82 protein-coding genes, 3 tRNA genes and 1 other RNA gene (1 of these 86 cut by a window edge) are annotated in these 94,822 nt (G+C 65.8%); 48 read left to right on the top strand and 38 right to left on the bottom strand.

What is annotated here, in order from left to right; genetic code table 11:
- The coding region (locus JDV75_RS06660) for a tetratricopeptide repeat protein (protein WP_198738422.1) at window positions 1-1,938 on the top strand (1,938 nt) is incomplete at its 5' end.
- A 293-nt stretch (window positions 1,939-2,231) separates the two neighbouring features.
- Here the strand turns inward: JDV75_RS06660 and JDV75_RS06655 are convergent.
- The 6 genes from JDV75_RS06655 to JDV75_RS06630 all read right to left on the bottom strand — a co-directional run bounded on the left by JDV75_RS06655 (window position 2,232) and on the right by JDV75_RS06630 (window position 8,871).
- On the bottom strand, window positions 2,232-2,855 hold the full coding sequence (locus tag JDV75_RS06655) for a hypothetical protein (RefSeq protein ID WP_198738421.1): 624 nt from the start codon (window positions 2,853-2,855) through the stop codon (window positions 2,232-2,234).
- Window positions 2,856-2,935: 80 nt separating this feature from the next.
- Entirely contained in the window at window positions 2,936-3,577 is a 642-nt protein-coding gene (locus JDV75_RS06650; RefSeq protein ID WP_198738420.1) for a hypothetical protein, read from the bottom strand.
- 335 nt (window positions 3,578-3,912) lie between these two features.
- Window positions 3,913-5,532 carry a dipeptide ABC transporter ATP-binding protein gene (locus tag JDV75_RS06645; protein ID WP_198738419.1) on the bottom strand — a complete coding sequence of 540 codons (1,620 nt, stop codon included), beginning with the start codon at window positions 5,530-5,532 and terminating at the stop codon, window positions 3,913-3,915.
- Window positions 5,529-6,368 (bottom strand): ABC transporter permease, encoded by an 840-nt coding sequence (locus tag JDV75_RS06640; RefSeq protein WP_198738418.1) that lies wholly within the window; start codon window positions 6,366-6,368, stop codon window positions 5,529-5,531. Before JDV75_RS06640 ends, JDV75_RS06645 begins: the two co-directional genes overlap by 4 nt.
- 5 nt (window positions 6,369-6,373) lie before the next feature.
- Entirely contained in the window at window positions 6,374-7,315 is a 942-nt protein-coding gene (locus tag JDV75_RS06635) for an ABC transporter permease (RefSeq protein WP_198738417.1), read from the bottom strand.
- Window positions 7,315-8,871 carry an ABC transporter substrate-binding protein gene (locus JDV75_RS06630; protein WP_198738416.1) on the bottom strand — a complete coding sequence of 519 codons (1,557 nt, stop codon included), beginning with the start codon at window positions 8,869-8,871 and terminating at the stop codon, window positions 7,315-7,317. The genes JDV75_RS06635 and JDV75_RS06630 overlap by 1 nt, the downstream gene beginning before the upstream one ends.
- 96 nt (window positions 8,872-8,967) lie before the next feature.
- Between JDV75_RS06630 and JDV75_RS06625 the strand changes: the two genes are divergently transcribed.
- Together JDV75_RS06625 and JDV75_RS06620 are read left to right on the top strand one after the other, a co-directional pair.
- A complete protein-coding gene (locus JDV75_RS06625) occupies window positions 8,968-9,897 on the top strand; it encodes an AEC family transporter (protein ID WP_198738415.1) in 930 nt (309 codons plus the stop codon).
- Between the two features lie 162 nt (window positions 9,898-10,059).
- Window positions 10,060-11,895, top strand: coding sequence for a BCCT family transporter (locus tag JDV75_RS06620; protein WP_198738414.1), 1,836 nt, complete (start codon window positions 10,060-10,062; stop codon window positions 11,893-11,895).
- A 322-nt stretch (window positions 11,896-12,217) separates the two neighbouring features.
- On the opposite strand, the gene JDV75_RS06615 is transcribed toward JDV75_RS06620, so the two are convergent.
- The 5 genes from JDV75_RS06615 to JDV75_RS06595 form a co-directional block, all read right to left on the bottom strand.
- Window positions 12,218-13,639: a hypothetical protein gene (locus tag JDV75_RS06615; protein WP_198738413.1), complete on the bottom strand. Its 1,422-nt coding sequence runs from the start codon at window positions 13,637-13,639 to the stop codon at window positions 12,218-12,220.
- A 281-nt stretch (window positions 13,640-13,920) separates the two neighbouring features.
- Entirely contained in the window at window positions 13,921-14,595 is a 675-nt protein-coding gene (locus JDV75_RS06610) for a hypothetical protein (RefSeq protein WP_198738412.1), read from the bottom strand.
- Window positions 14,596-15,489: 894 nt separating this feature from the next.
- Entirely contained in the window at window positions 15,490-15,903 is a 414-nt protein-coding gene (locus JDV75_RS06605) for a hypothetical protein (protein WP_198738411.1), read from the bottom strand.
- A 393-nt stretch (window positions 15,904-16,296) separates the two neighbouring features.
- Window positions 16,297-17,904 carry a branched-chain amino acid transport system II carrier protein gene (gene brnQ, locus JDV75_RS06600; RefSeq protein WP_198738410.1) on the bottom strand — a complete coding sequence of 536 codons (1,608 nt, stop codon included), beginning with the start codon at window positions 17,902-17,904 and terminating at the stop codon, window positions 16,297-16,299.
- 172 nt (window positions 17,905-18,076) lie between these two features.
- On the bottom strand, window positions 18,077-19,204 hold the full coding sequence (locus tag JDV75_RS06595) for a MalY/PatB family protein (RefSeq protein ID WP_198738409.1): 1,128 nt from the start codon (window positions 19,202-19,204) through the stop codon (window positions 18,077-18,079).
- 139 nt (window positions 19,205-19,343) lie between these two features.
- Between JDV75_RS06595 and JDV75_RS06590 the strand changes: the two genes are divergently transcribed.
- Window positions 19,344-19,898, top strand: a complete 555-nt coding sequence (locus JDV75_RS06590; protein WP_248095432.1) for a hypothetical protein — start codon at window positions 19,344-19,346, stop codon at window positions 19,896-19,898.
- A gap of 40 nt (window positions 19,899-19,938) precedes the next feature.
- Here JDV75_RS06590 and JDV75_RS06585 read toward each other — a convergent pair whose 3' ends face one another.
- Window positions 19,939-20,817: a phytoene/squalene synthase family protein gene (locus tag JDV75_RS06585; RefSeq protein WP_232958191.1), complete on the bottom strand. Its 879-nt coding sequence runs from the start codon at window positions 20,815-20,817 to the stop codon at window positions 19,939-19,941.
- On the bottom strand, window positions 20,810-21,895 hold the full coding sequence (locus JDV75_RS06580; protein ID WP_198738408.1) for a polyprenyl synthetase family protein: 1,086 nt from the start codon (window positions 21,893-21,895) through the stop codon (window positions 20,810-20,812). The genes JDV75_RS06585 and JDV75_RS06580 overlap by 8 nt, the downstream gene beginning before the upstream one ends.
- 47 nt (window positions 21,896-21,942) lie before the next feature.
- Between JDV75_RS06580 and idi the strand changes: the two genes are divergently transcribed.
- The gene (gene idi / locus JDV75_RS06575) at window positions 21,943-22,500 is read left to right on the top strand and encodes an isopentenyl-diphosphate Delta-isomerase (protein WP_198738407.1); all 558 of its coding nucleotides are present in this window, start codon (window positions 21,943-21,945) and stop codon (window positions 22,498-22,500) included.
- Here idi and JDV75_RS06570 read toward each other — a convergent pair.
- From JDV75_RS06570 to JDV75_RS06560, 3 genes are read right to left on the bottom strand one after another with little or no spacing between them, the layout of a single operon-like run.
- A complete protein-coding gene (locus tag JDV75_RS06570) occupies window positions 22,493-23,755 on the bottom strand; it encodes a phosphotransferase (RefSeq protein WP_336244304.1) in 1,263 nt (420 codons plus the stop codon). The genes idi and JDV75_RS06570 overlap by 8 nt on opposite strands.
- 10 nt (window positions 23,756-23,765) lie before the next feature.
- Entirely contained in the window at window positions 23,766-25,556 is a 1,791-nt protein-coding gene (gene treS, locus JDV75_RS06565; protein ID WP_198738406.1) for a maltose alpha-D-glucosyltransferase, read from the bottom strand.
- Between the two features lie 45 nt (window positions 25,557-25,601).
- Window positions 25,602-26,921 carry a carboxylesterase family protein gene (locus JDV75_RS06560; RefSeq protein ID WP_198738405.1) on the bottom strand — a complete coding sequence of 440 codons (1,320 nt, stop codon included), beginning with the start codon at window positions 26,919-26,921 and terminating at the stop codon, window positions 25,602-25,604.
- Window positions 26,922-27,127: 206 nt separating this feature from the next.
- Between JDV75_RS06560 and JDV75_RS06555 the strand changes: the two genes are divergently transcribed.
- The 3 genes from JDV75_RS06555 to JDV75_RS06545 all read left to right on the top strand — a co-directional run bounded on the left by JDV75_RS06555 (window position 27,128) and on the right by JDV75_RS06545 (window position 31,537).
- Entirely contained in the window at window positions 27,128-27,595 is a 468-nt protein-coding gene (locus JDV75_RS06555) for a hypothetical protein (RefSeq protein WP_198738404.1), read from the top strand.
- A 72-nt stretch (window positions 27,596-27,667) separates the two neighbouring features.
- A complete protein-coding gene (locus JDV75_RS06550) occupies window positions 27,668-28,510 on the top strand; it encodes a hypothetical protein (RefSeq protein ID WP_198738403.1) in 843 nt (280 codons plus the stop codon).
- Window positions 28,511-31,243: 2,733 nt separating this feature from the next.
- Window positions 31,244-31,537, top strand: a complete 294-nt coding sequence (locus tag JDV75_RS06545) for a hypothetical protein (RefSeq protein WP_198738402.1) — start codon at window positions 31,244-31,246, stop codon at window positions 31,535-31,537.
- A gap of 256 nt (window positions 31,538-31,793) precedes the next feature.
- On the opposite strand, the gene malQ is transcribed toward JDV75_RS06545, so the two are convergent.
- Entirely contained in the window at window positions 31,794-33,956 is a 2,163-nt protein-coding gene (gene malQ, locus JDV75_RS06540; RefSeq protein WP_198738401.1) for a 4-alpha-glucanotransferase, read from the bottom strand.
- A 194-nt stretch (window positions 33,957-34,150) separates the two neighbouring features.
- Here malQ and JDV75_RS06535 point away from each other — a divergent pair, with 194 nt between their 5' ends.
- The 3 genes from JDV75_RS06535 to hemW all read left to right on the top strand — a co-directional run bounded on the left by JDV75_RS06535 (window position 34,151) and on the right by hemW (window position 38,061).
- Complete coding sequence (locus JDV75_RS06535; protein WP_198738400.1) at window positions 34,151-35,980, top strand: AMP-binding protein; 1,830 nt, start codon at window positions 34,151-34,153, stop codon at window positions 35,978-35,980.
- Between the two features lie 204 nt (window positions 35,981-36,184).
- Entirely contained in the window at window positions 36,185-36,886 is a 702-nt protein-coding gene (locus JDV75_RS06530) for a hypothetical protein (protein ID WP_198738399.1), read from the top strand.
- Window positions 36,883-38,061 carry a radical SAM family heme chaperone HemW gene (hemW, locus tag JDV75_RS06525; RefSeq protein WP_198738398.1) on the top strand — a complete coding sequence of 393 codons (1,179 nt, stop codon included), beginning with the start codon at window positions 36,883-36,885 and terminating at the stop codon, window positions 38,059-38,061. Before JDV75_RS06530 ends, hemW begins: the two co-directional genes overlap by 4 nt.
- A gap of 25 nt (window positions 38,062-38,086) precedes the next feature.
- Here hemW and JDV75_RS06520 read toward each other — a convergent pair whose 3' ends face one another.
- The 3 genes from JDV75_RS06520 to JDV75_RS06510 are packed head-to-tail and all read right to left on the bottom strand — an operon-like array spanning window position 38,087 to window position 41,711.
- Window positions 38,087-39,361: an ABC transporter permease gene (locus tag JDV75_RS06520; protein ID WP_198738397.1), complete on the bottom strand. Its 1,275-nt coding sequence runs from the start codon at window positions 39,359-39,361 to the stop codon at window positions 38,087-38,089.
- Window positions 39,358-40,050: an ABC transporter ATP-binding protein gene (locus JDV75_RS06515; RefSeq protein WP_232958190.1), complete on the bottom strand. Its 693-nt coding sequence runs from the start codon at window positions 40,048-40,050 to the stop codon at window positions 39,358-39,360. The genes JDV75_RS06520 and JDV75_RS06515 overlap by 4 nt, the downstream gene beginning before the upstream one ends.
- Window positions 40,047-41,711 (bottom strand): efflux RND transporter periplasmic adaptor subunit, encoded by a 1,665-nt coding sequence (locus JDV75_RS06510; RefSeq protein WP_198738396.1) that lies wholly within the window; start codon window positions 41,709-41,711, stop codon window positions 40,047-40,049. Before JDV75_RS06510 ends, JDV75_RS06515 begins: the two co-directional genes overlap by 4 nt.
- Before the next feature lie 213 nt (window positions 41,712-41,924).
- On the opposite strand from JDV75_RS06510, the gene hrcA reads away from it, so the two are divergent.
- Window positions 41,925-42,953 carry a heat-inducible transcriptional repressor HrcA gene (hrcA, locus tag JDV75_RS06505; protein ID WP_198738395.1) on the top strand — a complete coding sequence of 343 codons (1,029 nt, stop codon included), beginning with the start codon at window positions 41,925-41,927 and terminating at the stop codon, window positions 42,951-42,953.
- A 171-nt stretch (window positions 42,954-43,124) separates the two neighbouring features.
- Here the strand turns inward: hrcA and JDV75_RS06500 are convergent, their stop codons facing one another.
- Window positions 43,125-43,328 carry a hypothetical protein gene (locus JDV75_RS06500; RefSeq protein WP_198738394.1) on the bottom strand — a complete coding sequence of 68 codons (204 nt, stop codon included), beginning with the start codon at window positions 43,326-43,328 and terminating at the stop codon, window positions 43,125-43,127.
- A 291-nt stretch (window positions 43,329-43,619) separates the two neighbouring features.
- Between JDV75_RS06500 and dnaJ the strand changes: the two genes are divergently transcribed.
- The 9 genes from dnaJ to JDV75_RS06455 all read left to right on the top strand — a co-directional run bounded on the left by dnaJ (window position 43,620) and on the right by JDV75_RS06455 (window position 52,284).
- Window positions 43,620-44,756: a molecular chaperone DnaJ gene (dnaJ, locus tag JDV75_RS06495; protein WP_198738393.1), complete on the top strand. Its 1,137-nt coding sequence runs from the start codon at window positions 43,620-43,622 to the stop codon at window positions 44,754-44,756.
- The gene (locus JDV75_RS06490) at window positions 44,753-45,532 is read left to right on the top strand and encodes a 16S rRNA (uracil(1498)-N(3))-methyltransferase (protein ID WP_198738392.1); all 780 of its coding nucleotides are present in this window, start codon (window positions 44,753-44,755) and stop codon (window positions 45,530-45,532) included. The genes dnaJ and JDV75_RS06490 overlap by 4 nt, the downstream gene beginning before the upstream one ends.
- Window positions 45,533-45,620: 88 nt before the next feature.
- Complete coding sequence (locus JDV75_RS06485) at window positions 45,621-46,607, top strand: PhoH family protein (protein ID WP_248095744.1); 987 nt, start codon at window positions 45,621-45,623, stop codon at window positions 46,605-46,607.
- On the top strand, window positions 46,607-47,212 hold the full coding sequence (gene ybeY, locus JDV75_RS06480; RefSeq protein ID WP_198738390.1) for an rRNA maturation RNase YbeY: 606 nt from the start codon (window positions 46,607-46,609) through the stop codon (window positions 47,210-47,212). Before JDV75_RS06485 ends, ybeY begins: the two co-directional genes overlap by 1 nt.
- Window positions 47,213-47,214: 2 nt before the next feature.
- A complete protein-coding gene (locus JDV75_RS06475) occupies window positions 47,215-48,537 on the top strand; it encodes a CNNM domain-containing protein (protein WP_198738389.1) in 1,323 nt (440 codons plus the stop codon).
- Window positions 48,538-48,683: 146 nt separating this feature from the next.
- On the top strand, window positions 48,684-49,604 hold the full coding sequence (gene era, locus JDV75_RS06470; RefSeq protein ID WP_198738388.1) for a GTPase Era: 921 nt from the start codon (window positions 48,684-48,686) through the stop codon (window positions 49,602-49,604).
- A gap of 1 nt (window position 49,605) precedes the next feature.
- Window positions 49,606-50,373, top strand: coding sequence for a DNA repair protein RecO (gene recO, locus JDV75_RS06465; RefSeq protein WP_198738387.1), 768 nt, complete (start codon window positions 49,606-49,608; stop codon window positions 50,371-50,373).
- A gap of 63 nt (window positions 50,374-50,436) precedes the next feature.
- A complete protein-coding gene (locus tag JDV75_RS06460) occupies window positions 50,437-51,168 on the top strand; it encodes an isoprenyl transferase (RefSeq protein WP_248095393.1) in 732 nt (243 codons plus the stop codon).
- On the top strand, window positions 51,169-52,284 hold the full coding sequence (locus tag JDV75_RS06455; RefSeq protein WP_198738385.1) for a VIT1/CCC1 transporter family protein: 1,116 nt from the start codon (window positions 51,169-51,171) through the stop codon (window positions 52,282-52,284). It abuts the gene before it with no gap.
- Window positions 52,285-52,311: 27 nt separating this feature from the next.
- Here the strand turns inward: JDV75_RS06455 and JDV75_RS06450 are convergent, their stop codons facing one another.
- The gene (locus JDV75_RS06450) at window positions 52,312-52,755 is read right to left on the bottom strand and encodes a Fur family transcriptional regulator (RefSeq protein ID WP_198738384.1); all 444 of its coding nucleotides are present in this window, start codon (window positions 52,753-52,755) and stop codon (window positions 52,312-52,314) included.
- A 313-nt stretch (window positions 52,756-53,068) separates the two neighbouring features.
- On the opposite strand from JDV75_RS06450, the gene JDV75_RS06445 reads away from it, so the two are divergent.
- From JDV75_RS06445 to JDV75_RS06435, 3 genes are all read left to right on the top strand, one after another.
- A complete protein-coding gene (locus JDV75_RS06445) occupies window positions 53,069-54,454 on the top strand; it encodes a glycine--tRNA ligase (protein WP_198738383.1) in 1,386 nt (461 codons plus the stop codon).
- Between the two features lie 71 nt (window positions 54,455-54,525).
- Window positions 54,526-55,065, top strand: coding sequence for a hypothetical protein (locus JDV75_RS06440; RefSeq protein ID WP_198738382.1), 540 nt, complete (start codon window positions 54,526-54,528; stop codon window positions 55,063-55,065).
- A gap of 14 nt (window positions 55,066-55,079) precedes the next feature.
- A complete protein-coding gene (locus JDV75_RS06435) occupies window positions 55,080-55,565 on the top strand; it encodes a hypothetical protein (protein ID WP_198738381.1) in 486 nt (161 codons plus the stop codon).
- Window positions 55,566-55,602: 37 nt separating this feature from the next.
- On the opposite strand, the gene JDV75_RS06430 is transcribed toward JDV75_RS06435, so the two are convergent.
- On the bottom strand, window positions 55,603-57,675 hold the full coding sequence (locus JDV75_RS06430) for a TPM domain-containing protein (RefSeq protein WP_198738380.1): 2,073 nt from the start codon (window positions 57,673-57,675) through the stop codon (window positions 55,603-55,605).
- 50 nt (window positions 57,676-57,725) lie between these two features.
- On the opposite strand from JDV75_RS06430, the gene JDV75_RS11940 reads away from it, so the two are divergent.
- From JDV75_RS11940 to JDV75_RS06415, 4 genes are all read left to right on the top strand, one after another.
- Complete coding sequence (locus JDV75_RS11940; RefSeq protein WP_232958189.1) at window positions 57,726-58,439, top strand: YdcF family protein; 714 nt, start codon at window positions 57,726-57,728, stop codon at window positions 58,437-58,439.
- Between the two features lie 29 nt (window positions 58,440-58,468).
- On the top strand, window positions 58,469-59,764 hold the full coding sequence (locus JDV75_RS06425) for a deoxyguanosinetriphosphate triphosphohydrolase (RefSeq protein WP_248095387.1): 1,296 nt from the start codon (window positions 58,469-58,471) through the stop codon (window positions 59,762-59,764).
- 146 nt (window positions 59,765-59,910) lie between these two features.
- Complete coding sequence (locus tag JDV75_RS06420) at window positions 59,911-61,164, top strand: MFS transporter (RefSeq protein ID WP_198738378.1); 1,254 nt, start codon at window positions 59,911-59,913, stop codon at window positions 61,162-61,164.
- A gap of 6 nt (window positions 61,165-61,170) precedes the next feature.
- Window positions 61,171-61,530, top strand: coding sequence for an ArsR/SmtB family transcription factor (locus JDV75_RS06415; RefSeq protein WP_232958187.1), 360 nt, complete (start codon window positions 61,171-61,173; stop codon window positions 61,528-61,530).
- On the opposite strand, the gene JDV75_RS06410 is transcribed toward JDV75_RS06415, so the two are convergent.
- Together JDV75_RS06410 and JDV75_RS06405 are read right to left on the bottom strand one after the other, a co-directional pair.
- A complete protein-coding gene (locus JDV75_RS06410; protein ID WP_198738377.1) occupies window positions 61,527-61,811 on the bottom strand; it encodes a hypothetical protein in 285 nt (94 codons plus the stop codon). The genes JDV75_RS06415 and JDV75_RS06410 overlap by 4 nt on opposite strands.
- Complete coding sequence (locus tag JDV75_RS06405; protein ID WP_198738376.1) at window positions 61,808-62,302, bottom strand: guanyl-specific ribonuclease; 495 nt, start codon at window positions 62,300-62,302, stop codon at window positions 61,808-61,810. The genes JDV75_RS06410 and JDV75_RS06405 overlap by 4 nt, the downstream gene beginning before the upstream one ends.
- Before the next feature lie 102 nt (window positions 62,303-62,404).
- On the opposite strand from JDV75_RS06405, the gene dnaG reads away from it, so the two are divergent.
- A complete protein-coding gene (gene dnaG, locus JDV75_RS06400; protein ID WP_198738375.1) occupies window positions 62,405-64,312 on the top strand; it encodes a DNA primase in 1,908 nt (635 codons plus the stop codon).
- 23 nt (window positions 64,313-64,335) lie between these two features.
- Here dnaG and JDV75_RS06395 read toward each other — a convergent pair whose 3' ends face one another.
- Together JDV75_RS06395 and JDV75_RS06390 are read right to left on the bottom strand one after the other, a co-directional pair.
- Window positions 64,336-65,175: a class I SAM-dependent methyltransferase gene (locus tag JDV75_RS06395; RefSeq protein WP_198738374.1), complete on the bottom strand. Its 840-nt coding sequence runs from the start codon at window positions 65,173-65,175 to the stop codon at window positions 64,336-64,338.
- A 154-nt stretch (window positions 65,176-65,329) separates the two neighbouring features.
- The gene (locus JDV75_RS06390; protein ID WP_198738373.1) at window positions 65,330-65,581 is read right to left on the bottom strand and encodes a hypothetical protein; all 252 of its coding nucleotides are present in this window, start codon (window positions 65,579-65,581) and stop codon (window positions 65,330-65,332) included.
- Window positions 65,582-65,819: 238 nt separating this feature from the next.
- On the opposite strand from JDV75_RS06390, the gene JDV75_RS06385 reads away from it, so the two are divergent.
- Window positions 65,820-66,770 (top strand): ornithine cyclodeaminase family protein, encoded by a 951-nt coding sequence (locus JDV75_RS06385; protein WP_198738372.1) that lies wholly within the window; start codon window positions 65,820-65,822, stop codon window positions 66,768-66,770.
- Window positions 66,771-66,831: 61 nt separating this feature from the next.
- Here the strand turns inward: JDV75_RS06385 and JDV75_RS06380 are convergent.
- Window positions 66,832-66,904, bottom strand: a tRNA-Asn gene (locus JDV75_RS06380).
- A gap of 190 nt (window positions 66,905-67,094) precedes the next feature.
- Here JDV75_RS06380 and JDV75_RS06375 point away from each other — a divergent pair.
- From JDV75_RS06375 to JDV75_RS06355, 5 genes are all read left to right on the top strand, one after another.
- A tRNA-Ile gene (locus tag JDV75_RS06375) sits at window positions 67,095-67,171 on the top strand.
- A gap of 197 nt (window positions 67,172-67,368) precedes the next feature.
- Window positions 67,369-68,172: a trimeric intracellular cation channel family protein gene (locus JDV75_RS06370; RefSeq protein ID WP_198738371.1), complete on the top strand. Its 804-nt coding sequence runs from the start codon at window positions 67,369-67,371 to the stop codon at window positions 68,170-68,172.
- A gap of 463 nt (window positions 68,173-68,635) precedes the next feature.
- Window positions 68,636-69,919 carry a dicarboxylate/amino acid:cation symporter gene (locus tag JDV75_RS06365; protein WP_232958292.1) on the top strand — a complete coding sequence of 428 codons (1,284 nt, stop codon included), beginning with the start codon at window positions 68,636-68,638 and terminating at the stop codon, window positions 69,917-69,919.
- 181 nt (window positions 69,920-70,100) lie between these two features.
- Entirely contained in the window at window positions 70,101-70,919 is an 819-nt protein-coding gene (locus JDV75_RS06360) for a serine hydrolase domain-containing protein (RefSeq protein ID WP_198738369.1), read from the top strand.
- A 307-nt stretch (window positions 70,920-71,226) separates the two neighbouring features.
- The gene (locus tag JDV75_RS06355) at window positions 71,227-71,649 is read left to right on the top strand and encodes a hypothetical protein (RefSeq protein WP_198738368.1); all 423 of its coding nucleotides are present in this window, start codon (window positions 71,227-71,229) and stop codon (window positions 71,647-71,649) included.
- A gap of 34 nt (window positions 71,650-71,683) precedes the next feature.
- Here JDV75_RS06355 and JDV75_RS06350 read toward each other — a convergent pair whose 3' ends face one another.
- Window positions 71,684-71,974, bottom strand: a complete 291-nt coding sequence (locus JDV75_RS06350) for an acyl carrier protein (protein ID WP_198738367.1) — start codon at window positions 71,972-71,974, stop codon at window positions 71,684-71,686.
- A gap of 153 nt (window positions 71,975-72,127) precedes the next feature.
- Between JDV75_RS06350 and JDV75_RS06345 the strand changes: the two genes are divergently transcribed.
- The gene (locus tag JDV75_RS06345; RefSeq protein WP_198738366.1) at window positions 72,128-73,165 is read left to right on the top strand and encodes an alpha/beta fold hydrolase; all 1,038 of its coding nucleotides are present in this window, start codon (window positions 72,128-72,130) and stop codon (window positions 73,163-73,165) included.
- A 21-nt stretch (window positions 73,166-73,186) separates the two neighbouring features.
- On the opposite strand, the gene JDV75_RS06340 is transcribed toward JDV75_RS06345, so the two are convergent.
- Both JDV75_RS06340 and aceE read right to left on the bottom strand, forming a co-directional pair.
- Entirely contained in the window at window positions 73,187-73,783 is a 597-nt protein-coding gene (locus JDV75_RS06340) for a LiaF domain-containing protein (protein ID WP_198738365.1), read from the bottom strand.
- Between the two features lie 149 nt (window positions 73,784-73,932).
- Window positions 73,933-76,677: a pyruvate dehydrogenase (acetyl-transferring), homodimeric type gene (gene aceE, locus JDV75_RS06335; RefSeq protein WP_198738364.1), complete on the bottom strand. Its 2,745-nt coding sequence runs from the start codon at window positions 76,675-76,677 to the stop codon at window positions 73,933-73,935.
- Between the two features lie 485 nt (window positions 76,678-77,162).
- Here aceE and JDV75_RS06330 point away from each other — a divergent pair, with 485 nt between their 5' ends.
- From JDV75_RS06330 to JDV75_RS06315, 4 genes are all read left to right on the top strand, one after another.
- Complete coding sequence (locus tag JDV75_RS06330; protein ID WP_198738483.1) at window positions 77,163-77,543, top strand: DUF3052 domain-containing protein; 381 nt, start codon at window positions 77,163-77,165, stop codon at window positions 77,541-77,543.
- A 170-nt stretch (window positions 77,544-77,713) separates the two neighbouring features.
- Window positions 77,714-77,789 (top strand) — tRNA-Val (locus tag JDV75_RS06325).
- A 126-nt stretch (window positions 77,790-77,915) separates the two neighbouring features.
- Window positions 77,916-79,196, top strand: a complete 1,281-nt coding sequence (locus tag JDV75_RS06320) for an acyl-CoA thioesterase/bile acid-CoA:amino acid N-acyltransferase family protein (protein WP_198738363.1) — start codon at window positions 77,916-77,918, stop codon at window positions 79,194-79,196.
- Window positions 79,193-80,134 carry a cobalamin biosynthesis protein gene (locus JDV75_RS06315; protein ID WP_198738362.1) on the top strand — a complete coding sequence of 314 codons (942 nt, stop codon included), beginning with the start codon at window positions 79,193-79,195 and terminating at the stop codon, window positions 80,132-80,134. The genes JDV75_RS06320 and JDV75_RS06315 overlap by 4 nt, the downstream gene beginning before the upstream one ends.
- A 10-nt stretch (window positions 80,135-80,144) precedes the next feature.
- On the opposite strand, the gene JDV75_RS06310 is transcribed toward JDV75_RS06315, so the two are convergent.
- From JDV75_RS06310 to JDV75_RS06295, 4 genes are read right to left on the bottom strand one after another with little or no spacing between them, the layout of a single operon-like run.
- On the bottom strand, window positions 80,145-80,474 hold the full coding sequence (locus JDV75_RS06310; RefSeq protein WP_198738361.1) for a DUF6968 family protein: 330 nt from the start codon (window positions 80,472-80,474) through the stop codon (window positions 80,145-80,147).
- Window positions 80,475-80,476: 2 nt separating this feature from the next.
- Complete coding sequence (locus tag JDV75_RS06305; protein ID WP_248095363.1) at window positions 80,477-81,496, bottom strand: SURF1 family cytochrome oxidase biogenesis protein; 1,020 nt, start codon at window positions 81,494-81,496, stop codon at window positions 80,477-80,479.
- Window positions 81,497-81,535: 39 nt separating this feature from the next.
- Window positions 81,536-82,051 carry a low molecular weight protein-tyrosine-phosphatase gene (locus JDV75_RS06300; RefSeq protein ID WP_198738360.1) on the bottom strand — a complete coding sequence of 172 codons (516 nt, stop codon included), beginning with the start codon at window positions 82,049-82,051 and terminating at the stop codon, window positions 81,536-81,538.
- Window positions 82,029-82,682, bottom strand: coding sequence for an HAD-IA family hydrolase (locus tag JDV75_RS06295; RefSeq protein ID WP_418884384.1), 654 nt, complete (start codon window positions 82,680-82,682; stop codon window positions 82,029-82,031). Before JDV75_RS06295 ends, JDV75_RS06300 begins: the two co-directional genes overlap by 23 nt.
- Before the next feature lie 34 nt (window positions 82,683-82,716).
- Between JDV75_RS06295 and cobC the strand changes: the two genes are divergently transcribed.
- The 6 genes from cobC to JDV75_RS06265 all read left to right on the top strand — a co-directional run bounded on the left by cobC (window position 82,717) and on the right by JDV75_RS06265 (window position 89,038).
- On the top strand, window positions 82,717-83,793 hold the full coding sequence (gene cobC, locus JDV75_RS06290) for an Rv2231c family pyridoxal phosphate-dependent protein CobC (protein WP_248095361.1): 1,077 nt from the start codon (window positions 82,717-82,719) through the stop codon (window positions 83,791-83,793).
- The gene (locus JDV75_RS06285) at window positions 83,790-84,935 is read left to right on the top strand and encodes a Nif3-like dinuclear metal center hexameric protein (RefSeq protein WP_198738358.1); all 1,146 of its coding nucleotides are present in this window, start codon (window positions 83,790-83,792) and stop codon (window positions 84,933-84,935) included. Before cobC ends, JDV75_RS06285 begins: the two co-directional genes overlap by 4 nt.
- A 75-nt stretch (window positions 84,936-85,010) precedes the next feature.
- Window positions 85,011-85,736, top strand: a complete 726-nt coding sequence (locus JDV75_RS12215) for a CT398-like coiled coil hairpin domain-containing protein (RefSeq protein WP_198738357.1) — start codon at window positions 85,011-85,013, stop codon at window positions 85,734-85,736.
- A 32-nt stretch (window positions 85,737-85,768) separates the two neighbouring features.
- Window positions 85,769-86,926, top strand: coding sequence for a bifunctional RNase H/acid phosphatase (locus tag JDV75_RS06275; RefSeq protein WP_198738356.1), 1,158 nt, complete (start codon window positions 85,769-85,771; stop codon window positions 86,924-86,926).
- A gap of 64 nt (window positions 86,927-86,990) precedes the next feature.
- An RNA gene (rnpB, locus tag JDV75_RS06270) (RNase P RNA component class A) lies at window positions 86,991-87,447 on the top strand.
- 163 nt (window positions 87,448-87,610) lie between these two features.
- Complete coding sequence (locus JDV75_RS06265) at window positions 87,611-89,038, top strand: aminobutyraldehyde dehydrogenase (protein ID WP_198738480.1); 1,428 nt, start codon at window positions 87,611-87,613, stop codon at window positions 89,036-89,038.
- Between the two features lie 8 nt (window positions 89,039-89,046).
- Here JDV75_RS06265 and JDV75_RS06260 read toward each other — a convergent pair whose 3' ends face one another.
- Both JDV75_RS06260 and gabT read right to left on the bottom strand, forming a co-directional pair.
- Window positions 89,047-90,276, bottom strand: coding sequence for an aromatic amino acid transport family protein (locus tag JDV75_RS06260; RefSeq protein ID WP_198738355.1), 1,230 nt, complete (start codon window positions 90,274-90,276; stop codon window positions 89,047-89,049).
- Between the two features lie 27 nt (window positions 90,277-90,303).
- Window positions 90,304-91,635, bottom strand: a complete 1,332-nt coding sequence (gene gabT / locus JDV75_RS06255) for a 4-aminobutyrate--2-oxoglutarate transaminase (RefSeq protein WP_198738354.1) — start codon at window positions 91,633-91,635, stop codon at window positions 90,304-90,306.
- Window positions 91,636-91,856: 221 nt separating this feature from the next.
- On the opposite strand from gabT, the gene JDV75_RS06250 reads away from it, so the two are divergent.
- Together JDV75_RS06250 and JDV75_RS06245 are read left to right on the top strand one after the other, a co-directional pair.
- Window positions 91,857-93,329, top strand: a complete 1,473-nt coding sequence (locus JDV75_RS06250; protein ID WP_198738353.1) for a PucR family transcriptional regulator ligand-binding domain-containing protein — start codon at window positions 91,857-91,859, stop codon at window positions 93,327-93,329.
- A 39-nt stretch (window positions 93,330-93,368) separates the two neighbouring features.
- On the top strand, window positions 93,369-94,778 hold the full coding sequence (locus JDV75_RS06245; RefSeq protein ID WP_198738352.1) for an RNB domain-containing ribonuclease: 1,410 nt from the start codon (window positions 93,369-93,371) through the stop codon (window positions 94,776-94,778).
- Window positions 94,779-94,795: 17 nt separating this feature from the next.
- Here JDV75_RS06245 and JDV75_RS06240 read toward each other — a convergent pair whose 3' ends face one another.
- A protein-coding gene (locus JDV75_RS06240) for a galactokinase family protein (RefSeq protein ID WP_198738351.1) crosses the window boundary here: on the bottom strand, window positions 94,796-94,822 show its final stretch. It continues 1,323 nt past the right edge of the window; the window shows 27 of its 1,350 coding nt (coding positions 1,324-1,350); its start codon lies off the right edge, out of view; the stop codon is at window positions 94,796-94,798.

Here is a 94,822-nt window from a genome sequence, read left to right as displayed (position 1 = left end):
TTGGTTGTTGTGGTTGTTGGTTTTTATGGGGATGGGGTGTGTGTGGTGGGGTGTTTTGAGGGTTCGGTGGAGGATGTTCGGGTTGCTGTGCGGGCTGCGGAGGAAGCCCTCAAACGACGAGACTTCGATGAAGCGGCGAAGCAGAACCGAATTGCGGAAACGCTGATCAGCGGTTCGTGCGGTATAGGAGTAGATCTACAAATAGCCTCAAAGATTGTAGAGGCCAGAACGGCTCTTGGATACAAGGACTATGAGCGGGCAGCGGAATTTTTCTCGGCTGCAGAAGAAATGGCTAAAGCCTACGATGAGAGTTCTTTTTTGGCCGCGTGTTATCTCGGGAAAGGGCGAATTGCCCGCGAAAAGAAGCGCAAGCAAGAAGCGCGCCGATTCATTGAGTGGGCTTTAGGATTATCTGGCGATGGGACCGCTGATGCTGGTGGTATCGTGCATGCTCAAAGCGAACTCGAGTTGGGTATCGTTTTGCGCAGAATCGATAAGAAAAGTGCCGGGGCTCATTTTGAAAAAGCACATAGATTATTTAGAACGCTTGAGGACGAGTGGGGGGTGACGGATACGACCAGATCGTGGGCGAATCTCGAGCGCGATCTCGGAAACTTCGTACGCGCCAGAGATCTCTTCGACAGTGCTCTGCGCAACTACGAAGGGCTTGGCGATAAAAAGGGATATGCCAATTGTCTGCATTCTCGAGGAATTCTGGAACGTAAAAACGGAAACCTGGCTAGAGCTCTGGAAGATACACGCCGAGCGGTGGCTATATACAAAAGTATCAACGGAGATGAGAAGCAGAAAGTAGTAGCAAATTGTAAGCATTCTATGGGTAATATATACCGAGAAATGAAAGATTATGGATCGGCGCGAAACCTTCATGGCCAAGCCAAAGAGCTTTATGAATCGTTGGGCTATCTCGAGCCGGCGCATTATTGTGTGATGCAACTCGGAATCCTGGCTGCGCTGGAGGGTGAAACTGATGAAGCGCGAACGTATCTTGTACGAGCACTCGAATATTTTCGAGAAAATAATACATCACCGTTGAATCAAGCGCTATGTCTCAAGCATCTAGGTATCCTCGCTTCTAAAGTTGGAAACGTAGAAGAGTTTTTTAGCAAACTAAATGGGGCGAACGAGCTCTATGGTGATCTGGGCAGCCGTTTGGGTCAGGCAAGCATACTGTTGACTAAAGCGCGTTTCTTTCGGAATTGTGGGGACTGGATTCGAACGGATCAAGCCTTAAAAGATGCACGACGTATATACGCATCGCCGGAGGTCTCGAATATGGTCCGCTGTGCTCACATTGATATACAGCGCGCCAGATTGATCGTTATGAGTTCAGGTGTCTGTGTCGGTGGGCATGATATGGATAACGCCGATGTTGATATTGATGAAAAAGCGGCCGAAAAGTTGAGAAACGCGATTGCGCTTGCGCTTCCTGCGGTAGTTCTATTGAACCGAAAACGGTTCACGTTCGTCAATGCTGCTGATAGAATACTTTGGGCGAATGTTGTGCAAAGGAGTATGGGTTCTATACTTCTTTGGTCGAGGCTTGCGGGAACCGAGGAGCTGATAGTTGATCTTATAGAGACTGCGGTAAACGCTGGCATCCATCAGGCAACGTCACCTGCTTTGAAAGATAACGAAAATATGATTCTTCCAGAATCGGAGATCGGACTAGAAGACGTCGATTCTCTTTCAGTTGGGGAGGTGGATCATGTTGATTCGGTAGCCCTAGGTGACGATTCAGGTCCCGGTGGATCCAAAGAGGTTGAGCCGCCTTCGTTGCATATGGGAGGGGGGAGTGTTCTCATTGCGGGAGCCCGGTTATGTATGGCGCCGCCGCCTCAGCTCCAAATGCCAGATGGTCATATCGCCCTCGAGCCGTGGATCGATAGACGGTATGGCTATGTGTTCCGAATTCGCTGATCGAGGCTAGAGGGTGCATTATGATCGGGGTAAAATGATCTCAGCGCAAACTTCCCAGAAGCTATATCATTAAAGAATAGTCCATTATCGTCTGTGGCGGAGGTTAAAATAATGGGCGGTGATATTTCATTGAGGTTGAAAAGTCCGCTTCCGCTGGCCGAGGGGACATGTGGATAAACAGATAGGCCAGAGGTCACATGAATCACAAGTCGACTATTTCCTGATGGTGCATCAGGGGAGTCTCAATAATTGGTTCGAGTCAAGATCAGCCTTGCAGCTGTGATCAGCCGAGACTACTGAGTGTGGGAACCGGATGTATTCCCGGTGGTTTTGCGAGCATGCTGATAATAGTTCCTTCGGGTGGTTCGATCCCGGTTACTTCTGATTTCCCGAGTTGATCCGACGGGGCCCTTGTTGGATTTAAAATAGTCCTTTAGCTGACAAAGTATCACTCGAATCTCCTCGCGTAGGCGGGCCGCTTCTTTTGGTTTCACATCCTCAATCAGTGAAGAGAGTTTTTGAAGGGTGTAGCCGAGAAGTTGAAGATGCACCCGATCATCAGGGAAGTAGGAAATCAGCTGTCGCGAGGTTTCCACGGCCTCCAAGTAATTGGCCTCGGCTGCGGCCCGGTCCACCGGAGTCAGCAGACTTCCGATCTTATTCAGTGATACCACCAGATCCCGCATTGCTTCCTGACTGGCGGGGTTTGCCGCAGCCAACTGTCGCGTGATGCGCAAACTCTCTAAATAGTGGTTCTGTGCGATCTCCCGGTCAGCTGAGAGAAACACATCACCGACCTTGTCCAGTGACACCACCAGGTCATGCAATGCACTCTGACTGCTGGGGTTCATCGCAACCAAATGTCGTGCGACATCCAACGCTTCGAGATAGTGGTCCTCCGCTGCGGTCTGGTACACCGGCATCAGTGTATTCCCGACCTTGTGGAGGGCCCCGATCAACTTGCGCGCTGCGAGTTGGTTGTCGGGGTTCGCGGCAGTCAACTTCCGTGCGACGTCCAGTGCTTCGAGATAGTGTTTTTCGCCGAAGTCGGATCGTCGGGGAGCAGTATATCTCCGACTTTGTCCAGTGATACCGCCAAGTCGTGCGCTGCGAGTTGGTTGTCGGGGTTCGCTTCGGCCAAACTCAAAGCTATGCCGAGGCTCTCCAAGTAGTGTTCGTGCGCTGCTGCCGGATCCACCGGCAGCAGCGCATCCCCCATTTTGTCCAAAGATACTGTCAGATCGCGCAGTGCTTGTTGGTTCTCGGGATACTTCGCGGATAGCTCGCGCCTGATGTCCAGTGCTTCGAGATGGTGTTTCCTCGCCGCAGTGAGGTCGGCGGGCAGCAGTACATCGCCGACCCGATCGAGTGAAACCGCTAAGTCGTGTAGTTCCTCCGGGCTGCCTGGGTTAGTGGCAACCAACTGTCGTGCGATATCCAGTGCTTCGAGATAGTGTTCCTCCGCCTTACTTGGGTCCACAAACGACATCACATCTCCGAAGCTGACCAGCGACGCCAACAGTTCGGTCAAAGCTTGTTGGTTGTTGGGGTTCTCGGCGACCATCCTCCGATTCACCTCCACCGTTGTATTTGCCAGGTTTTCCCGATCACTTCCTGGGGCCCGCGCGGTATCAGACATGAGACCAGGGTACTTTCAACAACACATAATCAACCCACCTACACCCGGGTAGCCCCACCGTATCCCAGTCCGAACCAAACACACATGCCCAAGGAGTCGTGTGTGTTCCTGGGGGTTCTGCAGGTCGGAAACATGTTGAAGAAAAGCATTCATAGGGGGACGGGAATCGTGCAGGAGTTGGAGAGTAATGAGACGAGCGTCCCCGTGGCTATGTCGCGCTGATCATGTGCGAGATTTCGCGATTTCTGAAATGCCCCCTCGCCAAAAGATGGTGCGACGTTCTGGTCGGGTTTCCGTATCGGCGGGCAGCAGCGACCGCCGATAGTCCCGTTGACTCACCGTCCCACCAGTCTCGGCACGGCCGCGAGCAGTTCCCGCGTGTAGTCAGCTTGCGGGTTCCCCCATATGCGATCCACCGGGCCGGCCTCGACGACGTCCCCGTGGTTGAGCACCAGGACGTCGGAGCACATCTGGCGGATGACGGAGAGATCGTGGGAGACGAAGAACAGGGCCAGTCCGTAGTCGGCGACGAGGTCGCTGAGCAGGTTGAGGACCTGGGCGCGGACGGAGACGTCCAGGGCGCTGACCGCTTCGTCGGCGAACAGGACGTCGGGTTTCACGGACAGGGCGCGGGCGATGGAGATGCGTTGGCGTTGTCCGCCGGAGAATTCGTGAGGGAACCGGTCGACGGCGTCTGCGCCGATGCCGACCTCGCCGAGTACCTCGGCGACCCTGGCCCGTCGCTCCTCGGCGGGGATCCCGAGGCCGAGGAGCGGTTCCTCGACGATCGCTCCGATACGCATGCGCGGATCGAGTGAACCCATGGGGTCCTGGAACACCACCTGTGCGCGTTCGGCGTGGGCGACGATCCCGGTGGTGGGGGAGTCCAGTCCCGCGAGGATCCGGAGGAGGGTGGACTTGCCGGATCCAGAACCGCCGACGATCCCGAGGCGTTGTCCCCGCCGCAGTTCCAGGGACACATCCCGGAGCGCCTCCGTACGGCGCCGGGGGCCGAGGAATCCGCGCCGTTTGCCGAGGAACGTCCGGGACACCCCGGTCGCCGACAACACGACTTCACCGATGGAGGGCACGGCGGGCACCTTGTGGAGGTGGCCGGGCCGGTAGCCACCGGTGGCGGCGGTCTCCACGGTGTAGAGGTGACCGTCCGGGTCCCGGGCATCGAGGTCACTGGCCGCGAGCAGCCCCCTCGTGTAGTCGTGTGTCGGGTCGGTGAGGATCTGTTCCGTGGTGCCGCTCTCGACGAGGTTGCCGTCGCGCATGACCAGGATCCGCTCGCACACCCCGGACACCAGTGCCAAGTCGTGGGTTATGAACAGCAGGCCGGTACCGCGTCGCTCAACGAGTTCGAGGATCAGGTCGACGATCTGCCGCTGCACGGTGACGTCCAGGGCGGTGGTCGGTTCGTCGCAGATCAGCAGGTCCGGATCGTTCGCGAGGGCCATCGCTATGAGGATGCGTTGGCGTTGCCCGCCGGAGAGCTGGTGCGGGTAGGTGCCGTAGATGCGTTCGGGGTCCGCGATGCGGACATCGGCGAGCAGCTCGAGGGTCCTGTCGCGGGCGGCGTCGTCGGAGTCGACGGTGCCGTGGTGGGTCATCACCTCGGCGACCTGCGCGCCGACGGTCATCAGCGGGTTCAGCGCGGTCATGGGTTCCTGGAACACCATGGACACCCGTCTGCCGCGGAGTGTGCGCATCCGGCGGTCCGGGTAATCGACGAGGTTCCCGGATTCGCCGTCGAGCGCCATCTCACCGTGGGCGGAGAGATTGTCGGGCAGCAGTCCCATCAACGAGAGCGCGGTGAGAGATTTCCCGGAGCCCGATTCGCCGATGAGCCCGACGCGTTCGCCGGAGTCGATGGTGAAGGAGACCTGTCCGATGAGAGTCTCCCCGCGTTGCGTGTCGACGCCGAGATCGGTGACGGTGAGCAGGGTCATAGGCGTTTCCTCGTCTTCGGGTCGAACACGTCGCGAAGACCGTCGCCGAGCAGATTGAACCCGAGGACGGTGCCGGCGATCGCGAGACCGGGCCAGAACGCGAGCATCGGGGCGGACCCCAGCGAGGCCTGCGCGGACTGGAGCATCCGGCCCCAGGACGGGTCAGGCGGCGGGGTACCGAGGCCCAGGAAGGACAGTGCGGCCTCGGCGAGGATCGCCAGGGCGAAGGACACCGATGCCTGGACGATGAGCATTCCGGTGATGTTGGGCAGGACGTGCCGCCACGCGATCGCGGGACCGGAGCACCCGGCCGTGCGGGCCGCGGCGATGAAGTCGCGGGACATCACCTGCAGCGTTCCGGCGCGGGTGACGCGGGCGAAGCCGGGGACGGTGGCGATGCCGATCGCGACCATCGCCGAGACCGTCGAAGCGCCGTAGATCGCGCCGGCGACGATTGCGAGCAGCAGCGCGGGGAAGGCGAGCAGGAGATCCGCCCCACGGAGCACGAGCGTCTCCGCCCAGCCGCGGCGCATGCCCGCCAGGATCCCGAGCGGCGTACCCACGAGGACGCCGATGCCGACGGCGACGAGCCCGACGAGCAGCGTGATGCGGGAACCGGCCATGATCCGAGAGAACACGTCCCGCCCGTAGCGGTCGGTGCCCATCAGGTGCCGCAACGAGGGGCCCTCGAGCCGGTCCGCGGGGATCGCGTGGATCGGGTCGTAGGGGGTCCAGATCAGGGAGATGAGTCCGGCCGTCACGACGAGCGTGACGATGACGAGGCCGATGGTCCCGGCGGTCGGGAGCCTGCGCAGGGTGCTGGTGAGTCGATTCACGTCGGTCACCGTCCCGTCCGTGGGTCGAGGGCGAGTGCGATGAGGTCCACCACCATGTTCACCGCGAGGGTGAGCAGGACCAGCACCATGACGATGGTTTGCACCGTCGTCAGGTCCCGGGTGCTCACCGCGTCGAGAAGCATAGACCCGAGTCCCGGGAGAACGAAGACCTGCTCGATGACCACTGCGCCGATCACCAGTGACGCCAGCTGAACGCCGGTGACGGTGATGACGGGGAGGGCGGCGTTGCGCAGCCCGTGGCGCAGGAGGGCCTGCCAGGTGGAAAGCCCCTTGGCCCGGGCGGTGCGGATGAAGTCCTCGGAGAGGATCTCCAGGACCGCGGAGCGGACGTAGCGCGTCATGATCGCCCCCTGCACCGCGGCGAGCGCGCAGACGGGCATGACGAGCCGCTGGAGAAAGGCGCCCACGCCCTGGTCCGGCGGTACCCAGCCGTTCGCCGGTGCCCACCCGAGGCGCACCGCGAACAGGCTGACCAGCAGGATTCCGGCGAGGAAACTGGGGATCGCGATGCCGACCTGGCTCAAGGCGGTGATCGCGATGCCGTCGGCCCTCCGGTGCCGCATCGCCACCCAGGTGCCGACCGGGATCGCGGCGGCGAGCGCCAGCGCCATGGCGGACCCGACGAGGATCAGGCTGACCTGCAGTCGGTCGACCACCAGCGGGGAGATGTCCTGCCCGCTGGTCAGGGAGAGCCCGAAATCGCCGCGCAGCATCCCGTCGACCCAGCTGAGGTACTGGGCGATCAGCGGCTGGTCCAGGCCGAGCGCCTCTCGTTTCGCGGCGATGAGCTCCGGGGTGGCGCTCACACCGAGGGCGACGGCCGCCGGGTCGCCGGGCACGACGCGCATCAGCGCGAAGACCGCGACGGAGGCGACGAAGATCGTCGCCAGGTAGCGGAGAATGTGTCTTCCCAGGGTGATGAGCATCAGTCGCGCTCCTCTTCCACGCTGATCGTCGCGAGCTCCAGGGCGTCATCGACGGCGTCGGCGTTGACACCGGTCACACCGGGTGCGGTGATGACGATGTTCGGGTAGTTGAACAGGGTGTCCGCGGCGGCCTGATCCATGATGGTGTCCACCGCGGCGCGCATCCCCGCCACGTACTCCTCCGGGCTGCCGGCATCGGCCCGCGCGATGTCCTCGCGCACCGCCGGGGAATCGAACCCGAGGTAGTAGTCGGGGTCGCCGAACAGCGCCGGAATGTCGCGGGCCTCGATGTGCAGGATGATCGACATGTCGTAGTCGTGCTGCCTGAACACCTTCTGCAGCCACACGGCCGGGAACTCGGTGGCCTCGATCCGGGCGTCGAAACCGACGTCGCGGAGCTGGGAGACGATGATCTCGGATACGGCGGTGGCGTAGGGCCGGGACGGAACGGAGATGACGACGCGGTTGTTCGTGCCGTTGATCCCTGCCTCGGCGAGGAGCTGCCGCGCCTTCTCCGGGTCGTGAGGATACCTCTCGGACTTCTCGTACCACGGGTCGGTCGGCGGGACCGGGGTACCGCCGGTGTCGGTGCCGAAGCCGTCCCACGCGGTGTCGATTACGGCCTGGCGGTCGATGGCGTACATGACGGCGCGACGGACGCGGATGTCGTCGAACGGGGCGCGTCGGTTGTTCATCGACAGCAGCACCTCGCCGTTGGTGGTGCCGACCTCGACGTTGTAGTGGCCGTGCGCGGTGATCGTGTCGAGGAGCTCCGGGGACTGCATGGAGTAGACGGCGTCGACATCACCCGAGCGGAGCGCATTCGTCGCGCCCACCGCGTCGGCGAAGTAGCGGATCGCCGCGGCGTTGTTCCTCGGTGCCTCCCCCCAGTAGTCGTCGCGGGCCGCGAAGGTGATCGACTGGCCGAGTGCGAAGTCGGTGACGGTGTAGGGGCCCGTACCGACGGGGTCGGTGGCCAGTGAGTCGACGCCGTCGGGGGTCATCATCGCCCCGACGAAGGTTCCCATGGCAAACAACCACTGGTTGGACGGGGCGTTGAGCGTCACCTCCAGGGTGTGCGTGTCGACGACGCGGGTGCCCGCGACCGGGGACATCAGCTTCTTCAGCCCGTTGGTCCACGCGTCGGAGAGCACCCGGTCGATGGAGAACTTCGCGGTCTCGGCGGTGAAGGGTGATCCGTTGGTGAAGGTGACCCCGTCGCGCAGGTGGAACGTGTAGACGGTGCGGTCGTCGGACACGTCCCAGCCGGTGGCGAGCCACGGGACGATGTGACCGTCATCGTCGATGCGCACGAGTGTCTCGTAGATGTTCGACATCATCGCCTGCGGGATGGCCGCCCCACCGGTGGTGGTGAAGTCGAGGGTCGCCGGTGTACCGGAGACCGCGACGACGACGGCACCACTGTCCGCGGTCGCCGCGGTCTGGATCGCCGTCGAACCGGCTGAACAGGCTGCGAGCGCGAATGACGCCCCGGCCGCCACCAGGGTCGTCGCCGCCCCGTGGCGAATCCGGTCGTTGAGATGGGTCGCATCCATGACGAACAGGGTAGCGCCTCCACTCCGTGCAATCGGCATCACCCGTGCCGCCGGACAGGTGTTTGTCCGGGTGCAGACCGGTGCGACAATGGTCGGGTGACTGAGGTGGCCGCTGGATTCAGCATGGTGTTCGGTGTGATCGCCGTCGGCTTTCTCGTCGGGCGGATTGGGGTGCTGGGGGAGGACGCACTGCGGGTTCTCAACCGGTTCGTGTTCTTCGTCGCTCTGCCCGCGCTGGTGTTCGGCCGCGTGGCCGTCGCCGACTGGTCCACGATCATCGCGCCGTCATCCGCTGTGATCGTCACCTCCGCACTCATCGTCGGCGTCGCGACATCCTGCGTCACCCGTTTCATTACCGGGACATCTGCACCGGGATCGATCATTGCAGGCCTGTCGTCCTCCTACTGCAACGCGGCGAATCTCGGCCTCCCACTGGCGGTCCACGTCCTCGGGGACGCCGCGGCCGTCGTTCCGCTGCTGCTCTTCCAGATCGGGTTCTACGGTCCGCTCGCGTTGACACTCCTCGAGTCGTTGACCGGAGGCAGGGGACTGTCTCCCCGGGTTCTGGTGAGTACGGCACTGGCGAATCCCGTGGTCGTGGCAGCTCTCGCCGGAGGAGTCTCCAACGCCGTCGGGTGGCGGCCCGCGGGGCCCGTCGACGGTGTCGTGTCTCTGCTCGCCGGGGCCGCGGTCCCGGTCGCCCTCATCGCTTTCGGTATCTCGCTCGCGACGGTGCGCCTGCTGGATTCGTCCACCGTGTCCCGCCGGACACTGGGCGTGGCGGTGGCGGGGAAGAACATCGTGCACCCGGCCGTCGCCTGTCTTCTCGGTGTCGCCGTCGGTCTTGACGGGGCGATACTGCTCACCGTGACCGTACTGGCTGCGTTGCCGACTGCACAGAACGTGTTCGTCTACGCGGACAGGTACGGCGTCACCACCGCGCTGGCGCGGGACGCGGCGGTGGTCTCCACCGTCGTTTCGGTGCCGGTGATCCTCATTGTTTCCGCGTTGCTCGGCCGGTGGTAGTACAACTCATTAATCGGTGCCCTGGGTGTGAATAACGCTGTGCGCTGCAACGATGAGCGCCAGCCACGTCTGGGGGTGCTGATCCTGGGGATTCGGCAAACAGCTAATGATGTTTCTAATCTTGTTCCCGTTCCTTATCAGCCACCGACGAAGGCGTGATCCATGAAGTCGCCCGGACAATCCGGACCAGCACAGACCACCCCACCCGAACAGACCACCGAAGACAAACCCGGCAACGACGGTTTCTTCGGATGGCTGAAGACGGACCCTCTCATCTTCTTCCTCTCCGGGGGGATCATCGTCGCGTTCGTCGCGGCGGCCGTCATCTTAGGGGAGAGCGCCCGCCGGACCCTGGAGGGCGTGGCCACGTGGCTGCTCACGGATCTCGGCTGGCTCTACATCGGAGGCGTGTCCATCTGTGTGGTGTTCCTGCTCGGGGTGTTCGTCTCCCACTTCGGCCGGATGCGGCTGGGGGATGACGACGACGAGCCCGAACACTCGGTGCTCGCCTGGTTTGCGATGCTGTTCGCGGGCGGTGTCGGTGCGGTGCTCATGTTCTGGGGCGTGGCCGAGCCGCTGCACCACATGACCAACCCGCCGATGGCCGATGTCGAACCAGGGTCCCAGGAGGCTGCCGTCGAGGCGATGGCGTTCACCTTCTATCACTTCGGCGCCCACATGTGGGTCATCATGGCGCTCCCGGGACTGGCGCTCGGCTACTTCATCTACAAGCGGAAGCTGCCCCCGCGGCTGAGCTCCGTGTTCGCCCCCGTCCTCGGCGCCCGGATCTACTCCTGGCCCGGGAAGCTCATCGATGTCCTGGCCATCGTCGGTACCGTCTTCGGTATCGCGGTGTCCGTCGGACTGGGAACCCTCCAGATCAACGCCGGCATGAACATGCTGTGGGACGTACCCGTCATGGGACCCGTCGAGCTGGGCATCATCGTGTTCATCACCGTGATCGCCTCGATCTCCGTGGCCAGCGGCCTGGAACGGGGCATCAAGGTCCTGTCCAACGCGAACATCGCGATGGCCGTTGTCCTGATGATCTTCGTCCTGATCACCGGACCGACGCTCACCCTGCTCCGCTCCACCGTCCAGGGCTTCGGCATCTACGTCGACAACGCCCCCGGCATGATGTTCTACACCGACGCATTCGCCAATAACCCCGGCTGGCAGGGCTCCTGGACCGTGTTCTACTGGGCGTGGACCATCTGCTGGTCACCGTTCGTCGGTATGTTCGTCGCCCGCATCTCCAAGGGCCGTACAGTCCGCGAGTTCATCGCGGGTGTGATCTGCCTGCCGGCGATCTTCTCCGTGATCTGGTTCGCCATCTTCGGTCGAGCCGGTTTCGAGATCGAGGCGCTCGATCCGGGTGTCCTCGTCGGTCCCGTCGTCGAGGAGGGCAACACCGCGGCCGCACTGTTCACCTTCCTCGAGTACTACCCGGCGACCGGCATCGTCAGCATCTTCGCACTGGCGATCGTCGTGATCTTCTTCATCACCTCGATCGACTCGTCCGCGATGGTCACCGACATGTTTGCCACCGGTGAGGAGGATTCATCGCCCGTCTACTACCGGGTCATGTGGGCGTGCGCCATCGGTGCCGTGGCCGGTGCACTGCTCATCATGAGCCCCGACACGGGTATCGAGACCCTGCAGCAGGTCGTCATCATCGTCGCCCTCCCGTTCTTCATCATGCAGTTCGTGATGATGTACTCCCTGATGAAAGGCATGATCGACGACGCCGCCGCGAAACCGAAGCTGCTCACCAGGCAGTGGGACCAGACCGACTCCCCGGAGAAGCTCGCCGAGCAGGAGAACCGTCCCGCGCCCGGATATGACGCGGACGGGAATCCGCTGCCGCCGCTCGCCTACGAGTACGACGAGGACGGCAACATCGTCATCTCCGGCAATGTCGTCGTCGACGGGGAGCTCGACGTCAAGGGGGGAGAGGAGAAGACCTCCGACGAGTCTGAGGCCGCTAAGGGCTCCTGACGCCGTAAACGGATAGCCCACAACCTTTAGAACACCGCCCCGAGCAGACAGCTGGGGCGGTGTTTCTCTGTGTGTGCCCCATCGGCCGGGTTTCAGCAGTGAAACCTCGGTTCACGTGCGCTATGCGGTTGGTCGAAATGGTTCTGTTCCGTCGCTGTTGTGACGCCGATGGCGGCCGGAGCCCCGCGATCCGGGAGGCCCGGGCACCGCCGGTGACAACAATCGATTCGACGTCACAGCCGGATGTACTTCGGGGCGATCACTGTCAACGAGACAAGCCCCCCGGATCACGCATCCGGTACCCGACCACAGGCGACGTCACTCACCCCTGTGGTGCGTCCGGTGGGTTTGGTCGTGCCCAATCACCGATCACCGGCGGCACCGTCAACGGCGCAGGACCGAGGATCTTCTCCAGATTCCCCGACCGCTCCACCTGAGACAACACCGACGACGACTGCTTCCGATCCCGCCGACCACCACCTGTCCCCACCATCGGCACACCACCAGCCACACCACCCCGACCAACACCCGCCCCCTGCGCACCACCGGACCCCACATGACCCACAGCACCTGACCCCCCAGGCGGAACAGCCCCACCGGCACGCGGTGCCACCCCGGCACCCGGCACACCAGATCCACCGGGCAGACCAGACCCACCGGCACGCCCCACACCACCAGGCCCCACGCCAGGTCGCGCACCCGGCATGACCATTGGCCGCTGGCCGGTGCTACCTGCGACCCCCTTGCCCGAACCACCTGACGGTGCACCTGACACGGCACGGCCACCACCGGTACCACCGACAACACCGGGTCCAACACCGACACCAGCCCCACCGGTAGAACCCCCACCAGCACCGGCGGCTGTGGCGGGATGTGCGATACCACCGAATGTAGCCGGGCCGGTCACAGTCGGTCTCACCCCACCACCGGGCACACCCACCCCGGAACCAGACCCAGAGACCACCGGTGCACCACCACCTGCCGCACCGGCGGCAGAAGTCCCCACCTGATCCGGGCGCACCAGACCCTCACCATCGGACTGCGCGGAGCCGATCGCGGCCGCGGTACCACCACCAGCGCCCACACCGACACCACCGGTGACCACCGGTGCGTTACCTGTGCCGAGGGTCATGCCGTCCCCGGTGGTGGTGTAGCCGTCGTGAGCGTCGACCGGTGTCTGCATCAGGTGACTGATCGGTGGGACAGCACCGGAGACCGCCGCAGGCAGGCTCCCGCCGAGGAAGGATGACACCCAGGCTTTCTCGGCGATCTCGCGTTCTGCGGGTTCCTCGATCAACGCCAGTTGCACCTCGGCAGCACTGATCTCGGCCTGGGCCCAGGAGTTGATGGGGTTGAGTCGGGCGACACTCTCGCCCATGGTCCGGGCGTTGGTGGAAAACACCCGCGCGCTGGCGGCGACGGTGGTGATGGTGTGGGCGGCCCGGTCGAAGGATTCCCCGTCGGTCAGGTCCGTGATCTGTGCGGCGATGTGGTCGAGTTCATCGGCGATCTGCGCGGTCTGTGTCGCTGTCTGGGTCCAGGTCTGTTCGGCTCGGTCGGCTGCTGCGGTGTCGGTCGTGGAGAACATCGCGGACAGCCCGGCCAGTGTCTCACCACCTCCGGGGATGTGTGGGGGTGTGAATGTGAACGGCCGGTAGTCTGCGTCGGGCCGGTCGGGAAACGGCAGTGCCTCGGGGGTTACCTCTGGTCCGGGGGCACCGGTGATCAGTTGGATGCGGGTCACCCCGTCAATGGTTTCCAGGGCACGGACCGTAGAGTGTAGTGCTTCAGCCAACCACTGGGCCTGGTTTTTGAAGACGGTGAGAACATCATCGGCTGACCCGGCCGCCCCGGTGAACACCTGGGCGTGCTGGCGACCGAGCTCTGCCAATCCAGGGGCCGACGAATACAATTTAATCCCTGGACCAAAGATTATCTGTCCACTAATTCTGTGGATCTTCTTATGCTCTTCTCGCAGTGATCGGATGATGTTATCCAATCGTGCGACATCAAATTGAACGGACACTATCGATTATTCCTTTCGTATTTATCCGGTGATGATTTCAACCAGGTGAAGCCGTCGGTGGCAGTATAGGTTTTGTCGAAGTATTTGAGTGCCAGTGGACAGGATTCTTCCCACGTCCATGTTGTTGGCCCTGACGCAACTAACCCCAATCGTCCCCTGGGGGTGTGCGCGCCGATAAAGCACCTACTCTGATTACGAGGGGAGAAAGTGTAGAAGTATGCGTTCGGCACTTTTGACTCCGGTACGTCGCGGATGAAGAAACCCTGTTTTTTGATGAATTCCTTACTGACGTTGTCGGTATAGAAGCCGAAGGTAGTTACCTCTAGCCTGGTGTCTTCGATCAGGTCGAGATCGCAGCTTATTCCTTTTCCCAGCAGTTCGTCGTCCAGGCCGTAGGTGAACCGTTGAAATTCGCCGGTGAAACCGATCCTGTTCATGGTTTCCTCGGACAGCTCCAGGCACGGGTCTGGGAGGTTCTTTCCGGCCTCCACGGGGTCGAAGATAATGGGACTACCGTCGGTGTTGGCCGTTGCCGAAGACTGGTCTTCGGAGACGGCTTGCTCGGTTGACTGTGCGGTTGGCGTGGAGGCCGCTGATTCGTCTTGCCCATCACCGGGCTGTGGTGGCGGGGTCTGGCAGGCGGCCAAGATTATCGAGGCGCTCGCGACGAGCACCTTCAGGAGCGTGTTTCGATTCAAGGGGAGACCTGGCTTTCTCCGGAAAACGGTGATACATCGAGATGGCTTCTTGCACTGCTTTCAAAGGCGTTAGACCGCATCGGGCCTGGGTAGGTTCCCTGTGATTCCCGGATTGCATGGCCGCGGGGGTGAAAGCTCGTAAAACTGCCGGAGGACGGCACCCCTATCGCGTATGAATCCGAGCTGTATGTCCGCCTTTGCCGGGCCCGCTACGCTGCCGGGGTGCAGGTCGCGGGAATCTGCCCGGGTAATGCGTCGGGATCGATCACGGTGCCGGGTTTTCGGATGGCCGACTGGGTGTGAGGCACCTTCTTAAGTGGCCTTCACTACTTGGGCCGTGGAGGTTGTGGTCTCGCCAAGCCTTTCAGACTGTCCGAGAAGCCCACGGTCACGACGCTTCCGGTGAACTTGTACCACCGGTGAATGCCCGAGCATGATGCTGCCTGGGATCCTCCAGCCCAGGGAACTTGTGATCACTTACTGCTGACGAGCGAAAAGTGGACTGGCACCGTTGCGCTGAATCTCTTTCGATGGTTCCCGAAGCGATCCAACTATGAGATCCGGTTGTGTGGAGTTGGTACGTCAACCCACTATCGGGATTTTTCTCAGTCTCTCTGCCCAGTTCTCAACCAGATGAATCCGTCGGTGGCAGCATAGGTTTTGTCGAAGTATTTCAGTGCCAGAGGGCAGGATTCTTCCCACGTCCATGTTGTTGGTCCTGTTGCAACCAGTCCCAATCTTCCCCTGAGAGTATGTGTGCCGATAAAGCGGGTACTCCGATCTCACCGGGAAAAGTTGTAGAAGTATGCGTTCGGCACTTTTGATTCGGATGCGTTCCGAATGAAGAAGCCCTGTTCTTTGATGTATTCCTTACTGACGTTGTCGGTAAATAAAACCAGGGAAGTTACCTCTGGCCCGGTGTATTCGGTGGGATCGAGTCGCAGCTATTCCCTTTCCCGGCAGTTCGTCGTCCAGTCCGTAGGTGAACCGTTGAAATTCGTTGGTGATACCGATCCTGTTCATGGCTTCCTCGGACAACTCCAGGAAGAGGTCCGGGAGGTTCTTTCCGGCCTCCACAGGATCGAAGATGATGGGACTTCCGTCGGCGTCGGCGGTTACCGGGGACAGGTCATCCTCCGAACTTTCACCGGCTGGTCCGTCTTGTGGATCGGTGGTCGAGGAACCGGCGACCGGATCGGACGGTTGGGGAGACGGCGTCTGGCATGCAGACATCGTCAGGGCGCCCCACACCAGGATCAATCCGAGAAGTCCGGTGGCATTCAACGGGCATCCCCACCTTTCCTGTGATGATCGGACTTACTACGGCACCCGGGTCCGAACCGGGGGCTCCATCATGGTCAGACTTCCTTCATGTCGGATAGGTTCCCCGGGCCCGGGAAAACGGGGAGGAGGGCCGGAAATGGGCTCGGAGTGTGATGACACCTGTTCGGTGGCTTCTCGGCGCTGACGCGACACGCCTGTCTTCCTGCAACCCGTGGTGGTTGTTTAGGGTCCTGTCTCTTGTGGAAATCGGGTCCGTCCGATGCCAGGCGTATGTCGGTCGACAGACAGCTGCGCCCGGCCTGTGGGTGCGGGGCGCAGCTGTCTGGAACATCTTCGAACCGCATTCTGAGGCTCGGATGTGCGGTGTTTTCTCAGCCCTTTTGGGGCTATGAGTCAGTTGTCGGTCGCGCTACGGAGATTCGCGGCGTGCTGTTCAGCGAGTTTCTTGGCTTCGTCGAGTGCCTCCAGGCGGGCCGTGGCTTCGGTGCGTTCGCGTTCGATGGCGTCGATGCGGTGGTCGAGGGCCTCTATGGCCTCCTCAGCATCGGTGGCCTGGACCTCGGCGATGACCTCGGGATCGTGGGTGACCACAGCCTCTTCAAGCGCCTCTGAATCACGATGTCCGCTACGCAGTTCGGCCTCGAGTTGATGCTCACCACCGACCGGTACGGCGCGGACGGGCCGCAGGATGAGATCCGCCACGTAACCGAGCCCGGCCGCGATGAGTGTAGGGACGACCCAACCTAGCTGCTGAGCGTGCATCGGTGACCAGTCGATCAGGGGACGGGTGACCGATGCCCCCCAACCGAGGGAAATGGTGGTCATGAGGGCCGCCCAGATCACCGCCACCGCCAGGGAGAAGAGGAACGCGTAATGGAGCTTGCGGCGGAAGATCGGTTCGATGAGCGTCAGGAACACGAGGGTGATCGCCGCGGGGTACAGGAAACCGATAATCGGTGCCGCTATGGCGAGCACTGTCTCGAGTCCCGTGGTCGACACCATGAGGGAAATCACCGCGAAGATGATCGCCCAGGACCGATAGGAGATGCCGGGCATGATGCGGTGGAAGAATTCGCTCGTCGCACCGATGAGTCCTGCGGCGGTGGACAGGCATGCCAGAAAGACGATCAGTCCGAAGACGACCATGCCCGCGAAGCCCATCGTGGATTCGGCGGCATGGGTTAGGAGAGTCGCACCGTCCTCGTAGCTTCGGGCGTCCGGTACCCGTTGACCGACGACTCCCAGTCCCACATAGATGACACCGAGAAGTGCGCCTGCACCGATGGCGGCGGCCCCGACACCACGGACGAGTTTCGGGCCGTTCGGGACTCCCTTGTAGCGCAGTGAGGACACGACCATGATTCCGAATGCCAGCGCGGCGAGAGAGTCCATCGTCAGATAGCCCTCGATGAGTCCCGCGGATAGCGGGTGGGCTGTGTATTTCTCGGTTGCGGGTCCGGGATTGCTCTGGAGCGTGAGAACGGAGAGTACAACGAGGACGATGAGGAGGGTGAGCAGGATCGGGGTGAGGTATTTTCCGAGTTTGTCCACCAGTCCCGTAGGGTCGAACGCCAGCGCCAGGGAGAGTGCGAAGAAGACCGCGGAGAACACCGCTGCCGCGGCCGTTGAATCGAGGCCTGTGAGTGGCGTCACGGCGGTCGAGAAGCTCACGACGGCGGTACGGGGCAGTGCGTAGAACGCACCGATCGCCAGATACACCAGGATCGGGAAGATCAGCCCGAAGATCTTTCCGCCCCTCTGCGCGAGATCGTAGATATCGTCGCCCGTGATGGCGACGGCGATAACGCTGAGTACCGGAAGCAGCACCCCGGCGGCGAGGAATCCGGTGATTGCGAGCGGAAACCCCATGCCGGCCTCCACGCCGAGCATGGGCGGGAAGATGAGGTTCCCGGCTCCGAAGAACATCGAGAACAGCATCAGTGTCGCCACCGCGATGGTACCGGTGGTGCCTGCTGAACGGGTGGATGCTGGTGTGCTCATTGCTGCCTTTCACACAGGTGCACCGGGCGGGAATGCGGGGTGCACGGAAACGGTCGATGTCCGCCCAGAAGTGAACAGAATCAGTCGGGCTTTCTTCACCCGAAAAACACTACTGCGTGTTTCCGGCCAGACCGTAGCGGGAAAGGGCCGTGAGTTGACGCAGTGGTGAAGATCACGCCCGTGCGCAGGCGTTCGCCATCCGATCGACGGCTTCGGCGAGTGTCTCCCGGGAGCAGGCGAAGTTCAGCCGGGCGTGACCGGCGCCGCCGGGCCCGAAGGTTGTTCCGTCGTTGAGCGCGATCCGGGCGTGTTCCAGCAACCACGGGGCGGGTTCGCCGGGGACTGCGGTGTCCCGGAAATCAAGCCACATCAGGTAGGTGGCCTCGGGAACAGTCGTTTTGAGACCAGGGATCCGTGCCGGGAGCTCGGCTGCGAGCCAATCCCGGTTCGACCGGAGATGATCGAGTTCCTCACTCAGAAATGCCTGGTCTGCGCGGTAGCAGGCTTCGGTCGCCACTAGGCCCAGCGTGGAGTACCCGCTGCGCAGCAGGTGATTCAACCCGTTCCAGGTGGTGATGTCATCCGGATTGGTGAAGATCATCTGCGCGCACTTCAGCCCCGCGACATTCCACGCCTTGGAGGCCGCGGTCACCGTTATGCACGTCTTCGCGGCAGTCCCGCTGACGGTGGCGGCCATCGTGTGGAGGCCGTCGTAGACGAGATGCGAGTGAATCTCGTCCACGATGATCCGTCCGTCATGTCGGGCCGCTGTATCCGCCAGCGCCCGGAGGAAGTTGGCGTCGAAGGTGTAGCCCAGGGGGTTGTTCGGGCTGCAGAGGATCAGTGATCCCGCTCCGGCCGCGAACGCCTGCTCGATCTCGTCCGGATCCAGACCGCCCTCGGCACCGACGTACACGACCTCACGGTCCGTGACCACCGGAAGATCCAGGAACGGTGGGTAACACGGAACCGGAATGATGATCGGCGATCCTGGACGGGTGAAGTGGTTGATCACCAGCTCCAGCCCCCGGACAACGTCGGGAATCGCGAAGATCCCGTCCGGGTTGAGATCCACCCCGTACCGGGAGCGGTAGAACGAGACCATCGCCGAACGCAGTGCCGTCGGCTCCGGGGGATAGCCGAACGCCTCTCGTCTGACGGCGTCGGCCATTGCCTGCTTCACCTCGGGGCAGGTACCGAAATCGGATTCCGCGATCCAGAGCGGGAGGACATCATCCGGGTGGAGGGTCCACTTCTGCGTGCCACGTTCGCGGAGCTGATCCAGGGAAGGAAAGTACATGACACCGAATCTAGTCCCGGAGCGGTCGTGGGGCCGAAGGCCCAGGGGCAGGCAACGGGATACTAGGATGAGTGTGCATACGACCGCCGGACCCCGGTGGGATGACCATCAGAACCCCGCGGAAGGTGTGGTGCAAGAAGTGACTACCAGAATCCGGTCCGCCGCCCGAATCATCGCGGCGACTCTGGCGACGGTGACTCTCGTCGCCTGCTCGGGCGAAAAAACCGATGCACCCGCTCCTGGGTCGGAGGCGACCAGCTCCGCTCCCGTCGTCGAGGAGGCGACCCCGTTCAGCCCGAAACAGGTGGAACCGGTGCTGGTCGACCAGGATCTCACTGAACCGGCGCACGACCCGGGCCTGAACGTGGATTGGCAGATCATGTCGGTGAACTACGGCAACTACGGTGGTTCCGTCATCCACGTCCTCATCACGAACCGCAACGACGTGGCACTTCCGGCCGATGCCTTCGCTCGGCCAACGCTGGCGATCTCTGACTATTCCGGAAACCTCACCGAGATCCAGCGGATGACCGAGGACCAGTATCCGGGCCTCGTTTCCGCGCTGGATCTCCCGCTCGGCCCCGGGGCTTCGACGAATCTCGCTTACGCGTTCCAGACCTCCTATGGGTCGCTCTACAACGCCGAGTTCCGGATCGGGAACATCATCTTCAAGGGCTCCCTGCCACGCAACTGAGTCCGCTCATCGCAGAACAAAGTTCCGGAACAAGGGCGGCTCAGGAACGCATGCGCGCGGCCATGACCAACGCACGCACCGGGATAGCGGCCTTCACCCGGGCGGGAACGGAGACACGGCGCCGCATTATCTCGGATGCCGGGATGACCGCCAGGCGGTCAGTCAGTTCCCCGTAGAGCAGGACAGCCGCGATCACCCCGGCCCGTACCCGTGCCGGGAGCAGCGGAACCGTCTCCAGCGCCGCGTCGAGGTCGGCACGGACATCCGTGACGACCTCGTCCCGCTTCCGGTCCGTCAGCGGGGCGCCGTCGCCGAGATAGCTGCGGCCCAGTTCGGCGGTGTCCTCGTGGAGGTCTCGCAGGAAGTTGACCTTCTGGAACGCTGCACCTAGCCGACGCGCACCGGTGGCGCACCGGACCAGTTCCTCCTCCGGGAGGGTTCGATCGGCGGTGAAGATGCTCAGGCACATGAGTCCGATTACCTCAGCGGAACCGTAGATGTACCTGTCGAGCTCGGCTTCGTCGTAGACCACGGAACAGGACAGATCGTGGCGCATCGAGGAGAAGAATGCCGTCAGATGCTCCGGTGACATGTCCGTCCTCCGGGCCGTACCGGCGAAGGCGTGGATCGCCGGGTTGGTGGAGAACCCGGTGTCCACGGCGCGGATCACGGCGTGTTCGAAGGCATCGAGTTCCGCACGCACCGCGGCTTCGCCGAGACCGGCGTCGGCCGCGGTACCGTCGACGATCTCATCGGCGATCCGCACGACGGCGTAGAGGTTCCTGATGTCCGTCCGGGTGCGCTCGTCGAGAAGCCTGGTGGCCAGTGAGAAAGACGTGGAGTAGTTTTCCATCACCCGCGCCGCGGCACGGATGGACATGGCGTCGTAGTCCGCCAGCGAGGTGCGGCGCTCAGACATGGAGACTCTCCGAGATTCCGTCGAGAACGGCGGCGAACGCCGCCCGGGCCTCCGGGGAAGGCAGCGCACCGGTGTCGGCGAGCACCGTGCGCGCGGCGGCGAGATCGTCCCGTGCCCGGGTGATCACCTCGTCCACCGCGCCACAGGAGTGCAGCAGTTCCCGCACGCGCTTCAGTTGCGAGGGATCGCCGCCCGCGAGAATCTCATCGAGTTCAGACCGGGCGGCTGTTTCCCTTGCCGCGGTCAGGAGCGGGGTGGCCCGGCCGAGAGCCAGATCGCCGGCGGCACTCTTGCCGGTCCGTGAACTCGACGAGAACACGGAGTGGAGGTCGTTGGCTGTCTGGAACGCGGCCCCCGCGTGACCCCCCATCTCCCGCAACACGGCGGTGTGCCCGTCGCGCCCGGCGAGCAGCGCCCCCGCCACGAGAGGGGCGCTGAAGGAGTAGGGGGAGGTTTTCAGGTGACTCGCCGTCCGTACGGCATCCGCACCCGCCTCCACACCCGGAAGGGAGTAGTGGAGGTCCAGGAACTCCCCCATCATCGACAGTCCCGCGGCGTCGGTGAGAAGCCGGATCAGGGACACGGTCGTCGTGCCTCCGGCACCGGAGTCGGTGATCAGACGCAGGGCCCCGGCCAGGGCCGCGGTTCCGGTCAGCACGGCGACGGATTGACCGTAGTGCGCAGCGTCGGAGGGATCGGTGCTCCCGGCGATGCCGTATTCATTCTCCGCCCGGGCGATCGCAGCTGCGTGAACCGTCGGGCGACCCCGGCGCGTCTCATCGGCGTCGAAGACGTCGTCGAGTATGAGGAAGGACCCGTGCAGGAGATCGAAGGCCGCGGCCACAGCGGTGTCACAGCGGGGGACAGGACCGGAGGGGCGGTCCGCGGCGATGTGAACCAGCAGGGACCGGAGGTGTTTCCCGCCGGTGCAGATCTCTCTCGCATCCTGTAACGGGGCCGCGGCGTGGGGGGTCGTCTCCGCAAGGAGATCGGCCGTCTCGGCGAACCTGGAGTGGAGATAGGCGACGGACCGCTCGCTGCGTTCCCGGAACATCGGGGAAGAAGGCGAGGGACTCATATTTACCATTGTCTCACGTTCGGCGTGAAGGTGGTTAAGCTGGTCGCATGATCAACGGACGTGAACTCGTGGTCCTGGCCGATGACGCGGGCAGGCCGACCGGAACGGCACCCAAGGCCACGGTGCACTCCACCGAAACCCCCCTTCACCTGGCTTTTTCCTGCTATCTGATCGGCGGTGCGGGAGAGATCCTCCTCACCCGCCGGGCGCTGGGCAAGAAGACGTGGCCCGGTGTGTGGACCAACACCATGTGCGGTCACCCGGGGCCGGGGGAGGAAACCGTCGATGCGCTGCTGCGGCGCGGTACCCAGGAACTCGGCCTGAAACCGGAGGACCTCACCGACGTCACCTGCGTACTCCCTGATTTCCGGTACCGGGCCGTCGACTCATCGGGGATCGTCGAGTTCGAGATCTGCCCGGTGTACACGGCCTTTTTGGCCCCAGGGGCGACAATCGATCCGCTGGCCGGGGAGGTTGACCAGACGGCGTGGATCGCACCGTCCAGGCTCGTCGCCGCCGTCCACTCCGCCCCCTTCGCGTTCAGCCCCTGGATGGGGGAGCAGCTCGCGCACTCTGAGCTGCGCCGGGCACTGGGGGTCAGCTGACGCCGGTCAACCGTTTGACCGCCGCGAGGGGGATGTCCAGCCAGTCGGGACGGTTGTTGGCCTCGTACGCGACTTCGTAGAGCGCCTTGTCCAGTCGGTAGGCCTCCAACAGGGAGGTGTTCTCTGTCCCGTATCCGTCCAGGAAGGCGTCGACGCAGTCCCGCGCCCACCCTGCCGGATCCTCCGGCCCGGGAGCCGTCGAGTCGCTCTGGGCGTGGAAGTGCGCGGCGTAATCGAAGGAACGGATCACCCCGGCCAGATCCTTCAGAGGGCTGTCCGGCTGGCGTCGTTCCTCGAGCGGTCGGGCGGGTTCGCCCTCGAAGTCGATGAGCAGCCATCCGGCGTCGGTGCGCAGTACCTGGCCGAGGTGCAGGTCACCGTGGACCCGCTGCACCGGGGTCGCCGCCGTCGTGTCGAGCGCGTCGTAGACGGCGTGAGCCGCTTCACTGTAGTCGCCGATCACGGGGACATCGCCGGCGAGCTCGGTGAGCCGTTCGGTGAGGTGGTCCCGGACCTCGTCGACGCCCGTTGCACCCGTGTCGAACGCGGATGCGAGATCGCTGTGCACCCGTCGGACGGCCCGGCCCAGCTCCCTGGCTTCTTCGGTGAAGGACCGGCCGTCGGCAGCGTGTTCCAGGGCCAGTTCCCAGCCATCCCTGGTACCCCGGGCGAAGTCCTGGACCATCGCCGTGGTGAACTCCCAGCCATCGACGTCGACGGTGACCCAGCCACGCAGCGGGGCGATGTTCGGGCATCCGACGCGGGACAGCCCGGCGAGCAGCTCGACATCGGGATTGGCGCCCGGTTGGAGCTTCCGGAAGTACTTGACCATCAGGCTGTCCACCGTGCCGTCACCGAACACCAGCGAGGTGTTGGACTGTTCCCCGGAGATCCGTCGTCCCCGGAGCCCCGTGGGCATGACCGCACCGGCCAGCTCGCCCGGTTCCCGGACACCGTCCGCCCCGCCGTCGGTGTCACCGCCCACGATGTGGAGCGTGCCGCCGCCGGCCGGACGCCCCTCGGCGATTGCCGTACCGAGTGCCGTCGCGACCTCCGGGGTCCCCAGGACATCGGGGAGCGTCTCGTCGGTGTCGTCGACGAGCATCTGGTACAGACCGTCGGGGGTGCGGGCCACCAGCCACCGGCCACCGGCGGCCTCCGTGGTTGCGACGACCTCGACGGTGTCGATCGGGTGCGATTTCGCACCGTAGTAGCGGCTGGAGGACAGGGTGGCGGCCAGGACTGCGGGGTTCACGTCGGGACTCCTACTTGTTGTTCCGGTTGGACAGGTCGAACCAGAAGAAACCGTGCGGGGCGAGTGTGACCACCCAGTCCCGGTCCGTTTCGACCGCGGGGAACTCTTCGCCCCCGGTGAGCTCCACCGGCGCGACACCGGCGAACTCGGACAGGTCCAGGGAAACGGCCTGCGGCCGGTTGGACAGGTTGTTCACGCACAAGATGACGTCGTCGCCGTTCTCGCGCAGGTAGCTGAGCACAGCTTCATTGGCGGAGGCGACCTCGCGGTAGCCGCCGACCCCGAAGGCGGGGTGCTGTTTCCGGCAGTGGATCAGGCGACGGTTCCACTGCAGCAGGGAATTCTCCTGCGACAGCTGACTCTCCACGTTGACGGCGGAGTAGCCGTACTGCGCGTTCTGGATCGCGGGCAGGTAGAGCCGTTCCGGTGCCGCGGTGGAGAATCCACCGTTGCGGTCGTCGGACCACTGCATCGGGGTGCGGACCCCGTCGCGGTCACCGAGCCAGATGTTGTCGCCCATGCCGATCTCGTCGCCGTAGTACAGCACCGGCGAACCCGGCAGACTGAGCAGCATGCCGGTCAGCAGCTCGAGCTGGTTGCGGTCCCCGTCGAGAAGCGGAGCCAGACGGCGCCGGATACCGACGTTCGCGCGCATCCGCGGATCCTTCGCGAACTCCGCGTACATGTAGTCGCGTTCGTCGTCGGTGACCATTTCGAGCGTCAGCTCGTCGTGGTTGCGCAGGAAGATTCCCCACTGGGCGGTGTCCGGGATGTCCGGGGTCGCGGCGAGGATGTCGCTGATCGGGGTGCGGGATTCCTGGCGAACCGACATGAAGATCCGGGGCATGAGCGGGAAGTGGAATGCCATGTGGCACTCGTCGCCGGCGGTTTTCTCGCCGAAGTACTCGACGACGTCCTCCGGCCACTGGTTCGCCTCCGCGAGCAGCACCCGACCCGGGTACTCCTCTTCCACGAGCGCTCGGCACCGCTTGAGGAATTCGTGGGTCTCGGGGAGGTTCTCGCAGTTGGTGCCCTCCCGCTCGTAGAGGTAGGGCACCGCGTCCAGGCGGAATCCGTCCAGCCCGAGGTCCAGCCAGAACCGGAGCACATCGAGCATCGCCTCGCACACCTCCGGATTGTCGTAATTCAGATCCGGCTGGTGGCTGAAGAAACGGTGCCAGTAGTACTGGCCGCGTTCCGCGTCCCACGTCCAGTTGGAGGTCTCGGTGTCGATGAAGATGATCCGCGTATCGGAGTATTTCTTGTCGGAATCGCTCCACACGTAGAAGTCACCGTAGGGGCCCTCCGGGTCGCGCTTCGACTCGATGAACCAGGGGTGCTGGTCGCTGGTGTGATTGAGCACGAGGTCGGTGATCACGCGGATACCGCGACGGTGCGCCTGGTCGATGAGCTCGACGAAGTCGTCGACCGTGCCGAACTCGGGGAGGACCTCGCGGAAGTTGCGGATGTCGTAGCCGCCGTCCCGCAGGGGGGAGTCGTAGAACGGCGGGAGCCAGAGGCAGTCCACACCCAGCCACTCGAGGTAGTCGAGCTTCTCCGTCAGTCCCTTGAGATCACCGGAGCCCGTGTTCGTCGAGTCGTTGAACGCGCGGACGAGGACTTCGTAGAACACGGCCTGCTTGTACCACTCGGGTTCGGGCCGTTCATTCGGGGCGTCGCCCGGTGCCGGGGCCGGCGTATCGAAGTCGTCGGAGGTCGGTTCGACGACGTGACCCTCCGCGTCGATCTCCGGCTCGGGTGCCTCTTCGGTCGTGTGCAGTTTCAGGGGATCGTCAGCCATGCACACCAGACTAGAAAATCCTGTGTCCTCCGTGCAGAACCGGGGTCAGGGAAAGGCTCTGCGGACGTACCCCAGAGGATCCGCAGCCGAGCCTGTTTCACCCGTCGCGATGTCGACGGTACGGCTGAAACGGTCTCCGTCGGTGTCGAACTCCGGCCACACCGGCCGCTGACCGGAAGCGAAGTTCAGCACCATCCGGTGCACCCGGTCGGCCACCGGCTGCAGGCGCCCGGCGGCATCGTCCCCCAGTAATGCGTCGACCCGCGCGGGCAGGGTGCCCAGGCAGTCGAACACCAGCGGAAGCTCGGCGCAGTGGAGCGCAGGTTGGTCCCCGCTGCCCGTGAACTGCAGCATCCACACCGGGCCGGGTGCGGTCTCCGCGATGGAGCTCACCCAACGCCGGATCGTCGAATCGCCGATCATCCGGCCCGCGACACGGTCCGGGTCGATCCTCCGGCAGGCGTCGATGTACGCGCCGGGCTCCATCGTCGCGCCCAGGTTCCCGGCGAGCAGCCTGGCGAACCCCGCGCCCATGCCGCGGGCGTCGCACCAGGCGCCGACGGGCTCGAGATAGAACTCGTCCGCCGTGTGCGTCAGCAGGATAGGGACATCGACCAGCTGTGAGCCGTCGAATGGGTTGGGACCGACCGCGGAATCCGTGATGTAGCGGGTGCGGTAGCGGCGGTAGAGCGCGTCCCGCCGTTTCGGGGACAGGGACGTCAGTTTCTCGCGGGCCGAGGAACCACCGAGGAAGGGCAGCGCGCGGCGGCGCCGGTCGAAGGACTGGCGCGGGTATCCGGGGGAGAGTGCGACGATGCGGCGGAAGGCCCCCCGGTAATGGTCCCTGCGGGCCAACCACACGGCCATCCCGCCGCCCGCGGACTGCCCCATCAGCGTCACGTTCGTCGGGTCGCCGCCGAAGGACTCGATGTTGCGTTGGATCCACTCCAGGGCCATGACGGCATCGTCGGTGCCCCGGTAGTGCGACGGGTCCTCGTCGTCGAAGTGCGCGAATCCCTCGAACGCCATCCGGTACCCGATGGAGACGAACACCGCCCCGTCCCGGGCGAATGCCTGGCCACCGTACCAGGAGCCGTCGTGGTGCCCCGACTCGTAGCGGCCACCGTGGAGGAAGGCGATGACGGGCAGATCCGGCGGTAGCGATGCGGTGTCCGCGGCCGCGCGCACCGCGGACACCGGGGCGCTGACCGTGAGCCCCACCTGGCGTGCCTTCGGAATCGTCGCATCGACCGTGCCCCGTTCCCGCAACGGCTCCGCAGCGGCGAAGGGGGACGGTATATGCGAGTAGGGCAGTGAATAAAAAGTGACGGTGTCTACGGAATCGTTGCTCTTGATGGCTCCCATCGCTTTCAAATCCGGAGAAACTACGGGGAGTGACTGGGGGCTATCCATGGAACAAGGCTATCAACCGTTGTGAATCTAGGGGCGGTGAACGCTTCTAGGCTCTGACGCAGCTACAGGGGGCTCCTTCGAGAAATTTCGGGTGAACCCGAATAGGGTAATCCTCAGCCAGTTTGTGGTAGCTTTGGTGCTACATGGCAGGATGCCAATTGAAAATCCGACACTGTAACACCAGAGCAAAATTTGAAATGGGACTATTTCGACCGGATAAGGCTTTCCGCAGGGGAACTTTCACCATGCCTTGTACCAGGCAAGAAGTGCAGGGTGTGATTTGTTCAACTACCGATGTGGACGGACGCTGCCAGTCCGGTGGACCTGCTGAGCGCTATCTTCAGAGGGAAAGCGAAGGAAAAGATCCTGCGGAACCACCCCTCACTGAGAGAATCTATATGCAGGAATTTGGCGAAGATGGTTTCATCCTTACCGCGGGCAACCGTGTCCACACCATGTGGCGCATGAAGATGACTCTCGAAGGTGACAATCCGGTACACGGAACGTTTGAATACATCGAGCACAACGGGGACCGTTGGTACGGTAACGTCATGAATTTGGTATTTTCACTTGACGATGCGATTCGTTCAGTGGGGGGAGGCACAGGAAAGTGGCATTGGCTGTGAGCGTCATCATGAGCTGTATCCAGTCCCGAACGACACTTGGTCGCTCTCTATAGGTTGTAAGCTGAGGTCCAGATGGTATCCGAAAAAAAATTGAACGAGATCTCTGCTTTGATGAGGTCTAATCAATTTGGTGAAGCGCTCCCCGTCGTCTTTGAGACTATGTTAAGTAACCCTGAGGACGGGCTACTGAATGTTCTATTGGGGGACATATATAAAGCTCTCGGGGAGCAGGATGGGGCTAGGAAACAGTACATCGATGCTTTCTGTAAAGAATATCAGTGCGCGCGTAGGGTGGCTATACTTAGCCTTTCTACGCTAAAAATAGCGGAATCGGAGATGGAGAGAACCCGCCCTCATTCTGCATTAAAGGCACTTAAACAAGGCTACTTTGCCGCGGGTGGAGGCGTCAATGTACATGTCTGCAATTTGGCGCTGCAGGCATCGTTCGACGCTTTCGGAATTGCGGCTGTGGATCCGGCCGGCAGGAATCTCTTGGTTCTACTTCGTGGAGATGAAAGTAGTAGCATGGCCGAGAAGGCGAGAATTGCGGCCTATATTTATGCGAAAATGGCGAGTCTGCAGGTTGTGGAGACACAAAATGGTCGCTTTAAAAACCTGGACCAAACTGTTGCGGGGATTCAACGGCTTCGCCGTTACTGCGGAATTGTGTGGTCATACTACAGTATGACCTATGGTGACAAGCGCGGGGAATTGGATGATTTAGAAGATTTTGATCTGATCCGTGCCACATTGATTCCATGGAGAGTCGCCCACGGGCGTTCCGATGGCCGTCCGGTCGATGCAGACCCTGTATGTATGATTGAGGAATTGTCAACAAAGGGGATGTTTGGGTTGAGTGAATCTGTAGAGGAGCCGCCCGAGGCTCCGTGGAACTACAATTTGAAAACGAATTAATAAAAGTCGTGTAGTTTGTCCCGCGTCTGCTGTCCTGACAGCTTTTGACGAAAATCATATCAACGATATTGAATCCGGATATTTCGGAAAAAATATTGACTATCTTCCTCTTTGCGATTGCTCTACGTCCTCGGTTCTCCAGACTGGCCTTTTACCTTCTGTGCCGGTGGTTGGCGGTTAGGTTTAATTCTACGCCAGTGCGCTTCGCGATGTCGTCTTCGTAACAGCAAAAAAGTTTCGGTCTTTGTTTACTTAATTCAGTGAAGCGTCGCCGAAAAGCGGCTTGCACTTCAGGTAGTGTAGAATCTGGTGATCGAGGATCCCAGTTGTACAGATATATGTCGCCATAGAAACTATACCGCTCCGTAAATTGGCTGTTTTCGGAGCAATGCTCCCGTAGTACAGTGCCCGGAATAGCTAGAGCCATGAGACGCGGTTGCGGCCTTTTGGTTGGTCCGCTTGTATTCTTTTAATCAAATATATAGGTGCCTACACTTCCTTCCAACGGCGATAGGTCTCTACTGTTGTAAACGCAAAGATCGGATCCGCGGGAAAGATTGGGTGATGCCGAGAATCCCCTGTGGAATCTCCCGGCCTACCTGGGGCAATGCCTTCAGCCTCACCCATGTACTATTTCTGCGGCACCATGGTCCATGCAGCGTCGGCCTGGGAGGATTATTAGGCAAATTTTCTGATGGTTTGGGTGGTGGTCCTGTCGCTACCTGCTTCCCCGTAGTAGGGTTCTGTGGCGCAATTCCACTCGGTTGCATACCTGTTAAAGGTGAAGGATCGGGCGTGAGTGCCGTCTACCGATTATTCGTTTAATATTGGGCTCCCCGTGGTGGCGCTGCGAAACCGGGACGCACGCGCAAGTTGTTCCGTCGTTGTTTCGGGGATCGCATTTCTGAGTCCGAAAATGCATCGTTTAATCGGGAAATACCCTTTTCTATTCCTATTTCTGTCGATCCGTATTCTTGCTGTAGGGTTGGCTCGGCCAATTGCGGAGCACTTGTCAAATGCCCGCCGGGATCGCAGATGACGTGGTTTATTCAAAGAGTGAAGCAGCTAGGGCGAAGTGTAGGGGGCACGGCGTCATGTGGATGGTGGCGTACACGCCCACTTCGATACAGTGGAAATTCGCCGCCCCCGATCCATTGCTTCATTGTCGAGGATACTGCAATTCCGCTGTATTTCTGGATGTCCCTGATTTTCCAATATGAGCCGAGAACATCTGTTTTTGTGGGCTTGGTAACCACGTTTCTCCCAAGATCTTCGGAGGTTTTGTCCTCGTCAATGATGCCCCGTCTTTAAATCGCCGCATAGGGTAGGTCGCCATCTGACGTGGTGGTCAGTGGGGATATGCAGGAATCCATCTTGTCGTCAACCTGTGGTTCGTCGCGGAAGCGATCTGGAACATGCAGGTGGTGGGATGTGGTTTGGATGAAGGGGGGGGCTGTGCGCCGTGAGATTTGATCAGAACGGATCCGCGGGGAGCGGTACAGGATGGGCGGTGCCGTATAGTCTGTTCTTCGGCTGCTGTCGTTGGCAACGGTGATGTTTAAGGCGGGTGCTCCATTGAGCTGATCGATCGCTGTCTGGTATGTCGATAGTGAATCGGATCGCTGATAACGGCAGAATTGGCGGTGTTGTGATAATCGAAATCGTTTTCGGAGATAGTGGTTGCCGGGTCCTCAATCTGGTCGGTGCATTAGGCACTGGGCCGAGTTTTCCTTAACGAGTAGTTTCTACGGATGTTTCATGGTTTCGGATGGGGATGGTCGGTCAGTTTGGCTTAAACCGATGATGTAGTCACCTGGATTGAAATGTTGTTGACGTGTTCGATCTATTGATATTGGTTGTCATTTTCTAGTTGTTCGTAACGGGTTACCCCTTTTGGGATTCCCCCTTCTGCGGTAGATGTTTTGCTGGTACGGTCGTTTTAGAGGCCATCCCTCCAGGGCCTCATTCAAATAGTTCCTTTTCTTGTTAGGAGAGAAAAAATGGCTTGTGCATGTGTCGCCGCTGGAAAACCCCGTTGTCCCTACTGCAATGAGGCCGTCGTTCATGGCCTCAAGAATCATCACTGCCGCTACGGGCAGTGCAGCTAGATTCTGCGAGTGCCATAGAGCACCTCTACTGTCCTGGCGGAGAGTTTCTTGATTTTTAGCAGGTTCCCGTCAATGCAGTGTTTGAACGCTCTGGTCTTTCATTGATGCTGTTGTTTCTATATGTGGAGACTGGAGGAAGGCGGGTTCCCGCAATGTAGCTTCGCGGGAGCCCGTTTTTTTGGGGTTTTGTCGGTTTCCTTTAAATTATGTTTGTCTTCAGTAGTTTATCCATTTTTGCCCGCTTTGATCCTTGGGGGTGCGGTCTGCAGTGTGACGGAAGTGGCGGTGCGGAGGCTTCATCAGTAGCTTCCTGATGTCGTGTGGAAGACTTTTTAGGGTTGTTGGGGTGCCGGTTTCTGATCGTTAATTGCGGTGTTTTCGAGATGTGGGGAAAGATCCCTAGAAATTATCGCTTAATTTCAGTGTATTAGAATAGGGGTAAATCTGTGCTGTCTTTTTGTAGGAGACCGCGGTGTGCGAGCAGAGCTATTCCTTTAGGTTTTTCGGTGCTTAAATCGGACTTTATCTGAAGAAGAACTGAGCCTGGGTGATTGCGGGTGAGAGTGGTCCCGTGTAATCTCTTCCGTTTCCTGTCTGTCCTTTACTTGACTAGACTCACGGCATCATGGACATTCACGCGACGATCACCGGGGTGCTCGACTGGATCGGGCAGCGGCTCACCGGCTCGCCGTTGTGGATCCAGACGCCGTTGGTGATGGTTGCGGTGCTGTTGATCTGTGTTCCGCTGGCGGCGCTGCTGCTGAAGGTGGTCAACACTGCCGCGGCCGCGTTGGAGCGGATCCCCGGGCGCAGCGACGGCGGTGCCGTACCGGCCGGGACCGTCCCGCGTCCGGAGGTGCATGGCCCTACCGGAGTGCGTATCGTCTCCATCTCCGAACCCGCGGTTCCGGAGGACTAGACTGGGGGTCGGCAGCACCGCCTGACGGCGGGGAGGACGCAAAGACGAGAAAGCAGTGGCCGATAACCGCTATGAGTAACCAGGCACCGAAGAAGAAGCGCAACTACGGCCGTTCCCGCGTGAAGCTGGCCCTGGTGGGGCTCCTCCTGCTCGTGATCATCGGCTGGCTGGTCACGCTCATCTAGCCGTTCACGAAGCGAGGTAGAAGAGGGGCGGGGCCCGGGGGCCCCACGGCCCCGCCCCTCTTCTACCGGGTTCAGCGCTTCGACGCCTCGGCCACGGCCCGGAACCACGGGTTCTCGGGAAGATCCTCGATGAGGACCACATTCCCGGATCCGTCACAGAGCGGTACACACCAGTTCGGGTACAGCTCGTGAGTCGTTCCGGGCTGGTTCTGTGCACGGACATCTCCGACCATGTCGACCAGTGACGTGCACGCGAGCGCGGACGGGGTCCCGGCGATGTACCGGTGCATCCCGACGATCAGTTCCCGGATCGGACCCCGGTCGCCGCGGGCCGCTCCATCGAAGGCGCGGTCCTCGACGGCGGTACCGGAGAAGCAGCCGTGTTCCTGGATGCGGGTGAGAACCTCGTTCTGCCATGCGAGATCCCCGCGGTCCTCCTCCGCCGGGTCCGTGGTGAACAGGCCGAGCCGTTCGCGGAGCTGGATGTGTTCGCCGCGAAGCATTCCGGCGGTCGGGGGGAGATCGTGGGTGGTGACCGATGTCAGGGCGAGTTCCCGGTAACGGTCCTGTCGGCGGGGGCCGGGGATCTCCGGATCGTGCTCGAACCACAGGATCGTGGTGCCCATGATTCCCCGGCTCGCCAATACCTCCTGCACCCACGGTTCGAAGGTTCCCAGGTCCTCGCCGATGACGACCGCACCGGCACGCTCGGCCTCGAGAGCGAGGATGCCGACGAGGGCCGCGTAGTCGTAGTGGACGTAGGTGCCGGTGGTCGGGGGCTGCATGCGCGGGATCCACCAGAGGCGGAACAGCCCGAGGACGTGATCGACCCGGATGCCCCCGGAGTGACGCAGGACCGTGCGGAGCATGTCGCGCCAGGGGGCGTAGCCGCACTCGGCGAGCCGCTCGGGGTGCCACGGCGGCTGCGACCAGTCCTGGCCCTGCTGGTTGTAGTCGTCCGGCGGGGCACCGACGGATGCCGCCTGGACGAGAACGTCGGAGAGGTTCTCGGCGTCGGCACCGCCGGGGTGCACACCGACGGCGAGGTCGGCCATCACGCCGATGGACATGCCTGCGTCGGTTGCGGCCTTCTGTGCTGATTGTAGCTGGTCATCGCAGATCCACTGCAGCCAGCGGTAGAAGCCCGCAGCCTCTTCGACGGTGCGTTCCTGGGCGGTGTCGACGCCCGGAACTGTTCCGCCGGCGGCGAGAACCTCGAGCTCGCGGCGGGCACACCAGGTGGCGAAGTCGTCGAGCCCCCTGCCCTCCTTCTCCAGGTAGGTGGTGAACGCCTCGGCGCGGGACGGGGTCATCGGCAGCTCGTAGATCTCCCGAAGTGCCGCTAGTTTCGCGGTGTAGATCGGGTTCCGGCTGATCTCTCCGGGTGAGGTGTTGTCGGCCTTGAGTTTCGCTGCCGTGTCCTCGATGCGGACCCGGTCGGCGGGGGAGAGAAGCCCGTATTCGTCGATGTCCTCGACGCGGATGTACAGCGGATTCGTGAACCGGCGCGTCGTCGGCAGGTAGGGGGAGTCCTCCACCGGGGGGAACGGTTCCGCGGCGTGCATCGGGTTGACGAGGAGGAAGTCCGCGCCTGCGTTCTTCGCCAGTGACCTCCCGAGGTCGCGGAGGTCACCGAAATCGCCGATTCCCCAGCTGTCCCGCGACCGCGTCGAGTAGAGCTGCGCCATGACACCCGAGACCGGGGTGCGCAGGTACCTGTCGGAGGTGCTGAGACGGGCGGGGGTGACGATGAGTTGGCACGAGCCGCTGACTCCGCCGGTGGATTCCATGGACAGGGTGTGCCAGCCGAGCGGCAGGTCGGTGGGGACGGCGAAGCTGGCTTCGCCCCAGGTGACGCCGTCGATGGTGCGGGCCTCGACGAAGTTGTCCACCTGCTGCGGGGTGACGGTGGCTCCGTCTTCGAGGGTGATGGTCACTGTGACCGGTTCACCGTCATGTACGTGGACGGTGAACTCGTGGGGTTGTCCCGCGATCGCCACGACACAGGGCGGTAGCGGGCGGGTGAATCGCGAGTCCAGGTGGGCCTGGCGCGCGGCGGCGAGGGATTCGGCGGTTGGCTCGTCCCCGCCGCGGAGGATGTCCACCCCGAGCGCGGCGAGGGTCTTGGTCAGGGTATCTTCCGACACCTCGACCAGTTCCCCCGCGGCGGTGTGGTAGCTGGTCGCCACCCCGTGGAGGTCTGCCAGGGACTTCAGCTCATTGATGTAGGTCACGGGCACTCATCTTGCCATCCAGCCGTGTCCGACCGCACCCTCAACCCCGTCAGGAGACGCGCCCGAGCCGGAGGTGCCCGCCCGCTGTCGGGGAGCAGCGGGTAAATTCGTCCGGAGAGACAGTCAATCGACGGCGGGTTCCCGTCCACGGTTCTCGGCCGTGATTCGGGCGTACCGCTGCGGAAGGATCATCAGTGCAGGAACACTCAGCCCCCGCGAAGTACGAGATCGGACCCGGTGAGACGTGTCTCACGGCGTTGATCGACCTGGTGAAGGTGCGTCCGTACGGGGTGATGTTCACCCGGCCGCAGAACTTCGAGTGGGTCAGTGTCACCGCGAAGGAGTTCCTGGACGAGGTCTACGAGGTCGCCAAGGGATTCATCGCGAACGGTGTGAAGCAGGGGGACCGCATCGCACTGCTCAGCGACACCCGCTACGAGTGGGCGTTGCTGGACTTCGCGATCTGGGCGGCCGGTGCGGTGAGCGTTCCGATCTACGGTTCGTCGTCGCTGAGCCAGGTCCAGTGGATCATCGAGGACTCCGGGGCGGTATTCGCCGTGACCGAGACCCGCGAGCACACCGAGCTTATGCGGCATCTGGAACTCGGGCCGGACGGTTCGCCGTCCCTGAAGGGATCGACCTCCCGGTTGCGGCGGATCCTGGAGATCAACGCCTCGGCGATCAACACCCTGAAGTTCGAGGGGCGTCCGATCGAGGACGCCGCGGTCGAGGAGCGGATCGCCGCCACGAAGTCGGCGGATCTCGCGTCACTGGTCTACACCTCGGGTACGACGGGGCGTCCCAAGGGATGCCGGCTGACGCACCGCAACTGGCTGTCGGAGGCCCGCGCCCTGATGACGCATCCGGTGGGTGCGATCGCGGTGCCCGGGACCCGGGTACTGACGTTCCTTCCGCTCGCGCACGTGTTCTCCCGCGCGGTGAGCCTCGCGATCACGATCTCCGGGGCGACCCAGTCGCACTGGTCCGATTTCTCGACGCTTTCGGTCGAGTTCCAGCGGGCGCGTCCGAACCTGATTCTCGGCGTTCCGCGGGTGTTCGAGAAGGTGCGCAACGGTGCCGCCGCGAACGCCCAGGACAACGGTCCCGTCCAGGGGGCCATGTTCCTCAAGGCGGAGAAGGTCGCGCAGGACTACTCCAAGGCGCTGGACACTGAGGAAGGCCCCTCGCGGGCACTGCGTCTGAAGCACAAGGCGTTCGACAAGCTCGTCTACTCGAAGATCCGCGAGGCGATGGGGGCGAGCGTGAAGTACTGCATCTCCGGCGGGTCGGCGATGACCCCGGATCTGGCGCACTTCTTCCGCGGGATCGGGGTGACGGTCTACGAGGGCTACGGCCTGACCGAGACCACCGCCGCCGTGGCGGTGAACTTCGAGGACAACGTCATCGGCTCGGTCGGCCGCCCGATCGGCGGCATGGCGGTCCGGGTCAATGAGGAGGGGGAGATTCTCGTCAAGGGCGAGATGGTCTTCGACGGCTACTGGCACAACGACGAAGCCACCGAGGAGTCCGTCGACGACGGCTGGTTCAACACGGGTGACCTGGGGGAGCTGCTCGAGTCCGGGCACCTGGTGATCACCGGCCGCAAGAAGGATCTCATCGTCACCGCGAGCGGCAAGAACGTCTCGCCCGGCCCGATGGAGGACCGCCTGCGCAGCCACCCGCTGATCAGTCAGGCCCTCGTCGTCGGCGACGGCAAGCCGTTCGTCGGTGTGCTTATCGCACTCGACGAGGAGGCGTTCCGTCGGTGGAAGCTGACGCGTAACTTCCCTGAGTCGAAGTCGGTGGCGGACATGGTGACCGACCCGGTGCTGCGCGCGGAGATCCAGGACGCCATCAACGACTGCAACTCGACGGTGAGCCACGCCGAGGCGATCAAGAAGTTCTACATCCTGGACCGGGATCTGTCCGAGGAGGAGAACGAGCTGACGCCGACGATGAAGATCAAGCGCAACGTCGTGGCGCAGCGTTTCAACGAGGAGATCCGTCAGCTGTACAAGCGCTAGGAACCGCCGGGATGGAGCAACCCCCCGAAATCACACCCGTCACACCAGTAACATTGGTGTGGCGGGCGTGTCGTCGGCGGGGCACCCACACCAGACCGAAGAATGCGCTTAGAGTTCTGTAACCGGAGCACCCGCCACGCGCGGAGGCCCGCCGATCTTGACCGACCCTCCCGATTTTCCGGGCAGACCCACCGAGGAGCAGCCTTGCCACAGTCTGACGCCCTGCTGCGCCACCGTGAGCTGACCCAGGAGGTCTACAACATCGGCGACGAGGTCGCGGAATACATCGAGCACCTCGCCCAGGCGATCGCGGACTACGACGAGGAACTCGTCGTCGACTGCCATGCGGAACTGGAACTCATCATCGACGAGGCCCGCACGGACTCCAGGCGCACGGTCGCCGAACTCATCGGCCTCCGCCAGGCACTCACCTCCGGGATCCGTTCCGGTTCTGTCAGTGTCCGCGGCGCGGTCGCCCGGACACCGGAGGTTGAACGCCCCGAACTCCTCGACGCCACCGCCCTGACCACCATCCATCCACTGTCCGGGACGCCGGTCATCGTCCGGGAGCTCGGTGAATCGCTGTGCTCCCGCACCCGGGACGTCGTCGCGCAGCTCGGGGACATCGTCGAGTGGGTGCTCGACCAGACCGCCGTCGCGGCCGATGACCTGGATGCCGTCAGTCTGCCCCTGATGTTCGCCCACACCCGGACCCTCGTCAACGCCGCAGCCGACGGTTGGCTCACCACCGTCGCCCGCCAGCACCCCGCATACTGCCGGACCATGCGCGGCAGCAACCCCCCGACGTTCCTGCTGGAGCGCGCCCGTGTCGACGCCGTCGTCGCCAGGGTCGCACGCAAACTCGCGCGGAACCGGGGCGCACACGGCGGTGGCTTCGCCTCGTGAGCGGAGTTGACCCGGAGGTGCCCTTCGGGGTGTACGTCCACGTACCCTTCTGCGCCAGCCGGTGCGGGTACTGCGACTTCAACACCTACACCCCCGGCGAACTCGGCACCGGTGCCGACCCGGAGAGCTACCTCGCCGCCCTCGACATCGAGCTCCGGCTCGCCGCACGGCGGATGGACCGCGACGGGGTCCTCCGCCCCGCGGAGACCGTGTTCGTCGGCGGTGGTACCCCGTCCATGCTGGGGGCCGACGGTCTGACCCGACTCCTCGACGGCGTCCGGAACCACATCGGCCTGGGGCCGGGGGCGGAGATCACCACCGAATCCAACCCGGAATCCACCTCGCCGGAGTTCTTCGACCGTTTGCGCACCGCGGGATTCACCCGCATCTCGCTGGGCATGCAGTCCGTGGCGGGCAACGTGCTGGCCGTCCTCGAACGTCGTCACACCCCGGGCCGCCCCATCGCCGCGGCGCGTGAGGCCCGGGCCGCAGGCTTCGAGCACGTCAACCTCGACATGATCTACGGCACCCCCACCGAGACAGATGACGACATGCGCGCCACCCTCGACGCCGTCCTGTCAGCCGAGGTCGACCACGTCTCCGCCTACTCGCTGATCGTCGAGGACGGCACCGCCATGGCCCGCAAGGTGAACAAGGGGCTGCTGCCCGCGCCCGACGAGGATGTGCTCGCCGACCGCTACCAGCTCATCGACCACACCCTGCGTGGTGCCGGATTCGACTGGTACGAGGTCTCCAACTGGGCCCGCCCCGGTGGGGAATGCCGACACAACATCGGCTACTGGCGCGACGGCGACTGGTGGGGCGCCGGCCCCGGCGCCCACTCCCACCTGGGCGGGGTCCGTTTCTTCAACGTCAAACACCCACGTACCTACGCTGCCGCGTGCGCCCGTGGGGAGCTTCCGGTGAAGGACTCGGAGCAACTGTCCGACGCTGACCGGCACACCGAGAAACTCATGCTCGGTCTCCGCCTGCGCGACGGTGTCGCCGAGGCCGATCTGCGTCCCGGTTCCGAGCGGGTGATCGCCGGTTACGTCGACTCCGGTCTGCTGCGCTGGATCGACCGCGGGCCCGGGCCCCGCAGTCTGGCTCTCACCGATTCCGGGAGACTGCTCGCCGACGGCATCATCGCGGACATCCTCGTCGCCGAGGACTGAACCACCCGGGTCAACCGCTCCGCGATCACTCGTGGCGCAACGCCTCGATGGGGTTGAGCCGGGCGGCACGGGCCGCGGGGTAGAACCCGAAGAAGCCACCGATAGCCACCGAGAACCCCAGCGAGAACAGCACGCCCGCGACGGGCGGGAACACCAGCGTGCCCATGAGCTTCGCACCCGTCACACCGAGCGCCGTACCGAGCAACACACCGATCACGCCGCCGAACAGGCAGATGATCATGGCCTCCACCAGGAACTGCATCCGGATGTCGCGGTTCCGGGCCCCGAGGGCCTTCCGGATACCGATCTCCCTGGTCCGTTCGGTGACCGTGACCAGCATGATGTTCATGACGCCGATACCACCGACGAGCAGGGAGATGCCGGCGATGACGGACAGCCCGATGCTCAGGGAGTCGATGACCTGGCGGAAGGAGTCGATGTCCTTCTTCATGTCGGTGACCTTCGCCGTGAAGTCCGGGTCCGTCGCGTACTCGGCGGCGGCGAACTCCGACAGCTCCCTGCGGAAGGACTCCTCGTCGATCCCGGAGACCGGACGCACCGACACCCGGCTCCACATGCCGGAGTCACCACCCAGCCGATCCTCCACGGACCAGGGGATGTAGATCACCGGTGAGTCACTTCCACCGGCACCGAACAGCCCGCCACCGGACGCTCTGCCGGTGACGCCGACGATCGTCAGTGAGATGATCCGACCGTTGGTGGTCTCGACGTCGACGGATTTTCCGGGCACCCCGGCCGTGTCCCCGGCGAACAGCGCCGTGACGAGCTCCGGTGAGACCACCGCGACGGGCCGGGCGCCGGTGACGTCGTCGTCCGTGATGGACCGTCCCGCGGTGACCCCGGCCGTTTTCATGGTGATGAAATCGGGGTTGACCCCGTTGATCCGGGCGCGTTTCGACGTCTCGGGGTGTCCGGTGGGACTGACGGTCCCGGAGTGCTCGGAGCCCTCACCGATCGGGATCCCGGCGAGTCGACCGGAGAACCTGGTCCGCAGGCGGTCGAGGAGTTCGGGGGTGAGTTTCGACGCGTTGGGGACCGGGGTGGGGGAGAGCAGCGGATCACCGTCCTCGGCGGTCCGTGACTCCACCTGCAGTGAGTAGTCGTTCGCCCCGGAATCCGCGAGGCTCTTCACCAGCTGCGTCTTCAGCGACGAACCGAGGGTCAGGACGATGATGACCGAGGTGATGCCGATGATCACGCCCAGGAGGGTGAGCAGCGCCCGCAGCTTGTTGCCGGCGATGCTGCCGACCGCGAGGCGGAGGGCTTCGTTGAAGTTCACTGGAGCAGGTCCCCTTCGGAGATGCGGCCGTCGCGCATGGTGACCACGCGGGTGGTCTCCGCGGCGAGTTCGGGATTGTGGGTGATGAACACGATGGTCTTGCCCTGGTTCCGGTTCAGGTCGTGGAACATGTCCATGACCAGGCGCCCGGTGTGCGAGTCCAGGGCGCCGGTCGGCTCGTCGGCGAGAATGAACTCCGGATCGTTGGCCAGGGCGCGGGCGATCGCGACACGCTGTTTCTGCCCGCCCGACAGTTCATTCGGGCGGTGGTCCATGCGCTCGCCCATGCCGACCATCTCCAGGAGCTCGGCCGCCCGCTCCGTACGCTCCGCACGGGGCACGCCGGCGTACATCATCGGCATCTCGACGTTGCGCCGCGCGCTGATCCGGCCGATGAGGTTGAAGTTCTGGAACACGAACCCGATCGACCTGCTGCGGTGCTCCGACAGGGCATCGCTGTCCAGGCTCTGCGTGTCGACGCCGGCGAGACTGTAGCTGCCGGACGTGGGCCGGTCGAGCAGCCCGATGATGTTCATCAGCGTCGACTTGCCCGAACCCGATGCCCCCACCACGGAGACGAACTCGCCGTGCTCCACGGTGAAGTCGCACCCCGGGAGCACCGTCAGTTCCCCCTCGGTGCCGATGTTGTACGTCTTGACGATGTCCCGCATCTCCACCAGCGGACTCATGCCGCTTCCCCGAGGGTCACCGTGGTGCCCAGCAGATCCCGCCGGGTCGAGCCCTGGCTGATCACCGTCTCGCCCTTCTTCAGCTCGCCACCGGTGACGGCGACGGTGACGTCCCCCTCGGTGCCGGTCTCCACGCGACGCTCCTCCACGGTCCCCCTCGATCCCGGGCCCTCTGCTCCGGCGACCACGAGAACCGCCTTCGTGCCGTCGTTCCGCTCGAACACGGCCTCCCGCGGCACCGCGAGGCCACCCTTGTCCGCGGCCAGTACGATCCGGGCACGGGCGCTGCCGCCGATCCGGAGATCCTTCGTGTCCCCGTCGATCGTGATTTCCACCGGGAAGGTCGGACGCTGCGCACCGGAGGACTGGGCGGCGGCCGCCCCCGCCGCACCCTGCTGCTGGGCGGCCGGACCACCTGCGGTGACGCCGGCGACGGGGGACACCCGCGAAACCTTTCCGTGGAACGTCTTTCCGCCGGTGGCGGCGGTCGTGAATGTGACGTCGGCACCGGGCTTCAGACCAGCGACATCGACCTCCGGTACCTCGGTGCGCAGGATCATCCCGGAATCGTCCGCGAGCGTGACCACGGAGCCGGCGACGGGTCGGCCGATCTCGGAGCCCACGGTCACCACCACACCGGTGAACGGCGCGCGGATCTCACTGGCGTTGATGTCCCGGGTGAGATGGTCGGTGCCTCTGCCGACCGACTGCCGTGCCACATCGGCGGCGCGCCGGGCCTGTTCCACACCACTGGCCAGGGAATCCAGCTGCTGCCGGGCCGTCAGCTTCGCCGACTCGACGGACACGGCGGCCTCCTTTTTGGCCTCGAAAGTCGAGGCGACCTGCCGCTGGGCCTCCGCCAGGTCACGGTCCACCGACTGGAGTGCGGTCGTGTAGGCCTCCTGCCGGTTTCTCAGGTCCTTCACCGAGTTCTGCAGTGCCGTCGCCGCCTCCACCGTGCCGATGTGGGTGGTCACCGACTGCTGGACACCGTCTACGGACGGCTCCGTCTGCAGTGCCGCGGCCGCGGACGCCACCCCGGAACGCGCGAGATTGATCTCACCGTTGAGCACCTGGTTGCGGGCCTGTTCGAGGGCACGCTCCTGTTCCACCAGGCGCGGATCCCTGCCGGTGGCCGCATCGGACTTCTTCGTCTCGAATGCGCGGATAGCGTCCTCGTGCGCGGCCGTCGCCGTCCGGAGTGCCGCCTGGGCGGTGTTCACCTCGGGGTTCAGCGACTGATCCAGGCTCTCCTTGTACTGGCGGTGCTTCTGCTCCGCCTGTTCCAGCGAATTGAGTTCCGAGGTCAGCGTCGTGGCCTGCTGGGATTTCTGGTTCTCGAGTTCCCTTTGCACGGAGGAGACGTCGACCGTCGCCAGCAGCTGGCCCTCCTCGACCCGGTCCCCGGCGGTCACCGACAGTGAGGTGAGCGGGCCGGTGAGTGCAGTGGTGACGGCCTCCGTCCTCGCGGCCGCCACCGTCGCACTGGTCTGCACCGCGCGGCTGACGTCCTCGACATTGGCGGTCCGGTACTCGTGTGCCGCCAGGACCGTGCCGTCGCCGGCGCCGGCACAACCGGCGGCGGCCAGACACAACGCTGCGGCCGCGCCGGTGAACAGGCGGCGTTGGCGGGTGAAGTGGAGAACGGACTGAAGTAACATCTGGAACCAGGGCCTTTCGGTCTTTCGGGTACAGCGACCCACACAGGTCGACTTCGGTGTCACGCTAGGGGGTGTTCCCGGGACGATCCCGGGAGAAGCCTGGGGGAAAGCTGTGCGCCTGTACCGGGCCCTATACTGGGAAGGTCAGAGGAAGATGACCGGTGGCGTGCCCCCGTGGGCACGGGCGAAAAACCACCGGGGAGAGGAGCGGACATGGCCGGATCCACCGACCAGCGGCGCGCCGAGGTACTCCGCGCCATCGTCGCCGACTACATCGCCTCCCACGAACCCGTCGGCTCCAAGGCACTGGTCGAACGTCACCGGCTCGGGGTCAGCTCCGCCACCATCCGCAACGACATGGCCGTCCTCGAATCCGAGGGCTACATCGTGCAGCAGCACGCCAGCTCCGGACGGATCCCCACCGAGAAGGGCTACCGTCTCTTCGTCGATTCCCTCCACGAGGTCAAGCCTCTTTCCCCGGTTGAGCGGCGTGCGATCCAGAGCTTCCTCGAGGACGGGGTCGACCTGGAGGACGTGCTGCGCCGCGGCGTCCAGCTGCTCAGCCAGCTCACCCGGCAGGCCGCCGTCGCACAGCTGCCGACCCTGAACGTCTCCCGGGTCCGTCACTGTGAGGTCGTGCAGCTCACCCCCTCCCGGATCCTGCTCGTCCTGATCACCGACACCGGCCGGGTCGACCAGCGCAACGTCGACACCGACATTGAGCTGACCGCCGACCAGGTCGCCCGACTCCGGGACGTCCTCAACCAGGCGCTGGTGTGCAAGACGCTGAGTGACGCGTCGGTCTCGATGGCGGATCTCGCGGCGAACGCCCCTTCCGACATCCGGACCGCGGTGATCCGGGCGTCCACCACGCTGATCGAGACCCTCGTCGAGGCGCCCAGCGAGCGGATGGTTCTCGCTGGTGCGTCCAACCTCTCCCGCGTGACCGGGGATTTCCCCGCCGGGCTGCCCACGGTCCTCGACGCCCTGGAAGAGCAGGTCGTCGTGCTCCGGCTGCTGTCCGGCGTGACGGCGCACGGTGCGGTGCACGTGAGCATCGGTGAGGAGAACCAGGACGATCAACTTCGTGGCGCCTCCATCGTCAGCACCGGCTACGGCGCGACCGGAGCCACCTTCGGAGGGATGGGGGTCGTCGGTCCCACCTACATGGATTATCCGGGCACCATCGCCAAGGTGCAGGCGGTCGCCCGCTACGTCTCCCGGGTGCTCGGCGGCAACTGACTGCGGAAAACACCCCGAACCGGGTCCGTCAACAGCCCGTCCGGCGCCCCTGTGCCTCCCGCAGGAGGCCGCCCATCCCGCATTTTGCCCGCAGGCGAACGACACTCCGTGCGTCGTCCGGAGGTCTCGAGTCGGGGAGGGGCCCGGGGCCGTGGGGAATGCCCGTCCTGCTCAGCGCACCCGCGGTTTCCTGCCCGGTGTCGACTTCCTGCCCTTCCGGGCGTTGATGTTGTCCGTGGCGAACTGCACCCAGACGGACCAGCAGATGAGCACCACCAGGAGCAGTACAGTCCAAGCGGTGGGCCCGGACAGTGCGAACAGCAGTGCCAGGGACATGAGTGCCAGCGAGACGTAGAAGTGTCGGGCGTCGTGCATGTCAGCTACCTCCGGGTGGTCGGACTCATGTGTCGGATACGGGAACTGTGTCCGCGTTCACATCGTGTCCGCGATTGTAGCGGCGCCCGCGTGACCGGACGAGTGCCTGTGTCCGCCGCGCCCACCGCAGGAAGCGGTCCAGATACCGGGAACCCGGTACCCGCTTGGGGGAAGCGCCGGACGCTCACTACTATGGAGGGAATGCGGGGGCTGTCCCCGCTCCCGAACACGCACCCAAGACCCTCATTCCGGCCGCGATTCGGTCGGTGACAGAAGGAAGTATCAGACAACGTGGCTCGTGACTACTACGGCATTCTGGGCGTCGACCGTTCCGCATCGGACTCGGAGATCAAGAAGGCCTACCGCAAGCTCGCCCGCAAGTACCACCCGGACGTCAATCCGGGTGAGGAGGCCGCGGAGAAGTTCCGGGAAGTGTCCCTCGCCTACGAGATCCTGACGGACCCGGAGAAGCGCCGCATCGTCGACCTCGGTGGTGACCCCGCCGAGCAGGGTGGCGGTGGCGGCGGCTACGGTGGCGGCTTCGGTGGCGGCGGCTTCGGCGACATCTTCGACGCCTTCTTCGGCGGTGGCGGCGGCGGTCGCGGCCCCCGGTCCCGCGTTCAACCCGGTGCCGATGCACTCCTGCGTACCCGGATCACCCTCGAGGAGGCTTTCGTCGGCGTCCGGAAGGAGATCACCGTCGACACCGCGGTGCTCTGTGAGGAGTGCTCAGGTTCCGGCTCCGCGTCAGGGGCCAAGCCCGTGCCGTGTCAGACGTGCTCCGGTACCGGTGAGCTGCAGGAGATGCAGCGCAGCTTCCTCGGGAACGTGATGACCTCCCGCCCCTGCCCGAGCTGCCAGGGGACGGGCGACGTCATCCAGGACCCCTGCAACCGGTGTCACGGGGAGGGGCGCTGCAAGGCGCGCCGTGATCTCGTCGTCACCGTGCCCGCGGGTATCGACGACGGCATGCGCATCCGGATGGCCGGCCAGGGGGAGGTCGGCCCCGGTGGTGGTCCCGCCGGTGACCTCTACGTCGAGATCTCCGTGCAGCGGCACCCCGTGTTCAGCCGGGACGGTGACGATCTCCACCTCACCGTCCGGGTACCGATGGTCGACGCCGCCCTCGGAACGGAGGTCCGTACGGAAACCCTCACCGGTGAGTCGCTGACCATCACCCTGCCCGCCGGTTCCCAGCCCGGTGACCGGATCCGGCTCGCCGGATCCGGCATGCCACGGCTGCGCGCCGAGGGGGCCGGCGATCTCGTCGCCCACCTCGATGTCTTCGTTCCCCGTGAACTGGATGACCGCTCCCGCACCCTCCTCGAGAAGCTCCGCGACCACCGGGACGATTCAGCCCAGGTCAACCGCGAGGGCGACGGTCAGGAGACCCTGTTCAGTCGGCTCCGCAACCGATTCCGGCGATGACCCTCCCCGTATTCCTCGCCGATCTCGACGCCGTGCTTACGGGCGGGGACCCGGCTCCACTGCCCGGTCCCGGGGAAACGGTCACCGTCACCGGTCCCGAAGCCCGACACGCAGTCAGCGTGCGACGCCTCGGCAGTGGCGATGAGCTCGTCCTGGCTGACGGCCGTGGCAGCGCCGTGCGGTGCACCGTGCGGGAGACCGCGGGCAGGGACACCATGATCCTCACCGTCGAGGAGACGCTGGCGCCCACGGTGCGCAACCCCCGGGTCACCGTCGTCCAGGCGATCCCGAAATCCGACCGCGCCGAACTGGCCGTCGACCTGGCGTGCCAGGGCGGTGCGGACGCCATCATCCCCTGGCAGGCCGAGCGCTGCATCGCGCGCTGGACGGGAGCCAAACGCGACAAGGCACTCGGCAAGTGGCGCTCCGCCGCCGTGGCCGCGGCCAAGCAGTCCCGGCGCACCGATGTCCCGCGGATCCCGGGCCTGGCCGATGGCGGTGACGTGGAGAAGCTCATCCGGGACACCGTCGCGGCCGGCGGGGAAGCTGTCCTGCTGCACGAGGAATCAGCGGTGGCGTTCAGGACCGTCAACTGGTCTGACGCCGGTTCTGTGGTCCTCGTCATCGGCCCCGAGGGCGGCATCTCCCCGGCGGAGGTGGAGCGCTTCACCGCCGCAGGTGCGACTCCGGTCCGGCTGAGCCCGGAGGTTCTGCGCACCGCGACCGCGGCCCTGTCCGCGCTCGCCGCGATCGGGGTGTCCAGCTCCCGCTGGTAAGGTCCACCATGAGTCCGCCGGTCACGGCACCGGCCTCCCAGATCCACCGAACATCTTCCCGAAAGTAGGCGAAGCCCCGCACGTGGCCATCTACAACACCGACCAGAGTGTCTCCGAGACCTTCGACATCGACCCGGCGCTCGTGCAGAGCGTGCTCGGTACCACCGACGGAAACCTGAAGACGCTGGAGAAGTACGTCGACTGCGACATCTTCGTCCGCGGAAACACGGTCACCCTGACCGGCCCGGCCCACGAGGTGTCCCGCGCCCGCCGGGTGCTCGACGAACTGCAGGCCACCGCCCGCCGGGGCGGGCACATCAGTCCCACCGCCGTGAAGCACGCCGTAAACCTCATCACCAGCGAAGCGCCGCAGTCCGTCGCGAGCGTTCTCGCCAGCGACATCATCGCCCGCCGCGGCAAGGTGATCCGGGCGAAGTCGCTGGGGCAGAAGGAGTACGTCGACGCGATCGACGACAACACCATCGTCTTCGGTCTCGGCCCCGCCGGTTCCGGCAAGACCTACCTCGCCATGGCCAAGGCCGTGCAGGCGCTGCAAACCAAGCAGGTCAGCCGCATCATCCTCACCCGTCCGGCGGTCGAGGCGGGCGAGAAGCTCGGTTTTCTGCCGGGCACCCTCAACGAGAAGATCGACCCCTACCTGCGTCCGCTGCACGATGCGTTGCGCGACATGGTCGAACCCGAGGTGATCCCGAAGCTCATGGAGGCCGGGGTCATCGAGGTCGCGCCCCTGGCCTACATGCGGGGGCGCACACTCAACGACGCGTTCGTCATCCTCGACGAGGCGCAGAACACCACCCCCGCCCAGATGAAGATGTTCCTCACCCGGCTCGGATTCGGGTCGAAGATGGTCGTCACCGGGGACATCACCCAGGTCGACCTGCCCGGTGGACAGCGGTCGGGCCTGCGGCTGGTCCGCCACATCCTCCGGGGCGTCGAGGGCGTGCACTTCTCCGAACTGACGAGTGAGGACGTGGTGAGACACCAGCTGGTCGCCCGCATCGTCGACGCCTACGACGACTGGGAGAACACCGAGACGAAGGGACAGGCTTTCTGATGGGGCCCGAGGTTTTCAACGAGGCCGCCTACGGGGACGTGAACGAGGAGATGCTCATCGACGTCTGCGGCTACGCGCTGTCCCGCATGGACGTGCACCCGCAGGCGGAGTGCTCCCTGCACATCGTCGACCCCGACGTCATCGCTGAACTTCATGAGCGTTGGCTGGATCTGCCGGGGCCCACCGACGTTATGAGCTTCCCGATGGATGAACTCACCCCCGGTTCAGGGCGTCCCGACGCCGCGGAGCCGGGCCCCGCGATGCTCGGGGACATAGTGCTGTGCCCCGAGTTCGCCGAGGGCCAGGCGACCCGCGCGGGACACAGTCTCGGGCACGAGCTGTCCCTGCTCACCGTCCACGGGGTCCTGCACCTTCTCGGCTACGATCACGTCGAGGCCGATCAGGAGCGGGAGATGTTCGCGCTGCAGAATGAGATCCTGGCCGACTGGTACGACGACCTGGAGTCCCGCGGCGTCCACTACCAGCCGAAGCCCTCGGGACCGGGGGCGTTCCCGACCGCGTCGGACCGGGAGGCTCTCGACCATCTGAATCCGGACGGCACGATCCCCGTGATCGCCGAGCCGGACACGACGGAGAAGAACTGACCGTGAACCCAGTCATACTGGCGCTCGGGGCGGTCGCTGCCCTGGTCACCTCCGGCGCGCTCGGATCAGTCGAATCGGCGGTGTCGTCGATCTCCCGCGCCCGCGTCGAGGAACTCGTCAAGGACGAACGCCCGGGCGCGGGGAAGCTGCTCCAGGTCGTGGACCGCCGGGCCGACCACATAAACCTCCTCGTGCTCCTCCGGACACTGCTCGAGTCGACCGCGGCGGTGTGCACCGGTGCGCTCGCGTTCCAGCTGATCGATTCCCGGGGCTGGGCGCTGGCGGCGGCGATCGCGGTTCTCACCCTCGTCACCTACGTCGTGGTCGGGGTCTACTCCCGCACCATCGGCCGCCAGAACCCGTACACGGTGTCCCTCAAGTCGGCTCTCGTGCTCTCCGTGCTGGCGCACCTGCTCGGGCCGGTGACCAAGGTGCTGATCTGGTTCGGCAACATCCTCGCCCCCGGGGCGGGCTTCCGCGACGGCCCGTTCAACACCGAGGTGGAGCTCCGGGAGATGGTCGACATCGCCCAGGAGCACGGCATCGTGGAGATCGGCGAGCGCCGCATGATCCAGTCGGTGTTCGATCTCGCGTCGACCACCGCCCGCAGTGTCATGGTCCCCCGGCCGGAGATGATCTGGATCGAATCGGACAAGACGGCCGGTCAGGCGACCGCACTGTGCGTGCGCTCCGGGCTCTCCCGCATCCCGGTGGTCGGCGAGAACGTCGACGACATCGTCGGTGTCGTCTACCTCAAGGATCTCGTCCAGAGGACGTACTCGTCGAGCGACAACGGCCGGAGCGTGAGTGTCGAGGACGTCATGCGCCCGGTGACGTTCGTCCCGGACTCCAAGAACCTCGACGATCTGCTCCGGGAGATGCAGCTCAACCGCATCCACATCGCGCTGCTCGTCGACGAGTACGGCGGTATCGCGGGGCTGATCTCCATCGAGGACATCCTCGAGGAGATCGTCGGCGAGATCGCCGACGAGTACGACTCCGAGGAGATCGCCCCCATCGAGCGGCTGGCCCCGGGCCGCTATCGCGTCGTCTCGCGGCTCACTCTCGAGGATCTCACCGATCTCGTCGACGAGGATCTCGACATCGAGTTGGAGTTCGGCGAGGACATCACCGACCAGGTGGAGACCGTCAGCGGGCTCATCGCCTACGATCTCGGCCGGGTGCCGCTGCCCGGCGCCTCGGTGCGCACCTGCGGTCTGGAACTGACTGCAGAGGGGGGCCGGGACCGGCGGGGCAGGATGCGGGTGAAGTCCGTCATCGTCACTGTCCTCGATCCGGTGACCGGCAGCGCCGACGTCCGCTGAGCGTACTCCGCGGTCACGGCGCTCCCACGGGGTACCATGGGAGATCATCCGGAACCGCCCGCCCCACCATACGGGGTGGCCGGAACCAGCAGCATCACCTACCGACAATCCGGGGCCGTCCGGCTCCGTGGAGGACTAGAACAACGTTGACTTCATTCACCGACACCCCCGAGGGTTTCCGCTCCGGTTTCGTCAGCTTCGTGGGGCGGCCCAACACGGGCAAGTCGACCCTGACGAACGCACTGGTGGGCGAGAAGATCGCCATCACCGCCAACCAACCGGAGACAACGCGACACCCGATCCGCGGCATCGTGCACCGTCCCGGTGCCCAGATCATCGTCGTGGACACGCCGGGCCTGCACCGTCCGCGAACGCTGCTGGGGGAGCGGTTGAACGAGATGGTCAAGGAGACCTATTCGGACGTCGACGTCATCGGCATCACCGTGCCGGCCGACGAGAAGATCGGACCCGGTGACCGGTGGATCCTGGACGCGGTGAAGAAGGTCGCCCCGAAGACCACGATCGTCGGGATCGTGACCAAGGTGGACAAGGTCTCCCGGGATTCCGTCGCCGTACAGTTGATGGCACTGCACGAGATGCTCGGCGGTGACTGCGAGGTAATCCCGGTCTCCGCCCAGTCCGGTGAACAGCTCGATGTCCTCGTCGACGTCCTGACCGGTGTGCTCCCGGAGGGGCCGAAGTTCTACCCGGACGATCACGTCACCGATGACGACCGCAACACACGCATGTCGGAACTGATCCGAGAGGCCGCGCTCGCCGGCCTGAAGGACGAGCTGCCGCACTCGGTCGCCGTCGAGATCGACGAGGTCCTACCCAACGAGGAGCGCCCCGACGTCCTCGACATCCACGCGGTCCTCTACGTGGAACGTCCCGGCCAGAAGGACATCATCATCGGCAAGGACGGCCGCCGACTGGGGCGGATCATCCACAACTCCCGCAAGGAGATCATCGAGCTGATCGGCCAGAACATCTACCTCGATCTGCGGATCAAGGTGCTGAAGAACTGGCAGTCGGATCCGAAGGCGCTCGGCCGCCTCGGTTTCTAGGATGCGCGCACCGAGCTTCCGCGACCGGGCGCTCGTGGTGCGGACCCACGACTTCGGGGAGGCCGACCGCGTCGTCGTCCTCCTGACCCGCGGGAACGGCCTGGTTCGCTGTGTCGCGAAAGGGGTACGGCGCACCAGATCCCGGTTCGGGTCCCGCCTCCAACCCTTCGTCGAGCTGGACGTGCAGCTGTACCCGGGGCGGAACCTGCACAGCATCACCGGCGCGGACACCGTGGCCTACCACGGTGCCGGGCTCATCGAGGATTACACCCGCTACACCTGCGCGTGCGCGGTCCTCGAATCCGCCGAACGCCTCGCGGTGGCCGAATCCGGCGATGACCCCTGGCTCTTCGACGCCAGCGCCGCGACGCTGGGCCGTCTGCGCACCGCCCCTGATCCGACGGTCGAACTCGACTCATTCCTGCTCCGCGCGATGGGTCACGCCGGGTGGGCGCCGAGCCTGTTCGACTGCGCGCAGTGTGGCCGTCCCGGCCCCCACCACGCCTTTCACCCCGCGGCCGGGGGAGCGGTGTGCGGAACCTGCAGGCCACCCGGGGCGGCGACGCCCGACGAGGCGGTGCTCCGGCTCATGTGGTGGCTCACCCACGGATCGTGGGCGGCGGTGGATGAGGCGCGGGCCTCCTCCGAGCGGTCCGGTGACGGGATGTTCACCGATTTCGCAGGCCAGGCGCACCAGCTCGTGCGCGCGCATCTCCAGTGGCACCTGGAGCACCGGGTCCGCTCCCTGGATCTGCTCGATCAGGGCTGAACCGAGGGTGGGGCCGGGGTGGTTTCCCGGGACGGGGGCGGGTGGCACAATGGAGCGGTGACTGTGAACACCACTCCGCCCGATATCCCCGCCGAGTTCCTCCCGAAGCACATCGCACTGGTGATGGACGGCAACGGCCGCTGGGCGACGGAACGGGGAATGAAGCGTACCGAGGGTCACCGCAGGGGAGAGGCCGTTCTTCTCGACATCGTGGACGCCTGCATCGCCCTCGGCGTCCCGTACCTGTCCGCGTACGCGTTCTCCACGGAGAACTGGCGGCGTTCCACCGATGAGGTCCGCTTCCTCATGGGCTTCAACCGCGATGTCCTGCGGCGGCAGCGGGACGGTCTGCACGCCAAGGGGGTGCGTGTCCGGTGGGTCGGACGTCGGCCACGCCTGTGGCGTTCGGTGATCCGCGAGCTGGAGGCCGCTGAGGAACTGACGAAGGACAACACGACGATGACGCTCGCGATGTGCGTGAACTACGGCGGCCGCGCGGAGATCATCGACGCCGCCCGGCAGATCGCCGTGGAGGCGGCGGCGGGACGGCTCCGCCCGGACCAGGTCACCGAGGCGACGTTCCCGAACTTCCTCGACGAGCCGGACATGCCCGACGTCGATCTGTTTCTCCGCCCGTCGGGGGAGAAGCGGACGTCGAACTTTCTGCTCTGGCAGTCCGCCTACGCCGAGATGGTCTACCAGGACAAACTCTTCCCCGATTTCACTCCGCGGGATCTCTACGATGCGGTGGTCGAGTACGCCCACCGGGACCGGCGGTTCGGAGGGGTCAGATAGATGACGGAGCACACCGGGAAAACGGTGGTCGGGGAACCTACCCGCGCACAGATCAAGCGGTGGCAGCGCTATCTGGCCAATGAACGGGCGGAGGCCGCGGTCTACCGCGAGCTCGCCCTGCACAAGACCGGCGAGGAGCGAGACATCCTCCTCTGCCTGGCGGACGCCGAGGCGCGGCACGAGGAACACTGGCGCACGCTGCTGGGCAATCACGTCGGCATGCCGCGGCGCCCCGACTACTCCACCCTGCTTATGGGTTTCCTCGCGCGTCGCTTCGGCAGCGTGTTCACCCTCGCCCTCATGCAGTCCGCCGAGCAGCGCACCCCGTACCTCGACGACGAGGACGCCACGGACCAGATGACCGCCGACGAGTGCATCCACGCCGAGGTCGTGCGGGGCCTGGCCGCGCGTGGACGGGAACAGATCTCCGGCAACTTCCGGGCCGCCGTGTTCGGGATGAACGACGGCCTGGTCAGCAATCTCGCGCTCGTCCTCGGCGTCGTGGGGGCCGTGACGAGCAACGGCGTGATCGTGATGACCGGGTTGACGGGCCTGCTCGCCGGGGCACTGTCCATGGCGGCCGGAGAGTACATCTCGGTGTCCTCGCAGCGGGACCTCCTCGAGGCCTCGACCGCCGATCCGATGGCCTCCGCGCAGTTGCCGCAGCTGGACGTGAACGCCAATGAACTCGAGCTGGTCTACCGTGCGCGCGGCATGAGCGGCGGGGAGGCGAAGGCGAAGGCCGCGGCGGTGTTCGCCGGTATCCGGGCGAACCGCCCCGTGGAACGGGAGGCGATCTCCACGGTGCCGGTCGGTGCCGCGCCCACCGATCCGGAGGTCGTGGGGTCCGGGACGTCCGCCGCGGTGCACAGTTTCCTGTTCTTCGCCTCCGGCGCCCTGATCCCGTGCGTGCCGTTCTTCTTCGGGCTGTCCACCCTGACGGCCGCGGTGATCTCCTGCGTTCTCGTCGGGATCGCCCTACTGTGCACCGGTTCCATCGTCGGCCTGCTGTCCGGGGTGCCGCCCATCCGTAAGGCAGTGGTTCAACTTGGTGTCGGCCTCGGTGCCGCGGCGGTCACGTTCGGCCTGGGCAACGTGCTCGGCGTCGTGGTCTGAGCTGACTGACGCCGACATCCCGGCCCGTCAGCTTTCCGTGCCGGTGCTCCGTCCGGCACGGCAGACCGCGCACACGCCGAACACCTCGGCGGTGTGGCCGGTGAGCTGGAAGTCGTTGCGGCGGGACTCCTCCAGTGCCCACTTCTCCACCGGTCCGCCCTCGATCTCGATCGTGTGACCGCACTCGGTGCAGACCAGGTGGTGGTGGTGCGCCTCGGTGTCGCAGTGCCGGTAGAGGGACTCTCCGGTCGCCATGTGCAGGACGTCGACCGCGTGGATGTCGGCGAGGGACTGCAGGGTCCGGTAGACCGTGGTCAACCCGACCTTGTGGTGACGCTCACCGAGTTCGCGGTGGATGGTCTTTGCGGACGCGAAGGTGTCCAGATCGCGGAGCACCTCGACCACCGCTGCGCGCTGGCGGGTGCTGCGTACACCCAGCTTCGGGATTGTCGAGTCCTGATTGGCGGACATGTGCGGGGTCCTTCCTGCAGGGTGTGTGATGGGTGGTCCCGCATTCAGGGGGTGGATGGGAACCCCCTGTCGCCGGAATGTGACGGCGCGGGACAGCCTGTTTTCCCCATGATACCGCGTCCGTGTCCTCCGGTATCCCGTACCTACCGACACACCACGGGGTGATCCGCAGGGGAAAACCCCGGGCCCAACCTGAGCGTCCGGCGCCGCGGGTTAGACTGGTCTGCGACCGGTGCGGGGGAAAACACCCCGTCATCGACGTCACCGAGCACCAACGAACCGTAAATCTTCCCTTTAGGAGTACTGAAGAACCGTGGCACAGAAAACCACCATCGAAACCGTCGTGAATCTCTGTAAGCGACGCGGACTGGTCTACCCCTGCGGCGAGATCTACGGCGGTACCCGCTCCGCGTGGGACTACGGCCCGCTCGGTGTCGAGCTGAAGGAGAACATCAAGAAGCAGTGGTGGCGGTCGATGGTCACCTCGCGCCCCGATGTCGTCGGCCTGGATTCCTCGGTCATCCTGCCCCGCCAGGTGTGGGTCTCCTCCGGCCACCTGGAGGTGTTCACCGACCCGCTCGTGGAGTCACTCCACACCCACAAGCGCTACCGTGCCGATCACCTGCTGGAGGCCTACGAGGAGAAGCACGGACACCCGCCGGCAAACGGCCTCGCCGACATCAATGACCCCGAGACCGGTCAGCCCGGCAACTGGACCGAACCCCGCGAATTCTCCGGCATGCTCAAGACGTTCCTCGGCCCCGTCGACGACGAGGAGGGGCTGCACTACCTGCGCCCGGAGACCGCACAGGGCATCTTCGTCAACTTCAAGAACGTCATGACCTCGGCACGGATGAAGCCGCCGTTCGGTATCGCGCAGATCGGCAAGTCCTTCCGCAACGAGATCACCCCGGGCAACTTCATCTTCCGGACCCGCGAGTTCGAGCAGATGGAGATGGAGTTCTTCGTCAAACCCGGCGAGGACGAGGAATGGCACCAGTACTGGATCGACCACCGGTTCAACTGGTACGTCGACCTCGGTATCGACCCGGAGAACCTGCGCCTCTACGAGCACCCGCAGGAGAAGCTCTCGCACTACTCCAAGCGCACCGTGGACGTGGAGTACGCGTTCCACTTCGCGAACGGCAAGTGGGGCGAGCTCGAGGGCGTCGCAAACCGCACCGACTTCGACCTGTCCACCCACGCGAAGGGCTCGGGCGAGGACCTCTCCTTCTTCGACCAGGAATCCGGAGAGCGCTGGACCCCCTACGTCATCGAGCCCGCAGCCGGTCTCGGCCGGTCCATGATGGCGTTCCTCGTCGACGCCTACCACGAGGATGAGGCCCCGAACTCCAAGGGCGGCGTGGACAAGCGCGTCGTGCTGAAGCTCGACCGTCGCCTCGCGCCGGTCAAGGTCGCGGTGCTGCCGTTGTCCAAGAAGGACACGCTCACCCCGACCGCGGAGAAGGTCGCCGAGACGCTCCGCCAGCACTGGAACATCGAGTACGACACCTCCGGCGCCATCGGACGTCGTTACCGGCGCCAGGACGAGATCGGCACCCCGTTCTGCGTCACGGTCGACTTCGACACCCTCGAGGACAACGCGGTCACCGTCCGTGAGCGTGACACGATGGAGCAGGAGCGGGTCGCCATCGACGAGCTGGAGAGCTACCTCGCCGCTCGCCTGATCGGCTGCTGAAACCTCCCTCAGGGGAAACCGGGCGCCCGGAGCCGGGGCCCGTTCACCGGAAGAAAGGCTGACACACCGCCATGGAGAACCTGACCTGGGGACCACGGGAAACGACTGACGGACACACGACGGTGTCCCTCGCGCTGGGGGACCGGGAGGTCGCCGTGTTCGGCACCGAACCCGCGGACGACCATTCCGCCACGGTACAGGGTGATGAGTGGCGGTTGTCGGCCCCCAAAACCGGACCGCTGCGCGCCACCCTCGCCGACGGCCGCGTGTTCACCGCCACGCCCGACAAGTCCCGACTGGCGCGCGCCAAAACAATCACGGTCGACTTCGCGGGCGAAGCGGAGGCCGTATTCGTCAACGAGGCCCGGACCGACTGGGTCATCGAGGCCACCGACGGAACGAAACTGGGCCAGTTCTCCGGTGCCAATCACGGAGTCCGGAAGGTCATCGTGGAGATGGAGCCTGATGCGGACCTACCGGTGGACCGCGCGGTGTTCAACGCGTGGGTGTCCCGGATGGCGCTCGAGGCGAAGATGATCAGCTCAACCGTGGTGCTGACCGTGAGCCTGCTGATCCTCACTCCGCTGATCATCTGGTTCTTCCTGAATTGATCGCCGGGGGACCGATGCCTGCCGGGGACGAGGACAAAGCGGGCCTGTTCGCCGACGAGTCGCCCGACCACTGGGTCTGGGAGGACGGGTACCTCAGGGACGGACACGGGGACGTCATCGCGATGATGTCCGCGGGCGTGATACACACCGCGGACGACCGCATACTGGTCGAGCGTTCCGCCCCCGGACTCCGGTTCCGCTGCCGTGCGACCCTGTCGGGCGGTGAGGTCTACACCGTGGCCCAGCAGGGGCTCACCGTCCGTCGGCTGACGGGCTACTGCGCGGGAACCCGGTACACGCTGCGCCGCCGTGCCCTGTTCCGCACCGACCGCGACATCGTCGGGCCGACCGGGCTGGTCGCCTCGACGCATCCGGACCTCCGGGGGCGGCTCGAGATAGTCGACGGGCCCAGGCACGCCGACCTACCGATGGTCCACGGCGTCGTGCTTTCGTGGGCGTGCGTCCTCGTGGACGCCGCGGAACGCAATCTCAGGGTCTAGATCCCGGTCTGACCCCACGGGCCGGTCGCCGGTGGGCTCAGAATTTGCCGCCGAAGGAACCGCCGAGGTTTCCGCCGCCACCGCCGCCGAACCCACCGCCGCCGAACCCACCGCCGAAGCCGCCACCGCGGCCACCGTTGCTGAGGATCGAGTTGAGCACCATACCCGCGACGAATGCGCCGTTCCCGCCACCACTGCGGCGATTCATGCGCCGCTCGTAGTCACGGATGTCCCGTTGTGCGGCGGCGAGTGCGGCATTCGACGCCGAGATGCACTGTCCCGCCGCCCGGGTCGCGGCCCGGAGATCCCCGTCGCGCTCGTTGAGTGCTGTGGCGTGCAGTCGCTTGGCGGCCGCGAGATGTGTCCGCGCGGTCCCACCGATCACCCTGCCGCGCGTGGAGATGAGATCCTCCGCCGCCTGGAGGGTCGTGGTGGCGGTGCCCATCGCCCGGTTGAACATTTCGCGGCGACGGCCGGCGTCGGCGGCCTCGGTGCGGAAGGAGTCGAGGTGTTCGTCGAGCTCGGCATCGAGGGCGAGCAGAGTCTCCCAGGTCCCCAGCGGATCGCTGTCGGACCGGGTCATCGCCTCAGGGGCCTCCCGCCCCGCGCGTGCGGCGATTTCCTCGAGCGCAGAGTGATCGACGCCGAGGTTGTCCCGCTCGGCGGCGGAGATGATCTGGCGGGCCTCGCCGAGTTCGGCCCTGATCTCCTCGGCGAGGGGGCCGAGATTGGCGCGGGCCGCGCGGATGTTCGACTCCCCGTGCTCCACGCCGTCGAGCAGCTTCTCCGCCTGCTGGAGAGCGGACTCGATGTGCCGGATGTCATCCACGAGACCGCCCTGCTGCCCGGCCGGTTTCGCGGCCAGGGCACGGGCCCGCTCCATGGTGGACTCGGCCTCGTTCAGGTGTGCCTCGGCCAGATCAGGGTTGTCGTCAAGCGCGGAAACCCACCCGGCGTCGAAACGGTCGTGCAGTTGGGTGAGGGATTCACGTGCCTGCGGAAGTCTGGTTCGGAGCGCGATGGTCTGTTGCGTGAGCTCGTCCAGTCGGCTGTCCGCGTTGATCAGCAGATTCCGCATTGAACTGAACTCACCGGCCCTCTCCTCGAGCGCCTGGTCAGCCTTCTTGCAGCTGGTGATGATGTCGATCAGCATTCCCCGGCGGGTCCCGGCGTCATCGGGCACCGCGTCATCGAGGCGCCGCTTCATCGTGAATGCCCGCTGCAGCGTCCCCGTCGAGTCGTTCATCGCCCGGGTGAACGGGCGTGTGCGTTCCGCACCGAATTCAGCCACCGCGAGATCGAGCTCCTCGCGTGCCCCCCGGATCGACTCGTCGGTGCTCACGAGTTCCTCCTGAGCCAGCTCCTCGAGGACGTCCAGGGGCATGTCCTCCAGCCGGTCAGACTGCTCGGGTGGCAGCTCACGGGCATCCGTGACCAGAGCTGCGCGCTTCTTCCGCGAGTTCTTCTTCGCGGAGCGCTTCACACCGACGAAGGTCGCCGCGGCGGCACCACCTCCACCGAGCAGGAACAACCACCCGGCGCCGGACATCCCGCCGCCGGAACCGGAGCCGGAGGCGGCGTCGACGAGGGCGAAGGCTGAGCCCGCGAAGTCGGAGTCCACCAGGTGGTCGTACGCCGCGTCGCGCATGCGCTCGGCCTCGGAGGATGAGAACTCCCTCCCGTAGCCCAGCCCGTAGTCCCGGGATTCCACCGCCACCGCGTACACGAGCACATTGGCCCCGTCATTCGCCCGGAACTCCCGTTCCGCCCATTCGGAGCCCTCGGTGCCGCCGAAGTCACGCTCGAAGACGATGTAGATCTTTTTCGCCGAGGACTTCTGGTAGTCCCGGATCTTCGCCTCCAGGTCCGCGATCTGTCCGGCGTCCAGGACGCCCGCGTTGTCGGTCACCGTTGCGGTGAGCACCCCGGGCTGCTGCGCGATGACGGACGTCTCCTGACCCGCCCACGCGACCGACGCTCCGGTACCGAGAACCGCCATCAGTCCGACGGCACCGGCGCCTGCCAGGCGCACGGTGAGCCGGCGGACGAGCGGTGACGGCGACGGGTGGATGGTGTGACGCGGACGGGGGGACGGTGCTGCGGAACTCATGGCCCAAGAGTACCGCGACGAGGGGACGGGCGGATGGCAGACTGGCGTGCATGAACCGTATGAGCACAGTCGGCATCGTCGCCGCAGCGGTGGCGATCTGGCCGCTGCGGGTGATCGTGCAGGCCCACCGTCCGGCACCGGATCCAGGTGCGGCCGAGACCCTGATCGTTCCCGGGACAGCGCAGTACGACGGTCGCCCCAGCGCCCAGTTCGCGGCCCGACTGGATCAGGCGGTGGAACTCTGGCGGGTCAACCCGTCCCTCCACATCATCACGGTCGGCGGGAATCTGCCGGGAGACCGGTACACGGAGGCCGGCGTCGGAGCCGCTCATCTCCGCCGCGCGGGAGTCGACCCGGGGGTGATCACCGCGGTGGCACAGGGCAACGACACCAGGGGCTCCCTCGCCGCCGTGGCGGCCGCATGCCCGGATCCGGGTCGTGTCATCATCGTCACCGATCCCAACCACTGTCTGCGGGCCTGCCTGATCGGCCGCGAGGTCGGGTTCCGGAATGTGTCCACGGTTGGGGCGGCAGGGACCCCCACCCGGTTCCCGGGGAAGCACTGGGTGTGGACCCTGCTCCACGAATCCGCCGGTCTGGCCGTGGCGGACCTGCGCCGCCTACCCGGATCCGCCGTGGTGGCCGATATGCTGGAGCGGAGACTGCGCGCCGTAGCGGGCCGAGTGAGACCGTCGAGAAGCACCCGGTACCGTCACCTCGACCGCGACAGGACCTGCGACGTAGAGAAACTGAAGTCCCCGTAGCCGAACCGATCAGGAGAAACCGACCAACCGTGGAGAGCCCCGCCCGATACCGCTACACCGCCGAAGACAGGGCGCGCTTCTGCGATGAGCACCCGAAGGGCAGTCAGATGGACGCGGCCTCGGTGGACAACCGAGGCGCATTCGCCCGCGACCGGGCACGCGTCCTCCACTCCGCGGCGCTGCGACGGTTGGCCGACAAGACCCAGGTCGTCGGGCCGCGGGACGGGGACACCCCCAGGACCCGGCTCACGCACTCCCTCGAGGTGGCCCAGATCGCCCGCGGCATCGCCTCCGGCATCGGGGTGGATCCGGATCTGGCGGATCTCGCCGGTCTCTGCCACGACATCGGGCACCCGCCCTACGGGCACAACGGTGAAGTGGCCCTCGATGAGCTGGCCGCCGACTGCGGGGGCTTCGAGGGCAACGCCCAGACCCTGCGGATCATCTCGCGCCTGGAGCCGAAGATCCTCGCACCGGACGGGTCCCCCCACGGTCTCAACCTGACACGAGCCTCCCTCGACGCCGCCTGCAAGTACCCGTGGACCCGGATCGCGCCCGACGGAACGCCGCGCCGCAAGTACGGCGCCTACGACGAGGAGGCGGAGCTGCTCGCCTGGATCCGCGAGGGGCACGACCCACTGGACACCAGGCCGTCCATCGAGGGACAGGTGATGGACTGGTCCGATGACGTCGCCTATTCGGTGCACGACGTCGAGGACGGGATCTGCTCGGGACGCATCAGTCTGCGGGTCCTGTGGGATCTCTTCGAGCTCGCGGAACTCGCGGAGAAGGGGGCCGAGGCCTTCGGCGGCAACCCGGAGGAGATGATCTCCGCGGCGGATTCCCTCCGCCAGCTTTCCGTCGTCGCGGCAGCGGCGGACTACGACGGTTCACTCTCGTCTCTCGTCGCGCTGAAGGCGCTGACCAGCGAACTGGTCGGACGGTATGTGGGGGCCACCGTCGGCGCGACACTCGAGGCCGCCGGCGATGAGCCGTTGGGCAGGATGCACGGACGGCTGGTTGTTCCACCGGCCGCCGCCGCGGAGGTTCAGATGCTCAAGACCATCGCGGTCCTCTACGTCATGGAGGAGAGCCGACACCAGCAGCGGCAGAACCGTCAGCGGGAGAGGATCGCCCGGGTCCACGACTACCTGACCTTCGGCGCCCCCGGCACTCTGGATCCGGTCTTCGCGGCCTGGTGGACGGACGCGGACAGCGATGCCGCACGTTCCCGGGTGGTCATCGACCAGATCGCCTCGATGACGGAGTCCCGTCTCGAACGCACCGCGAAACAGGCCAGCGGAGTGGCGGGGTACTACATCTGACGGTTTCGCCGGGCCCGGCGAGCGGGTGGTTGCGCGGATCCGTGAAGGCAGCCTAATCTGCGTACATGTGCGCACCTGTGCACACTTACGCAGATTTCCGGCCGGAGGGCCGGAGGGTCTCCCGCGACGACAGAAACGAGCCCGGAGTGTCCGCACCATCCGCCACCTCTCCACTGCTGAACGTCCTCCGGCACCGTACCTACCGGAGGCTATTCACCGCACAGGTCGTCGCCCTGGTGGGCACGGGTCTTCTCACGGTCGCACTCGGGCTCCTCGCCTTCGACATCGCGGGCGGTGACGCCGGACTCGTGCTCGGCACCGCGTTGACCATCAAGATCCTCGTCTACGTGGTCGGGGCCCCGACCGTCACGGCGGTCGCGGCGAAGCTGCCCGTCAAGCCCGTCCTCATCACCGCGGACCTCGTCCGCGCCTCCATCGCGGTCTGTCTGCCGTTCGTCCACTCCGAATGGCAGCTCTACGCCGCGATCTTCCTGCTGCAGGCCGCGTCGGCCACCTTCACCCCGACCTTCCAGTCGGTCATACCGCAGGTGCTCCCCGACGAGGACGAGTACACCAACGCCCTGTCCCTGTCCCGGATGGCGTACGACGTCGAACAGATCACCAGCCCCGCCGTCGCGGCGCTGTTTCTCGCGGTGATGAGCTACCACAACCTGTTCATCGGGACGATGCTCGGCTTCCTCGTCTCCGCGGCACTGGTGATCGGGACGCGGCTGCCGGCCCGCCCCGAACCGGAGTCGGAGCAGTCCGGGTTCCTGTCCCGGGTGTTCCGTGGAGTGAAGATCATGGCGGCGGAACCTGAGCTCCGGGGCGTGCTCTGGCTCAACCTCGCGGTGGCCGCACCGATGGCGACGGTCATGATCAACACCGTCGTGATCGTCCGCGGGGAGATGGGCAGGAACGACACCGCGCTCGCGATCACCCTAGCCGGATTCGGCCTCGGGTCGATGCTGACCGCGCTGGCCCTTCCCCGCATCCTCGCCCTGGTCCCGGACCGTGCCGTGATGACGGCTGGTGCCCTCGCGGGAGCCGCGGCGCTCGCGGGACTCATCCTGCTGCTGACCGTCGGCGACCAGCTCGACGGTGCCGGCGCCTGGTTCACGGTCATCGCCCTGTGGCTCGTCCTCGGTTCCGCGACGTCGGCGCTGCAGACCCCCATGTCCCGGGTGCTGCGGCGGAACGTCGGCCCCGAGAGCTACGGCTACATATTCGCGGCCCAGTTCTCGCTGTCCCACGCCTGCTATCTGGCGACGTACCCGGCGGCGGGATTTCTCGGGGTCTGGTTCGGGCTGCCCGCGGCCACAGGGGTGCTTCTCGCCATGACCCTACTGGGGGTCGGTGCGGGGTTCAGGGCATTCAGCTCCCGACAGCCGGTAGCGTGAGGGACCATGAGGATGAAACCGCGCGATCCCGCAGCCTCCCTGGTGCACGATCCACCGGTGTCGGCCGAGCTGCTGGACACCGGCGCCGCCACCCTGAAACTCCTGGCCGAACCGACGCGTCTCCACCTCCTGTGGCTGCTCAGTGACGCCGAGTACTCGGTCGGCGATCTGGTGGCGGCCACGGGAATCTCCCGGACGGCGGTGTCACAGCACCTGGCCAAGCTTCGGTCGGGAAACCTGGTGCAGACCAGGAAGGACGGGCGCCGTGTGATCTACCGGCTGGACGACGGGCACCTGGTCCGGCTCGTGACCGAGGCTGTCAATCACGCCGATCACGTCATCAGCGGAGAGCCCCGGCACTCCTAGATGTGGTCGCCGGTACCGGGGGAGCGGTGCAGCTGCAGATCGACCCCGGTGTCGAGGAACACCCGGCACAGCAGGATCCGTCGTTCCCGGGGCCAGTGTGTGAGATCGGGGCTCACCACCTTCCGTAGTCCGGTCTGTTCACCGAGGAAGTCCGCGAGGGCATCGAGATTCTTCGGGACGGGCCCTTCGGGGGCTGCGTCGGTGGCATGGAACAGGGCGGCGAACCACGTGGTCTCGTTGGCGGCGGCGGCCGCTCCGAGAGTCACCGTAGGTGCGGTCATCGGTTCTCCTCGGCGTCCGGGATCAGGCAGAAACTGTCGTAATGGTCGTCCGTGTAGTACCAGACGTCCGGGTCCCGGTCGGTGCCGCCGCCGGTGATGATGCGGCGCTCACCACGGTGCCTGAGGCCCGGCGTCTCCACCGTGTACTCGCGGTAGTAGCTGTTGTTCTCCCGGGGTAGTCGGCGCTCGTAGTTGCCGAAGTGCTTTCCGTCGTGCTCCGGATGGTCGAACGGGCCACCGGCGAGGATGTCCGCCACGACCAGTTCGGCCTGCTCTGGGAGGGTGTCCAGCGGGCAGGTCCGCTCCCGCGTCGCGGAGGGAGACCGAGCGGCCGACTCCGTGGGGGACCGGGGTGCCGTCGACGATTGGGCGGATTCCCGCGGCGGGGTGGAAGGTGCCGTGGAGTCCCCGGCCAGATCGACGCCGAACCACGCCGCACCGAGCACGAGAGCAGCTCCGGCGACGGTACCCAGCAGTCGGCGATTGTCCATTGCCCCATGATCGCATGGACAGCTGCCGTCCCGGGGACCCGGGTCCACGTCGCCACGGTGGTGACTCTTCCGGTCCGCAGCTCCGGCACTACAGTGGTGGGCATGGCTAAGGGACGCATTCCGGAGAGTGACATCGCGGCGATCCGTGAGCGCACCCCGATCGAGGAGATCGTCGGGGAGTACGTCCAGCTCAAGCCAGCAGGCAGTGACTCCATGAAGGGCCTTTCCCCCTTCAAGGACGAAAAGACCCCGTCGTTCCACGTCCGGCCCAACCGGGGCTACTTCCACTGTTTCTCCACCGGCGAGGGCGGGGACGTATTCAGTTTTCTGATGAAGATGGAGCAGATCCCCTTCCCGGAGGCCGTGGAGATCTGCGCCGAGAAGATCGGCTACCACATCAACTACGAGGGGGGCGGTCCCGGGCGCCGTGAGGAACCCGGGACCAGACAGCGGCTCGTCGCAGTGAACAAGGCCGCCCACGCCTTCTACCGGGAACAGCTCGAGACCCCGGAGGCCGCGACCGCCCGCGCGTTCCTCACCGACCGGGGTTTCTCCGCCGAGCACGCCCGGAGCTTCGGCTGCGGTTACGCGCCCGGTGGATGGGACACGACGACGAAGCACCTGCTGCGGAAGGGCTTCGACGTCAAGGAGCTGACTGCGGCGGGTGTGACGACGATGGGCAAACGCGGCCCCATCGACCGGTTCCACCGCCGACTGCTCTGGCCCATCCGCAACCTCGCGGGCGACGTCATCGGGTTCGGGGCGCGCAAGCTCTTCGACGACGACCAGATGGGCAAGTACATGAACACGCCCGACACCCTCCTGTATCACAAGTCGAAGGTGCTGTTCGGGCTCGATCACGCGAAGAAGGCCATCGCCTCCGGACACCAGGCCGTCGTCGTCGAGGGGTACACCGATGTCATGGCCATGCACGCCGCCGGGGTGACGACGGCCGTCGCTGCCTGCGGCACCGCGTTCGGTGAGGAGCACCTGCAGATACTGCGCCGCCTCATGCTGGACGACAACTACTTCCGCGGCGAGTTGATCTACACCTTCGACGGGGACGAGGCCGGACAGAAGGCCGCCATGCGCGCCTTCGAGGGGGACCAGCAGTTCACCGGTCAGTCCTACGTCTCGGTGGCGCCCGACGGCATGGACCCGTGCGATCTCCGCCTCGAGCGCGGCGATGCCGCGGTCCGGGATCTCGTCGCCCGGCGGGTACCCATGTTCGAGTTCGTCGTCCGGACGATGATCGCCGACTACCCGCTCGATTCCGCGGACGGGCGCCTGCAGGCGCTCCGGCGGGGAGTGCCCGTCGTGGCGGGGATCAGGGACGAGACGCTCCGCAACGAGTACGCCCGCCAACTCGCCGGGTGGGTCGGCTGGGCCGATCCGACCGAGGTGCTCGAGCAGGTCCGCGCGGAGGCCAGGCGACCGAAGAAGAAGCAGGAGCCGCGGCGCGCCCGACGGTTCGACGGCGCGGAGACACCACTCGCCGGCGCTCCGACGAAACCGGCGTTCGAGCTGCCGGATCAGCGCACGCCCCGGCTCTGGCCGGAACGGGAGAGCCTCAAACTCGCCCTGCAGTACCCGGAGTACGCGGGGGAGTACTTCGACGGTCTGCCGGTGGACGCGTTCACGCATCCCACCTACCAGGCGATCCGGCACGCCATCAGTGAGGCCGGCGGTTGCGGCAACGCCCACGACGGAGTCGACTGGCTGTCGAGGGTCGCCGGGGAGATGGACGATCTGGTCGGGCAGCATCTGGTCTCCGGTCTGGCGGTGGAGCCCATCCACTGTGAGGACGAGGACCTGGGCCGGTACGCCGACAGCGTGCTGTCCAGGCTGCAGGAGGTCCGCGTCGGCAACCAGATCGCGCAGCTCAAGGGGCAGCTGCAGCGGATGCGCCCCTCGGATGACGAGCTGGCGTACAACTCGATGTTCGCCGATCTCGTCGCGCTCGAGCAGGCGCGCCGGGAGCTGCTGGACCGGGCATTCAGGACCGGCTGAACCCGGTACCGGCCGTCATCCCGTCAGCGGGGTGACAGTTCGATGGTCTTGACCCCGTAGAGGACACCGCCGCGGAGCATCCGGAAAACCCCGGACGCGATCTTCATGCCGACACCGATCGGGCTGCACGTGTCGTCGTCCCCGACCGCACGCCAGCCCGGTGCCAGCGCCGCCAGATGGCGGGAGTCCTCGATACCGAAGGAGTAGACGGCACCGGTGCGTCTGGTGATCTGGGACCTGGTCGGACGCCGGATGATGCTCGCGTGGTGGGAGTCGCAGACGAACCGCGCCGGGGCGGACATGTGCCGCCCGATGTCGGTGAGGATCTGTGTGACCTCGTCGCGTGTCAGGTACATGAGCAACCCTTCCGCGACGAACACGGTGGGTACCGCGGCGTCGACACCGTCGATCCACCCGGGTTCGGTGACGGAGGCGTCGATGAGCTGCGTGTCGTCCTCCGGGATCAGCCTGGACCGGAGTTCCAGGACCTTCGTCCTGTCGATCCCGAACCAGGAAGCGTCGAGGTCCGCGAGCCGGGAGGCGCGGTTGCACAGTCCGACGCCGAGCGTGACCACCTGGATCTTCGTTGCCTCGTGGTCGGCGGCGAACTGCCTGACGCGGGCGTCCATGGCCATCGACCGCCACGCGGTTCCCGCGACGTTCGATTTACCGGTCAGTACGAGGTCGTTGGGGTCGGATCCGGCGGCGCGCCCGAGCTCCACCAGCCTCTCCCACACGTCCCGGGCCTGTGCATCGCGCCACCCGGGTATGCGGTAGCGTTCACCCGCCGTGGCGCGCGAGTACACCGTGGTCGCCAGCGTGGCGCCGACGTTGTCCCCGTAGAGGTCAGCTGTCGAGGTCATTTTCGTCCGCCTCTCACCTGGTGCCGACGGCCCCGGTGCGGGCCCGCCACAGGAGAAAGCCACCGTGGCCGCATCCTGCAACAGCGAGAATACGCCGTTTTGCAGTAGCGGGGAACGGTGGCTCGAACCGGTTTTCGGGTGGGCGAAACCGTGGTCAGTCCTCGTCGGGTTCGAGGATCGTCTGGCCGGATTCCGTGGTGCCCCTGCGGAGGTCCTTGACCTCCTTCATCCGGGGTTCCGGATCGAGTTTGTTGGCGACGGCCTTCCGGGTGGCGGTGACAGCGGCGCGGGCCACCGGAGACTCCACAGCCATGGTGTACCCCTTCTTGAGCTGGTGGTACCGCTTGCGGCCGGCCTTCGTGCCGAAGACGTAACCTGCGGCCGCACCGACGACGAACTGGATCATGTGAGGGGGATGCTCCTTGATAGGGGGCTTGGGATCGTTGTCCTCACTCTACCGAAGGTGCCGGCCACGGGCAGTGGTCCGCAGTCCATGGCGGGGTACGTCGGTGGTCCACGTACCGTAGCCGGTGGGGGAAAGGGAAATGTTGTTAGTCTGGGGTCGGTTCCGTGCCCCGGGGACCGGTGGAGCGTCGGGGCGGTGCACGGCACACGAACCTCCACCGCTACCCCGAGGAGGACATGTGGCACCGTCCCGCACCATCTGGTTCGACGCCGAGCAGCTGCGCGCGGCCGTCGACATGGGCGCCGTCGTCGACCGGGTCCGTGAGGCCCTGATCGGCCTGCACGAGGGGGAGTTCGAGATCCCGTTGCGCTTCGCTCCGGGGGACGGGAACTTCCTCGTCATGCCGGTCCGGCACATCGCGAGTGAGACGCTCGCCGTCAAGTCACTGTCCGCCAATTTCACGGGCCGACAGCCGGCGCTCTCCGGGACGCTCACGTGGGAGGAATGGCACACCGAACGGCACGTCGGAGCGGACGCCGCGGAGGCCACCGCCATGCGGACCGGGGCGGTCAGCGGCGTGGCCGCGGATCTCCTCGCGGCTCCCGACGCCCGTGACCTCACGGTGATCGGCGCCGGGGGACAGGCCCCCGATCAGATCCGTGCGGTCCTCGCGGTCCGACCCATCAGCTCGGTCACGGTCGCCGCCCTGACCCGGGAATCGGCGGAGGAGTGTATCGCACGGGTTGACGGGGAATTCCCGGATGTCCGGTTCATCGCCTCCGCCGATCCGCGCGCCGCCGTCGCCGGTGCGGACATCGTCTGCTGCGTCACACCGTCGACCGAGAGGCTGTTCACCCTCGGGGACCTCAAGCCCGGAGCGCACGTCAATCTCATCGGGTCCTACCGTCCGGAGATGCGGGAGATGTCGGGAGCGGACATCGCCCGCACAGCGCTGTTCGTCGATGATGTCGAAGCCGTGACCGCCGAAGCGGGGGAGATCATCGAGGCGGTGGAGGCCGGAGAGTTGGAACCGGGCGATCTGCGCACCCTCGGCTCGGCTCTCGCCGCGGGGGACGAGGCCCACGATCCGGGGCGGATCTCCGTATTCAAATCCGTGGGCGTCGCGGTCCAGGACTGGGCACTCATGTGTGCGCTCGTCGACACGGTGGACACCGGCGGATCCGACTGACACACGGACAGCGGACAGAAGAAAGGCCGGGCGGTGGGAACCGTCCGGCCTATTCTGTGGGCTCCCCCAACTGGACTCGAACCAGTAACCCTTCGATTAACAGTCGAATGCTCTGCCAATTGAGCTATGGGGGAATATCTTGACTGTGTCCGGGGAGTGCCCCGGGCAACGGAAAGTTACTATATCGGCGCCTGTCTGGGATGGCAAGTTGCCTTTTCAGAGACCCTTTCCGACGACCGGTTCGGGATTGGCGGCACCGGTGTGTCCGAAGCACGTCGCCACGGCTATACTGTCTACCGATCGACGGTCATAGACCGCCGGTTCGGGGTTGTAGCTCAGTCGGTTAGAGCCGCGGACTCATAATCCGCTGGTCCCGGGTTCGAGCCCCGGCGACCCCACCATGATGCCCCGCCGCACGATCGGCGGGGCATCATGCATTCTCCGGGAGCACCGGGATTGCCGATGTCGCGTGGATGCGTGTTTCCCGGGGTGTCCTTCGTCCGTGGCGGGCGGGGGTGCACGGCTCTCGGGGGTGAATGACTTACCGCCCCGGTGGGTGGGGTGACATGTGGGGTGGATTCGTGGTCGGATAGGGCACATGCTCACTGTCGACCCCTCCATCCTGGGGATCTACCGCAGTCTCGACCTGATCGGCGTCCTGCTGAACGGGGCCATCGGCGGGACGATAGCCCGGCAACGTAACTTCGACATCATCGGGTTCTCCGTGCTCGCTCTCCTCTCCGCGCTCGGGGGCGGCATGGTCCGGGACACCCTCCTCCAGCAGGGGCCGCCGGCGGCGATCGCCGAGCCGATGTACATGGGTGTCGCCGTCGCCGGCGGTGTGCTGGCCATGGTCATCCACCTCAAGGGTCGTGCGTGGGAGCTGTTCCGGGTGCACGGGGACGCGGTGATTCTCGGGGTGTGGGCGGTCACCGGATCGACGAAGGCACTCAGCTACGGGCTCCCGGCGGCCTCCGCCGTATTCATGGGCGTTCTGACTGCGGTCGGCGGGGGGATGATCCGCGATGTGGCGTGCGGGGACATTCCGTCGATATTCGGGGGGAACACGCTCTACGCCACCCCGGCGATCACCGCGGCGACGACGATGGTCCTATTCAACTGGGCCGGCTACGACGGTGTGGGCATGATCGCGGCGACGGTCTGCGGGGCGGGTTTCGCGATTCTCGCCTACTGGCGCGGCTGGGTGCTGCCCGCGAATCCGGAGTGGGCACCGGTGAATATGACGGCTGCGCAGCTGGTGAAGGCGCTGAAGCGTGCCGAGCGCCGGGGTGAGCGCGACGGTATCGCGGAAGGGCGTCGTGAGGGGCACGCGGAAGGCGTCGCAGAGGAGCGCAGGCGATGGCGCGCCTCGGGTGCCGAGGATCCCGACCTGTCGGACTGACATTCCATCGAAATGGGCCGTGAGCTGTATTTACCCGCTCTTCTAAAAATAGACAGAGTGGTATGTATTGACCGAACAGAACGGTTCAGAGTAGGGTCTTCGGCATGAGCCTCCGCCAGTCCGCGAACATTACCCCCGGAACCGTGACCGACCCGGTCACGGGCTGCTGTCCGGGCATGTGGATGTCGCGCCACTGTCGCTGACCCACCTCGGGGAGAGTGACGGGTGAGCCGTCACCGCGACCGGCCCCACCGTCCCGCGCCGGTACACCGTGAAGCCAGAGAACTAGAGAACTCAGGTCACCCGCCGGCGTGTCAGGGAAACCCCGCCCCCTCGAATCAACGCACTCATCTTCAGCTAAGGACTATTTGACGTGTCTACTTCAATCTCCGGTTCCCGGACCCGCTCCGACGAGGCCCGGGACCCCGACGCCGCCACCAAGCCCGAGAAGCGGTCCAATCCGCTGACGAGCTTCGGCGCCCAGATCATCTACGGTCTGATCATCGGACTCATTCTCGGCCTCGTGTCCCGTTCCATGGGCGACGGGAACTGGCTCGCAGCAACGCTCACCACCGTCGGTTCGGCTTATGTCGGACTGCTCAAGGTGCTCATTCCGCCACTGGTCATCACCGCGGTGGTGACCTCGATCGCCAACCTCCGACAGGTCACCGACGCGGCCCGCCTCGCCTGGCAGACTCTGCTGTGGTTCGCCGTCACCGCCCTCGCCGCCGTCCTAGTCGGAATCGGGGTCGGGCTCCTGATCCACCCGGGACGGGGTGCCAGCATCGACGTGGCCTCAGCGGCAGATCTCGGGTTCGTGGGAAGCTGGTCCGCATTCATCCAGTCCCTGGTTCCGAGCAACATCCTCGGCCTCGATGTCCGTCTCTACGGCTCCGGAGAGGCTCTGGAGGCCAGCCCCAACTTCAACGTGCTGCAGCTGCTGCTCATCTCGATCGCCTTCGGTATCGCCGCGGTCAAGGTCGGCAAGGGCGCGGAGCCGGTGATCGGCTTCGCCCGCTCGCTGCTCGCCATCGTCCAGAAGGTCCTCTGGTGGATCATCCGCCTCGCCCCGATCGGCACCGCCGCACTCATCGGCAAGGCCGTCGCCGTCTACGGCTGGGAGGCCATCGGTTCCCTCGGTAGCTTCGTGCTCGCGATCTACATCGGCCTGGCCATCGTCATCGGCGTCATCTACCCGGTCGTGCTGAAGGCCAACGGACTGTCCATCGCGCAGTTCTACCGTAAGGTCTGGCCCGCGACCTCGCTGGGCTTCGCCACCCGTTCCTCGATGGGCACCATGCCGGTCACGGAGCGCACCGCCGTCGGAGCGCTCGGTGTTCCCCGCGCCTACGGCTCCTTCGCGGTCCCGCTCGGAGCCACGACGAAGATGGACGGCTGCGCCTCGATCTACCCCGCCATCGCGGCGATCTTCGTCGCCGAGTTCTACGGCATCGACCTCCAGCTGACCGACTACCTCCTCATCGTCTTCGTCTCGGTCATCGGCTCCGCCGCCACGGCCGGAACCACCGGAGCGATCGTGATGCTCACCCTGACGCTCTCCACTCTCGGCCTTCCGCTCGAGGGCGTCGGGCTGCTCCTCGCCGTCGATCCGATCCTCGACATGGGTCGCACCGCGGTGAACGTCACCGGCCAGGCACTCGTTCCGACCGTCGTGTCGAAGCGTGAGGGCATCCTCGACGAGGAGCTGTTCGCCTCGGACCGTACGGCGGCCAGCGCCGAGCGCTGACCGGTGGTCCCTGTCCCGGCGGCAACCGGGGGAGAAGCGGCCGATCCGACGGACACGTGATGTCCGTCGGATCGGCCGTTCGCCGTGGGCGCCGGCCCGCCCCGGGGCCCCTCCGGGGCAACGGTCTGCCTGGCTCCGCACCGGGACGGGGTACGGCCCGGCACCCGATAGAATCCCGGGCATGGACCTCAACGCTCTCGATTCCCTCGACTCCTGGCCCGTCGACAATGCCGCTGCCGCGGTCGTGTCTGGCGGAGAGCTGATGACCGTTGGAGACACCGGGCGGTGCTACCAGCTGGCCAGCGTCACCAAGCTGCTGTCGGCGTGGGGTTTCCTTCTCGCGGTGGAGGAGGGCGTGTTTGACCTCGATTCCGGGGTCGGTCCCCACGGGGCGACGGTCCGGCAGCTCCTTTCCCATGCGGGTGGTGTGGGATTCGCCTCCCGGGAGCCGGAGCGGGACCCGGGGACGAGGCGCATCTACTCCTCCGCCGGTTTCGAGATCCTCGCCGATGTCGTGGCGGGAGAGGCGGAGATGGAGTTCTCCGAGTATCTCCGGGAGGGTGTCTTCGAACCCCTTGGGATGAACCACACGAGATTGACCGGATCCGCCGGACACGGCGCGGAATCAACCGTCCGTGACCTGACGGTCTTCGCCCGGGAGGTGCTCAGCCCGTCCCTCCTGCACCCGCGGACTGTCGACGCCGCGATGCAGGTGCAGTTCCCGGATCTCGACGGGGTGGTTCCGGGTTTCGGTATGCAGAAACCCTGTCCGTGGGGGCTCGGATTCGAGATCCGCGGGCGGAAGGACCCGCACTGGACCGGTGCGGGGATTCCCGCGGACACCGTGGGCCACTTCGGGCAGTCGGGCACGTATCTCTGGGTGCACCGCCCCACGGAACGGGCGATGGTGGTACTGACGGACAGGAACTTCGACGAATGGGCGAAGCCGCTCTGGTCGGACATGAACGACGCGGTCTGGGATGAGCTGTCCGCGTCCTGATCCTCAAGTTGAGATTAAGAAAATGGGGGGATCAAGTTGTTGTCGAGGGTTGCCGGTGTGGTCTGTGTTGCCTGACACTTGGGTCAGGATAGCCCGCCGTTACCTTTCTGTTATCGCCCGGTGTCACCTGATCGATGATCACGGTGTCCGTGGATAGAGACGGGGCGGGGGGAGCGCAGACCGAGGCCGTTGGGGAAGACGACCCTCGTCTTGCACCGTCCACCGTGGGCACACGACTGATGGGGACATCGCGTGATCGCCCCACGCTGGCACGGTGTTCACCGTGCTGCCCATTGCGAGGACATCCGTGACACAGCGATCAACATGTTCCACCGCGCCTGCGCTGCGGGAACACTCCGGCCACGGACAGCCGGACCGTGCCGCCGCCGCGCGCGCGAACACCACCCACGCGCGCCTGATCATCACCGGACTACCGGTGGCACTCCGCCCGGTGGTGGAGTCCGCCATGGCCGTGTGCCTGCCGACTCCGGGCCTCCAGGCCCCGCCCGGTACCGATCCGCTGACCGCGGACTGGTGCACCGGCTGGAGCCGGTCGTGCGCCGTTCCGCGCGGAGTCGACTGCAACCAGCCCCTCAGCGGGGCACGGAACGAACTGCTCCGGCTGGCCAGGCTCCTGGACGGTCTGGGCGACACCCACGACTTCGACGTCGAACTGACCGTGTTCGACGGCACTCCAGCGGATGACCGGTGGACGGCGGAGTGGGTCTGAGTCCCGCGGTGAGATACCGGAACGGGACATTCCGCTACTGACCGGAGGTGTCCCCGGTGGCGAGCTCGTCGACCAGCGCCACGATGTCGGCGACCGTGCCGAAACGGTCCATGTCGGTGTCGACGATACGGATGCCGAAGGCATCCTCGAGGCGCACGGCGATCTCCACCAGAGACAGTGAATCGATGGCCAGATCCGAGATCCGGGAGTCGCCCGAGATCTCCTCCGGCTCGAGTCCCGAGGCGGTGCCGATGACGTCCACGACGGTTGTCAGTGTGCCGGTACCCGGTTCGGCGGCGTGGGTGATGGGTTCGGTGAGCGACATCTCGGGCGGTGTCCTTCGCGGTAGATCGGACGGTTCGGGGGAGGTGGTGCCACTGTCCAGGCTACCGGCACGTGACCGTGTCATACCAACGGGCGCCGAGACGGTATTGTGTGATCGATCGAAAGCGTCAACCCCTCAATCAGGAAGGCCACCATGGTCCTGGATCCCGGCCGCGCAGTGAACGCCCTGCGCCGCATCTCCCACCGGATCACCCCGTGGGGGCGCTCCGGTCTGCGCACCGTCCGTGCAGGCATCCAGACGGAGGGGATCCGCCCCGGACTCACCGACATCGACCGTCGCGGGACCGTGACCAACGACGGGATCGACCTCCACTACTACGAGGTCGGCCCGGAACACGCGGACACCACCGTCGTCTTCGTGCACGGGTTCACACTGACCGCGGAAGCCTGGTTCTTCCAGGTGGATCACCTGCGCCACAGTCACCCCGACATCCGGTCCGTGCTGCTCGATCTCCGCGGGCACGGCGCCACCGGAATGGTCGCACCCGAACGGTGCACGATCGACGGCGCGGCGGACGACGTCCTCGCCGTGATCGCCGCGCGGGTCCCCACCGGTCGGATCATCCTCGTCGGACACTCCATGGGGGGAATGATCCTGATGAGCCTCGTGCGCCGCTGCGGCGACACCCTACGCGACCGGATCTCCGCCGTGATCACGGTCTCCACCGCGATGGAACCGATGGCCTCCGGGGGGATCGCCCAGATCATCGACAATCCTGTCGCGGACCGGGTCCACGGGGTGATCTCCCGGAACCCCGAGGAATCCGACCGGATCCGGAGGGAACTGATGGAGATGCTCGCGCCGGTGCTGGCGGTGACGATCTTCCAGCGTAACGGCACCGACTACGACGTCATCGAGTTCCACGCCGACCAGATCCACGAGACCCCGGCCGAGACGTACATCGGCTTCTTCCCGGAACTGCAGAGCCACCAGGAACTCGCCGCCGTCGCCTACCTGAGCGAGATCCCCGGCTACGTCGTCGTCGGGGACAAGGACAACGTCACGCCGGTAGAGCAGGCGGAGCGCACCGTCGAACTGTGGCCGCGGGCGAAACTGCGGGTCATCCCCGACGCGGGGCACATGGTGGTGCTGGAGGCCCCGGACGCGGTCAACGCGATCATCGACGAGGCGATTCTCGCCACCCGCCCGGCGGTTCCGCACGCGAACTGACGGTCATCGGCGAACGCTGAATCAGAGGCCCGTGACCGAAGTCCACCCCGGAGTCGTGGTCACCACGTTGAGATCACCGCAGAAACTGAACCCCCCGATCTCGATCTCGGGGCCGGTGGGCCTGGCCGCAGCTGCGGTGCGGAAATTCCCGAGGACCGTCGTCGCGGTCACCGTCACAGACACCACCTCCGGGATGATCAGGGTGCAGTCCCCGAGCAGGCTCATCAACGTGATCCGACAGCGGTCCGATGCCATCGTGGCTTCCCGTAGATCGAGTGTGACATCACCGATGAGCGAATGGATGCGCAGCTCCCGGGGCAGGCGCCAGACGCCCCGGCTGGAGATGTCCCCGAGCACCACGTTCATGGTTCTCCGGTCGGGGTCCGGGACAGCGGCGCGGTTCGGGACCGGGGCCGGAACCCGTTGCACCGTCTCACGGAATTCGTCGGGGGTCTCAGCCGCCCAGACCGACGCGGACAACTCACTGAACGTACCGAGATCGAGCTGACCCCGTCCCACGGCCCTGATCAGTTCCGCCTCGGTCTCCTCGCGCAACCGGCGGTGCGGGATCCCGACCGGCTCCCCGGTTGCTCCTGGCCCGCCAGATGTTGAGTCCATGGTCCCGATACTAGCGGGAAGCTCCCCGTGTCGATCCTGCAGGCAGGTCGGGGGACGTACCGTAGGTCGACGGAAGAAACGGGCTGTGTGCCCCGGAAACCAGGTTTCCGGGGCACACAGCCCGTCAGTGAGAAGCGTCGACGATCCGGTCAGACCACCGTCGGATCCGTGATCTCGAACTTCTTCGCGGCGTTGTCCGCCACGGAGACGTCGATCTTCCCTTCACGGGCGAGACCGGCGAGAACCGCCACGACGACGGACTCGGCGTCCGTGTTGAAGAAACGGCGGGCGGCCGGACGCGTGTCGGAGAAACCGAAGCCGTCGGTACCGAGGGTGGTGTAGTCACCGGGCACCCACTTGCGGATCTGTTCCGGCAGCGTGGTGGCGAAGTCGGAGACCGCGACGAACGGGCCGGAGACGTCGGCGAGCTTGCGCTGGACGTACGGGTCCTCGACCTCCTCCGCCGGGTGGCGGAGCTGCTCGAGATCGCGTGCCTGACCGTCCCGGGCGAGCTCGTTCCACGAGGTGACGGAGAAGATGTTGGCCCGGACGCCGTACTCCTCGGCCAGTATCCCCTTCGCCTTGAGCGCCGCCTGCATCCCGATGCCGGAGGCGAGGATGGAGGCCTCGTGGCCCTCGCCCTCACCTGCTGGATCGTAGAGGTAGATGCCCTTGTGCAGGCCCTCCACATCGAGGTTCTCCGGCTCCTTCGGCTGCGGGGTCGGCTCGTTGTAGATGGTGAGATAGTAGATCACGTTTTCGCCGCGGCCCGGGCCGTACATGCGGTCGATGCCCTCCCGGATGAGGTGCGCGAGCTCGAACGCGAACGCCGGGTCGTAGGTGACGACGGCGGGGTTGGTCGAGGCCAGGATCGGCGAGTGGCCGTCCATGTGCTGCAGGCCCTCACCGGTCAGCGTGGTACGACCCGCGGTCGCACCGAGGAGGAAGCCACGCGCCATCTGGTCCGCCGCGGCCCAGATGGAGTCACCGGTGCGCTGGAACCCGAACATCGAGTAGAAGATGTAGAGCGGGATCATCGGCTCGCCGTGGGTGGCGTAGGAGGTGCCGGCGGCCATGAATTCGCCCATGGAACCGGCCTCGTTGATGCCCTCGTGCATGATCTGCCCGTCGACGGCCTCCCGGTAGGAGAGCATGAGGTCATGGTCGACCGGGGTGTAGTTCTGGCCGTGCGGGTTGTAGATCTTCAGGGTCGGGAACCAGGAGTCCATGCCGAAGGTGCGTGCCTCGTCCGGGATGATCGGGACGAACCGGCGGCGCAGTTCCTTGTCACGCATGAGTTCCTTGAAGGTGCGCACGAGCGCCATGGTGGTGGCGACCTCCTGCTTGCCGGAACCCTTGCGCAGGGACTTCAGGGCATCCATGTCCGGGACCTCGAGCGGCTTGTAGGTGGAACGGCGCTCGGGCACGAAACCGCCGAGCTCGCGCCGGCGCTCCAGCATGTACTGGATCTCCTCGGAATCCTCGCCGGGGTGGTAGTACGGCGGCAGGTAGGGGTCCTTCTCGAGCTCCTCGTCGGAGATCGGGATCTGCTGCTTGTCGCGGAACAGCTTCAGGTCGTCGAGGGTGAGTTTCTTCATCTGGTGGGTCGCGTTGCGGCCCTCGAAGTTGTGGCCCAGTCCGTAGCCCTTGATGGTGTGCGCCAGGATGACCGTCGGGCGGTCCTTGGTCTCCATCGCGCGCTGGTAGGCGGCGTAGATCTTGCGGTAGTCGTGGCCGCCGCGCTTGAGCTTCCAGATCTCTTCGTCGGTCATGTCCTCGACGAGCTTCTTCGTCTCCGGCGTCCGGTTGAAGAACTCCTCGCGGACGAACTTTCCGTCGTTCGCGCGGAACGTCTGGAAGTCACCGTCGGGGGTGGTGTTCATCAGGTGGACGAGTTCGCCGGTCTTGTCGCGCTCGAACAGTTCATCCCACTCTCGTCCCCAGACGACCTTGATGACGGACCAGCCGGCACCCCGGAAGAACGACTCGAGCTCCTGGATGATCTTGGTGTTGCCGCGGACGGGTCCGTCGAGACGCTGCAGGTTGCAGTTGATCACGAAGGTCAGGTTGTCCAGGTTGTTCAGTGCGGCGAGCTGGATCAGGCCACGGGACTCCGGCTCGTCCATCTCACCGTCACCGAGGAACGCCCACACGTGCTGCTGGGAGGTGTCCTTGATACCGCGGTTGTGCAGGTAGCGGTTGAACCGTGCCTGGTAGATGGCGTCCATCGGACCGAGGCCCATGGACACGGTCGGGAACTCCCAGAAATCGGGCATACCGTGTGGGTGCGGGTAGCTGGGCATACCGCCCTGGGGGCGGGAGACCTCCTGGCGGAAACCGTCCATGTCGTCCTCGCTGAGCCGGCCCTCGAGGAACGCGCGAGCGTACATGCCGGGGGAGGCGTGGCCCTGGAAGAAGACCTGGTCGCCGCCGCCGGGGTGGTCCTTGCCTCGGAAGAAGTAGTTGAAGCCGACCTCGTACAGCGGGGCCGAGGAGGCGTAGGTGGAGATGTGGCCGCCCACACCGATGCCCGGCCGCTGGGCGCGGTGCACCATGATCGCCGCGTTCCAGCGTATCCACTTGCGGTAGCGGCGCTCGATGCCCTCGTCGCCGGGGAACTCGGGTTCCATCTCCGTCGGGATGGTGTTGACGTAGTCCGTCGACGTGAGCGGCGGTAGGGGAACGCGCTTGGCCGTGGCACGTTCGAGGAGTCGGAGCATGAGGAATCGTGCCCGATCGGGGGTGGCTTCAGCGAGGAGGCCGTCCAGCGACTCCATCCATTCACGGGTCTCCTCGGGGTCCGAGTCGTTCAGATACGACGCGACACCGTCCCGGATCAGCGCGAAGTTGCTGTCATCGGGTGGGGTGGCAGTGGTGTCCTGGTTCTGGGACATACCGAATCCTCCTGTGGATCAATCATCTGGTGCCTATGTTCGGGCTGCCGGCCCGGGAGCCCCTGTTCGGGGGTTTCCTCCGGAAGGTGTGCCCGTTCCCACGATCAGTGGGAAACGCACGTGTGCCCACAAGGATACGGGTATGACGGCGGTATGGGTGCCCCGGGCGATGCCTCACGGAACGCACCCGCCGCGAGCACTGCTTTTAGCCGACATGGCGAGGAGAAGTCGCGTCGGGTGGTTGTTTCGGGGGCGGGAGTGGCGCGGTTTACCGCCGAAACACCCCGGGCGATGGACCACGGGGACGAGAAACCCGGTAGCGTGTACTAGCGAGATCACATCACCCGGGTAGTCTCCGGACTCTCCGAACCCGGCCGCACGGGCCGGGGGCGGAGGACGGTTCATTTTCCCGGATCAATTTTAGGAGGAAACACACAGTGAGCGACGCTCCGGGCGCGGCCAAGGAAAGCGCCCAGGATTACGCCATGCTTCTCGGGGTCGAGCCGGACCACATCGTTCAGGAGGTCGGCTGGGACGAGGACTGCGACACCGACATCAGTGAAGCGGTCGAGGATGTCATCGGGGAGGCCCTTCTCGAGGAAGACACCGACGAAATCTGCGACATCGTTCTGCTGTGGTGGCGGGAAGAGGACGGCGATCTGGTGGATGGCCTGGTCGATTCGATCCGTCCCATCGCCGAAAACGGCCGTATCTGGCTCCTGACTCCCGGGGCCGGAAAACCGGGCCACGTGGAACCTGGCCTGATTGCGGAGTCCGCCCAGCTGGCGGGACTCGTCCAGACGTCCGCCGAGAGACTCGGTGCATGGCAGGGGTCCTGCCTGGTGCAGAGCGGGAAGAAGCGCTAGCTTCGGTGTTTCGGCGGTGCTCGTGCTAGAGTAACCGTCGTTGTTTGACCGTGTTCGCGGGTACCGATCGGGTCCTCGTGATTACTGTTCGTGATCAACCACGGACATCGACGGTCCAGCCACGCGTCGGCGTGACCGGACCTCCACGAACGCGGATGAACACACTGTGCGCGCCTTTAGCTCAGCTGGAAGAGCAGCTGGTTTACACCCAGCAGGTCGGCGGTTCGAGCCCGTCAGGGCGCACCATTGGAGGGCCCGTCCGGTAGTCACCGGGCGGGCCCTCTTTCCTGCCACCTGTGCGTCAAATATGCAGGTGGCGGGGTGTTTTCACAGGTGGTGAAAAGGGGCGGTTGCAGCGCTACGATGGCGGATATGTTCCTCGATGTTCCCCCGGTCTCCGGACTCAGCGACCCGTTCCCGATTCGAGTGTCGGATGTGTCGCCGGGTGCAGTCGTGCGGATCGGTCTCCGGGCCACGGATGCCGCCGGGGTCGTCTGGTCCTCACTGACCGAGTTCACCGCTGACGGCGGGGGACGGGTGGACACCTGCACGTCCCTGCCGGGTTCCGCCGAATGGGGTCCGGCGAACAGCCTGGGGCCGTTGTGGACACTCCGCCCGGAGCACGGGACACCCGGTAGCGGATTCTCCCTGGAACCATCCGGCGCGGTAGCACTGGACATCCGGGTCAGGAGCACCGGAGCGGCCCTCGGCGCGGGTGCATCGCGCACGATCGGACGCCGTGCCCGCGAGGTCGACGCGCCACCGGCGCCGGGACTCCCGGCGGCCCGTTTCTTCGTCCCCGATGACGGTGGGCCGCATCCCGGCGTGGTACTGCTCGGCGGCGCCGAGGGCGGCGTCCCGGCTGCGGCGGCAGCGGAACTCGCGGACCGTGGCTGGTCCACCGTCGCCTGGGACTGGTTCCCACGGGAGTCCGGTGGGGTCGATGTGGGGGAACTCCGTGCGGCCCTCCGCGCGTTCGTGGGACACCGGTCGGTTGCCGGTGACCGGGTCGCCCTGGTCGGGCGGGGTAGGGGTGCGGAACTCGCACTACTCCTCGCGGTGGCGGAACCGGACCTCGTCGGCCCGGTCGTCGCGCACTCGCCCACGGACGTCCGCACGAACGATCCGCATGCGGACCCCTCGGCCACGACGTACCTCGGGGATGCCGTCCCGGCGGTGGATCTGCCCGCGCCGGAACTCGGCTCCGCGTTCGCGCGTCTCCGCTCTAGGCTCCGGCCGGCGCTCGCCCAGAAGTCACTGGAACTCGCCGGCTACTACGCGGACGCACGCCGGAAGGCGGGGGAGGATGCCGTTGCCGCGGCCCGGATTCCGGTCGAGAACGTCCGTGGTCCGCTGTTGGTGACCGCAGGGACCGCTGACGCGGTGTGGGACTCGGAGACCATGGCCGGGGCACTGGCCCAGCGCGCCGCGGAGGCCGGGATCGACGCCTACGCCATCGTCTATCCGGGTGCCGGGCACGGGGTCGGTTGGCCGTTCACCCCGGCCGGGCTGCCCGTCCCCGACACGACCGCCGCCTACGGTTCCGCGGTGGCACTCGGCGGCGACCGGACCGCATCCGGCGCGGCGGCCGCGCGGTCGCGGGACGCGGTGCTCGAGTTTCTGGGAGAGTTCCACGGCGGGGAGACGGCGTGAACGCCGTTATCCTCGCGGGGGTCCTCGCCGACCGGGTGATCCCCGATCCCCGGCGTGGGCACCCGGTCGCGATCTTCGGGACCTGGGCCGCCTGGCTGGAGAGACTCTGCTACCGGGACTCGAGGGCCGCCGGTTGCGTGCACCTCGTGCTCTCGGTGACCCCTCCGGTGGCGGTGACGGCGATCGCGGCGCGCCGTGCTCCGCGGTTGACGACCGCCGTGTGTCTGTGGGCGGCTCTCGGCGGCACGATGCTGGAGCGGACCGGAACCCGCATGGGTGACGCCCTCCAGGTCGGGGACACGACCGCGGCTCGGGACCTGGTGCCGTGGCTGTGTTCCCGGGATCCTGCGCTTCTCGACGTCGCGGGGATGGCCAGGGCCGCGGTTGAGTCGCTCGCGGAGAACACCTCCGATGCCGCAATCGCACCGCTGGTGTGGGCGGCGGTAGGTGGTGCCCCGGCGGTGGTCGCCCACCGTGCGGTCAACACGCTCGACGCGATGGTCGGGTACCGGAACACCCGCTACAGCAACTTCGGTTGGGCGGCCGCCCGAACGGATGACGTGCTGGCGTGGCTGCCCGCACGGGTGACGGCCCTGGTGCACACCGGTCTGGCGTACACCGTGGGGCGGGGCGGGGAAGCCGTACGCGCCTGGCGGGAGGATGCACCGTCCCACCCGAGCCCCAATGCCGGGATCGTGGAGGCGACCGCGGCGGCCGCACTGGGTGTGCGTCTCGGCGGACCAACCGTTTACGCGCACGGGATCGAGAACCGTCCCGTGCTCGGCACGGGCCGGGCACCGGACGTGGCTGCGATCCGGGACGCCGTCAGGCTGTCCGGGAGGACCCAGGCCATCGCCACCTGCGTCGCCGTCGCCACGGCGGCGGTCCTGTCGCGCTGTGGGCGGAGCCGTCTGCGGGCTCCCCTGGAGGACGGCTGAGCCGACTCCTCTACGTCGGCATCCGCAGGACAGCGGTGTAGAAGCCGTCCTCCCGCTTTCCGGAGTGCAGCAGCCCGGTTCCGGGGCCCTCGAGGAAACTGAGGGAGGAGTCCTCCGCCACGCGGTCGCCCGACATGGCGAGAGCCGCGAGGAGCGACTGCATGGAGTCGACACCGCCCGAGGCGAACTCGACATCGCCGTCCGAGAGCCCGGTGATGCGCCAGCGGGTCTCCCAGAAGTCCTCGCCGCGGTTGACGGGGGCCGCGATCTCCACGGTGACGGAGCTTCCGTCCTCGCGGTGCAGGGTGCGACTGACCAGTGGCTGGATGGTGTTGTCCACGGCTAGAACCTCTCTTCATTCTTCTCGGCGATGGTGCGGTAATGATCGGTGTGTCCGGATCCGTAGCGCGCGCGTCTGCGGCGTCGTTCCCGGGGCTGCGGCTGTGGCACGGGGGGCGTCGTTTCGGTCCCCACGTCCTGCGCCTCAGTGTCGCGACGCGTCGGGGAGCGTTCCGGAGGATCGGTGTCCCCACCCGGGCCACCGGTCGATACCGGGGCGGCTGCTGCGGCGGACGCCTCCTCTTCCCGTTCCCGGCGGCGTTCCCGTATCTCGGCCCAGATGAAGTAGCCGAGTCCCAGTGGGGCCATGATCCCGAAGGCGATCCACTGGACCCCGTACGAGAGGTAAGGGCCCGCATCGAGCTTCGGCAGCGGGATGGGGTCCAGGCCACCGGGGGAACCCGCGGAGAGCTGGATGTAGTCCCGCCCGAGCGGGACACCCGTGAGCTCAGCTATCTGCTCCGTGGAGATCCCGTGGACCTGGGTGTGGTTTTGCTCGGTGACGGGGGAGCGTTCGGGGACCGCCTCGTTCCGGCGGAGGTAACCGGAGACGGTGACCTCTTCACCGGGGGCTGCGGGAACCTCCGGTATCTGTCCTGCCTCGACCGGGAGCCAGCCGCGGTTGACCAGGAGGATCGTGCCGTCATCGAGCTCGAAGGGGACGAGACCCTGGACAGCCGGCTGGTGGTCGACGGGCCGCAGCCGCAGCAGCACCTCGTCGTCCGACAGGTAGTGTCCGTCGAGGGTCACGCGGCGCCACTCGAGATCAGGGGCGACGACGCCGTCGGGACCCACGAGAGTACCGACGGGAACAGGATCGGTGTTGAATGCCTGTTCAATGCGCTGGTTCCGGGCACTGGTGGCCTCGTTCTTCCCGAGCTGCCAGGGGGCCAGAACGGTGAATGCGGTGTAGGCGAAGACGATCACCACGACCGCGGTGATGACCCAACCCGGTGTGAGAAACACCCGGAACAGCGACAGAGGACCTCTCGATCCTCCGGGGCGTGCTGCGTCGGTGTTCACACCGGCCAGTCTAGTGCCAGCCGGTGGAACCACCGAAACTCACCGCCCCGACATATCCGCGCAGGTCTCCCGCATCCAGTCGATCAGACCGGGCAAGGCGGCATCGATCTGCTCGCGGACCACGGTGAAGTCGTCGGAGGTGCCGTAGTAGGGGTCGGCGCAGTCGACCTCGCCGGCAGCCGGGTCGAAACTGCGCAGCAACCTGATCCGCTCGCGGGGCACGCCTGCGCCACGGAGGGCACGTACGTGCCCGGAATCGAGGGCGACGAGCAGATCGGCGTCGCGGTGCTCGTCACCGAACTGGCTCGCCCTGTGATCCGAGCCGTCGTGGCCCGCGGCCTGGAGTTCGGCGAGTGCCCGGTCATCGGCGGGCTGGCCGACGTGCCAACCGCCCATTCCGCAGGACCGGAGGAGAACCCGGTCGGTGAGACCGGCGTCCTCGACCGCGTCGCGCACGATGACCTCGGCCATGGGGGAGCGGCAGATGTTGCCGGTGCACACGAAGACGACGTACACGTCCTCGGTACGTTCCCTAACTCTGCTCGTTCCACTCATCGACTATGTCCTCCAGGTGTCGGGTGCTGGTCGCGGTCCAGCGGGCCTTCGCGTGTTCCTCGGCATCACCGTACCCCCAGGCACAGGCCACTGCATCGATTCCGAAAGTGGCCGCACCGTCGAAGTCGTGGATGCGATCGCCGATCATGAGGATATCGGATTCGGTCCCCCGCAGGTCCAGGGAGTCCAGGACGTACGCGATGACCGACTCCTTGGAACGGCGCGGACCGTTCTCCTCAGCCGCGCCGAGGAAATCGATGGAGTCGATCATCCCGTAGCGCTCGAGAGACTTACGGGCGAAGTGCTCGCCCTTCGAGGTGGCGGTGCAGACCCGGTAGCCCTTCTCCCGCCAGCGGGCGAGTAGCTCCCGCATGCCGGGATAGGGCTCCGCGTTCGCCCAGGACCCCTCACCGTAGTGCCGGAGGTAGACGCGCACCCCTTCCCGTGCCTCCTCGGGGGTCATGCCGATGGAGCGCATCGTCAGTTCCATCGGGGGGCCGGCGATCCGGGAGAGCACCTCCTCGCCCGGACGCGGGTGCCCCATGGCGTCGAGGGCGTGCAGGAAGCTGGCCCGGATCCCCGGGTAGGAGTCGATGAGTGTGCCGTCCACGTCTATCAGCAGAGTTTTCACGCCCTCCAGTGTGACAGAACGTAATCTGGTCCGTGTGAATGAGGACGACCTGCTGCGGTATCACGGCGATCTCGCGACCGCGGGTACGGTGGACCCCGGCTCCGGGATCCTGGACTTCGCCGTGAACGTGCGTGCCCCGGGCCCCCCGGAGTGGCTGGCTGCGGCTCTCCGGGATGAGATCCCGGGTCTCGGGTCCTACCCGCCGCAGGAGGTCATCGACTCCGCGAGGGACGCCGTGGCGGAGCACCACGGGGTGGGCCCGGGGTGCGTTCTGCTGCTGGCCGGCGCCGCCGAGGGGTTCTCCCTCATCGCCGGACTCGACGCCCGGCACCCGGTCGTGGTGCATCCCGGATTCACCGAACCGGAGGCGGCATTGCGGGCCGCCGGTGCACGGGTGGAACGCATGGTGCTGGACGTACCGTTCACCCTGGCTGGCCGCAGGCCACCCGAGGCCGCCGACCTGGTCGTCATCGGCAACCCGACCAACCCGACCGGGGTGCTGCACCCCCCGGCGGAGATCCGCGGATGGTGCAGACCCGGGCGGACCACCGTCGTCGACGAGGCCTTCATGGATCTGACGGACGAGAGCCGTTCTCTCGCCGCCGAGGTCACACGGCACCCCGGACTGGTGGTGCTGCGCAGTCTCACCAAGACCTTCTCCCTGGCCGGGCTACGGTGCGGTTATCTGCTGGCAGCGCCGGAGCTGGTGCACCAACTCGCCGCCAGACGGCCCCACTGGCCGTTGGGAACGCTCCAGGCGGTCGCGATCCGCACCGCCCTCCGTGAGGGTGCCGGGTTCCTCGCCGCGGAGACACGGACCGTCGCCCGCCAGCGCATGGAGATGATCGGCGCGCTGCGCGGAGCGGGGTTCACGGTGCACGCCCACTCGCAGGCGCCGTACCTACTCGTTTCGCCACCCGTCGACGATCCGGAGGAGACCCGCGTCGCGCTCGCGCGACGGGGAATCGCCGTCCGCCGCTGCGACACCTTCCCCGGACTGGACCACACCTACTGGCGGCTCGCCGTGCGCGGCGCGCCGGAAGTTGCGACACTGGTGGGCGCAGTGACCGGACACACCCCGAACAACGTCAAGGAAAGAGAACGACAATGACCAGCACCGTCGCCGAGATCCGCCGGATCATGGACACCGCCTACCCGCCGCACCTCGCGGAGAGCTGGGACAGCGTCGGACTGATCTGCGGGGATCCCGACGCCCCCGTGGGCAGGGTCGTGTTCGCCCTCGACTGCACCGACGAGGTCGCCCGTGCCGCGGTCGACGCCGGTGCGGACATGCTCATCGTCCACCACCCGCTCCTCCTGCGCGGCGTGGACAGCGTCGCGGCAGACACCCCGAAGGGCCGCATCCTCCACACCCTGATCCGCGGGGGAGTGGCACTGTTCGCCGCGCACACCAACGCGGACTCCGCCCGCCCCGGCGTCAACGACGCCCTCGCCGAGACCATCGGCATCACCCCGGGCCGCGCGGTCGCCCCGAAACCCGGCACCGGTCCCGACAAGTGGGGCGTCCACATCCCCGCCCCCGACGTCGAAACCGTGAAGCAGGCGCTGTTCGACGCCGGAGCTGGGGCGATCGGGAACTACCGCGAATGCTCCTTCCAGTTCCCGGGGCAGGGCCAGTTCCGGCCCGCCGACGGTGCGAACCCGGCGCTCGGCTCCATCGGGGAACTCGAGCACGTCGACGAGGTCCGCGTGGAGTTCGTCGCACCCCGGTCGCGCCGCGGGGCGATCACCGCCGCACTGCGCACCGCCCACCCGTACGAGGAACCCGCCTTCGACATCACCGCCACAGAGGGCACGGTCGACCCGGACACCGCACCGGGCCTCGGACGGATCGGGGATCTGCCGGAGCCGATGCGCTTCGCGGACTTCGTGCAGCAGGTCGCCGACCGGCTCCCGGTCACCGAATGGGGAGTCCGCGCCGCAGGCGATCCGGACCGGATGGTCCGACGGGTCGCGGTGTGCTCGGGTTCCGGTGACAGCTTCCTCGACACTGTCGCGGCGATGGGGGACATCGACGTGTTCCTCACCTCGGATCTCAGGCACCATCCCGTGGACGAGCACCTGCGCGCCGGGGGCCCCGCCGTGATCGACACCGCGCACTGGGCGAGCGAATCGCCCTGGTGCGCCCGCGCCGCGGAACTCATCGCCGACGAGGCCGGCGTCGACACCCGTGTTCTCGACATCCGCACCGATCCGTGGACCATCTCCCGGCATGCGCGCGATGAAGGGTAACGTGAACCCTCCCGTACCGTGATCACGGACAGACTCCGTGATCACCGCACCGACCGAAGAACAGAAAGCACCACCGTGAAACTCGCCCCTGACAACCAGCGTCTCCTCCTCGAGCTCGCCGACACCGACGCGGCACTCACCGTCGACCGCGCGGAACCGATCCTCGAGGAACAGCAGGAACTCGACGCCCTCATCGCCGAGCGGGCGAAACTCCGGGACGGCGCAGCGGTTTCCAAGATGGGGGTCGAGGATCTGCGCCGCGATCTCGGGCGCCTCGACCACGACCTCGCGAAGCTGGAGCGCAGACAGAAGGCCGATCTCGACGGGCTCGGTGCCGCAACCGACATGGAGGACCGGCGCGATCTCGAGCACGATCTCGCGTCGACGCGCCGCCGGATCCGGCGGATCACCGAGCAGAAGGAGAACATGCGCCAACGGATCGAGGCGACCGACCTCAACCACGACTCCGACGGTGCGCTGTTCGACGAGATCGAGGAGAAGATCGCGGCCACCACCCGTGCCCGGGACGCTGCCCTGCAGGGACGACGCTCCTCGCGTGCCGACCTCGAGGTGAAACGCGACAATCTCCGGTCCCGTCTCGCCGAGACCACCCCCGAGGCCCTCGACGCCTACGACGAACAGTACGAGTCCTTCGGCGTGGGTGCCGCCCGTTTCACCGGGAACTCCTGCACCGCCTGCTACCTCGTTCTGCCCGCCGCCGGGATCTCCCGGATCCGGGCGACCGCGAAAGACACCGTCCCCCGGTGCCCGGAATGCGGGACCTGGCTGGTCCGTAGCTGACCCGGTACCGGAAGAAACGTGGAGGACACGCTGTGAAGGTGATCATCGAAGCCGACGGAGGTTCCCGCGGCAACCCCGGAATAGCGGGCAGCGGAACCCTGCTGCTCGACGAACGGGGTGAGAGGATCCTCCGCAGGATCTCCGAGTTCGTGGGGAAGACGACCAACAACGTCGCCGAGTACCGCGGCCTGATCAACGGACTGATCGCGGCCCACGACCTGGGTGCCACCCACGTCGAGGTCCGACTGGACTCCAAACTCGTCGTCGAACAGATGTCGGGGCGCTGGAAGGTCAAGCACCCCGACATGAAGAGACTCGCCCTCGAGGCCCGTGACCTCGCGGCCCGGTTCGAGAAGATCAACTACACCTGGATCCCGCGGAAGCAGAACAGCCGGGCCGACGAACTGGCGAACATCGCGATGGACGCCGGCGCCGACGGCGCGACACCCGGGAAGATCGACCTCGGGGAGCGCGCCGGCGGGCCACCGGAACCCACCGCGGAACCCGCGGAACCCGACGCGAAGGACAGCGCCGCCACGCCCACCGCGGCCCCCACCTCCTGGAACGGCGCGGTCACCCGCCCCACCCGCATGATCCTGCTCCGCCACGGGCAGACCGAGATGTCCGCGGAGCGACGCTACTCCGGGCGGGGCAACCCGTCACTCACCGCCGTGGGCAGACGGCAGGCTGAGCTCGCCGCAGCCATGCTCTCGGCACGCGGCGGCATCGACGCCATCGTGTCCTCACCGCTGGCCCGCACCCGCGAAACCGCGGACACGTGCGCCGCGGCCCTCGGACTCGACGTCGACGTCCTCGACGACCTCACCGAGCTCGACTTCGGCGACTGGGACGGCCTGACCTTCGCACAGGCCAGGGAGGCGGACCCGGAGCTGCACGCGAAATGGCTGGACGACACCTCGGTGGCGCCACCCGGCGGGGAGTCGCTCCAGGCGGCGTACCGCCGCATCAAGCGTGCGAAGAAGCACATCGTGGACACCTACGGTGAGGCCAACGTCCTCGTCGTCAGTCACGTCACCCCGATCAAGGGCATCCTCCGCCTCGCCCTCGACGCCGGTCCCGGCATCTTCCACCGCATGCACCTGGATCTCGCGTCCCTGTCCGTCGCCGAGTTCTACGCCGACGGGCCGACGACCGTGCGACTCGTCAACGATACCGCCCACCTGCGCTGATCCTCCCCGAATACCGGGCGAATCATGCGGCCGGGCCGGGGCACGGTACAGTGACGGATGCGAATGAGTCGACCGGGCGGTCGCGGCCGGTGAAACGACGGACGGGTTCACCCCCGTCCGTGCAGACACCGCGCCGAGGAAAGTCCGGACTCCACAGTGGCAGGGTGGTTGTCAACGGCAACCCAGGGTGACCTGCGGGACAGTGCCACAGAAAACAAACCGCCCCGGGTCCCGGGAAACCGGGTCGCGGGGTAAGGGTGAAACGGTGCGGTAAGAGCGCACCAGCACCGCAGGTGACTGCGGTGGCTAGGTAAACCCCACCCGGAGCAAGGTGAGAGGGCGCATAAACGGGTTTCATCGAATAGACCCTGATGTGCCTGCGCGGACGATTGAGGGCTGCCCGCCCGAGTCCGCGGGTCGACCGCTTGAGGCGCCCAGCGATGGTGCGTCCAGATGGATGACCGCCACCGCGCCGGTCACACGGCGCGGCACAGAATCCGGCTTACAGGTCGACTCATTCGCCCCACACCTTTCCCGGCCCCGGTACCGGCGCGTGATTGCCCGGATGCGGCCCGCACGGCCCGTGATGTCCCCCTACACTGACGTCCACACGGTGTTCCCCGGCCGATCCGGGGCCGCCTCCCGCACCTCCACCCGGTGCCCGAACCCGGAAAGGACCACACCATCGTGCCGACAACCCTCCAGAACTTCATCGGAAACTCGTTCGTCGACGCCCGGGGAACCGGCACCATCGAACTCGTCAGTCCCGTCACGGGACTGGTTACGGCTATCTCCCCGGTCTCCGGGGAAGCGGACGTCGACGCGGCGGTGTCCGCCGCCGCCGAGGCCTTCCGGAGCTGGCGTGACACCACCCCCGCCGTCCGGCAGTCCCTCCTGCTGAAGTTCGCGGACGCCATCGAGGACAACTCCCGGAACCTGGCGGAGATCCAGTCGCGGGAGACCGGACAGATCATCTCGCTGATCGAATCCGAGGAGTGCGGCGTCGGTGCGGACCAGATCCGGTTCTTCGCAGGCACGGCCCGGACCCTGGGCGGGTTGGCCGGAGGGGAGTACATGGACGGTTTCTCGTCGATGGTGCGCCGCGAACCGGTCGGCGTCGTCGCCCAGGTCACACCCTGGAACTATCCGCTGATGATGGCACTGTGGAAAATCGGGCCCGCCCTGGCCGCGGGAAACACCGTGGTGCTCAAGCCCTCCGACACCACGCCCTCATCGACGCTGGAACTTGCCCGGCTCCTGGGCGGTATCCTGCCGCCCGGCGTGGTGAACATCGTCCTCGGTGACGCATCCACCGGGGAGAAGCTCGTGGCGCATCCCGATGTCCGGATGGTGTCCATCACCGGATCGGTGGCCGCGGGGCGCGCCGTCGGCGGCAGCGCCGGGGCCAACCTCAAACGTTCGCACCTGGAACTCGGTGGAAAGGCCCCCGTCCTCGTGTTCGCGGACGCGGATCTCCCGGCGGCGGCGGAGGGCATCGCGCAGGCGGGCCTGTTCAACGCCGGCCAGGACTGCACCGCGGCGACCAGGGTCATCGTGGAACGGAGCGTCCACGACCGGTTCGTCGAACTCCTCGTGGAAGAAGCGGTCAAGCTCCGCCCCGGACAGCCCGACGATGACGACGCGTTCTACGGGGCGCTGAACAACGCCGCACACCTGGAGAAGGTGCTGTCCGTGATACGGAACCTGCCCGACCACGCGACCGTCGTGACGGGCGGACACCGGATCGGGGACACCGGCTTCTACGTCCAGCCCACCGTCGTAACCGGTCTCCGGCAGACCGACGACGCCATCCGCCGGGAGATCTTCGGCCCCGTCATCACCGTGCAGCCCTTCACCGGAACGGATGAGGCCATACGGATGGGCAACGACGTCGACTACGGGCTGGCCTCATCGGTGTGGACCAAAGACCACGCGACCGCGGAGCGGTGCTCACGCGAACTCGACTTCGGATGCGTGTGGATCAACTGCCACATCCCGCTCGTCGCGGAGATGCCGCACGGGGGATTCAGGGATTCGGGCTACGGCAAGGACCTTTCCCTGTACTCGGTCGAGGAGTACACCCGGATCAAACACGTCATGACGGCACACTGACCCGGTGGTCACGCCCAGGAGGCGGGGACCCAACCGAGGGCTGAGATGACCGAGTAGATGAAGGCGGTCACGTAGACGACGATGATCGTGCCCTGGATTGCGGGGTGGGCCTGCCACGTCGCCCGCCACGCCGGTTCCCGGTCGCCGTTGCGTCGCGCCGCGTGCAGCATCATGACCGGAATCACCGACATGATCGCACCGGCGAATCCGCCTGCGTAGCTCAGGGCTGCGACGAAACCGCCCAGCCCGATCAGGGAGATGATCAACGGCGGGAGGACGGTGACTGCCGCCGCGACCGTCCGGTGTTTTCCGTACTGCGGCCAGTGCAGTATGTCCAGGACGTTGCGCATGGTGGTGAAGCCGATCGCGAGGAACGACGTGAACATCGCGCACAGGGCGAAGATGTTGGCCAGATAGTAGGCGACCTGTCCGAGTTCCTCGCCCCAGGCGATCGTCACCACTTCACTGACGTCGCGACCCATCAGACCGAGCGCTGCAAAGGGGACCAGCGCGAGGGTGAAACCGGTGACGCACATGCCGATGACGATGACCTTCGGTACGGCTCCGGGATTCGATTTCTCGAGGCCACGGGTTATCTCGGGGACGACGTACTGGGCGAGGAAGGCGAAGACGGCGAGGTTGATGATGGGGATGATGTAGAGCGGGTGCAGGACGAGGAGATTTCCGGCACTGATTCCCGGACCCATGAACGTCCAGCCGCAGAGTATGGCGATGATGATGGCCATCCCGGAGGTGACCGCGCCCTCCGCGGTACCCGTGGCGTGCAGGCCCTTCCACATGAGGAATGTGCCGAGGCCGAAGAACACCAGGGTGCCGAGGATCGGGGGAACACCCATCAGGTTGTTCACGAGGGTTCCGGATCCGGCGGCGTACGCGATGAGGGCACCCGTGCCGTTGACGATGATGGCCAGGAACACCAGCCAGCGACCGGTGTCGCCGAGGTACTTCTCCGCCAGACCGGACAGCTGCAGCGGCTTCCTTGTCCGCATCGACACTTCGGCGACGTACAGCATCGAGATCGTGGTGAGTGTTCCGGCGAGCGCCAGGGCTATCACCAGGGCGAGGAAACCACCGTTGCGTCCCGCGTACGGCAGGGAGAGGATACCGGCACCGATGTTGGTGCCGAAGATGAGCGCGACCCCCTGGAGGACCGTGATGGAGGTCGGGTGCCCGTGGTCGTCCGGGACCACGGTGTTCGTGTCCTGCGGTGTGCGCATCGGACTCCTTTCGGTCGGTGGCGGGTTTCAGGCGCGGTCGGTCAGGGCGTCGGTGAGTACCCCCAGTCCTTCGCGCAGCAGTTCTTCGTTGATCACCAGCGGTGGCAGCAGTCGGATGACGTTGCCGTTCATCCCGCAGGTCAGGATCAGGACGCCGGCGTCCCGGCAGGCGGCCTGAACCGCCGAGGTGTACGCCTTGTCCGGTGCGCCGTCGGGAGCGGTCAGCTCGAGCGCGATCATCGCCCCGCGGCCGCGGACCTCCGCGATCCGACCGGATTCCGCGGCGACCGGGTCGAGTACCTCGTGGATGATCGAGCCGATGTCCCGTGCGCGGTCACAGAGATCGAGCTCCGCCATCTGGTCGAGGGCGGCGAGGGCGGCGTCGCAGGTGACGGGATTACCTCCGTAGGTTCCCCCGAGACCACCGGGCCCGGCCGCGTCCATGATCTCCGCCCGGCCCGTGACCGCGGACAGGGGCATGCCGCCGGCTATCGCCTTCGCGGTGCACACCAGGTCCGGGACGATGCCCTCCCGGTCGCAGGCGAACCAGTCGCCGGTGCGGCACAGACCCGACTGGATCTCGTCGGCGACGAAGACGACCCCGTTGTCGCGGCACCAGTCGACGACCGCACCCAGGAAACCGGGAGCCGGTTCGATGAATCCGCCCTCCCCCTGGATCGGCTCGATGACGACGCATGCGAGGTTCGACGCACCGACCTGCTGTTCGATCATGGTGATCGTCCGCCGGGCCGCCGTCTTTCCGTCCAGGTGATCGTGCAACGGGTAGGACATCGGTGCCCGGTAGACATCGGAGGCGAAGGGGCCGAACCCCGATTTGTAGGGCGCGCTCTTCGCCGTCATCGCCATCGTCAGGTTGGTCCGGCCGTGGTACGCGTGCTCGAACACGACCACGGCCGGCCTGCCCGTGTGACTGCGGGCGATCTTCACCGCGTTCTCCACCGCCTCGGCACCGGAGTTGAGCAGGATCGTTCGCCGCTCGTGGTTGCCCGGTGTCAGTTCGTTGAGGCGCTCGCACACCGCGACGTAGCTCTCGTAGGGGGAGATCATGAAGCTGGTGTGCAGGAACCGGTGCGCGGACTCCGCGACCGCGTCGGCGACCCGACCGTTGGAGGCACCGACGGAGGTGACCGCGATGCCGGAGGCGAAGTCGATGAAGCTGTTTCCGTCGGCATCGACGAGGACTCCGCCGTCCGCGTCGACGACGCAGGACGGCAACTGCGGCGACAGTGCGCGCGGCACCGCCGCCCGGCGGCGCTCAGCGAACGCGGCCGATTTCGGGCCCGGCAAAGCGGTGACGATGGAACGCTTCTGGGGGAGGCGGTGGACAAGATCCTTCACTCTGGTTCTCCTTGAGTGTGCGTGTGATGAGGGGGGCGGGGGTGCCGTATCCCTAGCCGACCGGCGGCTAAGACACCCGGGGTGTCCGGGCTCACAATTATGCGTCCATCGTCGGGCGGACCGGGAGTGCCATACTGGACAAAAGTACTTCTCCAGTTGTCCGGATTGGATAGTTGTCCATGTTTCGTGCAGGTACACCGAGACTGCAGTTCCGCTGGCTGATGAACCAGAAACATCTCGAACTCCTGGAACTGGTGCCCGGAGCGCGGGATTTCACCGTGGTCCAACCCACCGAACTCGAGGACCCGGGCGAATTCCTCGTGCCCGGTGCGATCGTCCTGACCGTCGGTATCTCCTTCGCCGGTGAGCCGGAGCGTCTCACCGGTTACTGCAGGGCCCTCGCAGACGCCGGTGCCGCCGCGGTCGGGTTGGGGACGGGACTCGTGTTCGACGAGGTTCCCGCGGAACTCGTCGTCGGTGCCCGGGCGGCGGGACTCGCCGTGTTCGAGGTGCCGAGGCACATCCCGTTCGCCTCGATACTGGGTGCCGTGGAGGACGAGCGCACCAGGCTCGGCAACATCGAACGCGAGCGGTTGATCAACGCCCAGGAATTGCTCAGCCAGTACGCCGTGACCGGTGGTCTCGAGGCATTGGGGCGACAACTGTCAGAGGTGCTCGACTCCGCCGTGGCGATCGTCGACAACGACGCCCGCAGCGTTCTCCGCGAGGACCGGGGGACACGCTGCGCGACAGCTGTGGCCGTCGATGCGGTCCGTGCAGGCCGGGACTCGGCCGGTCCCACGACGGACGGTGACGGATTCACCCACACCTACCGGATGTCCCGCCACGGTGAACGGTTCCACGTGCTCGCCGTGGAGACCCCCGGACCCCTCGGTCCCTCCGGTCGCGCCCTCATCCGGCACGCGGCAGGCCTCGCCGACATCCTGATCCAGCGACCCGCGCACCTGCGCGCCGCCCGCGCGGAGATGAACACCATGGCGATGGCCATCCTGCTCGGGGTGGAAAACACCGCAGATACCGTGGACCGGGTGTTCGGCGCCGTGACCGACGCGCGGGGAAAGATCCGTCCGGTGATCATTCACGGTGATCACACCCGAGCCGTCGAGAGCGCCGTCAGCGCCGTCGACGACGCCCTGGAGTGCCGCGGCCGGTATCTCTACAGCCTGCGGATCGTCCCGAACACCGTCCTCCTGCTGTTCCGTGGGGACCGGGCGAACCGCGGGATCACTGAACTCCTCAGAGCCGCCGCAGCGGAGGTTCGCGTGGCCATCGGTCCGCCGGTGCACTGGCGGGAGCTCACCCCGAACCTCGTGGACGATCTCGTCATCGACGCCAGGTCCCGCGCCCTCGGCGTCTCCGGGGGAGGCACAGGCGGGGCGCGGTGGATCCACGATCCCGCGGTACGCGCGGCGCTCGACACCCGTGCCGCGCAGACCTGGGAACGACTCGTGGACCACGACCGGAGAAACGGGACCGAACTCGCGGACACCCTGGCGACCTATCTCCGGGGGCACGGTCGGATCACCACGTGCGCGGAGACCCTCGGGGTGCACCGGCACACCGTGCGCACCCGACTGGCCCGGATCAGCGAGGTCACCGAGGTGGACCTCTCGGATCCGGTGGCATGTGCGGAGCTGCTGCTGGTTATCGTCACGCGAACAGGTGGTGAATGACCGTATCCACGATCTCCGGATGTGCCAGAATCGGACCCCATGAGACTCTATGCGGCAGCACTCGACTTCGGCGGTATCGCCGAGGAGTTCGGGATCGTCCGCGACTTCGATGGGGCGGTCAGTCGGGAGGCGGCCACCGCCCGCGACCGGTACGCGGGACAGCGCGTCGACAGGCGGGACATCGACCTGGTCACCATCGATCCCGAGGGATCCATGGACCTCGATCAGGCGGTGTGCATCCTGCCTGACGGCGACGGTTACCTCGTGCACTACGCGATCGCGGATGTCGCAGCATTCGTCGACCCCGCCGGCGCCGTGGCCGCGGAATCCCTGCGCCGGGGACAGACCATCTACCTGCCGGACGGTCCCGCACGCCTGCATCCGCCGGCACTGTCCGAGGGATCCGCGAGCCTCCTACCCGGAGTGGACCGACCCGCGGTCCTGTGGAGCATGCGTCTCGACGCCCGCGGCGAGGTGACGGGCCATGGACTCACCCGGGCTCTGGTCCGCAGCCGGGCCCGATTCAACTACGTAGAGACCACCGCCGACATGGAGAACGGGACGCTGCACCCCGCGATCCGACTGCTCCCCGATGTCGGTGAGCTGCGTTCCCGGACGGCGCTGCGCCGCAGGGCGGTGTCGCTCAGTACGCCCGCACAGAGTGTCGGGAAGCAGCCTGACGGACGCTACCGGCTCGACGTCGAGCCGCGCCTGGCCATGATGGAGTACAACTCCGAGATCTCGCTGCTCACCGGGATGATCGCAGGCCGGATGATGGCGTCCGCGGGCATCGGAATCCTCCGCACCCTCGCTCCGGCGGACCCCTCCGATCTGTGGGAATTCGCCGCCGAGGTCGCCGCCCTCGGCTACTCCTACGACCCGGCGGATCCGATCGGCACATTCCTCGACGGGGTCGATGTCACCGGACCGAAGGGGATGGCCGTCATGCGTGAGGCCCAGAAGCTGCTGCGTGGTGCCGGATACGAAGTCCTCACCGGGGAGGACGGGGAGACTCCGGGGGAGTTCATCCACGCCGGTGTCGGCGGCTACTACGCCCATGTCACCGCGCCCCTGCGTCGTCTGGTCGACCGCTACGCCACCGAGTTCTGCCTCGCGATCCACAACGGCACAGCGGTCCCGGAATGGGCCGAGGACGGTGCCGCGGACGTTCTGGAGACGATGCACAGGACAGCCCCGCTGGCCGGAAGCGTGGACCGGGCGTGCCTCAACCTCGTGGAGGCCACTGTGCTCGAACCGTGGGTGGGGGAGACGTTCAGCGCCGTCGTGCTCGCGACATCGGAGTCCTCGGACAGTGCCCGGATATTCATCGCCGAGCCGCCCGTGGTCGCCCGCTGCGCAGGGGCACCGGAGCAGGGCACTCGGGTGACCGTCCGACTCGACGGCGTGGACACCGCCAAACGCGAGGTCTCCTTCTCCTGGGTCCCCTGACCGCCGGGGCGGATCGTTCAGTCCCAGTTGTCGGGGTTGTCGTC

The organism is Corynebacterium meridianum, assembly GCF_016342265.1.
In the GTDB taxonomy this organism is placed as follows: domain Bacteria; phylum Actinomycetota; class Actinomycetes; order Mycobacteriales; family Mycobacteriaceae; genus Corynebacterium; species Corynebacterium meridianum.
This window is presented reverse-complemented; position numbering and strand designations above follow the sequence as displayed.

Excerpts from the sequence above, each read along its gene's own strand:
- JDV75_RS06650 (WP_198738420.1), bottom strand. The coding sequence starts at position 3,577 with ATGTCTGATACCGCGCGGGCCCCAGGAAGTGATCGGGAAAACCTGGCA.
- JDV75_RS06645 (WP_198738419.1), bottom strand. The coding sequence starts at position 5,532 with ATGACCCTGCTCACCGTCACCGATCTCGGCGTCGACACGCAACGCGGG.
- JDV75_RS06635 (WP_198738417.1), bottom strand. The coding sequence starts at position 7,315 with ATGCTCATCACCCTGGGAAGACACATTCTCCGCTACCTGGCGACGATC.
- JDV75_RS06630 (WP_198738416.1), bottom strand. The coding sequence starts at position 8,871 with ATGGATGCGACCCATCTCAACGACCGGATTCGCCACGGGGCGGCGACG.
- JDV75_RS06620 (WP_198738414.1), top strand. The coding sequence starts at position 10,060 with ATGAAGTCGCCCGGACAATCCGGACCAGCACAGACCACCCCACCCGAA.
- brnQ (WP_198738410.1), bottom strand. The coding sequence starts at position 17,904 with ATGAGCACACCAGCATCCACCCGTTCAGCAGGCACCACCGGTACCATC.
- JDV75_RS06595 (WP_198738409.1), bottom strand. The coding sequence starts at position 19,204 with ATGTACTTTCCTTCCCTGGATCAGCTCCGCGAACGTGGCACGCAGAAG.
- JDV75_RS06585 (WP_232958191.1), bottom strand. The coding sequence starts at position 20,817 with ATGTCTGAGCGCCGCACCTCGCTGGCGGACTACGACGCCATGTCCATC.
- JDV75_RS06580 (WP_198738408.1), bottom strand. The coding sequence starts at position 21,895 with ATGAGTCCCTCGCCTTCTTCCCCGATGTTCCGGGAACGCAGCGAGCGG.
- idi (WP_198738407.1), top strand. The coding sequence starts at position 21,943 with ATGATCAACGGACGTGAACTCGTGGTCCTGGCCGATGACGCGGGCAGG.
- treS (WP_198738406.1), bottom strand. The coding sequence starts at position 25,556 with ATGGCTGACGATCCCCTGAAACTGCACACGACCGAAGAGGCACCCGAG.
- JDV75_RS06560 (WP_198738405.1), bottom strand. The coding sequence starts at position 26,921 with ATGGGAGCCATCAAGAGCAACGATTCCGTAGACACCGTCACTTTTTAT.
- JDV75_RS06550 (WP_198738403.1), top strand. The coding sequence starts at position 27,668 with ATGGTATCCGAAAAAAAATTGAACGAGATCTCTGCTTTGATGAGGTCT.
- JDV75_RS06545 (WP_198738402.1), top strand. The coding sequence starts at position 31,244 with ATGGACATTCACGCGACGATCACCGGGGTGCTCGACTGGATCGGGCAG.
- JDV75_RS06515 (WP_232958190.1), bottom strand. The coding sequence starts at position 40,050 with ATGAGTCCGCTGGTGGAGATGCGGGACATCGTCAAGACGTACAACATC.
- JDV75_RS06510 (WP_198738396.1), bottom strand. The coding sequence starts at position 41,711 with ATGTTACTTCAGTCCGTTCTCCACTTCACCCGCCAACGCCGCCTGTTC.
- hrcA (WP_198738395.1), top strand. The coding sequence starts at position 41,925 with ATGGCCGGATCCACCGACCAGCGGCGCGCCGAGGTACTCCGCGCCATC.
- JDV75_RS06500 (WP_198738394.1), bottom strand. The coding sequence starts at position 43,328 with ATGCACGACGCCCGACACTTCTACGTCTCGCTGGCACTCATGTCCCTG.
- JDV75_RS06490 (WP_198738392.1), top strand. The coding sequence starts at position 44,753 with ATGACCCTCCCCGTATTCCTCGCCGATCTCGACGCCGTGCTTACGGGC.
- ybeY (WP_198738390.1), top strand. The coding sequence starts at position 46,607 with ATGGGGCCCGAGGTTTTCAACGAGGCCGCCTACGGGGACGTGAACGAG.
- recO (WP_198738387.1), top strand. The coding sequence starts at position 49,606 with ATGCGCGCACCGAGCTTCCGCGACCGGGCGCTCGTGGTGCGGACCCAC.
- JDV75_RS06455 (WP_198738385.1), top strand. The coding sequence starts at position 51,169 with ATGACGGAGCACACCGGGAAAACGGTGGTCGGGGAACCTACCCGCGCA.
- JDV75_RS06450 (WP_198738384.1), bottom strand. The coding sequence starts at position 52,755 with ATGTCCGCCAATCAGGACTCGACAATCCCGAAGCTGGGTGTACGCAGC.
- JDV75_RS06440 (WP_198738382.1), top strand. The coding sequence starts at position 54,526 with ATGGAGAACCTGACCTGGGGACCACGGGAAACGACTGACGGACACACG.
- JDV75_RS06435 (WP_198738381.1), top strand. The coding sequence starts at position 55,080 with ATGCCTGCCGGGGACGAGGACAAAGCGGGCCTGTTCGCCGACGAGTCG.
- JDV75_RS06430 (WP_198738380.1), bottom strand. The coding sequence starts at position 57,675 with ATGAGTTCCGCAGCACCGTCCCCCCGTCCGCGTCACACCATCCACCCG.
- JDV75_RS11940 (WP_232958189.1), top strand. The coding sequence starts at position 57,726 with ATGAACCGTATGAGCACAGTCGGCATCGTCGCCGCAGCGGTGGCGATC.
- JDV75_RS06415 (WP_232958187.1), top strand. The coding sequence starts at position 61,171 with ATGAGGATGAAACCGCGCGATCCCGCAGCCTCCCTGGTGCACGATCCA.
- JDV75_RS06410 (WP_198738377.1), bottom strand. The coding sequence starts at position 61,811 with ATGACCGCACCTACGGTGACTCTCGGAGCGGCCGCCGCCGCCAACGAG.
- JDV75_RS06405 (WP_198738376.1), bottom strand. The coding sequence starts at position 62,302 with ATGGACAATCGCCGACTGCTGGGTACCGTCGCCGGAGCTGCTCTCGTG.
- dnaG (WP_198738375.1), top strand. The coding sequence starts at position 62,405 with ATGGCTAAGGGACGCATTCCGGAGAGTGACATCGCGGCGATCCGTGAG.
- JDV75_RS06395 (WP_198738374.1), bottom strand. The coding sequence starts at position 65,175 with ATGACCTCGACAGCTGACCTCTACGGGGACAACGTCGGCGCCACGCTG.
- JDV75_RS06390 (WP_198738373.1), bottom strand. The coding sequence starts at position 65,581 with ATGATCCAGTTCGTCGTCGGTGCGGCCGCAGGTTACGTCTTCGGCACG.
- JDV75_RS06370 (WP_198738371.1), top strand. The coding sequence starts at position 67,369 with ATGCTCACTGTCGACCCCTCCATCCTGGGGATCTACCGCAGTCTCGAC.
- JDV75_RS06360 (WP_198738369.1), top strand. The coding sequence starts at position 70,101 with ATGGACCTCAACGCTCTCGATTCCCTCGACTCCTGGCCCGTCGACAAT.
- JDV75_RS06350 (WP_198738367.1), bottom strand. The coding sequence starts at position 71,974 with ATGTCGCTCACCGAACCCATCACCCACGCCGCCGAACCGGGTACCGGC.
- JDV75_RS06345 (WP_198738366.1), top strand. The coding sequence starts at position 72,128 with ATGGTCCTGGATCCCGGCCGCGCAGTGAACGCCCTGCGCCGCATCTCC.
- JDV75_RS06340 (WP_198738365.1), bottom strand. The coding sequence starts at position 73,783 with ATGGACTCAACATCTGGCGGGCCAGGAGCAACCGGGGAGCCGGTCGGG.
- aceE (WP_198738364.1), bottom strand. The coding sequence starts at position 76,677 with ATGTCCCAGAACCAGGACACCACTGCCACCCCACCCGATGACAGCAAC.
- JDV75_RS06330 (WP_198738483.1), top strand. The coding sequence starts at position 77,163 with ATGCTTCTCGGGGTCGAGCCGGACCACATCGTTCAGGAGGTCGGCTGG.
- JDV75_RS06320 (WP_198738363.1), top strand. The coding sequence starts at position 77,916 with ATGTTCCTCGATGTTCCCCCGGTCTCCGGACTCAGCGACCCGTTCCCG.
- JDV75_RS06300 (WP_198738360.1), bottom strand. The coding sequence starts at position 82,051 with ATGAGTGGAACGAGCAGAGTTAGGGAACGTACCGAGGACGTGTACGTC.
- JDV75_RS06285 (WP_198738358.1), top strand. The coding sequence starts at position 83,790 with ATGACCAGCACCGTCGCCGAGATCCGCCGGATCATGGACACCGCCTAC.
- JDV75_RS06260 (WP_198738355.1), bottom strand. The coding sequence starts at position 90,276 with ATGCGCACACCGCAGGACACGAACACCGTGGTCCCGGACGACCACGGG.
- JDV75_RS06250 (WP_198738353.1), top strand. The coding sequence starts at position 91,857 with ATGAACCAGAAACATCTCGAACTCCTGGAACTGGTGCCCGGAGCGCGG.
- JDV75_RS06245 (WP_198738352.1), top strand. The coding sequence starts at position 93,369 with ATGAGACTCTATGCGGCAGCACTCGACTTCGGCGGTATCGCCGAGGAG.